The sequence below is a fragment of the Zhengella sp. genome (assembly GCF_041397485.1).
Classification (GTDB): Bacteria; Pseudomonadota; Alphaproteobacteria; order Rhizobiales; family Rhizobiaceae; genus Zhengella.
The window spans coordinates 228033-335857 of sequence record NZ_JAWKWO010000006.1; the positions used below are offsets into that span (position 1 = coordinate 228033).

Sequence of the window (107825 nt, forward strand, 5' to 3'; positions counted from 1 at the left end):
TGCACTGGCATGCACAGCAATGCTGTCAGGCCTGCTTCTCGCGACCACCGGCGCCGAGGCCGGCCGTATCGGCGAGCGTTCCTATTCCGATTCCTTCGGCAACCTCGTCATCATCAGCCCTTCGGGTTACAAGCGGATCGTCGTGGGTCAGGGCGATCTGGCCGAAACATCCGTCTCGGGCGCTCCCGATGTCATCTATTTCGACGAACCCGTCTATTCGACGAGCCAGCACCGGTTCCCCGAAGCATCCTATCGCTGTTCCGGCGGCGCGGCGGTCTATCGCGGGCGCAGCTACATGTACGGCTTGTCGCGCGATGAGGTGGCTGTGCTGGTGAACGGCTGCCGCTGAGGCTTCAGGCGTAGGCGCCGAGACGCGGCGCCGGCGGCACATAGCGGTTCATGTCACGCAGGCAGACCGAAGGGCCGCCCGGCGTACGCGCATGATAGAGCGATTCGGCCGCACGGTCGTGCAGGGTCGTGAAGGCCTCGCCGGTGCGCCACAGGGCAACGCCGGCGGCAATCGTCGCCCCATCCGCCTTCTTGCTGGCCTCGGACAAGCCGAGGCACCACCGGCGGATCGCTTCGCCGTTGCCGTTCTGGAACAGGATGCCGATCCGGGCATCGCCGGCACGGAAGGCGGTCATGGTTTCGCTCAGATGCGCCGGCAGCAGGTCTGCCAGCCTGTCCAGTTCGGCGTTCAGCCTCTGCTCGCCCTCGAAACCGGTATAGGCGCCCTTGATCACCGGCTCGATGAGCGCCAGCGCCACCGCCTCGCCCGCACCGCTGATGGCAGCCAGCTTTTCCTCCACTCCGGCCCGCGACATGAAACCCGTTTCCGGATCCACGGCGTAGCGGCTGCGGATGTCATGCAGCAGCCTCGCGCCCATCAGCCAGATCATCATGCCGGCAAGCAGGAGGCCGGTCGTGGCCTGGATGAACAGGATCAAGGCGCCATAGCTGGTTGCCAGGAAATGCGACGGCGAGGCGCCGACACCGCCGGTGAACATGCCAAGGCCGGGCCGTACGGCATATTGCAGGGCAAACAGCGTCAGGGCGACGGCAAAGGCGCGGTCCGGCGCGGTCCGCCCGTGCAGCCACGCCAGCACCGCTCCCGTCATCGCCATCAGCATGTAGGGCGCCTGATAGACGGTCTGGCGGAAGAGCGATTCGCGGTCCAGGTCGATGATCAGAAGGTTCACGATCAGTGCCGCGATGTAGAAGACCGAGACGATGCGCCAGTTGAACGGCACGCAAAGATAGGCCGCGACCCCGGCCGACAGGAACATCAATCCGCCCAGATGCGTGGCGAACAGCATGAAGCGCGGCAGATGGGCATTGTCGAACCAGAGCAGCGATGCCTCGAAACAGCCCGAGACGACCGCCAGCGCGCTCGCGATGATCAGCAGGAGCGCCTCGGGCCGGCGCCCGTGCCACCAGGAAGCGACCAGAACCGCGAAGACCATCGAGGCAATGGCGCTGTTGAGAAACAGAAGATAACCGCCCATCACCTTGCCCCTGACGGCAGCCCGGATGCCTGTCTTTCAACGGTTGCAGCCACGCTGCCCTCTCCCTGCCCTGTTTTGTCGATCAATAGCAGGCATGCGTTAGGGATTGGTTATGTGAAGCCGGAGAATCCGGTGCAATCGCTGCCCTGTGACCGGCTGCCTCGCATGGCGCTCACCGCAAAAGGAAATGGCCCGCGCAGGCAGCGCGGGCCATTGCATGGGGAACCGGCGGGAACGCGGGCTGTCGGCCCGCCCCGGCCATCAGGCCCAGTCGCGAATATCGACGAAATGCCCGGCGATCGCCGCTGCGGCGGCCATGGTCGGAGAGACGAGGTGGGTGCGGCCCTTGAAGCCCTGCCGTCCCTCGAAATTGCGGTTCGAGGTGGAGGCGCAGCGCTCGCCGGGCTTCAGCCGGTCGTCATTCATGGCCAGGCACATGGAGCATCCGGGCTCGCGCCATTCGAAACCCGCGGCCAGGAAGATCTTGTCCAGCCCCTCGGCTTCCGCCTGTTCCTTGACCAGGCCGGACCCCGGAACGACCATCGCGTTGACGCCTTCGGCCACCGTCCTGCCTTCCACGATACTGGCTGCCGCGCGCAGATCCTCGATCCGCCCGTTGGTGCAGGATCCGATGAACACGCGGTCGATGGCGATGTCCGTGATCTTCGTGCCAGGCGTCAGGCCCATATATTCCAGCGCGCGCTTCTTGGAAGCCCGCTTGGTCTCGTCGGCAATGTCATCCGGGTTCGGCACGACGCCGGTCACGGAAACCACGTCTTCCGGCGAGGAGCCCCAGGAGACGATCGGCGGCAGGTTGGCGGCATCGAGGACGACGACCTTGTCGAAATGCGCACCTTCATCCGTATGAAGCGTCTTCCAGTAGTCGAGCGCCATGTCCCAGGCCTTGCCCTTGGGCGCGCGCGGCTTGTCCTTGATGTAGGCGAAGGTCGTCTCGTCCGGCGCGATGAGGCCGGCGCGCGCACCGCCTTCGATGGTCATGTTGCAGACCGTCATCCGCCCTTCCATGGACAGTGAACGGATCGCCTCCCCGGCGAACTCGATGACGTGGCCCGTGCCGCCGGCCGTGCCGATCTCGCCGATGATGGCGAGGATGATGTCCTTTGCCGTCACGCCTTCGGGCAATTGCCCGTCGACGCGCACCAGCATGTTCTTCGCCTTGGACTGGATCAGCGTCTGCGTGGCCAGCACGTGCTCGACTTCCGACGTGCCGATGCCATGCGCCAGCGCGCCGAAGGCGCCGTGTGTGGATGTATGGCTGTCGCCGCAGACGATCGTCATGCCCGGCAGGGTGAAGCCCTGTTCCGGCCCGACAATGTGGACAATGCCCTGCCGCTTGTCGGCCTCGTTGTAATACTCGATCTCGAAGTCGCCGGCATTCTTCGCCAGCGCTTCCACCTGGATGCGGCTTTCCTCGTTCTTGATGCCGGTCTTCCGGTCGGGCGTGGTGGGCACGTTGTGATCTACCACGGCAAGCGTCTTTTCAGGGTGCCGCACCTTGCGGCCGGCCATGCGCAGCCCCTCGAAGGCCTGCGGGCTGGTCACCTCGTGAACCAGGTGCCGGTCGATATAGAGCAGGCAGGTGCCGTCCTCCTGGCGGTCAACGACATGATCGTCGAAAATCTTGTCATAGAGGGTGCGCGGTGCAGTCATGGCGAAAGTCCTCATTGATCGGGGCCCGGATTTCGGCCCTTTTTCCCTTGGCTGTCATATGGACTGGCAGCATGGACAGCGTCAAGGATCAAGCTGACCTGGCAAGCCCTGCAGCAAATACCGATTGCAAATTGCCGCGGCCAGGCGTAACCGCCGCTCCGGCGCGCTCCCGCGCCTTTCCGGCCATCGGACCCACCGCATGATCCCCACGCCCTTCGCCCACGGACGCCACGCCCTCATGGATGCCGGCCGCGGCTTCGCCATTCTCGGCATTCTCTGGCTCAACATTTTCATCTTCGCCCTGCCGCTGGATGCCATGGGCATTCCCGGCATGTGGGGCGAAACCATGTGGGGCGTCATCGACCCCAATGTCGAGATCTGGCGCCTGGTCGGCATTGCCGTGGATGGCGTCATGCGCGGCATGATCTCCATCCTCTTCGGCGCCACGGCGCTCATCCTGCTGACCCGTGCGGAATCCGCCGGCACCGGGCTTGCCGCGCTCGATCCCTGGTACAGGCGGCAGATGGCGCTCATCGCCTTCGGCGTCATCCACGCCTATCTCCTGCTCTGGCCTTACGACATCCTTTATCTCTACGGCCTGTTCGGCCTGTTCCTGTTTCCGGTGCGCAAATGGTCACCCCGCCGCCTGTGGATCGCCGCGGCGCTGATGATGGCGATGTCCGCCATTCAGGGCGGCGCGGAAATATCGCCGCTGATGGAGCAGCGCGTGGAAATGCGTGACACGTTCAGCCGCGACGAGGTGATCGAGAACCGCGCCGGCCAACCGCTGCGGGAGCAGATCGATCCATCCGGGATCGACAGCGGCACGACCCAAGGCATTGCGACGACCGCCGGCGATGCGGCCGCACCCGGCGAAGATGACGGCGACGAAATGCGCCGGATCATGGAAAGCATCGAGAGCGAGATCATCGAGCGCCAGCAGGGCTATCTCGACAATGTGCTTTCGCTGGCACCCGTTTCATTCCAGGAACAGACCTCGGAAGTCGTGAAGCACCATGTCCTCGACGTCTATACCTTCATGCTGATTGGCATGGCGCTTCTCAAAAGCGGCTTCCTGACCGGTGGATGGAGCCTTTCGGCCTACCGGCGCCTGGCGCTCGGCGGCCTTGTCGCGGGCACGGCGATCGGCTGGTTCACCGGCAGCCGCTTCGCCGACGGATCGACCGCCGCCATGCTCTCCGACGGACTGCTGCCCTATGTCTATGACATCCGCCGGCTCTGTTTCGTCTTCGGCTTCTTTTCGCTTCTGGCGCTGTTGATGGCCTGGGGACGCGCCCGCTGGCTGACCGACCGGCTGGAAGCCTGCGGCCGCCTCGCGCTGACCCTCTATATCGGCCAGTCCGCGGCATGCATGACGCTTTTCTTCGGCTTCGGCTTCGGACTTTTCGGCCGCCTCGAACATATCGAGATCGCAGGCATCGCGCTCGCCATGACGCTCGTCCAGCTTCTTGCCGCGCCCCTCTATGTGAAGCGCTTCGGCCAGGGACCGCTTGAGCGCCTTCTGCGCCGCATCACCCATGGCCGCGAAGACGCATCGGCCTGACCCGGAGCATGAAAAAGGCGCGGCCCGCCGGAACGGACCGCGCCTTTTCGAAAGGCTTGCTGTAGCGAAAGGCTTACTCGCCCTTGGCTTCCGCGTTCTGCTCGGCGGCAGCGGCTTCCGCAGCCTCGGCCGCGGCCTTCTCGGCAGCCAGCGCCTCGGCGGCGGCAATCTTCTCGGCCTCGACGCGGGCGCGTTCCTCGGCCTGCGCCTTGCGCTCGGCTTCGTTCAGCTTGCGCGAACGGGCATTGGTGTTCTCGGTGATGCGGGCCGATTTGCCGCGGCGGTCGCGCATGTAATAGAGCTTGGCGCGGCGCACCTTGCCGCGACGGACCACTTCCACCGCCTCGACCAGCGGCGAGTAGACCGGGAACACGCGCTCGACGCCTTCACCGTAGGAAATCTTGCGAACCGTGAAGTTCTCGTGCAGGCCCGAGCCGGAGCGGGCGATGCAAACGCCTTCATAGGCCTGCAGACGGGTGCGCTTGCCTTCCGTCACGCGCACCTGCACACGCAGCGTATCGCCGGGCGAGAATTCGGGCAGCTTGCGCTGGGCTTCGATCTTGGCGGCCTGTTCGGCCTCGAGCTGACGAATGAGATCCATCGTCCTGTCCTCTTGTTCTTGGGCACGTCAGAGCGCCACCTTCCGAAGTCTGTCTGACCGCGACAAAGGGCCGGACGCGAAGACCGGCATGGCGAATTCACATGAACTGTTGCTTGCGAGGAAGCCCGATCATGCCCGGACTTCGGGCGCGCTCTTACACGCTTGCGCGCAACTTGTCACGGCCTGCCGCGAAAAAAGTGCTTCAACGCCGAATTTTCGTGCCATCGCAACGGATTTCCGGCTAGGGAAGCGCCATGACGATCACGACAGCACTTCTCCTTTTTCTCGCCGGCCTGTTTTCCGGCATGATCAACGCCATTGCCGGCGGCGGCACGTTTCTCACCTTCGGTGCGATGACGCTGGCCGGCGTCCCGCCGATCTCCGCCAATGCCACGTCTTCCATCGTTCAGTTTCCCGGCTATATCACGTCGGCACTGGCCTATTGGAGCGAGATCAGGAGGGAGTGGAAGGCGGTCGCCGTCCTGTCCGCCATTTCCCTGTTCGGTTCCCTTGGCGGTGCGCTCTGGCTGCTGTCGCTGTCAAACCCGGCCTTTTCCAGCCTCGTGCCCTGGCTACTGATAGCCGCCACCGCGCTTTTCGCGGCCGGCCCCTACCTGAAGCCGAGGGCCTCCGGCGAGCATCCGCCCAACTCGCTCAGGGGCAATGCCCTGCAATTCGTCACCTCCATCTATGGCGGTTTCTTCGGCGCCGGCATGGGCGTGATGATGCTGGCATCCCTGAGCCTTGCGACCGGCGGCGATTATCACCGCCTGAACGCCATCAAGAACGGGCTCTCCATCGTCATTGCCGCGGTGGCCATCCTCGTCTTCACGGCTGGCGGCGCGATCTCGTGGAAGCACGGCCTGGTCATGCTGCCGGGCGCGGGTCTTGGCGGCTGGATGGGCGTCTGGTTCGCCAGGCGGGTGCCGCAAGGCGTGTTGCGCTGGCTGGTCATCGCCATCGGCCTGTTCCTGGCGGGCTACTATTTCGTGCGCGGCTGAAGCAGGTCCGGCCGGCGGGCGGCCGTCAGCCTTTCGGCCTGTTCGCGCCGCCAGGCCTCGATCTTTGCATGATTGCCGGAGGTCAGGACGTCGGGAATGGTGCGGCCTTCCCATTCGGCCGGCCGGGTATAATGCGGGTGCTCAAGCAGCCCGGTCTCGAAACTCTCCGTCTCGCCCGATTGCGCATTGCCCATGACGCCGGGCAACAGGCGAACGACCGCATCGAGCAGCACCTGGGCAGCCACTTCGCCGCCCGACAGGATGTAATCGCCGATGGAAACCTCCTCCAGCCCGCGCGCAGCGATCACGCGTTCATCCACGCCTTCGAACCGCCCGCAGACGATCAACGCGCCGGGCCCGCGCGCCAGGTCGCGCACCCGTGCCTGCGTCAGCGGCCGCCCCCGCGGGCTCATGAGGAGGCGCGGTCTGGGATCGTCCTCCGGCGAGGCCGCATCGATGGCACTGGCCAGCACATCCGGCCTCAGCACCATGCCGGCGCCGCCGCCGGCCGGCGTGTCGTCCACCGAACGGTGCTTGTCCGTTGCAAAGTCGCGGATTTGCACCGTCTCCAGCGTCCATGCTCCGTTTTCCAGCGCCTTGCCGGCAAGGGCCATGCCCAGCGTGCCGGGAAACATGTCGGGATAGAGCGTCAGCACCGTGGCGCGGAAGGTCATGCCTCCGGCTCCGGTGCGCCATCCTCGTCATCTGTCTCCACCAGACCGGCCGCAAGCGGCTCGACGGTGACATGTCCGCCCGCCACATCGACCACCGGAACGGCCGCCAGGGTGAAGGGAACGAGCACGCCCTTGCGTCCGCCAAGCGTGATTTCCATCAGGTCGCCGCCGCCGAAGTCATGCATTGCGGTGACCTTGCCCAGCCGATTGCCCTCGATGTCGCGAACCTCCAGCCCGACCAGGTCGGCATGGAAGAACTCATCGTCCTCCAGTTCCTCGTCGGGCAGCGCATCGCGGGCGATGAACAATTCCACGCCGTTCAGCGCCTCGGCCTGTTCGCGCGTGGTCACGCCCTCGAACCGCGCCACGACCACTGTCTTGGCCGGGCGCACGTCGAGCACCGCGTAGGTGCGGCCGTCTGCGTCATGCAGCGGGCCGTAATCGCCAAAGGCCAGCGGATCGCCGGTGAAGCTCTTCACCCGCAACGCGCCGCGCACGCCATGCGGGGCGCCGATCACGGCCATGCGTACGTCTTTTCCTGTTTCGTCCATGCCGCCTGATTACGCGCTTTGGCAGGCAAATCAAGCATTCGCTAACCGTGGCCGTGCAATCTGGGGCCATGGCCAAACCCGAATTGCTCGTCATCGCGACCCAGGATGTGCTTCAGCTTCGCCGCCAATGGCTGGCCGACCTGGCCGCAACGCGCCGCCTCGCGGCTCTCACCGTCGAAGCCTATGAGCGGGATACGCGCCAGTTCCTTGCCTTTCTCACCCGTCATCTGGGCCGTCCGGCGGCACGCGCGGATATTGCCGCGCTGAAACCGGCGGATCTGCGTGCCTTTCTTGCCGCACGCCGTTCATCCGGTGCCGGAGCCCGCACCACAGGGCGCAATCTCGCGGGTCTGCGCGCTTTTCTGCGTTACCTGGAAAAACGTGGTCTTGCCAATGCCGCCGGCGCGAAAGCGGTGCGCGCGCCGCGCCAACCCAGGTCGCTGCCGCGCCCCATCACCGCCTCCGATGCGTTGCGCGTCGTCGACGCGTCCGAACAATTGCACGAGGAACCGTGGATCGCCGCGCGCAATGCGGCTGTCCTGTCGCTCCTCTATGGCTGCGGATTGCGCATTTCGGAGGCACTGGCGCTTGATGGCGAGGATTTGCGTGACCCCTCGCAGACCGGTTTGCGGGTCACGGGCAAGGGTGGCAAGACCCGGCTTGTACCGCTTTTGCCGGCGGTTCTGGACGCAGTCTCCGCCTATCGCGGCCTCTGCCCCTGGGATCTGGCACCCGGAACGCCGCTGTTTCGCGGCGCGCGCGGCGGCAAGCTCAATCCTGCCGTCCTGCAACGCGACATGGCAAGGCTGCGCGCCGCGCTCGATCTGCCCGACAGCGCGACGCCGCATGCGCTTCGCCATTCCTTTGCGACCCACCTTCTGGGCCGTGGCGGAGACCTGCGCGCCATCCAGGAACTGCTCGGCCATGCCAGCCTTTCCACCACGCAGGTCTATACAGGTGTCGATGCCGACCGCCTGCTGGACATCTACGACACGTTCCATCCCCGCGCCTGACGGCGCCCGCCTCTCGGTCAAGCGGTTTTCGACCGAAGCGATTAACCGCATCTTTGCGCTTTGCGGATCAGGATAGGGACCATGAAACATGCCGATCATATTGCCGACACGCTCAGCATCGCCGGAATCCGGCTTCTGGCCATCCTGCATGGATTGCTTTTCGTGGCATTCCTGGCGACGCTTCTGCTGCTTGCGCCAAAGGCCGGGGCGGGCGAACTGCCCGCCTGCAGTGGACAGGATCTCGTCGCCGAACTGCAAGCCCGCGATCCCGGCCGTCTGGCCGCGATTCGCGACAAGGCCGAAGCGACACCCAACGGCAGGGGGTTGCTCTGGAAGGTTGAAAAGCCAGGTGTCGCGCCGTCCTGGCTGTTCGGCACCATGCATCTGACCGATCCGCGCGTCATCGCGCTGACCCCTGCCGCACAGGCCGCTTTCGACCAGGCCGGAACGGTCGTGGTGGAAGCCGTGGATGCACTGGACCCCAAAACCGCCGCCGCCACCATGATGCAGAACCCCGATCTGGTGATGTTCACGGACGGTCGCAAGCTGACAGACCTGCTTGACCCCGAAGAACGCGTGCGCGTGGCCGAAGAACTGGAAGAGCGCGGCATGCCGCTCGTCGCCATCCAGCACATGAAGCCATGGGTCGTGTCGTCGGCTCTCGCATTGCCTGCCTGCGAGATGGCGCGCAAGCAATCGGGAGCACCGTTTCTCGATGCACGCCTCGCCCGGGACGCTAAGGCTGCGGGCAAGACCCTGCTCGGCCTGGAGACGATCGTCTCGCAACTGGAGGCGATGAACTCGCTTCCCATGGAAGTTCATGTCGACGGGCTGGTGGCAACACTGGCACTGGAAGACCGCCTCGATGACATGATCGAGACCATGATCGTTCTCTACAAGCGGGAAGAGGTCGGCATGGTCTGGCCGCTGCTGGAATCCGTGACCCCGCAGCAACCCGGTTCCAACGAAAGCTATGCGGCTTTCGAGAAGGTGATGGTGACCGCGCGAAACCATGGCATGGTCAGCAATGCCAGGCCTGTTCTGGAAAAGGGAAATGCCTTCATCGCGGTGGGCGCCCTGCATTTGCCGGGCGAGGAAGGTGTCGTCGAATTGCTGCGCAAGGCTGGATATGCAGTGACCCGCGCGGAATAAGTTGCAATCCGGCTTTGTGCGCCCTGCCGGCCCCTGCACGATTGCCGCAACCGGCGAACCGCGCTATCTTTCCCTTGCGTCAAGACAATGCAGGAATGCAAGGGAGCAAACCATGAAGACCCTTCTTGCCACTTTCGCCGCAACGGGCCTTGCCCTTTCCGCGGCGCACGCCTGCCCGATGCACAGCGCCGAAGCCCATGACACGATGACGACGGCCAGCATCGCCAGTGACATCACGCCCATGTCCACCCGTACCGACAGCCTTGAGGGCGCCGGCGACGAGACGTCCGTTCTCGGCGACAAGGCCGCCGATCCGGTCGTCGAGGAAGACAAGGCCGACTGATCCGCGGCGCACCGCGAATCCGGCCGCGTAGGCAGGACACGCTAGGTGCAGCTTGCCATGGCCGGTGTGGGTGAACTGCCGCCGCATCGCATTGCGGCGGCCGTGTCATTTCACCGTCAGGAGTGAATCGGCTTGGCGAATGTCGCCATCGCCGCTTCCTTGACCGCTTCCGACATGGTTGGATGGGCGTGGCAGGTGCGGCCCAGATCCTCTGATGCACCGCCGAATTCCATCAGCACCGCCGCCTCGTGGATCATTTCGCCCGCGCCGAAACCCATGATGTGAACGCCGAGCACGCGGTCCGTCTTCGCATCGGCCAGCACCTTCACGAAACCGTCGGTCTGCTGCATGGCGCGCGCGCGGCCATTGGCGGAGAAGTTGAACTTCCCGGCCTTGTACTCGACGCCCGCCTTTTTCAGTTCGTCCTCGGTGCGGCCCACGGAAGCCACTTCCGGCTGCGTGTAGACCACGGACGGGATCACCTCGTAATTCACGTGTCCGTGCTGGCCCGCGATGATCTCGGCCACGGCCACGCCCTCGTCTTCGGCCTTGTGCGCCAGCATCGGCCCGCGAATGACGTCGCCGATGGCATAGACGCCGGGGATCGAGGTCTGGAAGTTCGAATTGACGTCCACGCGGCCGCGCTCGTCCAGCACCACGCCGGCCTCTTCCAGCCCCAGCCCCTCTGTAAACGGCTTGCGCCCGGTCGAGATCAGCACGACATCCGACGCGACCGTCTCAGCGTCGCCACCCTTCACCGGCTCGAACGTCACCTCGGCGCCCTTCTTTGCCCTGGTGACATTGGTCACCTTGGCGCCGAGCTTGAAGGTCAGGCCCTGCTTGGAAAGCACCCGCTGGAACTGCTTGGCGATCTCTGCGTCCATGCCGCCCAGGATCGTGTCGAGATATTCGACCACCGTCACCTTCGCGCCGAGGCGCGCCCAGACCGAGCCCAGTTCGAGGCCGATGACACCGCCGCCCACCACGGTCAGGCTTTCCGGCACCTTGGCAAGCGCAATCGCGCCGGTAGACGAGATGATCGTTTCCTCGTCAATGTCCACCTTGACGCCCGGAATGCCGGCCACATCGGAACCCGTCGCGACGACGATGTTCTTCGTCTCGATTTCCTGCACCTTGCCATCGTTGCCGGTGACCGAAACCTTGCCCTCGCCCAGAACCTTGCCGGTACCGAGGTACGCGTCGATCTTGTTCTTCTTCAGCAGGAACGCGACGCCGTCCACATTGGCTTTGACCACCGCGTCCTTGTGGCCCATCATCTTCTCGAGATTGAGCTTCGGCGCCGGCACCTCGATGCCCAGCGCATCGAAGGAATGGCCAGCTTCGGCGAACATTTCCGAGGCATGCAGCAGCGCCTTGGAAGGAATGCAGCCGACATTCAGGCACGTGCCGCCGTGGGTCGCCCGCTTTTCCACCACCGCGACCTTGAGCCCCAGTTGCGCAGCCTTGATGGCACACACATATCCGCCGGGTCCGGTTCCGATAACGACGACATCATACGCCATGGGTCATGTCCTTCCTGTTTGGTGGCCCGCCGTCTCAGCGACCGCCGGCAATATCGAGGATGGCGCCCGTAACATAGGACGCCCTTTCGGAGAGAAGATAGAGGATGCCATCGGCGATTTCGCCAGCCTGGCCCTCGCGTTTCATGGGCAATCCGCCGCGCACCTGCGCCACGCGGTCGGGCTCACCGCCGGAAGCGTGGATGTCGGTCGCGACGATCCCCGGGCGTACCGCATTGACGCGGATGCCCTCACCGGCCACTTCCAGCGCCAGCCCCTTCGTGAACGTGTCGATGGCGCCCTTCGAGGCGGCATAGTCGACATACCAGCCGGGACTGCCAAGCCGTGCTGCGGCCGAGGAAAGATTGACGATCACGCCGCCCTGGCCGCCATGGGCCGTGGACATGCGTTTCACGGCTTCCCGCGCGCACAGGATGGTTCCGATGACATTGATACGGAACATCCGCTCCAGTCGTGCCGCGCTCATGGTGTCCACGCGCGCCATGCGGTCCACCACGCCGGCATTGTTGACCAGGCCGTCGATCCGGCCCCAGCGCCGGTCCACCGCCTCGAACATGGTCAGGATATCGGCTTCCTTTCCGACATCGCCCGGGACGGCCATTGCCTCGCCACCGCCCTGCACGATCTGCTCGGCCACGAGATCGGCCGCGCGCGCATTGGAAACGTAGTTGACGGCAACCCGCCAGCCCTCCCGCGCAGCGCCCAGCGCCACCGCCGCGCCAATGCCACGCGAACCGCCGGTCACCAGAAGAACCTTTTCCGAACTCATTCCTGGCACCCCGTAAGCAAGAGGATTTCAGCCGGCGGCTCAGGCGGACCGTCATCGCCGAAGGCCGGATGCCGCCAGACGGATGCGGCGAAATTGGGCAGCAGCACCGCTTGCGCGGCCGGTTCGCCGCCCGCCGGCAATTCACCGGGCACGCCTTGCGCATCCACCGCGTGGACCACCGACCTGTAGACGATGCAGGCGGCGAGTTCATCGCCGGTCACATCGCCTTCCGGGCAATTGACCGGAAGCACCATTTCCGGCTGGCCGAAAGCAGCGCCCGGCTGCACATAGGCTGTTACCGGCCCGGCACCACGAAACAGGATGCGGATTTCATGGCTCATCGCCATGGCCCCACCGCCTGCCGTGAAATTGAGCGCCGTTTGCCCGTCGCCGCTTTCATAGACGGCCAGTTCCTGCGGGCAGGCGGCAAGGGCGGGCACCGCGAACGATGCCAATCCGGCCGCCATCAGGACCCGCAGGATCATTGTCCCTCTCCCGCCGTCTTCGATCAAAGGTCGAGGACGAGGCGTTCCGGATCCTCGAGGCTCTCCTTCACGCGGACCAGGAAGGTCACGGCTTCCTTGCCGTCAACGATGCGGTGATCGTAGGACAGCGCCAGATACATCATCGGACGGATGACGATCTGGCCGTTCACGACCATCGGCCGCTCCTGGATCTTGTGCATGCCGAGAATGCCCGATTGCGGCGCATTGAGGATCGGCGTCGACATCAGCGAGCCATAGACGCCGCCATTCGAAATGGTGAAGGTGCCGCCCTGCATGTCCGCCATGGTCAGCGTTCCGTCGCGCCCGGCCTTGCCCAGGCGGCCGATTTCCTTCTCGATCTCGGCAATCGACATCTGGTCGGCATCGCGCACCACCGGCACGACGAGACCCTTGTCGGTGCCGACCGCCACGCCGATATGGCAGAAATTCTTGTAGATGATGTCGGTGCCGTCGATCTCGGCATTGACCGCCGGAATCTCCTTGAGCGCATGCGTCACGGCCTTGGCGAAGAAGCCCATGAAGCCCAGCTTCACGCCGTGCTTCTTCTCGAAGATATCCTTGTATTTCTTGCGCAGTTCCATCGTTGCCGTCATGTCCACCTCGTTGAAGGTGGTCAGCATGGCGGCCGTGTTCTGCGCATCCTTCAGGCGCCGCGCGATGGTCTGGCGCAGGCGGGTCATCTTGACGCGCTCCTCGCGCACTTCATCCTCGCCGGACGACGGCGCCCGCGCGGCGGCCGGGGCGGAAGCCTGGGAAGACCCCGTGCCCTTGTTGATGGCGTCGAGGACGTCGCCCTTGAGCACCTGGCCGCGCTTGCCGGAACCGGAGACCTGCGAGGCGTCAAGCCCCTTCTCGGCCATCAGCTTGGCCGCCGACGGGGCAGCCGGCATGTCGCCGCTGCGCGCGTCTTCCATGCCCCTGGAAACCGTCTGGGAGCCCGACGGCGCCGGCTTCGGCATGTCTTCGGCTTTCGGCTCCTCGGCCTTGGCTGCCGGAGCCGCCGCGCCGCCTTCGCCCTCGGCGATCATGCCGAGCAGGGCGTTGAGTTCCACCGTCTCGCCTTCCTTGGCGGTGATCTCGGTCAGCTTGCCGGCGGCCGGAGCCGGCACTTCGACGGTCACCTTGTCGGTTTCCAGTTCCACCAGCGGTTCATCGGCGGCAACGGCGTCGCCCACCTTCTTGAACCATTGGCCGATGGTCGCCTCGGTCACGGATTCGCCCAGTGTCGGGACGCGGATTTCTGTAGCCATGGGTTTTGTCCTGTTCCTGAACGGTTTGTCTTATTCGCCGAGCGCGTCTTCGAGGAAGCCGGCAAGCTGTTCCAGATGTTTCGACATCAGGCCGGTGGCCGGAGAGGCCGCGGCCGGACGGCCCGTATAGCGCACCCGCTGATGCTTGGCGTCGATATGGGCCAGCACCCATTCCAGATAGGGATCGATGAACGACCAGGCACCCATGTTCTTGGGTTCTTCCTGGCACCACACCATTTCCGCATTGCGGAAGCGCGACAGTTCGTTGATCAGCGCCTTGGCCGGGAACGGATAAAGCTGTTCCACACGCAGCAGGTAGATATCGTCGATGCCGCGCTTCTCACGCTCTTCCAGCAGGTCGAAATAGACCTTGCCGGTACACAGCACGACACGGCGGATCTTGGAATCCTTGACCAGCTTGATCGGTCCGTCCTTGTGCTGCTGGGCATCGTCCCAGAGCAGGCGGTGGAAGGAGCTTTCGCCGCTCATTTCCGGCAATGTCGAGACCGCTCGCTTGTGGCGCAGCAGCGACTTCGGCGTCATCAGGATCAGCGGCTTGCGGAAATCGCGCTTCAGCTGACGGCGCAGGATGTGGAAATAATTGGCCGGCGTGGTGCAATTGGCCACCTGCATGTTGTCCTCGGCGCAAAGCTGAAGCCAGCGTTCAAGGCGGGCGGAGGAGTGCTCCGGCCCCTGGCCCTCGTAGCCATGCGGCAGCAGGCAGACGAGGCCGGACATGCGCAGCCACTTTCGCTCGCCCGACGAGATGAACTGGTCGAACACCACCTGGGCGCCATTGGCGAAGTCGCCGAACTGGGCTTCCCAGAGCGTCAGCGCGTTCGGCTCGGCCAGCGAATAGCCGTATTCGAAGCCCAGCACCGCCTCTTCCGAAAGCATCGAATTGATGACTTCGTAATTGGCCTGGCTCGGACCCAGGTTGTTCAGCGGAATGTAGCGCGTCTCGTCACGCTGGTCGTAGAGCACCGAATGGCGCTGGCTGAACGTGCCGCGCTCGCAGTCCTGGCCGGAAAGGCGAACCGGATTGCCTTCCAGCAGGATGGAGCCGAAGGCAAGCGCTTCCGCCGTCGCCCAGTCGATTCCCTCGCCCGATTCGATCATCGCGGCGCGATTGTCCATGAAGCGCTTGATGGTGCGATGCACCTCGAACCCTTCCGGCACTTCGGCCAGTTTCTTGCCGATTTCCTTGAGCGTCCTGGCCGGCATGGCGGTCTTGCCGCGGCGCTGTTCGTCGGCCGAATCGGCGGTGCGCATGCCCGACCACACGCCGTCCAGCCAGTCTGCCTTGTTCGGCTTGAAGGAATTGCCCGCGTCGAACTCGGCTTCCAGATGGGCCCGCCAGTCGGCCTTCATCTTCTCCACTTCGCCCTCGGTCAGCAGACCCTCCCGGACCAGCTTCTCCGAATAGAGCTGCACCGTCGTCTTGTGCGCGCGGATCTTCTTGTACATCAGCGGCTGGGTGAATGCCGGCTCGTCGCCTTCGTTATGGCCGAAGCGGCGATAGCAGAACATGTCGATGACCACCGGCTTGTGGAAGATCATCCGGAATTCCGTCGCCACCTTGGCGGCGTAGGTCACCGCTTCCGGATCGTCGCCGTTGACGTGGAAGATCGGCGCCTCGATCATCTTCGCCACATCGGAGGGATAGGGCGAGGACCGCGAGAAACGCGGATTCGTGGTGAAGCCGATCTGGTTGTTGATGATGAAATGGATGGTGCCGGCCACGCGGTGGCCACGCAGGGCCGACAGGCCAAGGCATTCAGGCACCACGCCCTGGCCGGCGAAAGCCGCATCGCCATGAAGCAGCAGCGGCAGCACGGCCGCGCGCGCTTCCAGCGGCAGCACTTCCTCGCGCTTGCGGCCGAAATGCTGGTCCTGCTTGGCCCGCGCCTTGCCCATGACAACGGGGTTGACGATTTCCAGGTGCGACGGATTGGCGGTCAGCGACAGGTGCACCTTGTTGCCGTCGAACTCGCGGTCCGAGGAGGCGCCAAGGTGGTATTTCACGTCGCCCGAACCTTCCACGTCATCGGGCGCGAAGGATCCGCCCTTGAATTCGTGAAAAACGGCGCGGTGCGGCTTGCCCATCACCTGGGTCAGCACGTTGAGGCGGCCGCGATGGGCCATGCCGAGCACGATTTCCTTCATGCCCATGTTGCCGCCGCGCTTGATGATCTGTTCGAGCGCCGGGATCAGCGCCTCGCCGCCGTCGAGGCCGAACCGCTTGGTGCCCTTGTACTTGACGTCGATGAACTGCTCGAAACCCTCGGCCTCGATCAGCTTCTGCAGGATCGCCTTCTTGCCGTTCTCCGTGAAGGCAACGCCCTTGTCCGGCCCCTCGATGCGCTCCTGGATCCAGGCCTTCTCCTCCGGGTTGGAGATATGCATGAACTCCACGCCCATCGTCGAGCAATAGGTGCGCTTGAGGATGTCGAGCATCTCGTTGATGGTGGCGAATTCCAGCCCCAGCACATGATCGATGAAGATCGGCCGGTCGAAATCGTCGGGCGAGAAACCATAGGCTTCCGGCGACAGCTCGTTATAGTCTTCCTTCAGACCGGCAATGCCGAGCGGGTCGAGATTGGCATGCAGGTGCCCGCGCATGCGGTAGGCACGGATCATCATGATGGCGCGCACCGAATCGCGCGCGGCCTTGGCCACGTCCTCCGCGCTCATGCCCGTTGCGCCCGTTGCCGCGGCCGCCTTTTCCTTCAGCTTCGCGGTCATGTGGCCCTCGACCTGGCCCCAGTCGCCGTCCAGCGCCGAGACCAGTTCGCCATTGGCGGCGATCGGCCAGTTGTCGCGCTTCCAGGAGGCGCCGCGCGCATTCTTGCGCACATCCTCGGCATCGTCCTGAAGCTGCGCGAAGAAGTCGCGCCACTGCTGGTCCACCGACGACGGGTTGTCCTGGTAGCGGGCGTAAAGCTCGTCGATATAGGCGGCATTGCCGCCGTAGAGGAACGAGGTCTGTTCGAAAATGTCGTTGGCCTGGTCGTTTCGTGCCATCAGCGCTTCCGGACATCCTGTCCGGCACCTTGGTGATCGCGGGCGGCGCCTTGGCCGGCGCGTCCCTGCCCGCATGTTTCCCTCCGGGGATGGCCAAAGGCCGGACCCGGGTCCGGCCTCTCGCCTTGTCGGTCAGGGCCTCATTCGCCCTTGAGCACTTTCACCAGCGTGCTGCCGAGCTGCGCCGGCGAAGGCGACACGCGGATGCCGGCGGCTTCCATGGCCGCGATCTTGTCTTCGGCGCCGCCCTTGCCGCCGGAAATCACCGCGCCGGCATGGCCCATCGTGCGTCCGGGCGGCGCTGTACGGCCCGCGATGAAGCCGGCCATCGGCTTCTTGCGGCCCTTCTTCGCCTGCTCCGTCAGCCACTCGGCCGCTTCTTCCTCGGCCGAACCGCCGATCTCGCCGATCATGATGATCGACTCGGTCTCCGGATCGTCGAGGAACAGGTCGAGCACGTCGATGAACTCGGTGCCCTTGACCGGATCGCCGCCGATGCCGACCGCGGTCGACTGGCCGAGGCCCGCATTGGTGGTCTGGAACACGGCCTCATAGGTCAGCGTGCCCGAGCGCGACAGGATGCCCACCGAACCCTTCTTGAAGATGTTGCCCGGCATGATGCCGATCTTGCACGCGTCCGGCGTCAGCACGCCCGGGCAGTTCGGGCCGATCAGGCGCGAGGACGACTTGTCGAGGACGGCTTTCACCTTGACCATGTCCTGAACCGGGATGCCCTCGGTGATGCAGACGATCAGCGGGATTTCGGCCTCGATCGCCTCGATGATCGCCGCGGCGGCCCCTGCCGGCGGCACGTAGACCACCGATGCGTCCGCGCCGGTCGCCGCCTTGCCTTCCGCGACGGAGGCGAAGATCGGCAATTGCTCGCCGTCCTTGCCGGACCAGGTCTCGCCACCCTTCTTCGGGTGGATGCCGCCGACCATCTTGGTGCCGTGATAGGCAAGCGCCTGTTCGGTGTGGAACGTGCCGGTCTTGCCGGTCAGGCCCTGAACCAGAACCTTCGTGTCCTTGTTGATGAGGATCGACATGGGGTATCAGGCTCCCTTCACAGCCGCGACGATCTTCTGCGCCGCGTCGTCCAGATCGTCGGCCGCAATGACATTGAGGCCGGATTCGTTGATGATCTGCTTGCCCAGATCCACATTGGTGCCTTCGAGGCGCACCACCAGCGGCACCTGCAGGCCCACTTCCTTGACGGCGGCGACCACGCCCTCGGCGATGACGTCGCATTTCATGATGCCGCCGAAGATGTTGACCAGGATGCCCTTCACATTCGGATCCGCGGTGATGATCTTGAACGCGGCCGTGACCTTTTCCTTCGACGCGCCGCCGCCGACATCCAGGAAGTTCGCCGGCTCCGCGCCGTAGAGCTTGATGATGTCCATGGTCGCCATCGCAAGGCCGGCACCATTGACCATGCAGCCGATATTGCCGTCCAGCGCCACATAGGCGAGGTCATACTTGGAGGCCTCGATTTCCTTCTCGTCCTCTTCCGTCTTGTCGCGCAGGGCGAGGATGTCGTCGTGGCGGAAGAGCGCGTTGTTGTCGAAGGAGACCTTGGCGTCGAGCACACGCAGATGCCCGTCGGTCATGACGATCAGCGGATTGACCTCCAGCAGGCTCATGTCCTTCTCGGTATAGGCCGTGTAGAGGATCGGGAACAGCTTCATGCCGTCCTCGCGCGCCGCGCCGTCGAGCTTCAGCGCATCGCACAGCGCGGCCGCATCGGCCTCCGTCACGCCCGCGTCCGGGTCGATCGCCACCGTGACGATCTTCTCCGGCGTCTCCTCGGCAACCGCCTCGATGTCCATGCCGCCCTCGGTGGACACGACGAAGGCGTTGCGGCCGACCGTGCGGTCGACGAGGATGGAGAGGTACAGCTCGCGGTCGATATCCGCACCGTCCTCGATATAGAGGCGGTTGACCTGCTTGCCGGCCGGGCCGGTCTGCTTGGTTACCAGCGTGTTGCCAAGCATCTCGTTGGCATTGGCGACCACCTCTTCCACCGACCTGGCAAGGCGGACGCCGCCCTTGGCGTCGCTCGGCAATTCCTTGAACTTGCCCTTGCCGCGGCCGCCGGCGTGAATCTGCGACTTGACCACGAAGAGCGGACCCGGCAGCGCCTTGGCGGCGGCTTCAGCCTCGGAAGCCTCGAAAATGGCCACGCCGTCGGCGACGGGCGCACCATAGCCTTTCAGGACCTGCTTGGCCTGATACTCATGAATGTTCATGGAAACCCTCTCCTCAGTCCTTCAGCTGCGGTGCGATGTTCTGGCAGGCCTCGCAAAGGCCGGCGACCGCACTGACCGAAGTCTCGAACATCTTCTCTTCGCTCTTGGTGAATTCCAGCTCGACGACGCGCTCCACGCCGTCCGCGCCAATCACCACCGGCACGCCGACATACATGTCCTTCACGCCATATTCGCCGTTCAGATGGGCGGCGCAGGGCAGCACGCGCTTCTTGTCCTTCAGGTAGGATTCGGCCATGGCAACGGCGGAAGCGGCCGGCGCGTAATAGGCCGAGCCCGTCTTCAGCAGCGCCACGATTTCGCCGCCGCCCTTTCGGGTGCGCTCGACGATGGCATCCAGCTTCTCCTTCGAGGTCCAGCCCATCTTGATGAGATCGGGCAGCGGAATGCCGGCCACGGTCGAATAGCGCGTCATCGGCACCATGTCGTCGCCATGGCCGCCCAGCGTCATCGCCGACACGTCTTCCACCGACACGCCGAATTCCTCGGCCAGGAAATAGCGGAAGCGCGCGGAGTCCAGCACGCCGGCCATGCCCACCACCTTGTTCTTCGGCAGGCCGGAGAACTTCTGCAAGGCCCAGACCATCGCGTCCAGCGGGTTGGTGATGCAGATGACGAAGGCGTTCGGGGCGTATTTCTTGATGCCGGCGCCCACCTGCTCCATGACCTTCAGGTTGATGCCCAGCAGATCGTCGCGGCTCATGCCCGGCTTGCGCGGCACGCCGGCGGTGACGATGCACACATCGGCGCCCTTGATGGCGGCATAGTCGTTCGCGCCGGTGAAGCTGGCATCGAAGCCGTCGACCGGGGAGGATTCGGCGATGTCGAGGCCTTTGCCCTGCGGGACTCCTTCGGCGATGTCGAACAGAACGACGTCGCCCAGTTCCTTCAGGCCGATCAGATGGGCGAGCGTGCCGCCGATCATGCCGGAGCCGATCAGCGCGATCTTGTTGCGTGCCATGTGCTAGTTTTCCCTTTGCTGCGCCCGCGGGAAAGGCCCGCCATGAGCCTGAGAAACGGGCAGGAATGGTTCAGCGGCCGGACATGCCAAAGCATCCGGTTTGCCGGAGTTCGCATAGACTCGGCCCGCCTTTTTTTCAACCGATTCTTTGGTTGCCAGCAAAATCAATCGGTTGAATTAATCTATTCTTACGTAAAAGTAAGAATTTTCCAGAAGGCAAAACCACTTTCATGCCCGGCGGCCGATCTGCACCACCGTTCCCGGTGCCTGTTTGCAACCCTTCCACGTCTGCCACCTGCCGTCCACCCTTGGCCATGCCATGCTTTCGGCCAAGCTTTCACGGCGCTTCGGCCATGGCTGCGGCAAGCGGATTGGCTAGCCCTTGTCGTGGTCGCGCGTATGCGTGATCCATTCCGCGCTCTGCATCTCGATCAGCCGCGAGGCCGTGCGGTCGAATTCGAACAGCTCCGTGCCATGCGTTCCCTTGTAGAGGTCCGTCGGCCCGGCTTCGGCCGACAGGATCAGGCGGACCCGCCGGTCATAAAGCGTGTCGATCATCAGGATGAAACGCTTGGCCTCGTTGCGCGTCTCGTTGCCCATCACCGGCACGCCATCCAGCACGATGGCGTCAAAACGGTCGGCAATGGCCAGGAAGTCGCGCGCGCCCATTGGCTTGACGCAAAGGTCGTGAAAGGAAAAGCGCGCCGCCCGGCCCGCCGCGCGCGCCACGTGAATGGCGCGCCCTTTCAGTTCGATCGACACGGACTGTTCGGGCATGCCGCCGGTCAGCCGCGCCCAGGCCTTGTCCATCGCCGCATCCGCTTCCGGCCCCAGCGGGGTGACATAAACCGGCAGCCGGTCGAGTTCGCGCAGCCGGTAGTCGATCTCGACATCCACGTTCATCACGTCCGTATGGCGCTCGAGAATGTCGATGAAAGGCGTGAAGAGAGACCGGTTGAGACCGTCCTTGTACAGGTTCCCTGGCGCGACATTGGATGTTGCCACGAGCACCACGCCCTCGGCAAAAAGCGCGGAGAACAGCCGGCTGAGGATCATTGCGTCGGCAATGTCGGTCACGGTGAACTCATCGAAACAGATCAGCCAGCTTTCCGCCGCGATGTCGCTGGCCACCGGCGGGATCGGATCGTCGCCACGCGCCGTGCCGGCCTTGACCGCTGCCCGGTGCCGGCCGATGCGGTCATGCACATCGGCCATGAAGTCGTTGAAATGGGCGCGCCGCTTGCGCCGTGCCGGCGCATGCTCGAAGAACATGTCCATCAGCATGGTTTTGCCCCGGCCGACACCGCCATGAAGATAGAGGCCGCGCACCGGCTCGCGCTTCGGCTTGCGCTTGGCGAACATCCAGCCCAGTGCCGAGGATTTGCGCTGCAGCCGCTTTTCCGCCATCTCGCCGATCAGCCGGTCCAGGCGCATGGCGATATGGCGCTGTTCCGGGTCGGCCTGCAGCTTTCCCGAGCGCGCCAGATGATCGTACCGTTCAAGGACGGACTGGTGGGTGGGTGGCGATTGCGGTACAGCCATGCGCAAGCGGGCCTGTGGGATGACGTCGGACGTGCCGCCGGACCCTGGCCGGACCGTCAGCGGAAGACGGAGACCGCTTGGCCCGAACTGGTCGTGCCGTCAAGCTTTTCGTCGCCGGACTTGTAAAGCCGGGCCACCGTATCGCCGCTCTCGTTGTAGAGCACCACCTGCGAACCCTTCACGTCCCAGCCGCGCACACTGGCCATGTCTCCGGCGCAGCCGCGCGTACCGCCGCGTGAACCGCTGCCATACTTGGTCAGCGTCAGGAACATCTGGCAGCTCGTTCCCCCGCTCGTCGTGGTCCAGCTCCCCACCATCGCGTTCTTCGTCAACGGCTGGGCACCGGCAGGCGGCTGGGACGGCTGCGTCAGGTCGGTGGCCGCCACCTCCGTCTCGCCGGTTTCGGTGCCGGGTGCCACGGGAAATTGCGACGGGTCGTTGGCCTGGGGCTGCGAAGGCGGCGGCAACTGGCCCTGTGTCACCGGTGCCACCGGCGCCGGCGTCAACGGTGCGGGCTGCGTGTTCAGGCGGCCCAGGCGCTCGCTCTGGCAGGCCGAAAGGCCCAGCGCGCATATGCCGAGCGAGGCCATTGCCCAGTGCTTCATCCCCATCTTGCAAACCCTCTATTCATCGCGCGACCATGTTTCGCGCCCTGACTGCACCCAGAAAACGGCACTTTGGCGGCATGTTCAACCATTCAGGGTTAATAATGTGTTGTTGCGCCTCCGGAAAGCCCGCCAAGTCGGTTTCCCGGCATGCCTGGAACCTCGCCGCGCCTCCCGCATTGAGACAATCGAGGGCCGGCCTTGCCGGAAAAAGTCAACCGGAGTCATTTCCATGATCAAATGGATCATCATTCTTCTCATCGTCGCAGCCGTAGCCTCGCTTCTGGGTCTCAACACGCTTTCGGGCGTCGCCATGACCGGGGCGAAGATCCTCATCGGTGTGCTGCTCGTCCTGTTCCTGCTGGTGCTGCTCGGCATTGTCGCCATCGCCTGACCGGCAAGGCGGGCCAGCCGCGCCGCTCTGGACGGTCCAGCCCGAAGTGCCTATCTGGAGTTCATGAACCGAAGACGATTTCTCGCCCTGGCGGCGACCGGAGGACTGGCGGCCGTGGCAGGCACTTTTTCCTGGATGCGCGGTGCGCGTGCCAACCCGTATTATGACGGCCCGGTCAGCGACCATTTCGACGGGCGGACCTTTTTCAACCCCGACGGCATCGAGCCGCGCGGCTTCACCGATCTGTTGCGCTGGCAATTCGGTGGCGGGCGGGCGGCATGGCCCAGGCGCTTCGATCCACCCCATGCGCCCGCAAAGCCGGACGCGCGCGTGAACGGAAGCGGCATGAGGGTGACCATGGTCGGCCATGCCACACTGCTCATTCAGGCCGCGGGCCTCAACATCCTCACCGACCCCGTCTGGTCGGATCGCGCCTCTCCGGTCTCCTTCGCCGGGCCGAAGCGCGTCAATGCGCCGGGCATCGCCTTTTCCGACCTGCCGCCCGTCGACATCGTGCTGCTCACGCACAACCACTACGACCACCTTGACCTGGACACGCTGGCCCGCCTGCATCAGGCCCACGCGCCGCTGGTCATCACCCCGCTCGGCAATGATGCGATCGTCCGGCCTGCGATACCCGGGATGAAGATCATGGCCGGCGACTGGGGCGACCGTGTCCAGGCCGGGGCGGCAAGCATCCACTTCGAACCCTGCCACCACTGGTCGGCGCGCGGCATGACCGACCGGCGCATGGCGCTGTGGGCCGCCTTTGTCATCGAGACACCGGCCGGACGCATCTACCATGTGGGCGACACGGGTTTCCACGATGGACGCAACTATCGCGCGGCGGCCGGGAAACATGGCGGCTTCCGGCTCGCCATCCTGCCCTTCGGCGCCTATGAGCCGCGCTGGTTCATGAAGGGTCAGCACCAGAACCCGTCCGAGGCTGTGGAAGGCTTCCGGCTCGCCAATGCGCAATGGGCCGCCGGCCACCACTGGGGCACGTTCCAGCTCACCGACGAGGCCATCGAGGAGCCGCGCCGGCACCTGCATGCCGCCCTCGATGCCGCGGGCGTGGAGCGCCAACGCTTCCGCCCCATGCTGCCGGGCGAAGTGTTCGATGTGCCGGGCGCAGCGGCTGCGGCCTGAAGGCGGTTTCGCCACCCCTGTGGCCGCTTGCACCGCGCATGACTGGAATTGTGCCGCTGCTTCGGCCATATAGGGCGCGAAGAACGGAGCCAGAAAGCCGATGGCGGCGCCAGCACCCTTTGCGAAGATGAACGGACTGGGCAACCAGATCATCGTGGCCGACATGCGCGGCCGCGCCGACCGGATTGCACCATCGGCCGCACGGGCTTTGGCATCCGATCCGGCAACGGCGTTCGACCAGATCATGGCGGTTCACGATCCCCGCGTCGAAGGCACGGACAACTATATCGAGATCATCAACAGCGACGGCAGCCAGGCGCAGGCCTGCGGCAATGGCACCAGATGCGTCGTCCAGGCGCTGTCCGCCGAGACCGGGCGCACCGCCTTCACCTTCCAGACACTGGCCGGCATCCTGACGGCGCAGGAACATGCCGACGGACTGATCTCGGTGGACATGGGCGTCCCCCGCTTTGGCTGGCGGGATATACCGCTGGCCGAGGAATTTCACGACACCCGCATGATCGAACTGCAGATCGGCCCGATCGACGCGCCCGTGCTGCATTCGCCTTCCGTGGTGTCCATGGGCAATCCGCACGCCATCTTCTGGGTCGATCGCGATGTCTGGTCCTACGATCTGGAGCGCTTCGGGCCACTGCTGGAAAATCACCCGATTTTCCCCGAGCGCGCCAACATTTCCATCGCCCGGATTCATTCACGCACGCAGGTGACGATCCGCACCTGGGAGCGCGGCGCCGGCCTGACACGCGCCTGCGGTTCCGCCGCCTGCGCCACCGCGGTGGCCGCCATTCGCCTGCGCCGCATGGAGCGCGCCGTCACGGTCACCGTTCCGGGCGGGCCGCTCGGCATCGAATGGAACGATGACAACCATGTTGTCATGACCGGCCCCGCCGAATGGGAATTTTCCGGGACGCTGGATCCGGAAACCGGCGCATGGAAACGCGATGCGGAGGGCGCGGCCTGATGGGCGTGGAGATCGTCACATTCGGCTGCCGCCTCAATGCCTACGAGTCGGAGGTCATGAAGCGCGAGGCCGAGGCCGCGGGTCTCGGCACGCTCGAAGGCGGCGCCATCGTCGTCAACACCTGCGCCGTGACGGCGGAGGCCGTGCGGCAGGCCCGCCAGACCATCCGCAAGGCCCGGCGCGAAAATCCGGATGCCCGCATCATCGTCACCGGATGCGCTGCCCAGACCGAGGCGGAAACCTTTGGCGCCATGGGCGAGGTCGACCTCGTCATCGGCAATGACGACAAGCTGAAGGCGCAAAGCTACCGCGCCCTGCCGGAGTTCGGCATCAACGATTTCGAGAAGGTGCGCGTCAACGACATTTTCGAGGTGCGCGAGACGGCGTCCCACATGGTCGACGCCATCGAGGGCCGCGCCCGCGCCTTCGTGCAGGTCCAGAACGGCTGCGACCATCGCTGCACCTTCTGCATCATCCCCTATGGCCGTGGCCATTCGCGGTCCGTGCCCGCAGGCAGCGTGGTGGAACAGGTCAGGCGCCTGGTCGGCAACGGCTATCGCGAGGTCGTCCTGACCGGCGTGGATCTCACCTCATGGGGCGCCGACCTTCCCGGCAGTCCGAAACTCGGCCGTCTCGTCGCTACGATCCTCGCGCAGGTGCCCGATCTCGATCGCCTGCGCCTTTCCTCCATCGATTCCATCGAGGCCGACGACGCCTTGCTGGAAGCCATCGCCACGCAACCGCGCCTGATGCCGCACCTGCATCTCTCGCTGCAGGCTGGCGACGACATGATCCTCAAGCGCATGAAGCGCCGCCATTTGCGCGATGATTCCATACGCTTCTGCGAGGAGATTCGCCGGCTTCGCCCCGACATCGTCTTCGGCGCCGACCTGATCGCCGGTTTTCCCACCGAAACCGACGCCATGTTCGAGAACACGCTGAACCTGGTGGCCGATTGCGGAATCACGCATCTTCATGTCTTTCCCTTCTCCGCGCGCAAGGGCACACCGGCCGCACGCATGCCGCAGGTGGACAAGACGATACGCAAGGCCCGCGCCGCGCGCCTGCGCGAAGCCGGTGACCGTGCCTATGCCGCGCATTTGCAGGCGCGCAGCGGCGCCACCGCGCGCGTACTTGTCGAAAAACCCGGCATTGGCCGCACGGAGGATTTCACCCTGGCGGCCGCCGAAGGCGCGCCGGGCGACATCGTGTCGGTGGCCATCACCGGCCACGACGGGGAAAAACTGCTGACGCGGCCGGCACTGGCCGGCGCGGCATGAGGCGCCAGGCGCAGGAAGCGGGATAACGGCATGGCTCTGGGTTTCATCAAGAAGGTCTTTTCCTTTGGCAAGAAGGAGGTCGAGGACCGCGCCACCGGCGAGGAAGACCGCGTAGCCCCGTCCGCGGGCGATACGCCGGCGCCGGACGAGGCCGCCGAGGCCGCGACGGCGGCAAATGGCGAAAACGCGGCCGCGGCCGAAAGCGACCGCCGGGCCGACGCGGCAGCACCCACGCAGAACGCGCCTGAGCCTGAGCCTGAGCCTGAGCCTGAGCCTGAGCCTGAGCCTGAGCCTGAGCCTGAGCCTGAGCCTGAGCCTGAGCCTGAGCCTGAGCCTGAGCCTGAGCCTGAGCCTGAGCCTGAGCCTGAGAAACCGGTCGCTCTGCCGGAAACGCAAGTCAAGCCCGCGACCGCCGATGGAATGGCGGCAGGCAGGGTGACCGTGTCCAGATCCGTTGAGAGGGTGGCCGCAGCCGCGCCGGAGCCGGAACCGGAAGAAGCCCGTGCGGGGTGGTTCCAGCGCCTGCGCTCCGGCCTGTCCCGCTCGTCGCAAAATCTCACCTCGGGTATTGCCGGTGTCTTTACCAGGCGCAAGCTCGACGAGGATACGCTTCAGGATCTCGAGGACGTTCTGATCCAGGCGGATCTCGGCATCGAGACGGCGATGCGGATCACCGGTACGCTGTCCTCCGGACGTTATGGCCGCGAGGTGAGCGGCGAGGAAGTGCGCACCGTCATGGCGGGCGAAGTGGAGAAGGTGCTCCTGCCGGTCGCCCAACCGCTGGAACTGGACCTCTCGCACAAGCCGCATGTCATTCTGGTCGTTGGCGTCAACGGAACCGGCAAGACCACCACCATCGGAAAGCTGGCCGCCAAGCTCACGCGCGGCGGGCTGAATGTCATGCTGGCGGCAGGCGACACGTTCCGCGCCGCCGCCATCGAACAGCTTCACATCTGGGGCGAGCGCACCGGTGCGCCGGTCGTCTCCTCGAAGCTTGGCGCCGACGCGGCGGGCCTGGCCTATGATGCCTTCGTGAAGGCGAAGGAAGCAGGTGTGGATGTCCTCATCATCGACACCGCCGGCCGCCTGCAGAACAAGGCCGAACTGATGGACGAACTGGCCAAGGTGGTCCGCGTGCTCCAGAAGCATGACCCCGACGCGCCGCATACCGTGCTTCAGACGCTGGACGCCACGACCGGGCAGAACGCCATGAACCAGGTCGAGATCTTCCGCAACGTGGCCGGCGTCAACGGTCTCGTCATGACCAAGCTCGACGGCACCGCGCGCGGCGGCATCCTCGTCGCCATTGCCGCGAAATACCGGCTCCCGGTCTATTTCATCGGCGTGGGCGAGGGCATAGACGATCTCGAACCCTTCGAAGCGAAGGACTTTGCCCGCGCCATCGCCGGCACGGGCTGACGCCCGTTGCAGGGTCGCACTGGCAAAGGCCGCGCCGATCCACTAGGTGAAGGAAGGAACCGGGCATTCCCGCCCGCCAGACCCTTGTATCAAACCACCGGAAGGCCCCCATGTCCGAGCCAGTTTTCGAGCGCGATCCCTCCGATCCGAAGCGCAGGGAAATGAACCCGCTGCTCAAGCTGGCGCTGGAACTGGGCCCGCTCGTTGTGTTTTTCTTCGCCAATTCCCGCGGCGAATGGCTGGCGGCGCGCTTTCCGGCCCTGGCGGATCTGGGTGGCCCGCTCTTCATCGCCACCGGCCTGTTCATGGCTGCCACCGCCATCGCCCTGGGCGTATCGTGGTTGCTGGTGCGCACCCTGCCGATCATGCCGCTGATTTCCGGCGTTATCGTCTTCGTCTTCGGCGGCCTGACCCTGTGGCTGCATGACGAGACCTTCATCAAGATGAAGCCCACCATCGTCAACACGCTGTTCGGCGTGATCCTGCTCGGCGGGCTTGTCTTCGGCAAATCGCTGCTCGGCTATGTCTTCGACAGCGCCTTCCGGCTGGATGCCGAGGGCTGGCGCAAGCTGACCCTGCGCTGGGGGCTCTTCTTCATCTTCCTCGCCGTGGTCAACGAAGCGGTCTGGCGGATGTTCTCCACCGACACCTGGGTCGCTTTCAAGGTCTGGGGCATCATGCCGATCACGCTCGTCTTCACCATGAGCCAGATGCCGCTCATCATGAAACATTCGCTGGAAGAAGCCGGCAGCAAGAGCGGCTGAGCGTCCCGCCGCCACTGTTTCCTATCGGATGCGCCTTGCCGCATGCACCGTGCAGACATGGCCGAGCGAAGCGCCGGAAAGATCGAAACTGCCGACGCAGACACGGTAGCGGTGGCTGCTGGCATCGCCAAAGGGCACGAACACGCTCACCCGTCGCATCTCGCCTGGCCGCATGACCGCTTCATCCGGCCAGATTTCGGCCGCCATGGCCTTTCCGGCCATTGATGAAACGGAAAACACACGCCTGATCGTCCGGCCCGTCGTGTTGCGGCTGACAAGCTGCAATCCGGATTCGGCGGAAAGACTTGCCGGGCTGGCAGCCACGACCGTCAGCGCGGCACGTCCGCGCTCGGGCACCCGGCCGGAAAATTCGACCGTGCCGGAACCGGCCGCCGCCTCTGTCGCAATCAGTCCGGCCGCCAGTATTGCCAGCAGGCCCACCATCCTTGTCTGCCCCGATACCATGCCCGTTTCCCGAATTTATGGTTAACGAAATGTCAACCTGACCCTTCAGGAGATGTGAAGCAAGCAGCATGCCACGGAAAAACGCCGCCGGCAGGAGAACTGCGTCTCCAATTGCGAACTTGCTTTGCAATTTGGAAACACGGTCCGCGCGTGCTGTGCCGCCTTGGCACGGCAATCAGCGTCTCAGATTGGCGCTCTCGCCGGGTGGATTGGTGAACGGCGCACCGCCCTTGCCCTCCTGAACGGCCTTTTCGGCGGCCAGCATCCAGTGCACCGTGGGAAAGGCGATCTCGTCATGGGGTATCTCGTCCCAGCCATAGAGTCCGACCGCTGTGCTCTCCGGCCCAGCCGCGATGGACGGATCGGCAAGGGTGGCACGATAGATGAGCTGTACCTGGCTGATGCGCGGCACCGAATAGATGGCCAGCAGGCTTTCGATCCGGATCGTGGCGCAGGCTTCTTCCATCGCTTCGCGCGCCGCACCGGCTTCCGGCGTCTCCCCCAGTTCCATGTAACCGGCCGGAATGGTCCAGAAGCCCGAACGCGGTTCGATGGCCCGCCGGCACATCAGGATCCGCCCCTCATGGCGCACCACCGCGCCCACGACGATCTTCGGGTTCTGGTAATCCACGAACCCGCAATGGCCGCAGATATTGCGTTCCACGCTGTCGCCATCGGGCACCAGCTTGCGAAAGGAAATGGGAAGCTCGCCGTTCATTCGGCCAACTTAGGCCGGAACGGAAATTTTGGAAGCCGAACCGGAGAAAAATCAGTCCGCCGCCAGCGCCTTCTCGATTTCCGGCATCAGCCGGCTGCGAACGCTGTCGGGTGTGAACGGGCCGGTCTGCTTCCACAGGATCGTGCCGTCCTTGCCCACCAGATAGGTCTCCGGCACGCCATAGACACCCCAGTTGATGGCCGCGCGCCCCGTCTGGTCGACGCCCAGCCGCGTGAAGGGATTGCCGAGATCGGCCAGGAAGGCGCGTGCCTGCCCCGGCTTGTCCTTGTAGTTCAGCCCGACGATCTCGAACCGGCCATCCTTCGCCAGGTCCATCAGCAGCGGGTGTTCCTGCCGGCAGGGTACGCACCACGACGCCCAGACATTGACCAGCGAAACCCGCCCCTTCAGCACCTCGGTCGAAAATCCGGGCAGACCCACGCCTTCCAGTGGCGGCAGGTCGGTTTCGGGTGCCTTCGTGCCGATCAGCACGGAGGGCACGATGGACGCATCCTTGCCGGAAAGAAGCTGCATGAGGAAGACGCCGGAGAGCGCCACGAACAGCACCAGCGGCAGGATGAAAACCCAGCGGCGCGGCCTTGTGCCGCTGTCACGCGCTTCGCCTTGCTCGCTCATCGGTGCCTCAACCCTTGTCGGAGCGGCGGCGAACGCCACGCGCTTCCAGTTCCGACAGTTCACGCCGGCGTGCCCGCATGTCGGCGATGATCCACAGGCCGAGCCCGCCCAGCACGAGGACGGACATGGCATAGGCTGCAAGGACATAGGCCGCGTGGCTCATGACGGTCGGTTCCTCAAGCGTCGGCCCGGCGCGCGGCCATGCGGCGCATGGCGATGACCCGGCGGCGCCAGATTTCGGTCCGCATCGCCATCATGTGCAGGCCGAAGAACAGCACGGTGAAGGCAAGCGCCATCACCATCAGCGGCCACAGCATGGAGGGATCGATGGTCGGTCCGTCCATCCGGAAGACAGCAGCGGGCTGGTGCAGCGTGTTCCACCAGTCGACGGAAAACTTGATGATGGGAATGTTGATGAACCCGACCAGCGTGACGATGGCGGCCGCGCGGGCCGCCTTGGCCGGATCGTCCATGGCGCGGGTCAGCGCGATGACGCCCAGATACATCAGGAACAGGATGAACACCGACGTCAGCCGTGCATCCCAGACCCACCAGGTGCCCCACATCGGCTTGCCCCAGACCGAACCGGTGAACAGGGCGAGAAAGGTGAAGGCCGCGCCGATGGGCGCGGCGGCCTTGGCGGACACGTCGGCCAGCGGATGCCGCCAGACCAGGGTACCGACCGAGGAGAGCGACATGACCGTGTAGCACATCATGGAAAGCCATGCGAAAGGCACATGGATATACATGATCTGCACGGTAATGCCCTGCTGGTAATCCTCCGGCGCCGTGAACGACATCCACAGTCCCACCGCCAGCAGCACGCCGGCAATGCCGAGCAGCCACGGGATCAGCACATCGGCCAGCCCGATGAAGCGGGTCGGGTTGGCAAGCCTTGTAAACCATCCGGCCTTGGCATCCGGGAGTGTCTGTGTCTCGCTCATGCCGTTTACATATAGGCTTTGATGCATGCCGGCAATTGATTGCGGTCAACCATGCCGTTCAAATTTCCGCGTCATTCCGTCCCGCCCTTCAGGGCCGCGCCTGCGGCGACCGGGCCCAGCACCGCGAAGAACAGGGTCAGCGCCGACAGGATCAGGAAAGGGGGCCAGAACGGGTCCGGATCATTGACCGCGCCATAGGCGGCCGACACGCCGAAGATCAGCACCGGTATGACAAAGGGCAGGATCAGGACCGAGACGAGCAGTCCGCCACGCGGCAGCGCCACGGCCACTGCCGCGCCCACGGCGCCGATGAAGGTGATGGCCGGCGTTCCCGCCGCCAGCGTCAGCGTGGCCGCGCCGATACCCACGGGCGTCATGTTCATGAACAGGCCGAGCAGCGGCGCGGCGATGACCAGCGGCAGCACGCTCGCCGTCCAGTGCGCCACGCATTTCACGAAGACCGTCAGCGCCAGCATATGCCGGTCGCGCGCGATGATGATGAGGTCGAGCGCGCCATCCTCACGGTCGGCCTGGAACAGCCGGTCGAGGCCGAGCAGGGCGGCCAGAAGCGCGCCGATCCAAAGGATGGCCGGCCCGATCCGCGCCAGCAGGTTGAGGTCGGGACCGACTCCGAAGGGGATGACGGCAACGACGGCCAGATAGAACAGCAGGCCGACCAGCGCGCCGCCTCCGGCGCGCACGCCAAGCCGCAGGTCGCGGATGAAAAGGGCTAGCATCGGGTCGTGTGCTCCGCCATGTCGAGGGTCCGGACGTTTTCCAGCCCCAGGGGGATATGCGTTGCCGCGATGATCATGCCGCCATCATCCATGTGCGCTTCCATCAGCGCGGCGAATTGCCGTTCGGATGCCTTGTCGAGGCCCGCCGTCGGTTCGTCAAGCAGCCAGACCGGACGATAGGAAACGAGCAGCTTGGCAATGGCGATGCGGCGACGCTGGCCGGTGGACAGATAGCCGAAAGGCAGGTGGCCGATCGTTTCCAGCCCCACCATCTCCAGGGCTTCCTCGACGGGCAGATGCGCGTGGCCGTGAAAGCTTTGCCAGAAGTCCAGGTTCTCGCGCACTGACAGCGCCGCCTTCATGGCGTTCTGGTGTCCCAGGTAGTGAAGCGCGGCTTCCAGCGTCGGGAATTCGTCCGGCGCCGCCTCCAGCCGCACCTCGCCCTCCGCCGGTTCGAGCAGGCCCGCGATCACCCGCAGCATGGTGGATTTGCCCGATCCGTTCGGACCGGTGACGACAATTCCCTCTCCCGCGCCAAGCGAAATGTCGACACCGGAGAAGATGATCTCGCCGCCGCGCTCGCCGGCAAGTCCGCTCGTAACAAGGCGCATGGAAGTCCCTTTTTCCCCTGGGGCAGCGCGGTTGTCCGGTGGTGGATGCTGCAGCGCCCGAAATATGCCTTTGGTTGGTCTGGCGTCCTTTTACAAAATTCCCTATAAGCCCGGCAACCATGCCAGCGGCCGGCGTGGCAACCCTTTTTGCGCCGTACCCGGAAGCCTTTTGCATGCCAGCAGGTTTTCGCGGGGCCGGACAGCGGAAATGGCCGCACCCGCACCTTCCCGACCCGCCTTTGCGCGGCTAAAGAGGCGTCCGCCCCGTTCGGCAGAATGAATGAGAACGAGGTCGCACGTGTCCAAGTCACTCGACAGCTTCAATTGCCGCCGTACCCTGACGGCCGCCGGCAAGGAATACGTCTACTATGATCTGAAAGAGGCCGAGAAGAACGGTCTTGATGGCGTTTCCCGCCTGCCCTTCTCGATGAAGGTGCTGTTGGAAAACCTGCTGCGCAACGAGGACGGACGCTCCGTCACCAAGGCCGACATCGAGGCCGTTGCCGCCTGGCTCGACGACAAGGGGACCGCCGGCCACGAGATTGCCTATCGCCCGGCCCGCGTGCTGATGCAGGACTTCACCGGCGTTCCCGCCGTCGTTGACCTGGCTGCCATGCGCGACGGCATCAAGGCGCTCGGTGGCGATCCCCAGAAGATCAACCCGCTGGTTCCCGTCGACCTGGTCATCGACCACTCGGTCATCGTCGACGAGTTCGGCAACCCGAATGCCTTCGCCCGCAACGTGGAGCTGGAATACCAGCGCAACGGCGAGCGCTACCGCTTCCTCAAGTGGGGCCAGCAGGCATTCAAGAATTTCCGCGTCGTGCCGCCCGGCACCGGCATCTGCCATCAGGTGAACCTGGAATATCTCGGCCAGACGGTCTGGACGAAGGATGAGGACGGCGCAACGGTCGCCTATCCGGATACCTGCGTGGGCACCGATTCCCACACCACCATGATCAACGGCCTGGGCGTTCTCGGTTGGGGCGTCGGCGGCATCGAGGCGGAAGCCGCCATGCTGGGCCAGCCGGTCTCCATGCTGCTTCCGGAAGTCATCGGCTTCAAGCTGACTGGCAAGCTGAAGGAAGGCGTCACCGCCACCGACCTTGTGCTCACCGTCGTCCAGATGCTGCGCAAGAAGGGCGTGGTCGGCAAGTTCGTCGAATTCTTCGGCGACGGCCTCGATCACCTGACGCTGGCCGACGCGGCGACGATTGCCAACATGGGCCCGGAATACGGCGCCACCTGCGGCTTCTTCCCCGTCGATTCCGAAACGCTGAACTACCTGACCATGACCGGCCGCACGCAGGACCGCATTGCGCTGGTCGAGGCCTACAGCAAGGCACAGGGCATGTTCCGCGAGACCGGCTCCTCCGAACCCGTCTTCACCGACACGCTGGAACTCGATCTTGGCGACGTCGTGCCCTCCATGGCCGGCCCGAAGCGCCCCGAGGGCCGCATCGCGCTGGAAAAGATCGGCGAGGGTTTCCGTCAGGCCTTCACCGCCGAATACAAGAAGGACGCCGGAGAGATCGACAGGCGGTACGAGGTCGAGGGCGAGGATTACGATCTCGGCCACGGCGATGTCGCCATCGCCGCCATCACGTCCTGCACCAACACGTCCAACCCTTCGGTGCTGATCGGCGCCGGCCTGCTGGCGCGCAATGCCAACCGGCTCGGCCTGAAGCAGAAGCCCTGGGTCAAGACCTCGCTGGCGCCCGGTTCGCAGGTCGTCGGCGAATATCTGGAAAAGTCCGGCCTCCAGGCCGAACTCGACAGGATCGGCTTCAACCTTGTCGGCTTCGGCTGCACCACCTGCATCGGCAATTCCGGTCCACTGCCGGCGCCGATCTCCAGGACGATCAATGACAAGGGCCTGATCGCCGCCGGCGTCCTGTCGGGCAACCGCAACTTCGAGGGCCGCATCTCGCCGGATGTCCAGGCCAACTACCTGGCTTCGCCGCCGCTGGTTGTTGCCTATGCGCTGGCCGGCACGGTGAACATCGACCTGACGAGCGAGCCGATCGGCCAGGACAAGGACGGCAAGGACGTCTTCCTCAAGGACATCTGGCCGACCAACCAGGAGATCCAGGAGTTCATCCAGAAGAACGTCACCCGCGAACTGTTCGAATCGAAATATGCCGACGTGTTCAAGGGCGACGAGAACTGGCAGGCGGTGCAGGCGCCCGCTGGCGAGACCTATGCCTGGGACGATGCCTCGACCTATGTGCAGAACCCGCCCTATTTCGCCGGCATGGAAAAGTCGGCCGGCCAGGTGTCCGACATCAAGGGCGCGCGCATTCTCGGTCTCTTCGGCGACAAGATCACCACCGACCACATTTCCCCGGCCGGTTCGATCAAGGCGCAATCCCCGGCCGGCAAGTACCTGCTGGACAATGGCGTCAACGTGGCCGACTTCAACCAGTACGGCACGCGCCGTGGCAACCACGAAGTGATGATGCGCGGCACCTTCGCCAATATCCGCATCCGCAACTTCATGCTGGGCGAGAACGGCCAGGAAGGCGGCTACACAATCCACTATCCGTCCAAGGAAGAGCTGTCGATCTATGACGCCGCCATGCGCTACCGCGAGGAAGGCGTGCCGCTGGTCGTCTTCGCCGGCGGCGAATACGGCAATGGTTCGTCGCGCGACTGGGCGGCCAAGGGCACCAATCTTCTGGGCGTGCGCGCCGTCATCGCCGAGAGCTACGAGCGTATCCACCGCTCCAATCTCGTCGGCATGGGCGTCATTCCCTTCGTCTTCACCGGTGGCGACACCTGGAAGTCGCTGGGCCTGAAGGGTGACGAGACGGTCTCCATCGAGAACCTGCAAGGCATCAAGCCGCGCCAGACCGTGCCGGCCACGATCACCTTCGCCGATGGTTCGACAAAGACGATCGAGCTGCTCTGCCGCATCGATACGCTGGATGAACTGGACTACTACAAGAACGGTGGCATCCTGCAATATGTGCTGCGGGATCTCGCGGCCTGATCCGAAAGGCCGGTCAGACTTCGAAAACGACCGCCGGAACCTGTGTTCCGGCGGTTTTTTCATGCCTGCTGCGGGGAGGCTCAAAAGGAACTCGCGTGAAAGTGAGTTTTCATTGAATGTCAGGGAAACTATGACCAAGGATGAGCCGCCGGTGACCGGCCGCATGGGACATGAAGGAGGCACGCGCCGCCGTGAGAAGGATTCTGCTCTCAGCCCTGTTTGCATTGCTTGCAGCCGTACCGGCTTCGGGCGGCGAAAAACCCGAGGCGGTCGTGGAACTCTTCACCAGCCAGGGCTGCTCCTCCTGCCCCGCGGCCGATGCCTATCTGGGCGAACTGGCGCAGCGTGACGGCGTGATAGCGCTGGCCTGGCATGTCGATTACTGGGACTATCTCGGCTGGAAGGACACCTTGGGCGCGCCGGGTAACACCGCCCGCCAGGAGGCCTATCGCCGGGCTCTGGGGAACATGTCGAAATACACGCCCCAGATGATCATCAATGGCCGCCATGACGTGGTTGGCTCCCATCGCAAGGAAGCCGAAACGGCCATGGCGCGCACCGCCGCGTCCATCGAAGTGCCGGTATCGGTATCCCGGTCCGATGGCACGATCCGTATTCGCGTTGCGCGCGGCGCGCCCGCCAAGGCGAATGTGCTTCTGGTCTGCTATGCGCCGCCGCAGACAGTTTCGGTACGCAAGGGCGAAAATCGCGGCCGCGACATCACCTATTGGAACGCTGTGACCGGCTGGCAGACCGCGGGCATGTGGCATGGCGACGCCATGGATATCGAACTGCCCATGTCGTCCCTGTCCATCCAAGCTGGTGGCGGATGCGCCGCATTGCTGCAGGAAATGGCCGGCGGGGTGGGCCCCGGTGCGATTATCGGCGCCGCGTCCATCGCTTTCGGGACGACGGGCAGCATCCGCCAGAACAGATATTGAGGATCTGCCGCGTGATGAACGGTCCGGGACGGGGTGTTGCCGAGGTTGGTCCGGCCAAATGACGGCCGTGGGCGGGGGGCTTGGGGGTTACAGCCGCTATCGGGCCGGACCGTCTCAGGCAACGGGCACAGCGTCGGTTCCGTTTGCGGCCTCAGCTTGTCCGGAAAGCGGCGAAAAGGTGGCCGGCCTTTCACGAATTTCGAACGATCTGTATCAGTAGTTCATAAATCAAAGTGATGAATTGCGCCCACGCGTCACCGGACGGCAAGTCTTGCAATTGTCCGGACGAGGCGGCAGGCTGTCACGAAACGGTTACAAAGGAGCGGTCATGGACAATCAGGGCGCGGCAGGAGGTTCTTCCGAAGCATCCAATCTGGTGGCGCTGCATGAGGTCCGGCGGCAGCGCCACCCGCAAACGGTCACCTTTCATCGCACCGAGCTCGGGCGTATTCTCAACATCTACAGTTTCATGGTGGCGGCCAACGAATGGCGCGATTATGCCATCGACCACCTGGCCGACCGCGCCGTCTTTTCCGTCTACAAGCGCTCCAGTGAGGCCCCTCTTTTCCAGATCGTCAAGGAACCGAAACGCGCCTCACGCCAGGGTGCCTGGTCCGTTCTCAATGCAGCCGGCGTGACCTTGAAACGCGGTCACGACCTCGAGCGCGTCCTCTCGGTTTTCGACAAGCCCCTCAAACTGGTCAAGGGCTGACACGCACGGCCTTCAGACCGGCGGCGTGGAACGCCCGCCATTCAGCGCCCGTTGCATCAGCGCCGTGTCGAGCCAGCGTCCGTGCTTGAAACCGGATCCGGAAATCCGGCCGCATGAGACGAAGCCTTGGGATTCGTGCAGCGCGATCGACGCGCGATTGTTTTCCGCATCGCCGATGACCGCGAGAACCTGGCGGAAACCGGCCGCGCGACAAGCCTCCACCAGACCGGCCAGCAATACGCGCCCCACGCCACGCCCCTTCGCGTCCGGCGCCACGTATATGGAATCCTCCACCATGAAGCGATAGGCCGGGCGCGGCCGGAACGCCGCCGCATAGGCATAGCCGAGCACGGTGCCGGCTTCGTCTTCCGCCGTCAGCCAGGGGAAGCCGCCGCCGGCAACCGCTTCGAAACGGCGTCCCATCTCGGCAAGGTCGGGCGGTTCGGTTTCGTAGGATGCCGTTCCGTGGCGGACCGCATCGGCATAGATGGCCTGGAAAGCCGGCACGTCGGCGGGCATGGCGGGACGCACAACAGGCATGGCAAACATCCGCTATCGTTGGGGAACGATCTGTGCCACCCGCCAGGCAAAAAGAAAAGGGCGGCTTGCGGGCCGCCCTTGTTCAATTCGCAAGGCCTGCGGTCACTCGCGATTGCCGAGGAACTGCAGCAGGAACATGAACAGGTTGATGAAGTCGAGATAGAGACGCAACGCGCCCATGATAGCCTTGCGGCCGGCCACGAGAGCACCGTCGCCCTCGTAATACATTTCCTTGATCTGCTGCGTGTCATAGGCCGTCAGTCCGGCGAACACGAGAACGCCGATCACGGAAATGGCGAACTGCAGCGCCGACGAGCCAAGGAAGATGTTGACCACCGAAGCGATGATGATGCCGAACAGGCCCATGATCAGGAACGAGCCCATGCCCGAAAGGTCGCGCTTGGTCGTGTAACCATAAAGCGAGAGGGCGCCGAAGGCCGATGCCGTGATGAAGAAGGTACGCACGATCGACGTCTGCGTGTAGACGAGGAAGATCGTCGACAGCGACAGGCCGACCAGCGCGGCATAGACCCAGAAGGTCGTTTGCGCGGCGGCAACGCTCATCTTGTTGATGCGGAAGGACAGGAAGAACACCAGCCCGAGCGGGGCGAGCATGACCACCCACTTCAGCGGGCTGACGAAAAGCAGCTGGCCGAACTGGGTCAGTTGTCCGTCCTGGACCGCGAAATTGAAACCGCCCCATGCAGCCAGGCCGGTAATCGCCAGGCCAAGCGCCATGAGGTTGTAGACCTTGAGCATGTAGGAGCGGAGCCCCTCGTCGATGGAGGCGTCGGCATGGGTCTGCACGCCGGATCGCATCTGGTAATTGCGAAGATCAGCCATGGATATCCTCTTTGCTACTGTTCCGTCGGGTGTCGGGACTGACTTAACCAGCCATGCTCCCAGGCGCCGCTGGCGGAACTCCAGCATGCCTGTGGATAATATGAGTTGTCGCACACGCCTGTACAAGTCCCGTCCGCAGGCTCGGGGGAACAAACATGCGTGAATTTCTTCCCTTCGGTTGCAAACCGGGCGTTAACCCTGATTTTCCGTTTGCCTACAGCGTCCTGAGCACCGGTGCGGCCTTGTGACCCAGCACCCGCCAGGTGCCGATGAGCCCGAACCCCACCGTCAGCACCAGGGCCACCGCCAGGGTCGTCACGGCGACGTCAGGCAGGAAGGCCGATTGCAGGTTCATGATCCGCGAGACCACGGCCCAGGCAGCCAGTCCGCCCGCCGCAAGCGCAAATGCGGCGGTTGCAAGACCGATCATGGCGTATTCAAGGCTGAACGCGCCGATCAGGTCCCGCCGCGTCGCGCCCAGCATTTTCAGCACGACCGCATCATGCACGCGGGCCCGGTTGGACGCGGCCAGCGCGCCTGAAAGCACGAGTACCGAGGCTATCAGCGCCACGGAGGCCGCTGCGCGTATGGCAAGGGCAAGCTGGCTCACCACACGGTCGACCACGTCGAGCGCATCCTTCACCCGCACCGTGGTAACGGCCGGGAAAGCGCGGGTGACGGCGTTGAGAAGCTGCGCCTCATCGGCCGCGCTGGCATCCGCGTCGGTGAGCGTCGCCAGCCAGGCATGTGGCGCGCCGGCCAGCGTGTTGGGCGAAAAGACCATGACGAAATTGATTCCGAGCGATTCCCAGGCCACTTCGCGCAGGTTGGCGATTCGCGCGGTCACGTTGCGGCCCAGGACATTGACGGTCACCGTGTCGCCGGTTTTCAGGCCGATCTCGCCTGCTTCTTCCGCCGAGAAGGAAACCAGCGGTTCGCCGGAATAGTCCTCCGGCCACCACTCGCCCTCCACCAGCCGCGAGTTTTCCGGTACCCGCTGCGAATAGGTCAGCCCGCGGTCTCCGCGCAACACCCATTCGCCCTCCGGCGGCACGTCGATTTCCCGCACATCCGTGCCGTTCAGTGCCACGATATAGCCGCGCAGCATCGGAACCCGGACAAGCTTGCCCTCCGATTCGCGTTCGATCAGGTCGGCAAACCGGTCGACATCGTTGCTCTGGATGTCCACGAAGAAGAAGTTCGGCGCCCGCTCCGGCAGGGAACCGGTGATCTGGTTGCGCAGGTTGCCGTCGATCAGCGCCAGTGCCACCAGCAATGTCAGGCCCAGGCCCAGCGAAAGCACGACAGAGGGTGTCAGCGCGCCCGGACGATGGATATTGCCGATGGCCAGCCTCAGCGGCGTTGACCGGACGACCGGCGCGCGGCGCGCCAGCGCCTGAACGCCCACGGCCACCACACGCAGCACGATGAAGGCCGCGGCCACGGAAGCCAGGAAGCCGGCGGCCAGCACCCGGCTGTCGGAAGACCAGATCGCAAGGCCCGCCAGAAGCGCCAGCGCAATGGCAGCGGCCGCCAGATAGGCCGGGCGCGGCCATCCGGCGCCATCCAGCCCCAATTCGCGAAACAGTGCGGTCGCCGGTACGTCACGCGCACGGCCCAGCGGAACGAGAGCGAACGCGATCGTCACCAGGAATCCGAACAAGGCTGCCATTCCCAGTGCGCCGGGATAGAAACCGCCCGTCACCGGAACAGGGATGATCGCCCCCAGCGCATGGCCGGCGGCCAGCGGCATGGCCGCCGCGATCACGAGCCCGATGGCAATGCCCACCGTGGCAATCAGCAGGATCTGGACGAGATAGACGCTGAACACGAAGGCGCCCGGCGCACCGAGGCACTTGAACGTGGCGATCACGCCCCGCTTGGAGTCGAGATAGGAGCGCACCGCATTGCCCACGCCGACACCGCCCACCACCAGCGCTGTCAGCCCGACAAGCGTCAGGAATTGCGAGAAACGCTCGATATTCGATGCCAGAGCAGGTGCCGCATTGGCGCTGTCACGGATCGACCAGCCCGCTTCGGGAAACCGGCTCGCAGCTTCGCCGCGGATCGCATCGATTCGCGCCGGCGCGGCGTCCGCGCCCAGGTCGATCTTGTAATCATGCTCCACCAGGCTGCCCGGCTGGATCAGCCCGGACGCGCGCAAGGCGTCAATCGAGACCATGAAGCGTGGCGCGAAGCCGAAACCGCCGGAAATGAGATCGGGTTCCGTGACGATTCGCGCGCGCAATTCGAACGTGGCATTGCCAAGTTCCACCCGGTCACCCAGCGACAGACCGAGCCGCTCCATCAGCAAATCGGCGACGGCCGCGCCATGGGCGCCGTCATGGTATCCGAACAGCGCCGCCTCCCCCGGCGCCGGCTCGGTGACCAGCGTCCCGGCCAGCGGATAGGCGCCGTCCACCGCCTTCACCTCCGCAAGCGTCTGGTCGCTGCCGTCGGGCAGGCGCACCATGGAGCGCATTTCCGCACTGTGGGAAACCCGGCCGAGGCTTTCCAGATAGGCACGTTCCTCCACCGAGGCCTCGCGCTGGTTCAGCCGGAAGCGCATGTCGCCACCGAGCAGCGTGCGGCCTTCCGCCGTCACGCCGGCGGTGATGGACTGGGCCACGGAGTTCACACCGCCGATAGCGCCGGCGCCGAGCGCAATACAGGCCAGAAAGATGGCAAAGCCCGACAGGCCGCCACGCATCTCCCGAAGGGAAAACCGCCAGGCCAGCGAAAGCGTGCGCATCATGGTCATGCCCGGTGCCTCACGCGCTCTGCTGCGCCGGCGCTGCGCCGGTCATGGTCTCGATCCGGCCCGAATGCATGGCCACCTGCCGCGTGCAGCGCGCCGCCAGCGACGGATCGTGCGTCACAAGCGCCAGCGTCATGCCGCGCGAGCGCGCGGTTTCGAACAGCAGATCGGCCACCGCCCCGCCGGTCCGCTCGTCGAGATTTCCCGTCGGTTCGTCGGCGATCACGATGGCCGGTTCCGGCGCCAGCGCCCGCGCAATGGCCACGCGCTGCTGCTCGCCGCCCGACAATTCCCCCGGATAATGGGTCAGCCGCTCGCCAAGACCGACGGCGGCCAGTTCCTTGCGTGCCACCTCGAAGGCGTCGCGCCGGCCGGCCAGTTCCAATGGCACCGCGACATTTTCCAGCGCCGTCATGTTGGGAATAAGGTGAAACGACTGGAAGACGATGCCGATATTGCGGCCGCGAAACTCGGCCACGGCATCCTCGTTCTTGTCGTGGATCGTGGTCCCGGCGATGCGCACGCTTCCCGCATCGATACGCTCCAGCCCGCCGATGACCATCAGCAATGTCGATTTGCCCGAACCCGACGGGCCGACGATACCGACGGTTTCACCGGCTGCAATGGTGAGGTCGATGCTCTTGAGGACATGGACGCGGGAGGCTCCGCTTCCCAGCGTCAGCGAAACACCGGAAAGCGCGATGGCGGGTTGGGTCACGGCGAAACAGTCCTATATTGCTGGAACGACAACGGATGATCTTCGACATATGGGATTGGACGCATGCTGTTCAAAGGCTGGTTACGGATTGTTGCGCTTCTCGGTTCTGTGTTGCTTGCCGGAGCCGGGACGGTTCTTGCCGGTCCCGTCAAGATCGTGGGCTTCGGCGACAGCCTGATGGCGGGGTACCAGCTTGCACCCGACGACGGCTTCACCGGGCAGCTTGAGGATGCCCTCAGGCAGTCCGGCCACGATGTCTCCGTCATCAATGCCGGCGTGTCCGGCGACACATCCAGCGGCGGCCTCTCGCGGCTCGACTGGTCGGTCCCCGACGATGCCGACCTCGTCATTCTGGAACTGGGCGCCAACGATGCCTTGCGTGGCATCGATCCGGCCGTCACACGCAGTAATCTTGACGCGATGATTGCAAGGCTGAAGGAGCGCAAAATTGCCGTCCTGCTTGCCGGAATGCTGGCGCCACCCAACATGGGCGAGGCCTATGCATCGGATTTCAATCGCATCTTTCCTGAACTTGCGGAAAAGCACGGCATCCCGTTGCATCCCTTCTTCCTTGATGGGGTGGCCGCCCGCAAGGATCTGCTTCTGGCAGACGGAATGCACCCCAATCCGCAAGGCGTGGCGGTCATGGTGGAGCGTATCCTGCCTGCCGTGAAGAATGCCCTTGCCGCCGATGGCGGGCAGCAGGGCTGAGCTTGTCAGCGGAGCGGCAAGCGGTCCGGCCGCGGCCGCGCCGGATGGGATGGCAGAGGGATTCCGCCGCGATGCGGGCAGCAGGCCTGCGGCATGGTAACGGCCGGGACATGGGGATGATGCGTGCCGGTCATCGAAGGCTCAGCCACCTTTTTGCGCGTCGGGATTGCGATTCGCAGCCTAGGGCACGTTTGCGATGTTTTTGCGGCAGCGCAACATTATCTTTTGCACTGCAATATACGGTTCGGGAAATTAAGCCCTTGCCCTGTCACCGGTTCGGTGATTCGCTGACCATACGAGACCGAATCGGGGAGGTTAGCCATGCCGCGACTTTTCACCGCCCTCGAGATACCGCGTGATGCGGCCATGTCCGTTTCGCTTCTGCGCGGTGGATTGCCCGGCGCCCGCTGGATCGATGTCGAGAATTATCACATCACGCTGCGCTTTTTCGGCGATGTCGAGCATCATGTGGCCGACATGATCGTCAACGAACTCGACCGCATCCACCGGCCGGCTTTCCAGCTTCAACTGGCCGGGGTTGGCGCTTTCGGCTCGAAGAAGCCGCATTCCATCCATGTCAATGTCGCCGCATCGCCGGACCTGGCGGCGCTTCAGGCGGAGATCGAGCGGCGCTGCCAGCGCCTCGGCCTGCCGCCGGATGCCCGCAAGTTCGTTCCCCATGTCACGGTTGCGCGCCTGAAAAACGCCAAGCCCGGCGAAGTTGCCGCCTGGCTCTCGGCACGCGGGAATTTCGCAGCGACGCCCTTCAAGGTCGGCCGCTTCGTGCTCATGTCCTCGCGCGATTCGGTCGGCGGCGGACCCTATGTGATTGAGGAAGCCTGGCCGCTGGCCGGTTCGGCATCGCACCCGCTGCGCCATTCCAACCTGTCGATGAGCATGCCGGCCGCAAGCTGGACAGGCCGCTAGGCATGGCCGGCGGCTGCCAGGTCGCCGGATGGGCCCGCTCTGCGGCCGCGTCCGGTTGAATCCCCGCCGCTCTCCGCTAACTGCGGGATTTGCGGTCACGGAACAGCGGACGAGGAGACGAAGCGATGGCCAAACCCGTTCTTGCCGAAAGTGAAATCGACCTCGCCCTGGTCGACCTCCAGGGCTGGCAACGCGACGAAACCGGAAAGGCCATTGTCAGGACATTCCGCTTCGCCGATTTTTCCCAGGCCTTCGGCTTCATGGCGCGGGCGGCGCTGGCGGCGGAAAAACTCGATCACCACCCGGAATGGTCCAACGTCTACAACAAGGTGACGGTGCGCCTGACGACCCATGATTCTGGTGGAATAACCGAACTGGATATCAGCCTGGCAACCCGCATCAACGCGTTGTGAAGCAGGCCGCGATCGCCCCGCAGCCTTGCGGCAGCATGCCGCATGCCCCACATGTATGGCGACAAGACACGGGAGCATGACCGATGGACGAAGCGCGAATCGGCGAAATCCTCGAGCCCGGCAGCGAAGACCAGCAGCAGCGCCGGGCGGAGCGCGTGCGGGCCCGTTTCTGGGCGACGGCCCGGCGGGCCGCGCGCCAGATCCCGTTCATGGATGAGGTGGTCGCCGCCTATTTCTGCGCCATGGACCCGAAGACGCCGATGAAGGTGCGCGGCATCCTGCTTGGCGCGCTGGCCTATTTTGTCTTTCCGCTCGACACGATTCCCGACCTTCTGGCGCTTGTCGGATTTTCAGACGATATCGCCGTCCTGACCGCCGCCTTCGCCATGGTCCGTTCGCATATCACGCCGGCGCACCGGGAGGCGGCAAGACGGGCACTGCGCGAACATCCCGATGTCGCCCGAGGCGCGCAGGAAAACCCCGCCAAGCCCGGCATCGAGATCGACGGCTGATTGGCTCGCAACGGGTTCGAGCCGCTCAGCCGGCCGGCCCGTCGATCGCTCCATCCTCTTCCAGCGCCTTGCGCAAGCGGTTGAAGGCCAGCCTGATCCGCGATTTCACGGTTCCCATCGGCAGGTTCTCGGCCTCCGCGATCTGCGTATGGGTCATGCCGAGAAAGAAGGCCATCTGGATCAGCTTGCGCTGCTCGTCCGGCAGGACGGTCAGCACGGCCCGCACCCGGTCGTCGCGTTCCGCCGCGTCGAGCTGTTCGTCCGCCTGTTCCGGCGCCTCCGGCCAGAGAAACGGGTCATCGGGATCGAGAAGATGCGAACGGTCGCGGCGAATCGCGTCGATACGCCGGTTGCGGGCAATTCGGAACAGCCAGGTGGAAAGCGAGGACTTGGCCGGGTCGAAAAGACCGGCCTTGTGCCAGAGCACTGCCATCACGTCCTGTGCCATCTCCTCGGCCTGCGCGCCGTCCAGGCCAAGCTTCTGAAGATAGGCGTTGATGCGCGGCGCAAAGTGCCGGAACAGCTGCCCGAAGGCTGCCTTGTCCCGCTTTTCCGCGACCAGTCCGGCAAGCCGGGCAAATTCTTCTGCATTACTCACGGGTGCGCGACCGGTGTTTCCGTCTCTCTGGCGCAGACGGTAGATGTCACGCGTCCGCTCGCGACCAACCTAGCGACTTGGCCTGTCACGGCAAGACGCTAAATTTTCGAACAGGCCATTCACTGCCGCTGGCGGCTTGCGGCTCCAGCCAAACTCTTGCCTTTTTCTGCGGGTTCTTATCTTTTCAGCGGGTCGCGGGGTTGTGGGGCCTGGCAGGGCGGGCGGTTTCGCCTTTTTTGTAGCGGCGGCCGCACCAGCCTTTACAGTTTGGTAACCCCGTTTCCTTCAAATTGCAGGCAAACAGAGCAGACATGCGGCCGCAGGTCGGCAACTGGGAAAAAATGGAAATGGCGGCAATGTACGGATTGAAGACGACACTGGCGACACTGACCCTGCTGGCAGCAGTGCTGCCGGCGCACGCGCAAAGCCCGGTCAAGCTGTCGCAGCACACCGCGTGGGGCACCTATGCCTATGACAGCAACCAGGGCAAGGTTTGCTATGTGCTGTCGGTTCCGGAGTCCAAGGAACCCACCAACCTGGATCACGGCGACATCTATTTCTTCGTGTCCATGAAACCGGGAGAGAATGTCTCCTACGAGCCCCAGTTCATCACCTCCTACGCCATGAAGGAAGGCTCGAAGGTGCAGGTCACGATCGATGGCAAGGCCTTCTCCATGTTCGTGCGCGGCAAGTCGGGCTGGCTGGAAAACGCAGCCGAGGAACCGCAGCTCGTCGCTGCCATGAAGGCTGGCGCGAAGATGAAGGTGGACGCCGTCTCCGGCCGGGGCAACGATACCCACTACTTGTTCTCGCTGTCGGGCATCACCGCGGCGCTGAACTCGATTTCGAGCTGCAAGTAACGCTTGACGCAGCAACCGGAAGCTTCTCGAAAGGCCGGGCATCAGCCCGGCCATTCGCCGTTTTCCGGGGTGTTCTGGCCATGGATGACGCTCTGTGCTATGGCGCTCGCAAGACAAGACAACAGGTCCGCCCTTGTGCAGGACCCGCCTGCCATGCAGGCACGATGATCGGATCCGGAAAACATGACGCTGTCCATCGACCTGACCAGCCATGAATCGCGGGCTGCCCTTTCTGCCCGCAGAAGCGAGGGGGAGAAGCCGTCGCTCGTCGGCATGAGCCGTGACGGCATGGCGCAGGCCCTGAAGGCCGTCGGCATCCCGGAGCGCCAGGTGCGCATGCGTGTCAGCCAGCTCTGGCACTGGCTCTATGTGCGCGGGGTGTCCGACTTCGCCCACATGTTCAACATCTCCAAGGACCTGCGCGCCAGGCTGGCCGAAAATTTCGTGATCGGCAGGCCGGAAATCGTCGAGGAGCAGATTTCCTCCGACGGAACCCGCAAATGGCTCCTGCGCTTTCCCCCGCGCGGTGCGGGCAAGCCGGTGGAAGTGGAGACGGTCTACATCCCCGAGGAAGGCCGCGGCACGCTGTGCATTTCCAGCCAGGTTGGCTGCACGCTCACCTGTTCCTTCTGCCACACCGGCACCCAGAAGCTGGTGCGCAACCTGACTGCCGGCGAGATCCTGTCGCAATTGCTTGTGGCACGCGACCGGCTGGGCGATTTTCCGGGCCACGACACGCCGGAAGGTGCCATCGTTCCGGTCACCGAGCGCAAGGTGACCAATATCGTCATGATGGGCATGGGCGAACCGCTCTACAATTTCGAGGAAGTGAAGACGGCACTGCTCATAGCCTCCGATGGCGACGGCCTTTCGCTGTCCAGGCGCCGCATCACCCTGTCGACCTCGGGCGTGGTGCCGGAAATCTATCGCACCGGCGAGGAAATCGGCGTCATGCTGGCCATCTCGCTGCATGCCACGACCGACGAACTGCGCGACGTGCTGGTGCCGATCAATAAAAAATATCCGCTCGAAAAGCTCATGCAGGCCTGCCGGGACTATCCCGGCCTGTCCAATGCGCGCCGCATCACCTTCGAATATGTCATGCTCAAGGGTGTGAACGACAGTTTCGAGGACGCCAAGCGTCTCGTGCAATTACTCAAGGGGATTCCGGCCAAGATCAACCTGATTCCCTTCAATCCCTGGCCGGGCTCGAACTACGAATGTTCCGACTGGGAGCAGATCGAGAAATTCGCCGACTTCATCAATGCGAACGGCTATGCCTCTCCCATCCGCACGCCGCGCGGGCGTGACATTCTGGCCGCCTGCGGGCAGCTCAAGAGCGAGTCGGAACGGCTGCGCAAGTCCGAGCGCCTGGCGCTCGAAGCGATGATGATCGCCGGCCACGGCGGCGAGTAGGCGCGCATGGCCGATGTCGGAGCCCTTCTCCTGCGCCTTGCGGGAATCACGCTGTCCTTCATCGTCGCGCTTGCGGCCGCCGGCTTCTTCTTCACGCTGGCCCTGTCCGGCATTCTCGATCCCGGCAGCGCGCAGAGCCTCGCCGAACACTGGTTCACGATCCTGCCGCTGGCTGTGGTGGTAACGGCGACAGCCGGATCGCTGGCGCTCGTACCCTTCTTCATCATCGTGCTGGTCAGCGAATATTTCGCCCTGCGCGGACTGGTGTTTCATCTGCTCGCCGGCACCGCGATCGGCGGCCTTGCCGTCTGGATGTACAATCAGCAGGCGGCCGACCCGACCGCGAAGGCCTTCGCCGTGGGTGCGGCGGCAGGCACCATCGGCGGCTTTGCCTACTGGTTGCTGGCCGGGCGGTCCGCCGGGCGCACGTTCGGCCGCATCGTCAACGGGCAGGGGTCATCAGGATCCTGACCGCGAAAGCGGAAAAGACACCGGCGAAAACCCAGTCGATGACGCGCGTGACAAGCGGTTTGCGCTTCAGGAATTCCGCCATGGAATCGGCCGCAAGGATCATCGGAACGATGATCGGCAGCGAGATCACGTTGAACATCAGGCCCAGGAAGAAGAATTTGCCGATGGCGTGCGGATCGCCCGCGGCTACGAATTGCGGCAGGAAGGTCATGAAGAACAGGATGATCTTCGGATTGAGCAGGTTGACGCCAATCCCCGTCAGGAAGTTGGTCTTCAGCGATTGCTGCCGGCCCTTGCCGCCTTTCAGGTTGAGCGACGAACCGTTGCGAATGGCATCGAAGGCAAGCCAGGCCAGATAGCCGGCGCCAGCGAACTTGAGCGCATTGAACGCCGCCGGCGCCGCCACCACCAGCGCCGACAGGCCCAGCGCCACCATGGCCGTATGGACCACCACACCGGTCAGGGTGCCTGCCATGGCGGCCAGACCCGCGCCCTTGCCCTGGCTGATCGCGCGCGACAGGAACAGCGACATGTCCGGCCCCGGCGTGATGGCCAGCACGATGCAGGCCACCGAGAACGTGGCCAGGACGGGAAGAGCCGGAATGAAATCCATGGGTCACCTGAACGTGAGAACCGGGCCGTCCTGCGGATGCCCTGCAGCAACGGCTTCACGTCGAGTGATGGGGCATGACAGGCGGTCTTGGCAAGTCCCCGCCGCAGCTTCACCCTGCAATCACGCGGCGATCGCTTTCATGTCCGCCACGGCTTCGGCCATGTCGAGCCGGCGGAGCACGATCGCCAGAAGATCCAGATCCACCGGGCCGAGCGCAATCATGGTCCGGTCGATATCCTCGCGGTGAACGCCCCTGTTCCGAAGCTTTGCCACTGCCTCGACAATGGCTTGTTCGGTGTCGAATCGCAGAGTGCCTGGCCGAGATGACATGCTGCCCCCTTCCCTGAGTTTCCGTTCAGGCCATCGAAACCGCCCGCACACGGCGGTTCGCGCCGGCCTTTCCTGTTCTTGTCTCCGGAATAGGACAAGAAATCGTTAACCATGCCCATGGCGTGTAAGCACCATGCCCGCGCCTGTGATCGGCACGAGGGTCTTACGCGCCGCGGTTTTCTCGGCTACAAGGCGCGCGAACGGTCCGGCTGGTTCGGGCAGCAACGCGGGCAACGAGACAGATTGAAGAAGTCGGCGAAATGGAACAGTGGAAAGACGTCAAGAAAGTGGTTCTGGCCTATTCCGGCGGCCTGGATACCTCGATCATCCTGAAATGGCTTCAGACGGAAATCGGCGCGGAGGTTGTCACCTTCACCGCCGATCTCGGCCAGGGCGAGGAACTGGAGCCGGCGCGCCGCAAGGCCGAGATGCTCGGCATCAAGGACATCTACATCGAGGACCTGCGCGAGGAATTCGTGCGCGACTTCGTCTTCCCGATGTTCCGCGCCAATGCGCAGTATGAAGGCATCTACCTGCTGGGCACGTCCATCGCGCGCCCGCTCATCTCCAAGCGTCTCGTCGAGATCGCCGAGGAGACCGGCGCCGACGCCATCGCCCATGGGGCCACGGGCAAGGGCAATGACCAGGTCCGGTTCGAACTGTCCGCCTATGCGCTGAACCCGGACATCAAGGTCATTGCGCCGTGGCGCGACTGGGCCTTCAAGTCGCGCACGGACCTGATCAACTTCGCCCAGATGCACCAGATCCCGGTCCCCAAGGACAAGCACGGCGAAGCCCCTTTCTCGGTCGACGCGAACCTGCTGCACTCGTCATCCGAAGGCAAGGTTCTGGAAGACCCTTGGGTCGAGGCGCCGGAATATGTCCACATGCGCACCATTTCCCCCATGGAGGCACCCGACACGCCGACGGAGATCACGCTGGAGTTCAAGCGCGGCGATGCCGTGGCGCTCAATGGCAAGGCGCTGAGCCCGGCCACGCTGCTGGCGGCGTTGAACGACCTGGCCCGCGACAACGGGATCGGCCGCATCGACCTGGTGGAAAACCGCTTCGTCGGCATGAAGTCGCGCGGCGTCTACGAGACTCCGGGCGGCACCATCCTGCTGGCAGCCCATCGCGCCATGGAATCGATCACGCTGGATCGCGGTGCCGCCCATCTCAAGGATGAGCTCATGCCCCGCTATGCCGAGCTGATCTACAACGGCTTCTGGTTCTCGCCGGAGCGGGAAATGCTGCAGGCGCTCATCGACAAGAGCCAGGAAGATGTCGAGGGCGAGGTGCGCCTGAAGCTCTACAAGGGCAATGTTCTGGTCACGGGCCGCCGTTCGCCGAAGTCGCTCTATTCGGATGAACTGGTCACCTTCGAGGACGATCACGGCGCCTATGACCAGAAGGACGCCGCCGGTTTCATTCGGCTCAACGCATTGCGCCTGCGCACGCTGGCAAAGCGCCGCCGTATCGGCTGAGGCGTGACAGGAGCAACCGGACAGGAGACAATGTCCATGTCGGAGCCGGTGAAAACGCGCCTCGTGCTGAGCTTTCCCGGCTTCGAGCCTGTCCCTGTCGCAGCACACCGCCGCCGCTTCGAGCGGGAAGGCGCGAAGGCCGCGCCGCTTTATGGCGCGAAGCTGCATGTCGGCGAGGCACGCATCGAGAGCGGGCCCGTGGATGTCGGCGTTTTCGACGTCGTGGCCGAGGGCGAGAAGAAGGACTGGCGCACCGAAACGACCGTGGTCGTCTACGGTCTCGCAGCGCTCAATGCGATGTATGACGAGCGGCCTTTCGCCAGCCGGCTGGTTTCCGGCCTTCGCGGTTATGGCGATTTCATTCTTTCGGGCGCGTTCTATCGCTATGGCCGCGTTGCCTGGCGTTATCTGCTTTTCGTGCTTTATCCGGTCATCCTGCTGGCCGCTGCCGGGCTGGCTGGCGGCCTGCTGGCCGGGCTTGTGAGCTTCGTCTGGCCGGACATGCCGGCCTGGGTCGGCTGGCTCATCGTGCTGGCCATGGTGATTTCCACCTTCATGCGCGCCGGCAAGCGCCTGCATCTGATGCTGTTCATCGATGACTGGGCTTTTTCGCGCGATTTCGTGCGCCGCCGCAACCCCGTCGTCGAAGAGAAGCTGGCCCATGTCATGGCCGATGCGCGCCGGCGGGTCGCGGAAAGCCGGGCCGACGAGATTCTGGTCATGGCGCACAGCTTCGGTGCGCCCAGCGCGATCGTGACCCTCGCCGATCTGCTCGAAAACGTGCCGCAGGCGAAATCGACCGGCCTTCTGACCGCCGGCTCCAGCCTGCTGAAATTCGCATTGCATCCTGCAGGCAGGCATTTCCGCGACGCGGTCGAGACAATCGTGGAACACGATGCGCCCTGGCTCGACGTGCAATCGCTGACCGATCCGCTGCATTGCTACGGTTCCGATCCCGCCCGGATGTTCTCCGCCAAGGCGACCGGACGCCAGCGCACCGGCAAGGTGCGGTTTCGCAACCAGCTTTCCCCGGAAACCTACAAGGCGATCCGCCGCGACATCTATCGCGTCCACCGCCAGTATGTATACGGCGTGGAAAGGCGCACGCCCTATTCGTTTCACATGATTGCGGCAGGGCCGGTTCCCTTTGCCGATGTGGTGGCGCGGGAAGGCCTTCCCGACAGCCTTTCAGCAACCGGAGAGCCCCGTTCATGAACTATTACATCCTGGGCCGGATCGTGTGGGGCATTCTGGGCGTCGGCTGGTACATCCTGCGCTATCCGCATGAGCGCCGCGTCAAGAAGATGAAGCTCTCGGTCGACCGCATGCCGGGCGCCGAGCGGTTGCGCCTGTCGCTGTCGATCACCGGAATCGGCGTCATCCCCGCTCTTTATGCGCTGACCGGCTTTCCCGCCTTTGCCGACCGGCCCGCCTGGCCGCTGGCCTTCTGGCTGGGAGCCGTCACAGCAGCGGCCGCGCTCGCCATGTTCCGCCTCACGCACAAGGCGCTCGGCCGCATGTGGAGCGTTTCGCTGCAACTCAAGGAAGGTCACAAGCTGGTCACCGAGGGCGTCTATGCCCGCGTGCGCCATCCCATGTACACGGCCTTCTGGCTGATGGCGATCGCGCAGGCGCTGTTGTTGCCCAACTGGATCGCCGGATTGTCCGGCATTGTCGCCTTCGGCTTCCTTTTCTTCACCCGCATCGGCCCGGAAGAACGGATGATGGAGGAAGCCTTCGGCGACGAATGGCGCGCCTATGCAGCCCGCACGAAAAGGCTTGTCCCCGGCATCTGGTAGGCGGTCACATCTCTGCGCCGATCGCAACACGCAGCTTGTAGACGGCAAACAGGACGCAGGCGGACAGGCCCATGAAGGGGATGAGCGTCGCCATGGCGAAGACAGGATCGCCCATCAGCGCCCCCAGCGAACCCATCGCCAGGCCCATGCCCATCTGCAGGAACCCCATCATGGCCGAGGCCGCGCCCGCCATGTGGCGGAAAGGATGCAGGCAGATGGTGGTCACAGCCGGCATGACGAAGGCGATGCCGATGGCATAGAGCGAAACCGGCGCCATGACCTGCCACAAGCCCGGTTCGACGACATGCATGGCAAGCTGGCCCAGGCCGCCCAGGCCCACCATGACAAGGCCGGGAATGACCAGCCGTTCGGCGGTGACCCGCGCCAGCAGCGCACGCACCACCAGCGCACCGACGAAGAAGGCGCCCGACTGCAGGACCATGGACAGGCCGAATTGCGCCGGTGTCAGGCCCACCCGCTCCATCAGGATGAAGGGCAGGAAGGTTGCCTGCGCATAAAGCGCGCCCGTGGTGAAGGCCAGGACCAGTGCCGTCGTCATGAAATGGGCATTGCCGACCAGGTGGAGATAGGCCGACGCCAGCGCGGCCGGCCTCAGCCGGCTCATGTCCGGCACAACCGTTTCATGCATGGCGAAAACCGCCGCACAGAACACGATCACGCCCAGTCCCGCCATGAGCAGGAAAATGGCATGCCATCCGGCTGCCTGCATGGTAAAGCCGCCGATGGTCGGCGCGATGGCCGGACCCAGCGCCAGCATGATGCCGATCAGGTTCATGATCCGCGAGGACTGCTCGTGGTCGAACAGGTCGCGCACCATGGCCCGTGCAACGGCGACGCCGGCCGAAGCGCCGATCCCCTGCAGGAACCGCGCGGCCAGCAGAACCTCGATGCCCGGCGCCGACAGCGCCAGAAGGCTTGCCGCGACATAGATCCCCATGAAGATCATCATCACCGGGCGGCGGCCCATGGCATCCGACAAGGGGCCGCCGACAAGTTGCGCAAATGCGAATCCGGCGAAATAGAGCGCCAGCGTCATTTTCACCGCCGATTCGGTGGTGCCGAAGGCCTGCACGATCTCCGTCATCGCCGGCGTGTAGAGCGCCATCGAAACCGGTCCGACAACCACGAACAGGGCGCCCAGCAGCGAAACCCTTCGCTCGGTCATGACCGGCCTGTAGCCGGCGCCCGAGGGCGACCCTTCATGCCGCATCGCTGGCCTCCACGCCCTTTTCGCAGAGATTGGACCGGACCCGCTTCAGCGCGGCCTTGAGCTGCTCCCATTCCTCGTCTTCGAAACCGGCACTGGCCTGCGCCCGAATGGCCCGGCCTGTCGCGCCAATGGCATCAAGCACGGCATCGGCGGCAGGCAGGAGCGTGACGATCTTCGCCCGTCGGTCGGATGGATCGGCTTGGCGCGCGATCAGTCCCTTGCCTTCCAGCCCGTCGAGATGGCCCGAAAGCGTCATGGCTTCCACGCCGATCTGCTCGGCAAGCCGCGTCTGGCGCACAGGGCCCGTTCGGGCCGCGAATGCCAGGACACGCGCCTCGCCCGGCGTCACACCGATGCCTGAACGCGCATGTGCCCGGTCCATGGAAGCCCGGATGAGGCGGGAAATGTCGTTGAGCAGAAAGCCCAAGGCATCCGGATCGATCCCCGGCATGTCTTCAACTCCAATAGTAAGGTGACCTTATTATAAGGATGTTTTAGGTTTTTCGGATCAGAAGTCAAGCATTGCCACCGGCCCCCGCGCCGCCTACATGCGCATCGATTTCCCGAATGGAGAAAACCCGTGACGATCGATCTTGCTTCCCACCCGCTCACGGCTTGGACCGGCCCGCTCGGTCTGCCGGACTATGGCGCCATTCGCACGGAGGATTTCGCGCCCGTTTTCGATGCCGCGCTCGCCGCGCATGCCGCGCAGATCGCCACCATTGCGGCAAATCCGGCCACGCCGACGATCACCAACACACTGGCGGCGCTGGAACTGGCCGGCGAAGAACTCGGCCACGTCGCAGCCATCTTCTGGGGCCTCGCCGGTGCCCACACCAACCCGGACATCCAGGCGCTGGAACGCGACCTGGCGCCGAAGATGTCGCGCCACTTCTCAGCCATCTCGATGAACCCGGATCTGTTTGCGCGCATCGACGACCTCTGGAATCGCCGCGCGGATCTCGAACTGGATGGAGAAACCGCGCGCGTCCTGGAATTGACCTGGAAAGGCTTTGTGCGTTCCGGTGCGAAGCTCGACGATGCAGGCAAGGCGCGCCTGGCGGAAATCAACGAGAAGCTGGCCGGTCTGGGTGCGGCTTTCGGCCAGAACGTGCTGGCCGACGAGGCCGGCTGGGCGCTCATCCTTGACGACGCCGATGTCGAGGGCCTGCCGGATTTCCTGACCGCCGCAATGGCCGAAGCCGCGGAAAGCCGGGGCGAGAAAGGCCGCTATGCCGTCACCCTGTCCCGCTCGATCTACGAGCCCTTCATGACGCTGTCGCTGCGCCGCGACCTGCGAGAAAAGGCATTCCACGGCTTCACCATGCGCGGCCAGAATGGCGGCGAGCATGACAATTCCGCCATCGTGGCCGAAACGCTGGCGCTGCGCGCCGAAAAGGCAAGGCTGCTCGGCTATGAAACTTATGCGGCGCTGAAGCTGGACAACACCATGGCCAAGACGCCGGATGCTGTCATGGGTCTGCTGGAACCGGTCTGGGACATGGCGAAGGGAAAGGCTGCCGCGGACGCGGCGGAGCTGCGCCGCATCGCCGCCGCCTCCGGTCACAATCACGAGATCGCCGGTTGGGACTGGCGCTTCTTCGCCGACCGGCTGCGCGCCGAACGCTATGCCTTTGATGAAACCGAACTGAAGCCCTATCTCCAGCTCGACAACATCATCGCCGCCTGTTTCGACGTGGCCAACCGCCTGTTCGGCCTCTCCTTCGAGGAAAAGCCGGACCTGAAGGTCTGGCACGAGGATGCCCGCGTCTTCGAGATCCTCAATGGCGACGGCACGTCGCGCGGTGTTTTCATAGCCGACTATTTCAACCGGCCGACAAAGCGCTCCGGTGCCTGGATGAGCGCCCTGCAATCGGCCCACAAGCTGGAAGGCGGCCAGCCGCCGATCATCTACAACGTGATGAATTTCGCCAAACCGGCGCCCGGCAAGCCTGCCCTGCTTTCCATGGACGAGGCCCGCACCCTGTTCCACGAATTCGGCCACGCCCTGCACGGCATGCTGACCGAGGTGACATGGCCCTCCGTTTCCGGCACGTCGGTGCCGCGCGACTTTGTCGAACTGCCCTCGCAGCTCTACGAACACTGGCTGACCGTGCCGCAAGTGCTGGAAAAACACGCTCGCCACGTGAAGACCGGCGACCCCATGCCCCGCGCGCTGATCGACAAGCTGACCGCCGCGCAGGCCTTCGACCAGGGCTTTGCCACCGTCGAATTCACCGCATCGGCGCTGATGGACATGGCCTATCACCAGCAAGCGGACATGCCCGCCGATGCCATCGCCTTCGAGGCCGAGACCATGGCGAAACTGGGCAAGCCGGAAGCCATCGCCATGCGCCACCGCACGCCGCATTTCGCGCATGTCTTCGCCGGCGACGGATATTCAGCCGGCTATTATTCCTACCTCTGGTCGGAGGTGCTCGACGCCGATGCCTTCGCGGCGTTCGAGGAAACCGGCGATCCATTCAACCCGGACCTGGCGGAAAAGCTGAAGACGCACATCTATGCCGCCGGTGGATCGGCCGATCCGGAAGCGCTCTACACCGCCTTCCGCGGCAGGATGCCATCCGTCGATGCCATGCTGAAGGGCCGCGGCCTGGCCGTGCATTCCGAACGCGAGATGTGATCCCGGCGGCTTCGCGGCACGCCCTTTCATGAAAAAGCCCGGACGGTGACGCCCGGGCTTTTGTCCAGATCGGACAGGCCGTGAAGCGGCTCAGGCCGCCTGCTTCTTCGGCTGGATCAGGCCACGCGCCACCAGCAATTCGGCGATCTGCACCGTGTTGAGCGCCGCGCCCTTGCGCAGGTTGTCCGAAACCACCCACAGCGCCAGCCCGTTCTCCACCGTCGCATCCTCGCGGATGCGGGAGATATAGGTGGCATCCTCGCCCGCCGATTCATGCGGCGTGATGTAGCCGCCGTCCTCGTGCTTGTCGATCACCTGGCAGCCGGGCGCCTCGCGCAGGATGTCGCGGGCCTCTTCCGCCGTGATCGGCTTCTCGAATTCCAGGTTGACGCTTTCCGAATGGCCGATGAAGACCGGAACGCGCACCGCCGTGCAGGTGACCTTGATCTTCGGATCCAGCATCTTCTTGGTTTCGGCCAGCACCTTCCATTCTTCCTTGGTGTAGCCGTCTTCCATGAACACATCGATATGCGGGATGACGTTGAAGGCGATCCGCTTGGTGAACTTCTTGGCTTCCACCGGGTCGGACACGAAGACCGCGCGTGTCTGGTTGAACAACTCGTCCATGCCTTCCTTGCCGGCGCCCGAAACCGACTGGTAGGTGGACACGACGACGCGCTTGATCGTGGCCGCGTCATGCAGCGGCTTCAGCGCCACGACGAGCTGCGCCGTCGAGCAGTTCGGATTGGCAATGATGTTCTTCTTGCGGAAGCCTTCCACCGCGTCCGGGTTCACTTCCGGCACGATCAGCGGCACATCGGCGTCGTAACGCCAGGCCGAGGAATTGTCGATGACCACGCAGCCCTGCGCGGCGATCTTCGGCGACCATTCCTTGGAGATGGAGCCGCCGGCCGACATCAGGCAGATATCGGTGTCGGAAAAGTCGTAGGAATCGAGCGCCTTCACCTTCAGCGTCCGGTCGCCGTAGGAGACCTCCTGGCCGACCGAGCGGCGCGATGCCAGCGGCACCACCTCGTCGGCGGGAAAGCCGCGTTCTTCCAGGATATTGAGCATTTCACGGCCCACATTGCCCGTGGCGCCGGCGACTGCAATCTTGAAACCCATGTTCGTGTCCGTCCTTGGATCGGGTGTCGCTTCCCTTTTTGCGTCCGGCCCGCGCTTCGACGCGGGCCTTTCGCCTTCCCGGTCTGTCCCGGGAAGCGTCAGGGATCAGGCCAAGAAGGATCAGACCGTGGTGGCGGTCGTTTTTTTGGCCATGGTTTTGGTAAGGCGGGGCGCATGCATGGCACTGGCCGGTGCTGCCACCGTCCCGCGCGTCATGAATGCAATGTGGAAGCCGTACATCGGTTCCCGTCCCGTTTCTCGCATCGTCGTTTTACGGTGTTTGGAAAAAGAGTCAATCTTTGCCTTGATCGATCGATGACCGGTGAACCGTACCCGCCCGCCGGATAATGACAGCACGCACGAAACCTTCTCTCAGCCCCGCCCGCTCCGCACTGCGCGCACCGCACCGCGCCGGAAAACCGCTTCAAGCCGTTGGCACAGCTGGCACATCCGGCGATGCAGGCTCAGGCCAGTCAGGCGGAAGCCGCGGCGGGTCACCGGCCAGCCCCGGTCATCGAAGGAGAAAAGCACTCCGGCGGCGGCCAGTTTCCAGGCGCACCAATAGGAGAACCAGACGCCCAGTGCGAGCCCGGCAATCACGTCGCTGGCATAGTGAACACCAACCATCAGCCGGGAGAACCCGAACCAGAAGGCGGCAACGACCATGGCCAGCCGCATCCGGGGAAACAGCAGCGCGACAGCCGCGCAGAAGGCCCCGACCGTGGTCGAATGACCGGACGGGAAGCTGGCGTGAACGGCCTGGAAAGCCATGCTGTGGAAAGAAAGCAGCCCTTCGCAATGATAGAGAGCGGGACGCGCGCGGCCGATCAGCAGCTTCAATCCCGCCGCGATCAGCCCCGAACCGGCAATGGCGACGAGGAAGAACCACGCGACGGCAAGCCATGCGGCGGCAAGGCGGCGCTGCGCCCGCTTGAGCCTGTTCCAGTCGAGGCCCAGCAGAAACAGGACAGCCAGGGCGGACAAGGTGATGTATCCACCGGATTTACCGAAGTCGGTGATGCAGGCGGAAATGCGGAAACCGGTCGAGGCCGTATCGGGACGATGCTCGCCGACCAGCGGGTCCAGCGCGTGAAACGCGAGAACAGCCAGGGCGATGGTGACCACAGCCATTCGCCGCCAGCTTGGCGCCTCCCGCGGCTTGAACCGCGGCTGCCGGCGGATCATTCTGCACCATGCCGCGTTTCCGTTCGCAGCAATACGCAGCGCGCAGGCCACCGCTGCCTCCGAAACCGCCGCTGCCAGGCCATGCAGAGCCGTGACCGGGCTGCCAGGTTCGGCCATCCGATTCGCCATCGTCGCTTGTCCCCCTTCGTTCAGCCGCCTTCTTTCACCGGTTCTTGAAGGAGAGATGACAAAAGCCGACCGCGCGGGCGCGATCGGCTTTGCTGGCGCGGCATTGGCGGCCGTATCAGGCCGCCAGCGTCTTGAACTGTTCCAGGATCGCGTCGCCCATCTGCGACGTGGAAATCTGCGTGCAGCCTTCCGACATGATGTCGCCGGTGCGCAGGCCCTTGTCGAGCACGTCGGCAATGGCCTTTTCCAGCCGGTCGGCCTGGTCGATCATGTTGAACGAATAGCGCAGGCACATGGCGAAGGACGCGATCATGGCGATCGGATTGGCGATCCCCTGGCCCGCAATGTCCGGCGCCGAACCGTGCACCGGCTCGTAGAGCGCCTTGCGGCTGCCGGTCCTGGCATCGGGCGCGCCCAGCGAAGCCGAGGGCAGCATGCCGAGCGAACCGGTCAGCATGGCCGCGACATCCGACAGCATGTCGCCGAACAGGTTGTCGGTCACGATCACGTCGAACTGCTTGGGCCAGCGCACGAGCTGCATGCCGCCGGCATCGGCCAGCATGTGCGTCAGTTCGACATCGGAATATTTCGCCTTGTGCGTCTGCGCGACCACTTCCTTCCACAGCACGCCGGACTTCATCACGTTGTGCTTTTCCATGGAGCAGACCTTGTTGGACCGCGTCCGCGCCAGTTCGAAGGCCACGCCGGAAATCCGCTCGATCTCGAACGTGTCGTAGACCTGCGTGTCGATACCGCGCTTCTGTCCGTTGCCGAGATCGATGATCTCCTTCGGTTCGCCGAAATAGACGCCGCCGGTCAGTTCGCGCACGATCAGGATGTCGAGACCCTCGACCACCTCCGGCTTCAGCGACGAGGACGCCGCCAGCGCCGGGTAGCAGATCGCCGGTCGCAGGTTGGCGAACAGTTCCATTTCCTTGCGCAGGCGCAGAAGCCCGGCTTCCGGGCGCACCTCGTAGGGGACGCCATCCCACTTCGGCCCGCCGACCGCGCCGAACAGCACCGCATCGGCGGCCATGGCCTTGGCCATGTCCTCTTCCGAGATGGCCTGGCCGCAGGCGTCATAGGCCGAACCGCCCACGAGCCCTTCCTCGGTCTCGAAACCGGCGCCGAGTTCGTCATTCATGTAGGCGATGAGCTTGCGCACCTCGGCCATGGCCTCGGGGCCGATGCCGTCGCCGGGAAGAAGAAGAAGCTTGCGCGATGCCATGGACGTGAAACCCTCCGAAACTGGTAAAATGTCGCGTCTTGCTATCCCTCCGGCCGTTTCAAGGCAAGTCGCATTCCTGCCGTCATCCATGCAATACTGCGTATGGATGCGTGAAGAATCATGGAGTCCCGCATGTTTGCTGCCAATCTGCGCATGGCCGGCCTGGTCCTGGCCGTCGGTGTACCCTGTGTTTCCTTGCATGCCGCGGACTATGGCCCGCCGGTCGATTGCGAACTGGGGCAAACCTGTTTCCTCCAGCAGATGCCCGACATGGATCCCGGCCCCGGCGCCGCCGATCCCTATTGCGGACCCGCCACCTATGACGGCCATACCGGCCTCGACATCCGCATCCGCTCCATGGCCGACATCGCGCGCGGCGTCCCGGTTGTCGCCATGCGGGCCGGCATCGTGCAGGGCGTTCGCGATGGCGAGGCCGACCGCCTTGTCCGGACCGACGGTGACCGCAAGGCCATCAGCGACCGCGAATGCGGCAATGGTGTCCTCATCGACCATGGCGAGGGGGCGGTGACGCAATACTGCCACCTGCGCACCGGCTCTGTCCGGGTCCGCAAGGGACAGACCGTCACCCGTGGCCAGCAGCTTGGCGAGGTCGGCGCCTCGGGCCTGGCGCAGTTTCCCCATGTCCATGCCGAGTTGAGGATTGACGGGAAGCCGGTTGACCTGATGACGGGGCGCCGGCTGGATGCCGGCTGCGACGGAGATCTGGCCAATGCCCGCCCCTTGCTTGAGGAAAATTATGCGGCCCGGCTCGGCGATGGCGATGCCACGCTGCTGGATGCCGGCTTCGCCGCCGGTGCGGTCGACCATGACGCACTGGCCGAAACCGGGGCTCCACCGGCACCCGACGGCAATGCGAACGCCCTGACCGGCTGGGCCTGGCTGGCAAACCTGCGCAAGGGAGACCGGGTGCGCCTGCGTCTCGAGGGCCCGGCGGGCGGCGTCATCGCCGATGTCACCTCCAAGCCGATGAACCGGGCCAAGGCCACGTGGTCCGCCTTCGCGGGAAAACGCGGCAAGCCGGCAAATGGCCCCCACACCTTGCGCATCGAGGTCCTGCGCGACGGAAAGGCGATCCGGGGCGCCGAACGGACGATCACCATCGTCCGGTGAAAACCGCTGTCAGGCCCGCTTTCGTGCCGTGACTTCGATCTCGACCTTCATTTCCGGTTTGATCAGGCCCGCAACCACCATGGTCGCCGCCGGGCGGATATCGCCGAAATGCTCCCCCGTCACCTTGAAAACGGCATCGGCATGGGCTGCGTCGGTCACATAATAGACCGCCCGGACCACATCGGCCAGCGTGAAACCGCCCTCCGCCAGCGCCCTTTCGATGGTCGCGAACGCATTTCGCGCCTGCTCTTCCACGCTGTCGGGCATGGTCATCGTGGCATAGTCGTAGCCGGTCGTTCCGGAAACGAAACAGCTATCGCCGTCGATGACGGCGCGGCTGTAGCCGGCCTGCTTCTCGAAGGGCGAACCGGTGGAAATGAGCGTGCGCATGGCATGGGTTCCGCGGATGGCGCCGGTTCAGCCACGCAAGGCATGCCCGGCTCTGGATGGACTATTGAGGCTTCACGATGGCGCCGACGATGCGCCGGACAAGCGGATTGACGAACAGCACCATGGGGAAGGCGAGCGACCAGGATGGCAGCCATGCCGCCAGCCAGAGCGCAAGGAACCCCGGATCCGCGCCCCGCGCCAGAAACACCGAAAGGCCCGAGACCATCAACGACATCATGCCGGTCAGGAGCAGGCCGAAGGCAAGCGGCTCGAACCGCCGCGGCAGGAACGGTCTCATCCGCGCTGTCCCGGCAGGGTCAGGCCCAGGGGCGCGTTTCCGCCGACGTCTTCTCGAACGTGTCGATGGCCGAGGCCTTCTCCAGTGTGAGGCCGATATCGTCCAGGCCGTTGAGCAGGCAATGGCGCTTGAACGGGTCCAGTTCGAACGTGATGACGCCGCCATCGGGACCGCGGATTTCCATGGCTTCGAGATCGACCGTGAGCGTGGCATTGGAACCGCGCTCGGCGTCGTCCATCAGCTTGTCGAGTTCTTCCTGGCTGACCTTGATCGGCAGGATGCCGTTCTTGAAGCAATTGTTGTAGAAAATGTCGGCGAACGACGTGGAAATCACGCAGCGGATGCCGAAATCGAGCAATGCCCAGGGCGCGTGTTCGCGCGACGAGCCGCAGCCGAAATTGTCACCGGCCACCAGGATTTGCGCTTGGCGGTAGGCCGGCTTGTTGAGAACGAAATCCGGATTTTCCGAGCCGTCCTCATTGTAGCGCATTTCCGAAAACAGGCCCTTTCCGAGCCCCGTGCGCTTGATCGTCTTCAGGTAATCCTTCGGAATGATCATGTCCGTGTCGATATTGACGATCGGCATCGGTGCGGCAACGCCGGTGAGCTTGGTGAACTTGTCCATGGCCGTTTCCCTGAAAACTGTCTGGCTTGCGCTTTAGCAAAGGCGCGCCGAATTTCAAAGAGGCTGCCGCATCATCCGTGCAACGCGTTTCACGTGAATCGCGCCGGCTGTCGGAAATCAGATCACGTTGAGTTCTTTCAACGCCACGCCGGCCGCGATCCGGTCATGGGAAAAGCGCGACAGGTCGATCGTCCGGTAGGCGCCGTGAACGATGCGTTCGGCTATGGCATTGCCGGCCGCCGGCGCCTGCTGCAGGCCGTGGCCGGAAAACCCGTTGCAGAACCAGAAATTCGTCACATCGGCATGAGGGCCGATCACCGCATTCTGGTCCAGCGTGTTGTAGTCATAGTGCCCCGCCCAGGCGCGGCCCGGTTTGATTGCCTCGAAGGCAGGCACGCGCGCGGCCAGAACCGGCCAGATCACGTTTTCGAACAGGTCCCAGTCCGGTTCGAAATCGGCCTCGTCGGCCCGGCTTTCGGCCACGCTGTCCTCCGCGCCACCGCAAATGTACACGGAGCCTTCCGGGCGCACATAGACGCCGGTCGGATCCACCATCAACGGCATGTCGTCGAATTGCGCCTTGCAATCGAAGACGAAGACCGAGCGCTTGCGCGGTTCCACCGGCAAGACGATGCCGGCCATGGCGGCGATCGCCCCGGCCTGCGGCCCGCCCGCATTGATGAACGTACCGCACTCCAGATGCGCACCGCTTTCCAGCCGGACCGTCCGCACGTCGCCACCCGCCACATCGAGGCCGCAAACCGTGCCGGTCACGGCATCGACATCCCGGCCCTTCAACGAGCGGCGGAACAGCGCCAGTAGATGATGCGCATCGAACCAGCCTTCGCCACTCACGCCATAGGCGCCCGCGGCAATGCCGCCCGTGTCGAGCCAGGAAAACCGCTTCGCCAGCGCCCCACCGTTTTCCAGCACGATATCCGCGCCGGCGGCCATCTGCACCGCGTGGTTGGCCTCAAGGATGGGCAGGCCGTCCTCGCTCGCCAGGATCAGGTAGCCCTTTTCGCGAAAGGCAATGTCGGCATCGTCCCCGAAATGGCTGTTCAGATCCCGGAAGAAATCAAGCGTGAAGCGCGAGAGCGCGATGTTCTCGGCAATCGAGAACTGCTGCCGGATGGAGGCGCAGGAAAGCGTGGTTGCCGCGCGGGTGAAAGCGGGATCCCGCTCGACCACGGCGATGGATCCCTCGAACCCGTGTTCGCGCAGGAACCAGGCGATGGAAGAGCCCATGATGGCCCCGCCCGCGATCACGATATCGTAGGTTTGCATGCATGCCGCTCCGCGCAATTGCCGCCCCGGCTTTGGTCCGGCGCTTGCCGGGAGTGTCAGCAGAAAAGCACGCCGATGGAAAGGGGGGCCATGCAATTTGCCTTGCCCCGGCACGAGATCGGCGGCTAGATCAGGGGATGACGCAGGAAACGCTACGACCCCGCCGCGCGGTTCTCTATGTGCCGGCTTCCAGTCCCAAGGCCCTTGCCAAGGTGCCCGGCTTGTCTGCCGATGCGGTCATTTTCGATCTGGAGGATGCCGTCGCGCCAGGGGAAAAGGACGCCGCCCGCGAGGCGCTGCGTCAGCATTTCCGCGAGCATCGCGACGCGCCCTTCGAGCGAATCATCCGCATCAACGCGCTGGCCGGCGAATGGGGGGCGGAGGATCTGCTGGCCGCGCGCGGCTGCCGCCCGGACGGCATTCTCCTGCCAAAGGTGGATGGCCCGGGTGACGTGCTCGACGCCGCCGATGCACTGGCCGAGACCGATGCGCCCGGCTGCATCGCGCTGTGGGCCATGATCGAGACGCCGCGCGCCATGCTGAACCTGCCGGCCATTGCCGAGCTGGCGCGCAATCCGGGCGCACGCCTCGCCTGTTTCGTGGCCGGAACCAACGATCTGGTCAAGGATACGGGCATTGCCATGACGCCCGGTCGCGAATACCTGCGCCCGCTTCTGTTGCAGATGGTGCTTGCCGCACGCGCCGGCGGCATCACCGTTCTGGATGGCGTTTCCAACCAGTTCCGCGATCTGGACGCCTTCACCGCCGAATGCGTACAGGGCGCGGCCCTCGGCTTTGACGGCAAGACGCTGATCCACCCGGCCCAGATCGAACCGGCGAGAACAGCCTTTTCGCCCACGCCCGAGGCGATTGCCGGCGCGCTGGCCATCCGTGCGGCCTTCGCCGAACCGGCCAATGCCGGCAAGGGGGTGATCTCGGTGGACGGGCGCATGATCGAACGGCTGCACCTGGACCAGGCCGAGCGCCTTCTGGCGCGCGCCGGCCTTCGCATGGGGAATGGAGAATGAAACTTTACCGCTTTCTGACCGGCGCCGACGACGCCGCTTTCTGCCACAAGGTGACCGCGGCGCTGAACAAGGGCTGGATGCTGCATGGATCGCCGACCTATGCCTTCAATGCCCTGACCGGCACGATGCAATGCGGCCAGGCGGTGATCAAGGAAGTCGATGGCGTGGATTACGAACCGGACATGAAGCTGGGCGAATGGTGAACGAGGCGCTGATCGGCAGCCTGACGGCCTTGCGCCGCGAGCTGCACCGCAATCCCGAAATATCCGGCGACGAGGGCTGGACGGCGGCACGCATCGCCGACGCATTGAAGCATTGCGAACCGGATCACCTTCTCACGGGCATTGGCGGCCATGGCGTCGTCGCCATATGGGAGAGCGGCAGCCCCGGACCCTCTGTCATGATCCGCAGCGAACTGGATGGCTTGCCGATCATCGACAAGGCGCCGGTCGAGTGGCGCTCGACCATCGAGGGACGCGGCCACCTGTGCGGCCATGATGGCCACATGGCCATTCTCATGGGCCTTGCACGCCAGCTTCACGCCCGGCCCATCGCCAGGGGCCGCGCCATCCTGCTCTACCAGCCGGCCGAGGAAAACGGGGCCGGCGCCGCCGCCATGCTGGCCGATCCGCGCTTCGCCGGGATACGGCCCGACATCGCCTTTGCCCTGCACAACCTGCCCGGCATGGAAAAAGGTGCCGTCGCCATCCGGCCAGGCCCCATGTGCTATGCATCCGAAGGCCTGTCCATCCGCCTGACCGGGCGCACGTCCCACGCCAGTCAGCCGGAAGCAGGCCTCAGCCCTGCTGCCGCCATGTGCGAACTGGTCGATGGCTTGCCGCGCCTGCCTGCCACGCTCGGGCATCCTGCCGGCCAGTCGGTGGTGACACTGGTTCATGCCCGCCTTGGCGAGGAGGCCTTCGGCATTGCGCCCGGCGAGGCCCATGTCATGGCCACGCTGCGGGCGATCGACGATGAAAGGCAGGACGCGCTGATGCAGGCGGCCCGCGCCATGGCTGAGGCCGGCGCCGGGCGCCACGGGCTGGAGATCGCGATGGAAACGGCGGACGGTTTTGCCGCCAATGTCAACGATGCAGCCGCTGTGGCCCATGTTGAATCGGCCTTTGCCAGGCTCGGCCTGACGGTCATGCCGCTAGCGGGTCCGTTCCGCTGGTCGGAGGATTTCGGCCGCTTCGGCCAGGCCTGCCCGACGGCCATGTTCGTTCTGGGGGCCGGCGAGGACCATCCGCCGCTGCATGCGCCGGACTACGACTTTCCCGACAGCATCATCGCGCCCGGCATGGCCGTGTTCGAACAGGTGATTCGCGATCTCTGCGGCGCGGCTTAACGCCGGTCAAGGCAAATGGCCATGTTGACCGGCATCTTCAAATGGAAGGCCGCGGCGCGGCGCGGAAAGGGAGATGAGACATGGGGCGGAATTTTCTGGGTGTCTGTGCCATTGCGGCGGGAGTGGTCTTGCCAGCTGTTCCGGCGCAGGCTGGCGATTGCACGGGTTACGTGGTGGGTGTGCGGCCGATCTCGCAATACGACCATGACCGTGGCAACGGCTTCCTTGCCGTGCGCACCGGTCCGGGCACGCGCTACCGCCAGATCGGCGAACTCTATGCCGGCGATGAAGTCTCGGTCTGGGATCGTGCCGGCAACTGGTATCAGGTGGCCTGCATGGCGGGCGACTGCACCGATCCCTATTGGGGCCGGCCAAGCCCGCGCGGCTGGGTTTCTGCGCGTTATATCGACGCGATTGGCGTCTGCCCGTGAGGGAACAGGAAAACCGGCCGGTTCAGCCGGCCAGCCGCCGCGCCCGTTGCGGCGCTTCGCCATCGCGCATCAGCAGGGCCATGGCCTTCAGGTAATCGACCGGCTTGGCCAGCAGAGGCGGGTTTTCAAGGCCCGTCTGCTCGATCGTGTCCAGGCTGGCGCCTGAGACGAGAAAGAAGGGCAGGCCGGCGGCCCTGAGCGCATGGGCAACCGGAGTCACCACGCCATCGGGCAGGTTGAAATCGAGTATGGCCCCGTCCACATCCTCCAGCAGCAGGATGCGTTGTGCCTCGGCGACGCTTTGCGCCAGGATGACGGCATAACCGGCCGCCTCGGCCTGGGTGGCAGCATCCATGGCAAGCCACGCGTCGTCTTCCACGATAAGCAGGGTCGGCTTGTGCATGGCACTCCCTTTCGTCCCTTGATCCCGTATGTCCCGACCGCTCAACGCCGGAAAATGCGAGAGGTTTCCCCTGCCTGCCGATGGTCGGGCAACATGGTTAACGAAGGGTTCAGCCTGTGCTTGAAGGCGGGGGGAAAAGCGGCGGTTTCAGCCTGCCTGTTCCTCGATACGCGCCATGTCGTCATCCGACAGCCCGAAATGGTGGCCGATCTCGTGGATGAGGACATGGGTGACAATGTCGCCCAGCATCTCGTCGCTCTCCGCCCAGTAGTCGAGAATGGCACGCCGGTAGAGCGTGATGCGATTCGGCCCCTCGCCTGTCTGCGGGTTCCACCGCTCCGCAATGCCGCGGCCCTCGAACAGGCCGAGCAGGTCGAACGGGGTTTCCAGCGCCAGCGCATCGAGGATTTCTTCCTCGGGAAAATCCGCCACCTGGATCACGATCTCGCCGGTAAGGGCCCGGAACTGGCCGGGAAGATGCGCATAGGCCTCCATCGCCATCAGCTCGATCTCTGCGAGCGTGGGCGCGGCGGCTGTCTGCCAGTTGCGGGTTGCGTAAATGCGGGCCATCACCTTTTCCTGTCCGGCCCATATAGGCGCTTTTGCCTCCCGTTTGAAGCACGTGCCCCGGATTCAGCCCTGCGGCCTGTTCATGGCATGGAGAAGAATCTTTTCCTGCCCGCTTGACTCCGGGGGGCAGCTCTGGAATCCATAAGAACATAACAGGAACATTTAAGGCGGCGACCTGCCTGGCACTGCAATCGCAGGCCGGAGGATCGCTTGTCCCTTGCCTTGATCACAGGGCCTGAAGAAAGGACACGCGCCATGGCCACCCGCGCCGTGACGGAGGAGCTTTTGCGCGATCTGCGCCGGCGGATTGCGGCCATAGAGGATGAAACGCCCCGCCTCCGGCAGGTTGAGGCGGAAACGCCCAGCCATGGCGAAAACGCCACCGGCGGCACGCTCCTGCGTGAGCACGGCCGCCCGGTGGAAGGCTTGCGCCATGCCCGCGCCGAACGGGTGTCCACGGGCGACGGGTCTGCCGACCGGTTGCTGGGCGGCGGCTTGCCGCTGGCGGCCCTGAGCGAGGTGATCGCGCCTGAAACCCGGGATGCGGGCGCGGCGGCAGCGCTGGCGCTCGGTCTGGCGCTGCGGGCGCATCGCGCCCGCAAGACGGGCGCGCCGCAGGCGCCGCTGCTCTGGGCCACGACCCGCCAGGCCATGGCCGAGGCCGGCATGCCCTGGGCGCCGGGACTGGCCGGCCTGCTGGGACTGGAGCCGCATCGCCTTCTCGTCGCCGAGGTCCCCCGCCTTGCCGATCTCCTGTGGATCGCGGGCGAGGCGGCGCCGCTGGCCGGCCTGTCTGCTGTCATCGTGGAGATGCGCGGCAATCCTGCCGCCTGCGACCTGACCGCCACGCGCCGCCTGCACATGCGCGCCCGTCAGGCCGGCCGGCCCGTGATCCTGCTGCGCCAGGCCGCGCGCGCTGAGGCCAGCGCCGCCCTTCTGCGCCTTCTGGTGCGCGCTGCGCCCTCGGCCCCGGCAAGCGCCTTCGGGGTGATGATCGAAGGAACGATCGGCAATCCGGCCTTTTGCCTGACCGTTGACAAGGGCGCCAACGAAACCTGTGACCTGACACTGGAGTGGAACCGCGATGACCAGCGATTTGTCCTGCACCCCGGCGCACCGCTGCGCCGGAAACCCGTTCAGCGGCCGCCGTATCCTGGCGCTGTGGTTTCCCTGCCTGCCCACCGACCGGATTCTGGCCGCCCGCCACGACCGGATCTCACGGACCAGCACGTCCGCCGGCGCGGCTGAACGCCCGCCGCTGGTGCTGGCCGAAACCATGGCCAATACGCAACGCCTTTCCGCCTGTTGCGAAAAGGCAGCCGGCCTGGGGCTTGTCCCCGGCCTCGGGCTGGCGGCCGCACGCGCCATGCATCCGGCCATCGAGGTCATGCCGGCCGACCCGGCGGCCGATGCGCGGTTCCTGAACCGGCTCGCTCTTTGGGCGACACGCTACACTCCGCTTGTCGGGCTGGATGGAACCGACGGCCTGTTTCTCGACATTGCCGGCTGCGCCCATCTCTTCGGCGGGGAAGAAGCCCTGATGACGGATGCGGTTGCCCGCGCCCGCGCGCTCGGACTGGCCGTGCAGGCCGGCTTGGCCGCGACGCCGGGCTGCGCCTTTGCCGCGGCCCGTCTGCGCCCCGGCACCATGGTCGCACCCGGCGCCGAGGCGGATTTCATGGCACCCCTGCCGCTTTCGGCCCTGCGCCTCGAACCGAAGGCCGAAGCCGGCCTGCGCGCCGTTGGCCTTTCCACCATCGGCCGCCTGTCGGCCCAGCCGCGCGCCGCCATTGCGCGGCGTTTCGGCCAGGCCGTCATCGCCCGTCTCGATGCCGCTCTGGGGCATGCCGGCGAAGCCGTGTCCCCGCTCATGCCGGTCGCCGATCTGTCCGCCGAACGCCGCCTCGCCGAACCGGTCATGCTGAGCGAACATGTCGAGGAGATCGCGCTGGGCCTGGCCCGGGCGCTGAAACCGGCGCTGGAAGAGCGCGGTCAGGGCGCACGCCGGCTGGAACTGGCACTCTGGCGCACCGATGGCGCGGTGAAACGCCTGGCCGTCGGCACGGCGCGGCCATTGCGTGAGCCGCGCGCCATTCGCGACCTGTTTCGCGAGCGGCTCGCGGCGCTGGACGGAACGCTTGATGCCGGCTGCGGTTTCGAGATCCTGCGCATGTCTGTCCTTGCATCCGCACCCTTCGGCGAAAGCCAGCGCGATCTTGCCGGCGATCCGGCAGACGGTTCGGATGCCGTCGCGGCATTTGCCGAACGCGCGGCGGCACGCTTCGGCCCGCAGGTCCTGCTTGCGCCCCTCATGCGGGAAAGTCATTGCCCGGAACGCAGCGCGCCTCTCTTTCCCTCCACGCAGATGGGCGGGTCGCCATCGCGCCCCGTTTCCGGCAACCTGGCGCTCAAGCCCGCTGTTGCAGCCCATGCGCCATGCGCGCCAAGGCCCGTGCGCCTGCTCGCCAGCCCCGAACCCGTCGATGCCATTGCAGGCATTCCCGACGGTCCGCCCGCCTCCTTCCGCTGGCGCCGGGTGCATTACCGCGTTGCCCGCGCCGAGGGACCGGAGCGCATGGGCCCGGAATGGTGGCGGGATTCCGCGGATGCGCCGGTGCGCGATTACTGGCGCGTGGAAGACGACACGGGCCGCCGCTTCTGGCTCTACCGGGCCGGTTCTTACGAGAGCGCGGCACAGGTGCGCTGGTTCATGCACGGCTTCTTTGCCTGAGGACATGCCCGCCATGCAGACCTATGCGGAATTCGGGTGCCGCTCGAACTTCTCCTTCCTGGAGGGCGCAAGCCATCCGGAGGAACTGGCCGTAACGGCCAGGCGCCTCGGTCTTTCCGCTCTGGGTCTGGCCGACCGCAACTCCGTGGCCGGCGTGGTGCGCCTGCATCAGGCCGCGCGCGAGGCCGGCCTTGCCTTTCACCCCGGCGCGCGCCTGGTCTTTGCCGATGGCGCCGGACCGGTTCTGACCTATCCCGGGCACCGCCGTGGCTGGGCCAATCTCTGCCGCATGCTGACGGCGGCCAACATGCGTGGCGAAAAGGGCGCACCGGTCCTGCTGACCGAAGACCTGCTGGAATGGGGCGACGGCATGGGACTTTTGTGCCTCGACACGCCAGACAGGCCGGAAGCGGATCGCCTTGCCCGTCTGGCCGTCCTGAAGGATCGCTTCGGCGCCAGCATGCGGCTCGGCATTTCCCCGGCATTTGACGGCATGCACGAACGCCGCCTGGCTGCGGCCATGATTCTGGCCCGCAAGGCCGGCGTGCCGCTGATGGCCATGGCCGATGCCCGCTATCACACATCCGGCAGGCGCGATCTTGCCGATGTGATGGCGGCAATCCGGCTTGGCCAACCGCTGGAAAGGGCCGGCTACGGCCTTGCTGCCCATGGCGAGGCCTGCCTGCGATCGCCTGAGGCCATGGCCCGGCTCTTCAGGACCTGCCTTGAAGCCATAGGCGAGACCATGAAATTTGCCGGCGAATTGTCGTTTTCACTGGATGAATTGCGCCATGAATATCCCGATGAGCCCTGCGGTCAAAGCGCCACGCCGCACGAAGAGCTGGAACGCCTGTCATGGGATGGCGCGGCGCGGCGCTATCCCGATGGGATACCCGACAGGGTGAAGGCCCAGATCCGCCATGAACTGCGCCTCATCGCCGATCTGGATTATGCGCGCTACTTTCTCACCGTTCATGACATTGTCCGTTTCGCCCGTTCTCGCGGCATCCTCTGCCAGGGACGTGGTTCGGCGGCCAATTCCACCGTCTGCTATTGCATCGGCATCACGGAAGTCGATCCCGCGCTCACCGACTTGCTTTTCGAACGCTTCATTTCGCCGGAACGGCGCGAACCGCCGGATATCGATGTCGATTTCGAACACGAACGGCGTGAGGAGGTGATCCAGTACATCTATGCCAGATACGGACGTGACCGCGCCGGCCTGGCAGCCACCGTCATCACCTATCGCGCGCGCTCGGCCATGCGCGAGGTAGGCAAGGTCATGGGTCTCCCGGCGGATGCCGTTTCCGCCATGTCCGGCTCGGTCTGGGGCTGGTCATCGGCCGCCCTGGGCGAGCGCGAGGCGAAGGCTGGCGGGCTGGACACGCGAAGCGCGGAAACCCGGCATGTCCTGCGGCTGGCCTCCGACATCATCGGCTTTCCCCGCCACCTGTCGCAGCATGTCGGCGGCTTCGTCATCACGAAGGACCGGCTGGACGAGGTGGTGCCGGTCACGCGCTCGGCCATGGACGGGCGCACCATGGTGGAATGGGACAAGGACGATCTGGATGCGCTCGGCATCCTCAAGATCGACGTGCTGGCGCTCGGCATGCTCACCTGCCTGTCGCGCGGCCTGAAACTGCTGGAAAGCCATTATGGCAAGGCGCTGACGCTGGCCACCATTCCGAAGGAGGAAGCGGCAGTCTATGCCATGATCTGCCGCGCCGACACGGTGGGCGTGTTCCAGATCGAGAGCCGGGCGCAGATGACCATGCTGCCCCGGCTCAAGCCGAAGGAATTCTATGATCTCGTCATCGAGGTGGCGATCGTGCGCCCCGGCCCCATCCAGGGCGACATGGTTCACCCCTACCTGCGCCGCCGCCAGGGAAAGGAGGCCGTGACCTATCCCAGCCGGGAACTCGAACAGGTGCTGGGCAAGACCCTTGGCGTGCCGCTGTTCCAGGAACAGGCCATGAAGATCGCCATTGTCGCCGCCGGGTTCTCACCGGCAGAAGCCGACAAGCTGCGCCGCGCCATGGCCACCTTCCGCCGCGTCGGCACCATTCACACCTTCCAGAAGAAGATGATCGATGGCATGGCGGCCAACGGCTATGACCGCGCGTTCGCCGAACGCTGCTTCCGCCAGATCGAGGGTTTCGGCGAATATGGCTTTCCCGAAAGCCACGCCGCCTCATTTGCGCTTCTGGTCTATGCCTCCTGCTGGCTGAAGGCGCGTTACCCGGATGTCTTCTGCGCCGCCATTCTCAATGCCCAGCCCATGGGCTTCTACGCGCCGGCCCAGCTGGTGCGCGATGCCCGCGAGCATGGCGTGGAAGTGCGCCCGCCCGACATCAACCATTCCGATTGGGATTCGACGCTGGAAGACGGCACCTTCGATGCCGCCCGCATCGCTCCCCGTCATCGCGAAATGAACGGCGTCATCCGGGCGCGAATGGCCGTGCGCCTCGGCTTTCGCCAGATCAAGGGACTGGCCGAGGCAGACATGGCGCGCCTGATTGCCGCGCGCGGGCGAGGTTATGATTCGGTGCGCGACGTCTGGCTGCGCTCCGGCCTCGGTCCAGCCGTCATCACGAAACTGGCCGAGGCGGATGCGTTCCGCTCTCTCGGGCTGGACCGCCGCGCCGCGCTCTGGGCGGCACAGGCGCTGGATGGTGGGCAGGCCGCGGAGCACTTGCCCCTGTTCGATGCGCCAGGCACCGCGATGCGCGACCTCGAACCGGATGCCCACCTGCCCCCCATGCCGCCCGGCGAACAGGTGATCCACGATTATCGCAGCCTGTCCCTGTCGCTGAAGGCGCATCCGCTCTCCTTCCTGCGCAAGCGCCTTGCCAGGGCCCGTATCCTGACCGGCGAGGACCTGGAACGCACGCCGTCAGGGCGTCTTGTCGAGGTTTGCGGCCTGGTCCTGGTGCGCCAGCGTCCGGGTTCGGCCAAGGGCGTCGTGTTCATGACGCTGGAAGACGAGACCGGCGTGGCCAATATCATCGTCTGGCCCAAGGTGCTGGAGCGGTTCCGCGCCGTCGTGCTGGGGGCGCGGCTGGTGCGTGTGGCCGGCCGCTTGCAAAGCGAAAGCGGTGTAATTCATGTCGTTGCAACCCGGCTGGAGGACGCCACGCCGCTGCTCGCAGGCCTGTCGGAGGAATCGCTTCTGATCGACAGCCTCGCCAATGCGGACGAGGTGCGCCGCCCCATCGAGGACATGCGGGGCAAGGTGAAACCGTCTTCACGGCTTGGCCAGTTGCTGAAGGAAGAACCGGACCTGGCCTCCGATCTTGCGACCCTGTCCCGAAAGGCCGGCGCGGTCATGCCGAAGGGAAGGAATTTTCATTAACCGCGCAGCAGCCGCATCATCATGAGGCAAGGAGCATGGGAGCCCCAAAGCGTGGGAAATTCCTCGAAATCGGTGAATCCGCACGAGACGTAGAAAGCACGCGTCCGGGCATAGAATGTATCTGGTGATGCGGAAGACAGGGTTTTTACGGAGAGATACACCGCTCCATACCGGCGAGCAGCCTCCGCTAAATGTTCAACCAGCTTTCGACCGATGCCCATACGGTGAAATGCCGGAGAGACGCCCATCACATGAAGCTCGGTGTGATCCCGCGTATGATGCATCAAACTTGCAAAGCCAACCAGCTTATCTTGGACATAGCTGCCAAATGCCGGAAGTTCTTCCACCTCGCGAACATAATTCTCCAGTGCGGCCGGATTTCCGAACCATTGCGGCAGCTCCCCAAGAACCCGCCGGCAGGCTTCGCCCTTGTTCACCTCTAAAGTGCATATGACGGGATTCATGAACATCACCCCCGCACCGGGGAGAGCAACAGATGCTCCATGCGGCGGAAACTCTCCGAGAGAATGGCGGCATCGCCAAGCGCATGGGCAAGCGCGATTCCGCCTTGCCATTCGGCAATCGCCGAGCGGGCGATGTTGAGCGCGATGGAGGGGCGGATTCCCAGCCGTCCCAGTTCCTTTGCGGCAAAGCCGATCAGCAGTGCAAAGCTCTCCGCCGCGCGTTCGGAAGCCGGCGCATGCTCCCGCCGGAAATCACGCACACAAAGGGCAATCGGGCAGCCGTGGTCGACGCGCAAACGCATGGAACGGGACAGCCGGTCAACCAGGCTGGCAAGCCTCGTGCGCGGATCCTGGCTCTCGCCGCTGATCGTGTCGATCATCGCCTGCGTTTCGCCAACGAATATATCGGCGACGGCATGTGCCAGATCGCCCTTCGTTTTGAAGTAGTAGTAGACGTTTCCAAGCGGCACCTGCGACCGGGCGGCAATGTCGGCGATGGAGGTTGCCGCATAACCGCGGGTCCAGAACAGCTCTGCGGCCGATGCCGCCAGCGCCTGCCTCTTGCTGTTGCCGCTCTTTGCCATCGCCCGCTCCGCTTTTCCCAAGTTACCTGACTGACTCAGGATTGGCAACGGGTTTACGTCACCAGCGGGATCGCAAACAGGAAGGCCAGTCGCCGAAGCGGCCATCACTCCTCGATCTGGCGCGCTTCCGAGGGCAGCAGAATAGGGATCCCGCCATGAACGGGATAGGCAAGCCGGGCCGATTTCGAAACCAGTTCGTTGCGCTCCCGGTCATAAACGAGAACGGACTTGGTCAACGGACAGACCAGCAGTTCCAGCATGCGCGGATCGATCTGCATGCGACGTTCCGTCTCGGCCGCCATGTCGTGCCCCTATTGCAGGTTGACGGGCGATTCGTCCTGATCGCGCAGCGCCATCTCGGTGATCGCCACGAGCGTGTCGGCCCGTGACTTCAGGTCCGCAGCCTCCAGCAAGGCCTGTTTCTCCGCCGACTCGTACGGCGCCATCATCGACAAGGCATTGACGAGCGTCACATTGCCCGCCCGCATCACGCTTTCCCAATCGGCTTCCATGTCATTGGCATCGAGATAGGCCCGGAATGCACCCAGCAGCGCATCCCGGTCGATCGAACTTTCCTGCTCGTCCTGTTTGAGATCGGCCACGAAATGCGAAACCCTGGCCTGGCGATAGGGCGTGCGCACACTCAACTCCTCGATGACGCGAAACCGCGTCACGCCATCCAGCGAAATGATGTAGCGGCCGTCACCGGTTTCCGCGAAGGAGGTTATTCGCCCCATGCAGCCCATCCGGCAAAGCGCCGGCTCGCCATCGTCGCGCCGCGCGCCATCGAGAGCCGGCTGGATCATCCCGATATGGCGATTGCCCGCCAGCGCGTCATCCACCATTTGCAGATAACGGGGCTCGAAAATGTTCAGCGGCATCCGCCCGCCGGGCAACAGCAGGGCGCCGGACAAGGGGAAAACCGGAATCACGGCCGCTAGGTCGCTTTCATCCCGGTAACGGGCATTGCCAACCTGCATGCGAACACCTCTTCTTTCTGCGCTTTCCCGAAAGATGGGCCGCCGGTGCCGAAACTCAAGCCTTGCAGATGGAGACGCGCCGTTTCACGAGAAAAGCAGGGATGAAAGCCTGCGCCGCGCCGAAAGCGTTGCCGGATCGCTCATGCCCCAGGCCTCGAAGAAAGTGAGCAACTGGTTGCGCGCGGCATCCTCGTTCCAGCCCCTGTCGGCCTTGATGATGGCAAGCAGATGATCGGCGGCCTTCTGACGGTCGCCGCGTGCATTCTCGATCTTGGCCAGGTCCATCCTCGCTGCGTGATCGTCGGGATTGTCAGCCAGGCGGCGCGCGAGTTCCATCGGGTCGCCCAGCGAGCCCAGTTCCGCATCGAGCGCCATGCGGGCCTTGAGTGCCTTGACCGGTTCGGCCTCCTGCTTTCCATCGGGCACGCGGTCGAGAATCTGCCTGGACTGTTCCTTGTCGCCCATGTCGTAGAGAACGGTTGCCGCGTGACCAAGCACATCCGCGTTTTCGGGATCCTGCTGCAGGATGGCGCCGTAAATCTGAAGCGCGGCCTGGTTATCGCCCTCTTCGCGTGCCTTGCGGGCGGCTTCCAATGCCTCACCGACGCCGTCATCACCCGGCCCGGCGAGCTTCTCGATGAACTGCCTGATCTGCGTTTCAGGCAAGGCGCCCATGAATCCGTCGACCGGCTGGCCATTGACAAAAGCGAACACGGCCGGGATCGACTGGACGCCGAGCTGTCCGGCAACCTGGGGATGCTCGTCTATGTTCATCTTCACGAGCTTGACCTTTCCGCGCGCCTCCTTGACGACCTTCTCGATCGCCGGACCAAGCTGGCGGCAGGGCCCGCACCAGGGCGCCCAGAAGTCGACAAGGACCGGCTGCTTGCGCGATTCCTCGATGACATCGGCGACGAAACCGGCAGTCGTCGTGTCCTTGATGAGGTCGTCCGCGCTCCCGGCGGCCGGCGCGGCGCCGCCAAAGGAAACCGTCGTATCGTAGCCCGACGGGCCTGTCTGATATGGATTATTGCCGTTGGTCATGAAGGATGCTCCCGCGGATGGCCGGTCTTCCGGCGTTGTTGCCGCTTAGTTTGCGATTTGTGCAGCGAGATTCAAGGTGTTGGGCCTGTGTCCCGTCGCTTCGATGAAGCGAATGAGATCAGCCGGGGCAATGGACGTGGTCGCCGTGTTGACCAGCGGATGGCAATTGATGACCTCATGGCTCAACAGCGATTCATCGATGAAGAACCGCACCGCGCCCGCCTTGTCATTGATCACGCCGAAAGCAGTGACCGCGCCCGGCGTCACCCCGAGGAGCGATTCCATCGCCTCGGCCTTGCCGAAGGAAACCCGGCTCGCGGCACCGATCGCCTTGTGGATCTGTTTGAGATCGATTTCGGCCTCCTCGTCAACGGTCAGGAGAAAGTAGTTGTCCTTCTTGTCCTTGAGGAACAGGTTCTTGGTATGCCCTCCGGGGATTTGTCCCCGCAAGGCCTGCGATTGCGCGACAGTGAACAGGGGTTCATGCTCCACTGTTTTGACTGCAATATCCATCTGCGCGAGGAATGCGAAGAGTTCGGCCTTGCCGATTGCCATTTCGGGACCCCCTTGGCTGCTTTTCATTGCGGTTTTGCCTGAACGGGGCTGGCGAAACAAGGCTGCTGACGATCCCGTTCCCATGCTGACAAGCCTTTGCGGGCCATGGAAAAAGAATTTTCTGGCAGCGGATGAATTTCCCGAATTTCCCTATTGCATTCCGGCGCGGCTTCGGCGATATAGCCGCTCGCGGACGTTGTTTCGCGGACGAGCGGGTGTAGCTCAGGGGTAGAGCACAACCTTGCCAAGGTTGGGGTCGTGGGTTCGAATCCCATCGCCCGCTCCATTTACAAACGGCCCGGCGCAAGCCGGGCCTTTTGTTTTCTGGCTCGCCGCCACGCCAAATCCATGTTTTTCTGTGCATTATCAAGGCAAGGGCAATTGCCGGAATATCGGTGCCGGGCAGAAGGGAAAACGGACAGAGGACAATGGCCCAGAAGAAAGCGCATGAAGCCGACGCGTGGCTTTCGAGGCCTGATCCGTCAGCCCGGGTTGTCCTGATCTATGGGACTGACCGCGGGCTCGTCTCCGAACGGGCACGCAAATTCGCCGCAGCCACCGGTATTCCGCTTGACGATCCATTTTCGACGATCCGCATGGATGGCGACGAAATCGGCAATGAACCCGGCCGTCTGATCGATGAAGCGCGCATGGTATCCATGTTTGGCGGGGCGCGCTTGCTTTGGATTACCGGTGGCGGTTCGCAGAAAGGCCTGCTGACGGCGGTCAAGGTATTGTGCGAGGAGCCGCCACGCGACGCCGTGGTGCTTATCGAAGCGGGAGACCTGAAAAAAGGCGCCACGGGCCTGCGGGGTGTCGTGGAAACATCGAGGGCAGCCATGGCGCTTCCATGCTATGCTGACGATGTTCGCAAGCTGGACCAGTTGATCAATGAGGAATTGTCTGCCGCGGGTCTGACGATAACGCTCGAGGCGCGGGAAATCCTGAAGGCAGGCCTGGGCGGCGATCGTCTGGCCAGCCGCGGCGAAATCGCCAAACTCGCGCTTTATGCCATGGGCAAATCGCAAATCACGGTCGAGGATGTCACGGCATCCATCGGCGATGTCGCCGGGACCTCCGCCGACGATGCCGTGGATGCGGCAACCACTGGCCGCCTCGATATGCTGGACACTGCCATTCGCCGTCTTGGCGCAGCCGGGGATCCGCCATTCCTAATCCTCTCGGCAGCCCTTAGGCGGCTTGCTCAACTACAGGAATTGCGCCTGGCGGTCGATGAAGGCGGAAAAACGATCCAGGCCGCCGTGGCCAGCGCCAGACCGCCCGTGTTCTTCGCGCGGCGCCCGGCAATCGAAGCCGCACTTTCAGCCTGGACCGCGCAATCCCTGGTTCGCGCCCTCGAACGCCTGCAAGAAACGGTTCTGGAAATTCGCCGCAACCCCGCGCTCGAAACCGAAATCGCACGCCAGGCGCTGCTTGCCCTGGCTGTCGAGAGCGCGCGGCAACGGCGGCGGTAAGACAACCGTTTCGTAGAAATTAGCTGGCTAACGATCACGCGTAAACAGAGATTTATTCGGTCAAGCGCCGACCGGCGCGCTCGCCACCGCGTCCGGTATCAACGCTGCAATCGGCGACAAACCTCATCCAACTGCTCAAGGTTTTTATAGGCAATCTTCAATTGCCCGCCATTGACCTCATGCGTGATTGTCACCTTCATGCCAAGGGCATCACCGACCAGGCGCTCCAAGGCAAGCGTATCCGCGTCCTTCTGCGGTTTTTCCCGCTCTGAACGCGTCGCTCCGCCTTTTTCCGCTCCCTGCTGCAGCGCTTCGGCTTGCCGGACCGACAAGCCCTCACGTACGATTCGCCGGGCAAGGCCGGTCGGGTCTTCCGCTGTGATCAGCGTACGCGCGTGTCCAGCCGAAAGATCGCCACTGACGAGCATCGTACGAACGTCTTCCGGGAGTTTCAGCAGCCGAAGCGTGTTGGCAACGTGGCTTCGGCTCTTTCCGATCACCTGCGCCAGATCGGCTTGCGTATAGCTGTGCTCGTCTATGAGTTGCTGATACCCCATCGCCTCTTCAACCGGGTTGAGGTCAGAGCGCTGCACGTTCTCGACGATGGCGAGTTCCAGCGCCACCCTGTCATCGACATCTCTGACAAGGACAGGGACTTCCGCAAGTCCGGCCAGTTGCGCTGCCCGCCACCGCCTTTCGCCGGCTATGATTTCATAATGTCCGTTTCCGCCAGCCGCAGGGCGCACCACAACGGGCTGAACCACGCCATGTTCGCGGATCGACTGCGCCAGGTCCTTGAGATCGTCTTCCGAGAAGTGTCGGCGTGGATTGCGCGGATTTCGACCGATCAATTCGATCGGCGCCTTTCCGTCGGCTGTGGCTTGCGGCGCGGCTGCTTCTGCGGCCGGCTTGTCCATTTCACCGATCAGTGCGGCCAATCCGCGCCCAAGTCGTCTTTTTGAAGGATCGTCATTCATTGAATTACACTTTCGACGCAGTGAAGTTCGGATTATCAGGCAGCCTGGAGCCGTCGCTCGCGCCGTATCACTTCCGAAGCCAGCTGGAGATAGGCCTGGCTTCCCGTGCATTTCAGATCATACAAAATGGCCGGTTTTCCATGCGATGGCGCCTCCGAGATACGGACATTGCGGGGGATCACTGTGTTGTAGACCTTTTCCCCCATATGCGCCCGCACATCATCCACCACCTGGTTGGCGAGATTGTTACGCCCGTCATACATGGTCAGGACGATACCCTGGATCTCAAGCCCCGGATTGATGCTGGTGCGGACCTGTTCGACGGTCTGGAGCAGCTGGCTCAAACCCTCGAGAGCAAAAAATTCGCATTGCAACGGAACGAGAACCGAATCCGCCGCCGCCATGGCATTCAACGTCAACAGGTTCAACGACGGCGGGCAGTCGATCAGAATGTAACCGTAACCATGGTCCTGATTCCGGATAGCGTTTCGCAATCGAACGACACGATCGGCGGACCCGGAGATTTCCATCTCGACACCAAGAAGATCCATTGTGGACGGCACGATGTCGAGATCAGGCACAGCAGTACGGATCGTGGATTCCGTCAACTTCCGATCACCGACGAGGACATCATATGCGGAAACGACGCGCTCCGACCGCTCCACGCCCAACCCGGTGCTGGCATTGCCCTGCGGGTCAAGGTCAATAATCAACACGCGCTCTCCGATTGCGGCAAGTGCGGTGCCAAGATTGATGGCAGTCGTTGTCTTTCCGACCCCACCCTTTTGGTTGGCGAGAGTTATGATCCGGGTTCTCTTGCTCATGGTCCACATCCGTGATGCCAGGACTTCGGCTCGACATATACAGGTTCTCAGCGCCGTTCTGGCTGCGATATTTCAAGAATGACACTCTCATCATCGATGACGCTCGGATGTTCTATCAGATTGAACGTCCAGTTTCGCCTGCTTTCTTCGACTTCCCGTCGGTATCCACGACCTTTTGGGAAAAATGCACGCGTCCCTTCGCCAAACAACGGAAAAGCCATGGACAAGAGATCGTCCAGAGGGGCAAGCGCACGCGCGGTGATGAAATCCGGTTGTTTCACGTGAATCACAGCATCTTCAATACGCTGGGATACGATCCGCGCAGGCCCCCCAAATGCTGCATTGACCGAGTGAAGAAACCCGGTCTTGCGTGTGTTACTTTCGACCAACGCTACCTCGCCCGAAGACCCTTTGGCGAGTATCGCAATCACCATCCCAGGGAGTCCGCCACCGGACCCTAGATCAACCCAGCTCCCGTTGCTGTTGTTCGCAAGAAAGAAAATTTGAGCAGAATCGAGAACATGGCGTTCCCAGAAAGAACCAATTGTCGATGGCGCGGCGAGATTGATCTTCCGGTTCCAGATCTCAAACTGCGTTTGATAAGCCTTCAACAACTCATATGTTTCACGTGAAACCCGCAAACCTAGCGAACAAAGTGCGGAATAGTCGTCCTCTCGCATCATCCGGCCTTCAAGAAAAAGTGTCGATTGCGAACATGTGCAATCAACAACGCCACCGCTGCAGGAGTCATACCTTCAATGCGGCTTGCTGCCCCAATCGATGAGGGTTGCGCTGAATCCAGTTTACCCTTCAACTCGTTCGACAGCCCGGAAAGCTGAGAATAATCGAAATCTTTCGGGATAACGAGCGCTTCTTCTCGCAAGGCGATGTCGATATCAGCCTTCTGCCGATCCAGATAGACAGAATATTTCGCATCGGTTTCAAGCAGCATTTTCACGTTATCCGAAAGCGTTCCAAGTCTCGGCTCTATCGCTTCCAGGATTGCCATATCAATGTCGTTCAATGAGAGTATATCCAAGCCATTGCGCCGCCGGCCGTCTTTCCTCAAATGAATTCCGAACGCCCCAGCCTGATCTGGGGTCAATGTAATCATAGTGAGCAAATCCGAACCACGCCGATAATCAGCTTCAAGCGATGAAAAACGTTTTTTCCTGGCAACGCCAGCCAATCCGATTTCCACGGCCACTGGCGTCAGGCGAACATCGGCATTGTCCGCACGAAGCGAGAGCCTGTACTCCGCGCGGGACGTGAACATGCGGTATGGTTCGGAAATGCCGCGGGTCACAAGATCGTCGATCATCACGCCGATATAGCTTTGGTTCCGGCTGAGTTTGAACGCTTCTTCTTCGGCAGCATGTCTTGCCGCGTTGATACCCGCGACAATCCCTTGAGCTGCCGCTTCCTCGTAGCCGGTTGTTCCATTGATCTGACCCGCAAGGTACAGTCCATCGACGCCCTTGACCGCCAATGTATGTTCTAGCGACCGCGGATCGACATAGTCATATTCGATTGCGTATCCAGGCTGCAGGATTGTCGCATTCTCCAATCCGGGTATCGACCTGATGAATGCGTGCTGAACGTCTTCGGGCAGCGAAGTAGATACACCGTTGGGATAAACCGTATGGTCGTCAAGCCCTTCGGGTTCCAGGAAAATCTGATGGCCATCGCGGTCTCCAAAACGCACAATCTTGTCTTCAATCGAAGGGCAATATCGCGGTCCCTTGCTTTCGATCCGGCCGGAATACATCGCCGAGCGGCCGATATTCGCGCGAATGATATCATGTGTCTCTTCAGTCGTACGGGCGATACCGCATGCAATTTGTGGGTTCTGAATTCTGTCGGTCAGCAAGGAAAACGGCACAGGCTCGGGATCGGCCTGCTGCATCGCCATTGCCGACCAGTTGATTGTACGTCCGTCAAGGCGCGGGGGAGTGCCGGTTTTAAGCCGGCCAAGAGTAAGTCCCAGATCCTTCAGGTTCTCGGCAAGTTTGAGCGAAGGTGACTCGCCCATCCGGCCAGCAGGGAAATGGCGTTCACCGATATGAATGAGACCACCCAGGAAAGTTCCCGTCGTGATGACAACAGAACGGCTGGATAGATGCGATTCATCAGAGAGGCGCACACCACGCACGGATTCGCCCTCAATGACAAGTTCAGTCACTTCTCCTTCTACGATGTCCAGGCCGCGCTGATCCCGCAACAGGTTCTGAACCGCGTTCCGGTAAAGTTTTCGGTCTGCTTGCGTTCTGGGTCCGCGAACCGCAGCGCCCTTTTTTCGGTTCAGGAGTCGGAACTGGATACCGGCTGCATCAGCGGCTACGCCCATGAGTCCGTCAAGCGCATCGACCTCCCTCACGAGGTGGCCTTTACCCAGACCGCCAATCGCCGGATTGCAGGACATTGTACCGATTTCGGATCGGCGCATGGTAACGAGCGCGGTTCGCGCACCCAATCGCGCTGATGCGGCGGCGGCCTCACAGCCTGCGTGCCCACCACCGATGACAATAACATCATAAAATTCGGCCATTACCAAGTCTTCCGTCGCATTGATACCGCGAACAATCGTTAGACCGAAACGGATGCGGGATTGGCGGTCAATTGTCAACGATGCCAAGTCATCGATGTCCGGACTCCATTTGTTTCACGTGAAACGGGTATGCCAGGACAATAGCTGTTTCACGTGAATCATTTTCCGATACAGAACCGAGAAAATATGACGTCCAACAAATCCTCGACGTCAACTGATCCAGTGATTCGCCCGATAGAGCGCATCGCTACACGCAAATCCTCCGCAGCCAATTCAGGCGCAACACCGAGCATTTGCAAAGCATTTTCGAGCGAAGATACTGCTTGAATACAAAGGTCTTGCTGCCGGCTTCTGAACAGCAAGGGTGTGCCTGTGCCCTTTTGGGTTGTGAGACGCACCGTGCTTGCGAGGTCGGCAAGCAAACTGTCGAGGCCGGCACCGGTGGCGACCGAAATTTGATGCCTGTATCCATGACCTACGGATTTGGCTTCGAGATCCGCCTTGTTCCGGACGAGCCAGACGTCTTTGCCCGGAAACTCACCAAGCGAAACATTGCATTCCTGTTCAGGGCTCGAAATCCACAAGACCAGGTCTGCGCGATCAATCGCGGCATTCGCTCGCTCGATGCCAAGGCGTTCGACCCTGCCTGCATCGCTACGAAACCCTGCTGTATCTGTAACCACGAGTTTGAATCCGTCGAGGTCTAGTGACACTTCGACCAAATCCCTTGTCGTTCCAGTTTCATCTGAGACAATTGCCACATCCCGCTTGGCCAGACTGTTCAACAAGCTGGATTTTCCGACATTCGGAGCCCCGGCAAGGACCACACGAAAACCCTCGGAAATGATCTCCGAACTATGAACACGGTCAAGTTCCATGCGCATTCTGGATATGATGGTATTCAGCCGAGCGACGATATCGGAGATCATTGAATCGGGCACATCTTCTTCGTCAGAAAAATCAAACTCCGCTTCGAGCAGCGCTCTCGCTTCCGTCAAATCTTCCATCCAGTCGGACCAGATTCGCGAATTTGCGCCTGCACTGTTTTCGATTGCCATTCGACGTTGCGCTTCAGTGTCCGCCGTTATGAGATCAGCCAGTGCTTCGGCTTCATAGAGGTCGACCTTTCCATTAAGAAAGGCGCGTCGGCTGAATTCACCTGGTTCGGCATGACGAAACCCGGCAATTGTGCCAAGGGCGTCCAGACAGGCCGAGACAACAGCGCGGCCACCGTGGAGATGAAGTTCGACCGTATCCTCTCCGGTAAATGAATGCGGTGCCCACATCCGAAGGACAAGGGCACGGTCAATGATTCCGTGCCGGCTATCTTCCAGGACACGAAGAACCGGTTGCCTGTCGACTGGCAATCCGCCGCGGCAGATCGACGCGAGCGCCTCCACATTCGGGCCCGAAATACGCATGACAGCGACACCCGAAGGCAGCGCGCCGCTGCTCAATGCAAAGATCGTATCGCCCGAAGACATGGTCCTGTACGAATGGCCGGCACGAACGGATGCAAAAGCGCAAGGGTTCTGCATCCATTCATGTTCATGTGTTCATGGAATCGAAGAAGTCCGAATTCGTCTTGGTCTGTTTCAACTTGTCGATGAGGAACTCGATAGCATCGGTTGTACCCATCGGGGCCAGGATTCGCCGAAGTACGAAAATCTTCTGAAGATCCTGCCTTTGGACCAGCAGGTCTTCCTTTCGGGTCCCCGACTTGAGAATGTCCATGGCAGGGAAAATCCGCTTGTCCGCCACCTTGCGGTCGAGCACGATTTCCGAGTTGCCGGTACCCTTGAATTCCTCGAAGATCACTTCATCCATGCGGCTGCCGGTATCGATCAACGCCGTCGCGATGATGGTCAGGGAACCGCCTTCCTCGATATTGCGCGCCGCGCCAAAGAAACGCTTCGGCCGTTGCAAGGCATTGGCATCGACACCGCCGGTCAGGACCTTGCCGGAAGACGGCACAACCGTGTTGTAGGCCCGGCCAAGTCGCGTGATCGAATCGAGCAGGATGACCACATCGCGCCCGTGCTCCACGAGCCGCTTGGCCTTCTCGATTACCATCTCGGCGACCTGGACGTGGCGAACCGCCGGCTCGTCGAATGTCGAGGAAACCACCTCACCCTTGACCGAGCGCTGCATGTCGGTCACTTCCTCCGGCCGTTCATCGATCAAGAGGACGATCAGGTAGCATTCCGGATGATTGGCCGTGATCGAATGGGCGATGTTCTGCAACAGAACCGTCTTGCCGGTGCGCGGCGGCGCGACGATCAGGCCGCGCTGCCCCTTGCCAAGCGGCGAAACCAGGTCGATCACCCGGGCTGAAAGATCTTTTCCGGTCGGCACATCGATTTCCATGCGCAGCCGTTCGTTGGGATAGAGCGGCGTGAGGTTGTCGAAGTGAATCTTGTGCCGGATCTTTTCGGGATCCTCAAAATTGATCGTGTTGACCTTCAGAAGCGCGAAATAGCGTTCGCCCTCCTTGGGGCTGCGGATCGGTCCCTCGACCGTATCGCCGGTCTTCAGGGAAAAACGCCTGATCTGCGACGGCGAGATGTAGATGTCGTCGGGACCGGGCAGGTAATTCGCATTGGCCGATCTCAGGAAGCCGAAGCCGTCCTGAAGGACTTCGACAACGCCCTCACCGATGATCTCGACATCCTGCGCAGCAAGCTTCTTGAGAATTGCAAACATCAATTCCTGCTTGCGAAGAACGCTGGCATTCTCCACCTCCAGCGACTCGGCGAAGGCGATCAGATCCGTCGGGTTCTTGCTTTTCAACTCCTGGAGTTTCATTTCCTGCATGGTGAGCTCGTAACAAAAGAGGGGAGGATGACCGGGATCAATCATGCGTGACATGGGAAAGGGCAGCATGCTGCCACCGACCGGTCGAAAGGAAGGATCCCCTCAATAAACCGGAAACACGCCCTTTGCAAGGCCAATGCCTACCATAGCGCCGGCTTCACGATCACCATGACCACGATGATCATCATAAGGACAGTCGGGATCTCGTTGATCATGCGCCATTGGCGTTGCGAGCGCACATTCCGGTCTTCGGAAAACAGCCGCACACCCTTGGCCAGGTCGCCATGGGCAGCCGACATTGCCAGAACCGCGGCGAATTTGACGTGGAACCAGCCGTCCGGATAAAACCCGCCTTCCCACATCAGCCAAAGGCCGAACACCCAGGAGATCGTCATGGCCGGGTTCATGATGACGCGCAACAGGCGCCGCTCCATGATCTTGAATGTCTCGGACTGGACCGATCCAGGCTCTGCCTCGCAATGATAGATGAACAGGCGTGGCAGATAGAACATTGCCGCCATCCAGGCGATGATCGCCATCACATGGATCGCCTTGGCCCAGAGGTAGAACCCCTCCGGATCGAGCAGGAAGATCAGCCCTGTCAGGCCAAGAAAGATGGCAATGGCCACGAAGGCGCGCTTGCCGGCCTTGCGGCCGCTGGCCTGCATCTGGTCGCGTGTCTCTGTCACGAGGATTGCCAGCCGGCTTCACGAACCCGGGCAACCATGCGCTCCACATGCGCGATGGGTGTCTGCGGCGTAATGCCGTGGCCCAGATTGAACACGAGAGGACCATTGCCCAGCGCCGCGAGAATGCGGTCGACCCCTTCGTCCAGGGCGCGGCCCCCGGCAACCAGCCGCATCGGGTCGAGATTGCCCTGAACGGCGCCATGCGCCTGCAATCGCTTCGCCTGGTTCAGGGGAACGGTCCAGTCGAGTCCCAGCGCCGTCACGCCTGTACGCGCCCTGTAGCTGTCATAGAGCGTGCCTGCGCCCTTCGGGAAACCGATCACCGGAACCTCCGGGAAACGCGCCCTGACCCGCGATACCATGCGCGCAACCGGCTCGACGCACAGCGCATCGAATGCCGCTTCGTCCAGCACACCGGACCAGGAGTCGAAAATCTGAACGGCATCGGCACCGCATTCGATCTGCCGGATGAGATAATCGGCGGAAACATCGGCCAGCAGAGCCAGGAGGGCCTTCATCGCCTTTTCGTCGCGGAAGGCAAAAAGCCGTCCAGGCGCCTGATCCGGCGTACCATGCCCTGCGATCATGTAGGTCGCCACGGTCCACGGTGCGCCACAGAAACCCAGCAGGGTGGTTTCGTCCGGCAACGCCTTGCGCAGCCTGGACACGGTTTCATAGACCGGCGCGAGATGTTCGTGAAAGCCCTTGTCATCCAGGCCTGCCACCTCGGCGGGCTCGATCGGCGTCATCAGCGGTCCGCGGCCTTCCTCGAAACGAAGATCACGGCCCAGCGCATGCGGTACGACAAGGATGTCTGAAAAGAGGATCGACGCATCAAATCCGAAGCGGCGTATCGGCTGCAGGGTCACTTCGACGGCAAGATCGGGATTGTAGCACAGGTCGAGAAAGCTCCCGGCCTGCTTCCGCGTCTCGCGATATTCCGGAAGATACCGGCCGGCCTGACGCATCATCCAGATCGGAGGGGGAAAGCGTCTGGCTCCCTTGAGCACTTCAAGCACGTTTCGCGTCATTCGTCCCATCCATTGCCGAATTCCCAGATCAGGGAATCCCATTAAAGAGATTCTTTAAAGGAGTCTTTTGATTCTATGACTCTGTCAGAATCGTGAATTCATCATCATCCACATCCCGACCGACAGGCATAGAACCCTGATACATGCCGGGAAAAGCCTGTCCGGATGTGGACAAGTCCGGGGATGAACACGAAAACCGGCACAAATTCAAGATCATCCCTATATCTGTCGGAAAACGTGGAATGTGATCTGCCATGAACATGCAACAATCTGCCACAGCCTTGTCCAGACCGTTCCTGCTCTGCCCACAGTCACGATGCCTGTGGAAAAAGCGGCTGGTTTTCACCAGCGCGAAAGGGCAGTCTGTCGCTCCGGCACATTTGTCCACAGCAACTGACAGGCAGGCGGATAACCGGTGAACAAACCGCAAAGCTATTTTCATCTTCACCTGATTTCCGACGCCACCGGGGAGACGCTGCTGGCGGCCGGCAGGGCGGCCTCGGCGCAATACAAGAATGCCCGCGCCATCGAGCATATCTATCCGCTGATCCGGACATCGCGGCAGATCGAACGTGTGCTGGAGGAAATCGATGCCGAACCGGGAATCGTGCTCTACACGGTGGTCGACCATGAACTGGCGGCCCTGATCGACAAGGGTTGCGCCGCGATGGGCTTGCCCTGTGTCTCGGTGCTGGAGCCGGTCCTTTCGGTGTTCCAGTCCTATCTTGGCGCACCTTCGGCCCGCCGCGTCGGTGCCCAGCATGTGCTTGACGCGGAATACTTCAGGCGCATCGATGCCTTGAATTTCACGATGGAACATGACGATGGCCAACTGACCCATGACCTCGATGAGGCGGACGTCGTGCTGCTTGGCATTTCGCGGACATCCAAGACGCCGACATCCATCTACCTCGCGAACCGGGGTATCAAGACCGCCAACATTCCGATCATCCACAATGTCCCGCTGCCGGAAACGCTTGTTCATGCCACCAGACCGCTGATCGTCGGACTTGTGGCATCGGCGGAACGCATATCGCAGGTGCGCGAAAACCGGGTGCTCGGCTCCTCCATGGCTTATAACCAGTCCGACTATGCCGACCGCGCGACCATTGCCGCCGAACTGACCCATGCCCGCCAGCTGCTGTCCCGGCACGGCTGGCCGATGATCGATGTCACGCGGCGTTCCATCGAGGAAACCGCCGCAGCCATCCTTGCATTGTACAACAAGGCCCGGCAAACAGGCTGAAACCTCCGGTGTTCGAAGGATACCCGATACCCATGCCCGCCGATCTCGTCCTGGCATCCGCCAGCCCCTTCCGCCGCCAGCTCCTGGAAAATGCCGGCATCTCGTTCAGGGCCGTTCCCGCCGAAATCGATGAACGCGCAGTCGAGGCCCCGCTCGCCCGTGCCGGCGGCTCGCCGGAGGATATCGCGCTTGTACTGGCCGAAGCGAAGGCGATGGAGGTTTCGGGCCGTTATCCCGGCGCGCTGGTCATCGGCTCGGTTCAGACCCTGTCTCTGGGCGACGAGGTCCTTCACAAGGTTGACACGATGGAGGAGGCCCGCAAGCGGCTGTTGCTTCTGTCGGGCAAGACCCATCAACTTAACGCGGCAATCGCCCTGGCAAGGGACGGCGAAACCGTCTGGCGCCATGTTTCCGTGGCCAGTCTCACGATGCGGAGCCTCGATCCGGGCTTTGTCGGCCGGCATCTGTCGCAGGCTGGCGATACGGTTCTTTCCAGCGTCGGCGCCTACCAGATCGAAGGTGTCGGCATCCAGCTCTTCGAGACCATCGAGGGCGATACATTCACCATCATGGGATTGCCCCTGTTGCCGTTGTTGCGCCAGTTGCGCGAAATGGAGGAGATCGATGGCTGAGCATGTCATCAGGGCAGGGGTGATCGGCGACCCGATCAAGCATTCGCGCTCGCCCGTCATCCACCGGCACTGGCTTGAAACCTACGGCATTGCCGGCCGCTACGACGCGATTCATGTACCCGCCGGCGAGGCTGCCGCCTTTGTCGCCCGTTTGGCCGGCGCCGGACTTGCCGGGTGCAACGTGACCGTTCCGCACAAGGAAGACGTTTTCCGCGCCCTGGAAAAACTCACGGACACGGCGCAGCGGATCGGTGCGGTCAACACTGTCTGGCTGGAGAACGGAACCCCCCATGGCGACAATACCGACGGCTACGGCTTTGTCGCCAATCTCGACCAGCGCGCGCCGGGTTGGGACACGGGTGGCAAGGCGACGGTGATCGGGGCGGGCGGGGGCGCACGGGCCATCGTGGATTCGCTGCTGGAGCGCGGCTACGATCGCGTTGCACTGGTCAACCGCACATTGGCGCGCGCCGAGGAACTGGCCGCGCATTTCGGCCGGAACGTCACGGCATCCGGATTCGCCGACATGGCCCGCGAACTCGAAGACGCTTCGCTGGTGGTCAACACCACGACGCTGGGCATGGAGGGCACGACAGGCCATGTCTTCGATTTCTCCATGGTTCGCGACGACTGCCTGGCCACCGACATCGTCTACACGCCATTGATGACACCCTTCCTCTCGGCGGCGCGCGATCGCGGCTTGGCGACGGTCGACGGACTGGGCATGCTGCTGCATCAGGCCGTGCCGGGGTTCGAGCGCTGGTTCGGCACACGTCCCGAAGTCACCGCGCAGTTGCGCCGGATTGTCCTTGAAACCATGGGCGTCACGGAGGACGAGGACGCATGAAGATCGTTGGTCTGACTGGCTCGATCGGGATGGGCAAGAGCACGACTGCGACCATGTTCGCCGAGGCGGGCATACCCGTTCATGATGCCGACGCCACGGTGCACCGGCTCTATGCCGGCCGCGCCGCGCCGCTCATCGAAGCGGCCTTTCCGGGCACGGTGGTGGACGGAACGGTTGACCGGGATCGCCTGGGCAAGGCCGTCATCGGCAATGGCGAAGCGATGAAGAAACTGGAATCCATCGTTCATCCGCTCGTCCGTGCCGAGGAAGCGGCCTTTCTCGACACGGCACGCGGGCAGGGCGCACCATTTGTCATTCTCGACATCCCGCTGCTGTTCGAAACGGGTGGAGACAAGCGGGTCGACGCCGTCATCGTGGTTTCGGCTGATGCCGCGGTTCAGCGCACGCGCGTCCTGGAGCGCGCGGGCATGACGGAAGAAAAATTCGAGGCCATCCTGGCCCGGCAGGTGCCCGATGCGCAAAAGCGGGCCAACGCGGATTTCGTCATCGATACGGGCCATGGCCTTGAAGCGGCACGGGCGCAGGTACGCGATGTCATCGCGGCATTGAGCGAACCAGCGGTGGATTGAAGCCCGGCTGCGCTGACCGGCCCTTGTGCCGTTCCGGCGGTTCCTGAAACTGGACGCAAGCGGCGAATCACCAATTCGGGACGGGCAACATGCGCGAGATCATCTTCGACACGGAAACAACGGGTCTCGATAACCAGGCGGACCGGGTGATCGAGATCGGCGGCGTCGAACTGGTCGACCGTTTCCCCACCGGCCGGACGTTTCACGTCTACATCAACCCCGAAGGTCGGGAGGTTCACCCGGAAGCATTGGCCGTTCACGGGATCTCGAATCAGGATCTCGCCGACAAGCCGGTCTTTTCGGCGATCGTCGAAGAGTTCCTCGCCTTCTTCTCCGATGCCCGGCTGGTGGCCCACAATGCCAGCTTCGACATGGGTTTCATCAACGCCGAGCTGGCGCGCCTCTCGCTGCCCCCCTTCGACCCGGCGCTGGTCGTCGATACCCTGGCGATCGCGCGGCGCAAGCACCCAATGGGACCGAATTCGCTGGATGCGCTGTGCCGCCGCTATGGCATCGACAATTCGCACCGCACAAAGCACGGCGCCTTGCTCGACTCGGAATTGCTGGCAGAAGTCTATATCGAACTGGCTGGCGGCAAGCAGGCCGCCCTGCGGCTGACCGAATCGGGCGGAGGAGAAGACCGGGACGGAACGGATCGCGTGGCGGTCGTGCTGCCGGAGCGGAGCGAGCCCTTGCCGCCACGGCTTTCGGACGAGGACATTCGTGCGCATGAAGCGCTTGTCGTGCGCCTGGGCGAAAAGGCCCTGTGGACCCGGCTGGGCTTCGGATCCCGAATGCCCGGGCATTGAACGGGCATGAAAAACCCGGCGCAGCAAAACGACGCCGGGTCCGTCGATGATTCACGTGAAACGCGGGCGCGTCAGTTGTTCTGGTTCGCGTTCTCGGCGCGGGTGCGTTCTTCCGCCATGCGCTGCTGGAACATTGCGGCGAAATCGATCGGCTCCAGCATCAGCGGCGGGTAACCGCCATTGCGCGTGGCGTCGGAAATGATCTGGCGCGCGAAGGGGAACAGCAGGCGCGGGCATTCGATGAACAGGATCGGCAGCATGTGCTCCTGCGGGAAACCGGCGACGCGGAAAATGCCGCCATAGACGAGTTCGACATTGAACAGCGTCTTTCCGTCCATTTCCGCCTTCGTGTTCAGCGTCAGGACAACGTCGAATTCCTGCTCGGAAAGCGGATTGGCATTGACGTTGACATTGATGTTGATGCCGGGGCTCTTGTTGCCCTGGTTCTGAAGCGACTGCGGCGCATTCGGATTCTCGAAGGAGAGGTCCTTGATGTACTGGGTCAGGACATTGAGGACCGGCTGCTGCTGGTTCTGTCCATTGCCTGCGGCGCCAGATTGGGTATCGCTCATTCTTCGGTTCCTTGTCAGGTTCAGGTCGGCGTGCAGGCAAAGTGTTTTCTGCACGGAAAAATCGCAGGCTGGCTATCATGACCGTTCCGGCATGACAAGTGAAACCGGCTTCTCGCCCGTTCAGCGGCGGTCATGTCCCTCATGCGTGTCCTCGTCGCGGTATTCGTCCTCGCCAAGGTCGATGGTGCGGCGGCCCTCGCCGCGCCAGGCCTGCCGCCCGCTGAACCCTCCGGCCGATACCACCGTTATGCGGTTCCTGACCAGCGTCCAGCCAAGGTCGCGCAACGCCGGAACGAAGAGCAGGAAGCCGAGCGTGTCGGTGATGAAGCCGGGGGTCAGCAGAAGCACACCGGCGATCAGGATCATGACACCGTGAACGAGTTCGCGGCCGGGAATGCGCCCTGCATCCGTCTCGGCCTGAATCCGGGTGATGAGCGAGAACCCCTGGACGCGCAGGAGTATGGAGCCGATGATGGCCGTGACCACGATCATGGCCAGTGTGGCGAACACGCCGATCTGCCCGCCGATCACCACGAAGGCGGCAATCTCGGCCAGCGGAATGACAAGAAGAACAAACGGGATGAGACTGAAGGGCATTGGCCGTGTGGCGCCTCTCTCGATGAGGGTGATATCCGGTCGGGACACTGATAGTGTTACCTGCAATATAGGAAGGCGGACAACGCATTTGAATGCGTGGCACCGGCGTTCTATATGAGCGGTAGTCGCTTTTGATAAACGGTTCCCGGCCCGATGGCCGGATATGATGGCAGGCACGATGCAGTATCTCGATTTCGGAACGGTCTTTTTCCTGATCACTGCGGTGGTGATCATCTATCAGCTGCGTTCTGTGCTCGGCCGCCGCACGGGCAATGAGCGGCCGCCTTTCGATCCCTACACCGAAGGCCGGCTTGAGAACCAGCCGCCCGCCGACGACAATGTGGTTGCCCTGCCGCGCCGCAAGAAGAAGGGCGACGGGGAAGGCAATGACGAGTTCTACGCCCCCGTCGACGTGATTGCCGAGAAGGGAACGCCCCTCAACAAGGGCCTGCGTCAGATCAGGGATGCCGATCCGGGCTTTGATCCCAAGGGCTTTGTCGACGGCGCCAAGATGGCCTATGAAATGATTGTCACGGCCTATGCCGAGGGCGACCGGAAGACCTTGCGCAACCTGCTGTCGCGCGATGTGTTCGAGGGCTTCGATCTCGCGATCACCGCGCGGGAAAAGGCCGGCGAGAGCATGCGCTCTTCCTTCGTCGGCATTTCGCGCGCTGAAATCGTCAATGCCGAGGTGCGGGGCAACGATGCCATGGTCACGCTGCGCATCGTTTCCGAAATGATCTCGGCAACGATGGACGCCAGCGGCGAGGTCATCGACGGCGATCCGGAATCGGTGACGGAGGGCACGGATATCTGGACCTTTGCCCGTGATTTGCGTTCGCGCGATCCCAACTGGAAACTCGTCGCGACCGAAGAGGAATAGGCGCGCCTCGTGGGAATGGTGGCATGATCGGGCAGCCTGCATTCCTGCCGGCGGATTTCTCCGATATTCCGGGTTGGGCTGCCGATGATCACGCGGCGGCCTTTTCCGCTTTCCGCCAATCGGCCATGAAGGCCGGCGAGCGGAGGTGGAAAGACGGCGCGCTGGGTATCGGCTTCGCCTCGCTTCAACCGGCCTTTGCCGCGGCCCGCGTCCTCACTGCTGCCGGGCCACAGGCCGCGCGGCGCTTTTTCGAAAGCCACTTTTCTGCCTGGCGGTACGGCGAACATCCCGGCTCAGGCTTCGTCACCGCCTATTACGAGCCTGAAGCCGAAGCGTCCTTTGTGAAGACGGACCGGTTCCGCTTTCCCCTCTACCGTCAGCCCGAGGATCTGGTGAAAATACCCGCCGGAAATCCTGCCCCCGGCCTCGCTCCCGCGTTTGAATGGGCACGACGGACGGACCTGGGCCTTGTGGAGCATCCGGATCGCCAAGCCATCGAGACCGGTGCCCTGGACGGCCGCGGGCTCGAACTGGCATGGCTTGAGGATCCCGACGACGTCTTCTTCATTCATGTGCAGGGGTCGGCGCGGCTGTCGATGACCGATGGCACGAAGATGCGCATCGGCTTCGCCGCCAAGTCCGGCCACCCCTTCACCGCCATCGGGCGTCTTCTGGTGGAGACCGGGGAACTGGATGCCGCCACCATCTCGATGCAGGCCATTCGCGACTGGTTGAAGCGCAATCCGCATCGCCGCGATGCGCTGGTCTGGTCGAACCGGTCCTTCATTTTCTTTCGTGAGAACCCTCTTGGCGACCCGGCCCTCGGCCCGGTTGCTGCCGGCCATGTCCAGCTTTCGCCGGGCCGGTCCGTGGCGCTGGACCGCAAGCTGCATTGTTTCGCTACCCCGGTCTTCATCGACATGCCGGATGCCACGGCTTTCGGCCGGCCGTTTTCCCGCCTGATGATCGGGCAGGATACGGGCTCCGCGATTGTCGGTCCGGCGCGCGCCGATATTTTCACCGGCACCGGAGATGAGGCCGGGCAGATCGCCGGGGCTGTCAGGGCGCCGGCCGACTTCTGGTTTCTCGTTCCAAAGGGCGTCACACCCGCGGGGGCGGCATCGTGAGCGCGCGGGATCGCAAGCTGAATGCCGAGGAGCGGATCCTCTGGGGCAGGGTGGCGCGCAGCACCACGCCATTGAAGGACAAGAAGGTGCTGGAGGACTGGCTGGTGGAAACCCCGCCCGACGCGGACCGGCCGCCCCGCATCGTCCGCCAGGCCGATGCCTTTCGCCAGAATCCGCCGCCTGCCGAGCCTCCCAGGCCGCCGGCGCCATCCTTTGACAGGCCGCAGCGGCGCAAGATCGAGAAGGGACGCATACCCATCGAGGCGCGGATCGACCTGCACGGCATGTTTCAGGCCGAGGCCCATGCCCTCCTGCTGTCCTTTCTGGCCCATGCCCATGCACGCGGCCTTCGTCATGTCCTGGTGATCACCGGCAAGGGCGCTTCCTTCGGCTCGGAAGGCGTGCTGGCCAGGTCGGTGCCCGCCTGGCTGTCGACGCCACCCTTTCGCGCACTGGTCAGCGGCCATGATGTGGCATCGCGCCGCCATGGCGGCGAGGGCGCGCTCTACATCCGCATCAGGCGCAAGCCGGGGAGGGGAGGATGACGCCTTTCGGCAAGAAGCTCAGGGACATGCGCGCTGCCAGGGGCGTGACGCAAAAGGAAATGGCGGCGGCCATCGGCGTTTCGCCAGCCTATCTTTCCGCATTGGAACATGGCCGTCGCGGCCAGCCCACCTGGGCTCTGTTGCAGCGCATCATCGGCTATTTCAATGTCATCTGGGATGAGGCGGACGAATTCGCCGAACTGGCCGGCATGTCGGATCCCAGGGTGACCATCGACACCGCGGGCCTGTCTCCGGCAGCCACGGCATTGGCAAACAGGCTGGCTCGCGACATTTCCCGGCTCGATGCCGAGGGTCTGGAAGCGCTGGACCGGATGCTCGATGCGCTTGCCCGCGATGAATGAGTGACGGCAGGCCCTAGCGGAAAAGCGCCTTGAGTTCCTCCAGCCGGTCATTGACCAGCCATCCGTAATAGTTTTCCTCCGGCATGCGCGGCGCCTTGCCCTCGGCAAGGCGCTTGCCGTTCTCCGCCTTGAGCGCCTGGGCGCGCTCTTCCGGATTGCCGAGATTGTAGAGTGTCGCCGTGACGCCCGGATTGCCGGAAATGTCGAAACCGGCGATATCGCGATAGGCCTCGATCGATTTGGCAATCACCGCCGCGACATAGGCAAGCGACATGTCCGGGTCCATGATTGTCCGGTAGACCGCTTGCGGATTTCTGTGATCCAGCCGCCGGTAACCGGAGACCTCGTGCACCATGTCGCTCATTTCCAGCGCCGTCAGCGGGTTGAGCTGGCCCAGTCCGAAGGTCTGGCCCGCATAGAAGGGCTGGAAGAAGACCGCCGAGAACCGGTCGTTCGGCCAGGTCGTGCCATCGACGGCGCGCCCGCGAAAGATCCTGTTCCAGACGGCCTCGCGGCAGGTCCACTGGTCGTAGCTGCCGGTCAGGGCATTGCACTCGCTGAATTGCGGGCGTTCGATGAAATCCTCGACATCTTCTCCGCCGTGTTCGAAGCGGAAGCTCGAATTCACATAGGACAGCGCCTTGATGTAATAGCTTTGAAGCCGGTCATAGGCATCCACGTTGTAGGTGTGTTCGCCGACAATCGCGCCCACGATATGCATCGGGTCGATGCCGTATTCCTTCGCCGTTTCGCGAATGGCCCCGCGCAGGCCTTCATCCGATTGCAGCAGCGCCAGGATCTTGCGGTACTTGGCGTCGAAGGTTGTCTTCAGCGCCTTCGTCCGTCTTGCCGAACCGCCGGGGATGTCGGGCTGCTCGCTGTGCCGGTTGCCCGCAGGCACGTCGACAACCGGCGCAGCCGTTGCCGCCGCCGCAATGGCGCTGGAAAGGAGCAGGGCGAGGGCGGTCTGGCGAAACATGGCGGCAAGCAGGCGTCCTGATGGAAGACGGGGTTTCAATAATCGGTCGGGCCGGTCAAGTCGATATGCCTGGCCCTGAACTAAGGGCAAAGATGATGCCGGAGTGTGTCGCCGGTTACAGGATGTAGCGGGACAGATCGGTGTTCTTTGCCAGATCTCCGACATTGGCGTGAACATAGGGCGCATCGATGACCATGTCTTCGCCATCCCGGTCGGGTGCCGTATAGGATATTTCGTCCAGCACCCGTTCCATGACGGTCTGAAGGCGCCGCGCGCCGATATTTTCCACCGTGGCGTTGAGATCGACGGCAATGCCGGCCAGCGCATCGATGGCATCGTCGGTAAATGAGAGATTCACGCCCTCGGTGCCCATCAGCGCCGTGTACTGCTTGATGAGGCTGGCCTCGGTTTCGGTAAGGATGCGACGGAAGTCCTCCTTTTCCAATGCTCTCAGTTCCACGCGGATCGGCAGGCGTCCCTGCAATTCGGGCAGCAGGTCGGACGGCTTGGAAACGTGGAAGGCGCCCGAAGCGATGAACAGGATGTGATCGGTTTTCACCGGGCCGTGTTTCGTGGCGACCGTCGTGCCTTCGATCAGCGGCAGCAGGTCGCGCTGCACCCCTTCGCGTGACACGCCCGCTCCATGCCCGCCTTCCCGCGTGGCAATCTTGTCGATTTCATCCAGGAACACGATTCCGTCGTTTTCGGCCGAAAGCAGGGCCTCCTGTGTCACCTGGTCCATGTCCAGCAACTTGTCGGATTCGTCGTTGATGAGAAATCCGTAGCTTTCGGCCACCGTTGTCCGCCGCGTCTTGGTGCGGCCGCCGCCCATCGCCTTGCCGAGCAGGTCGTTGATGTTGAGAACCCCTATATTCGCGCCCGGCATGCCTGGAATCTCGAAACCGCCCGGCATCCCGCCATCGGCCACCTCGATCTCGATTTCCTTGTCGCTGAGTTCGTTGTTGCGCAGCTTTCGGCGGAAGGAATCCCGGGTAGCCGGGCTGGCCGTCTTGCCCACAAGCGCGTCGAGCACGCGTTCCTCGGCATTGAGCTCCGCCTTGGCCTTCACCTCCGCCCGCTTGCGGTCGCGCACCAGCGCGATCGCCGATTCCACGAGGTCGCGCACGATCTGCTCCACGTCGCGCCCCACATAGCCCACCTCGGTGAACTTGGTTGCTTCCACCTTGATGAAGGGCGCCCCGGCCAGCTTGGCGAGCCGCCGCGAAATTTCCGTCTTGCCGACGCCTGTCGGGCCGATCATCAGGATGTTCTTGGGATTCACCTCCTCGCGCATCGGGCTTTCAAGCTGCTGCCGGCGCCAGCGGTTGCGCAGCGCAATGGCGACGGCCCGCTTCGCTTCCTTCTGTCCGATGATGTAGCGGTCGAGTTCCGAGACGATCTCGCGGGGGGAATAATTGGTCATGGCCTACACTTTGATGGGAGGAAGTTTTGCCAGCACCGATGTGGGAAGCGTGGTCCCGACGGTCAAGCCGCGGATACGCTGCCAGCCGGCGCCGAACATGATCACCAGCGCGCCGATCATCAGCAGGATGAGCGCGAAGGGCGGGATGCCCGTGGCGTTGGCCGTCCGGTCGAACAGGTAATAGACGCCGAGCGACCCGAAATAGGCAAAGGTCGGCACCAGCAGCGAGCGCCGGTCGATGGCCAGCGCGACATAGACGAAACCGGCGATGAGCAGGGCAAGCGAGATGGCCGCGCCCATGCCCGGTTCGATGTCGCCCACGGCAGTCGCCTGGCCGGTTGCCAGGATGAAGAGCGGATGCACCAGCATGGGCGCGGAGACGACATGCAGCCAGAAGGCGCAATCGGACCAGATCGTGCGCCGCTCCCGGTCGTGCAGGTCGAGCGCCACGGCGACGAGAAAGACGGCGATGCCGCAGGCAAGCGGCATCAGCAGCGCCCGTTCCATCACCAGCGGAAGCTGTTCGGCAGCCGGCAGCGCCACCTGACCGCTGGTCACACCGTCATAAAGGACCAGCGCGGACCAGAGAAAGGCCAGCGCGGTTGCGGCCAATGCGAAGACCGCAGCCATGATGGGAACGCGAAACCGCCAGAAATAGAGCGCCGCCGCCGCAGCGACACCGCCCGCGGCGAGACTGCCGAGCCATCCGGCCCTGGCCCGCAGCGCGAACAGGGCCAGCATGCTGTTCTCGCCCGCTTCTAGCCCCGCCTGCGACATGGCATGTTCGCCGAGGATGACGGCTATGGCGGCGACGAAACCGAGGCCCAGCACGGTGCTGGCCAGCCGCATCCTTTTCTGCCGCGTCACGAATTCCGCCACGCCCCAGACCAGCAGTGCCGTGATCGCCGCGCCGGCGACGGGGCCAAGCCCCGGCATGGCCTGCATGGAGAAAAGCAGGCCGGCAAACAGCATGCCGATACCAACCGTGACGAACAGGTCGTTTCCGCCGCCGATCAGGCGCAGGTTCTCGTCACCGGCAAGGTCGGGGGGAAGCGGCGGCATGGTGTCCAGCGCCAGAACCGCATCCCGTTGCGACGCCGTCAGGATGCCGCGTTCGACCGCGCGTTCGAGGGTCTCGTGGGAAATCAGGACCGTATTCCTCTTGTCTTGCCGGCGGGAGGCCGGCGCGGCCAGCAGGGTTACCGGGCCGGGCCGGCGTCGAGCGTTTCAACCACGACGTTGTGATTGGTGTAGACGCAGATATCGGCGGCAATCTGCATCGCCTTGCGTGCGATCACCTCCGGGTCCTCCTCCACGTCATAAAGGGCCCGTGCCGCGGCCAGCGCGTAATTGCCGCCCGATCCGATGGCCATCACGCCCAGTTCCGGCTCCAGCACGTCGCCATTGCCGGTGACCGCCAGGCTCACATCCTTGTTGGCCACCAGCATCATGGCTTCCAGTTGGCGCAAATACTTGTCGGTGCGCCAGTCCTTGGCAAGCTCCACGCAGGAGCGCATCAACTGGCCGGGATATTGTTCCAGCTTGGCTTCCAGCCGCTCCAGCAGCGTGAACGCATCGGCCGTCGCGCCCGCGAAACCGCAGATGACGTCCTGGTCCTTGCCGATGCGGCGCACCTTGCGGGCATTGCCCTTCATCACCACCGCCTGTCCCATGGTCACCTGGCCATCGCCGGCGATCACCACCTTGCCGCCCTTGCGCACGGTGACGATGGTCGTCGCGTGCATGCTGTTATCGCCCATGGATCGAAACTCCGTTTGCCTGCCGCGCTTCGGCGGCCTGTCCTGTCTGGACCGTGCCTGTCTGGACCGTGCCCGTCTGAACCGTGCCCGTCTGAACCGTGCCCGTCTGAACCGTCTATGTATGCAACCGGTCAATGAATGCAAACCGGCATCGGCGTTTGGCGAACGAAGGCGGCCGCCAAGCAACTTTCCAATCCTGCCGCCTGCTGCTAGAAGGCAGGCACGAGTTCAACGGGAAGACCAGACATGACCGCCCGCAGCGCCAGCGTTTCGCGCAAGACCAACGAAACCGCGATTGACGTCTCCATTGCCATCGACGGCACGGGCAGGCACGACATCAAGACCGGCGTTGGCTTTTTCGATCACATGCTGGAGCAGCTTTCCCGCCATTCGTTGATCGACATGACGGTGCGCGCAGACGGTGATCTCCACATCGATGATCATCACACGGTCGAGGATACGGGAATCGCCCTGGGTCAGGCCCTTGCGCAGGCATTGGGTGAACGGCGCGGCATCACCCGTTACGCCTCTCTCAACCTTGTCATGGACGAAACCATGACGACGGCGGGCGTGGATGTGTCGGGCCGGCCTTTCCTTGTCTGGAACGTCGCTTTCTCCGCGCCCAAGATCGGCACATTTGACACGGAGCTTGTTCGCGAATTCTTTCAGGCGCTGTCGCAGCATGCGGGCATCACGCTGCATGTGAAAAACGAATATGGCGTCAACAATCACCATATCGCTGAAACCTGCTTCAAGGCCGTGGCGCGGGTACTGCGCACCGCGCTTGAGATCGATCCGCGCCAGTCCAATGCCGTCCCGTCGACCAAGGGATCGCTGAAAGGCTGAGCCGATGGCCTCTTTCGTTGTCATGGAACCGCCGGCGGACAGGGGGGGCGAACAGGCCCGCTTCATCCGCGACAGCTTTGCCTTTTTCGCATTCCTCGCTCCACCGGTCTGGTTTGCCTGGCACAGGCTCTGGGTCGAGGCGGCCGTTGCACTGGCACTGGTGATGGGTATCGGCGCATTGGGGGATGTTGCGGGCTTTGGCGGTGCCGCTGCCGCGGTAACCTTTCTTGTCATGCTTTTCGCCGGGTTCGAGGCGCGGGGGCTGCGGATCGCCGGCATGGAAAGGCGCGGCTGGCGTTCGGCAGGCGTGGTGGAAGCGGCAAGCTGGCGCGATGCGGAATTGCGCTGGTTTCACGGCACGGCCTCGACAGCGCAAGCGGGGAACATGCCGCCGCCCTTGCCGCCCCGACCAGCGTCCCGCCGGGCGGCTGCGTCGCCCGAAGGGCTTGGCCTCATCGACTATCCGGGAGCACGCTGATGCGCGTCGCCATCATCGACTACGGCTCGGGCAATCTGCGCTCGGCCACCAAGGCTTTCGAGCGCGCCGCGCGCGAGGCCGGTATCACCGCCGAGATCGACCTGACCGCCGATGCCGGCCGTGTGCGCACGGCGGACCGCATCGTGCTGCCGGGTGTCGGCGCCTATGCCGACTGCAAGAAGGGGCTGGACGCCGTGCCGGGCATGCACGCGGCCATTAACGAGGCCGTCGAGGACAAAGGCCGGCCCTTTCTGGGTATTTGCGTCGGCATGCAGCTCATGTCGTCCCGCGGGCTGGAAAAAATGGTTACCCCGGGTTTCGGATGGATAGAGGGCGATGTGCGGCTGATGACGCCGTCGGATCCGGAACTCAAGATTCCGCAGATCGGCTGGAACACGATTCACGTGAAACATTCCCATCCGCTTTTCGACGGCATCCCGACCGGCGAGCAGGGCCTGCATGCCTATTTCGTTCATTCCTATTTCCTGGATGCCAGGAACCCGGACGATGTGCTGGCCGTCACCGAATATGGCGGCGATGTGACCGCTGCCGTCGCCCACGGGAACAAGGCTGGCACGCAGTTCCACCCGGAAAAGAGCCAGAAACTGGGCCTCGCCCTTATTGCCAATTTCCTGAAATGGAAGCCCTGAGAGCGTACAGTATCGCATGTCAGACCTTCTCTTCCCCGCCATTAATCTGAAGGATGGCCCCCCGCGCCGCCCGCAGCGGCCAGGCCGTGAGGGCGCGCAAATCGGAAAGGGCATTGGCCTTGTCTAGGATTCTCTTCCCCGCCATTGATTTGAAGGATGGCCAATGCGTTCGCCTCAGGCTGGGCGAGATGGATAGCGCAACGGTCTATAACGACGATCCGGGCGCCCAGGCGAAAGCCTTCGAGGATGCCGGTTTCGAATGGCTCCACGTTGTTGACCTGAACGGCGCCTTTGCCGGCGAAAGCGTCAATGGCGCCGCTGTGGAGAAGATCCTCGCGGCCACGAGGAACCCGGTACAGCTTGGTGGCGGCATCCGCACGCTGGCCCATATCGAAGCCTGGCTGGAAAAAGGCCTCGCCCGCGTCATTCTCGGCACGGTGGCCGTGCGCGATCCTGATCTGGTCAAGGAGGCATGCCGCCTTTTTCCGGGCCGGATTGCCGTGGGCATTGATGCCAAGGGTGGCAAGGTTGCGGTCGAAGGCTGGGCGGAAGCCTCGTCGCTGGGCGTCGTCGAACTGGCCAGGAAATTTGAAGGCGCCGGGGTTGCCGCCATCATCTACACCGACATCGACCGTGATGGTGTCCTCACCGGCATCAACTGGGAATCGACCATTGACCTGGCCAATGCCGTGTCCATTCCCGTGATCGCCTCGGGCGGTCTGGCATCCATCGCGGATATCGTGCGCATGACCATGCCGGATGCCGCACGCCTGGAAGGCGCCATATCCGGCCGCGCCCTGTATGATGGCCGTATCGATCCGGCCGAAGCGCTGGGCGTGCTTCGCGGAACGGTCAAGGTCGAAGCGGCCGCCTTCGAGGACCCGGAGGAACGCCAGTGAAACCTGTTGTGCTCATGCCCGGTTCCGCGCAGGGGGCGATGAGTCGCTCATACAGAAAAGGGCAGATCCCATGCTGAAGGCCCGCGTTATTCCGTGTCTGAATGTGAAGGATTGGCCGCGCGCCCGCAGCGGCGCAGCCGCAAGGACGTGCAGAACCGGAAAGGCGGCCATCCCATGCTGAAAGCCCGTGTAATTCCTTGTCTGGATGTGAAGGATGGCCGCGTCGTCAAGGGAGTCAACTTCGTCGATCTCATCGATGCGGGTGATCCGGTGGAAGCGGCCAAGGCCTATGATGCCGCCGGTGCCGATGAACTGACCTTTCTCGACATCACCGCGAGTCACGAGAACCGGGACACGATCTTCGATGTCGTGGCCCGCACGGCAGAACAATGCTTCATGCCCCTGACAGTGGGCGGCGGCGTGCGTGCGGTGGCCGATATCCGCAAGCTGTTGCTGGCGGGCGCCGACAAGGTCTCGATCAATACGGCTGCCGTGAAGAATCCGGATTTCGTCGCCGAGGCGGCGGACAAGTTTGGCGACCAGTGCATTGTCGTGGCGATCGACGCCAAGAAGGTGTCGGCAGGCGGTGAGCCCGACCGCTGGGAGATCTTCACCCATGGCGGCCGCACGCCGACCGGCATCGACGCGGTGGAATTCGCCCGGCTTGTCGTGGACAGGGGGGCCGGCGAGATCCTCTTGACCTCGATGGACCGCGACGGCACCAAGGCCGGCTACGATATCGCGCTGACCCGCACCATCGCCGATGCCGTGCATGTTCCGGTCATCGCTTCCGGTGGCGTCGGCAATCTCGACCATATGGTCGAAGGCATTCGAGACGGCCATGCCACGGCTGTGCTGGCCGCTTCCATCTTTCATTTCGGAACCTACACGATCGGCGAGGCCAAGGATTACATGGCCCGCGCCGGCCTGCCCATGCGGCTGGACCCACATGAGTGAGCGCGAGGAAGAGCCGATGACCAACTTCACCCTTGCTGACCTCGAGAAGATCGTTGCCGAGCGCGCCCGCTCCGGCGACGGCAATTCCTGGACTGCGAAGCTGTTTGCCAGGGGCATGCCGAAAGCGGCGCAGAAAATGGGCGAGGAAGCGGTCGAGTCGGTGATCGCGGCGGTAGCGCAGGATCGCGAAGGTCTGATTTCCGAAAGCGCCGATCTTCTCTATCATTGGCTTGTGGTGCTGGCGCTGGCCGGCATTTCACTGGAAGAGGTCATGGCCGAGCTGGAAAGCCGGACAGGCCGCTCCGGGATTGAGGAAAAGGCTGCCCGCAACGGGTAGCAGGGGCCGGTTGTCGGGCTCACGGGAAGGGGACGGAAACGATCGATGGACCAGCTAAACGCTTCCGAGATCTACTCGCCCTACCGGTTTTTCACGGCTGAACGCTGGGCGGAGTTCCGCGCCGACACACCGCTGACGCTGACAGCCGATGAGGTTGAACGTCTTCGCTCGATGAACGATCCTGTCGACCTGCAGGAGGTTCGCCGCATCTACCTTGCCCTGTCGCGGTTGCTCTCGGCCCATGTCGAGGCCAGCCAGCTCCTGTTCCGCCAGCGCAAGGAATTCCTCAACGTGGATGATGCGGTGAAGACGCCCTTCATCATCGGCATTGCCGGTTCGGTGGCCGTCGGCAAGTCGACGACGGCGCGCATCCTGAAGGAATTGTTGCGCCGCTGGCCGTCAAGCCCCAAGGTCGATCTGGTGACGACCGACGGTTTCCTGCTGCCCAATGCAGAACTGCGCCGCCAGAACCTCATGGACCGCAAGGGATTCCCGGACAGCTATGACGTTGGCGCCCTGCTGCGCTTCCTGTCCGACATCAAGTCGGGCCGCTCCAATGTCAAGGCGCCGCTCTACTCGCACCTCACCTACGACGTTCTCGAGGGTGAGGAGCAGATCGTCGACCGGCCGGACATCCTCATTTTCGAGGGGATCAACGTGCTTCAGGTCCGTGACCTTCCGCATGATGGCAAGGCGGTGCCGTTCGTTTCGGATTTCTTCGACTTCTCGATCTATATCGATGCGGACGAAGACCTGATCCACGCCTGGTATGTCGATCGCTTCATGCGGTTGCGAAAGACAGCGTTCACCAATCCGCAATCCTTCTTCCACCGCTATTCCCAATTGCCGGCCGAAGCGGCCCGCGCGATCGCTGAAGGGCTGTGGGCCAATATCAACGCCCGGAACCTGCGCGAGAATATCCTGCCGACAAGGCCGCGCGCCGACCTGATCCTGCGCAAGGGCGCCGACCACCTGATCCGGGAAGTGGCGCTGCGCAAGCTTTGACCGGTTCCTGCCCGCCCGGATTGCGGGCAAAGAGACTGCCCGCCGTTTTTCCGCATTGATGCGGGCGAAGGCATGGGTTAGAAGAGCGTGCGTCGCAGGTGATCCCTGCTGTGCACCCGTAGCTCAGCTGGATAGAGCGCTGCCCTCCGAAGGCAGAGGTCACAGGTTCGAATCCTGTCGGGTGCGCCAAAATTCTCTTCAAAATCAATTATTTATGAGCGCAATACAATTTGCTAGTTGACCCTTCGGGTGCGCACGGAAGCAATACGGAAGCAGAATTTCTCCAAGACTATGCATGTTGATCCATAATTTCGGTGCTCGTTAGATTGACCGAGATTGCGAATTAGAACTCCGAACTGTCCGCGCGTATCGCTTCAAGTTCCTCTTTCGACAAGGATGCCCGCATGAACTCATCGAAGCTTGCAAGATCCTCGACGGTTGGAATGTTACTCTGATCATTCAGCGCACGTAGTTCGTCAGCAACATCACGTCTGCTGATGGTGTCGAGAATGACCGGCCCATTTTCTAGTTGATACTGAAGCGAGCCATTCATCATGTTGATACGGCCGTAGCCTGGCGCGTAGGCGATCGAGTTGTTTCGCCCACGCACTTCATGTTTGGCAAAGGATACTCTGAGGTGTTCAAGTCTCGAAAAAGGAATATGCGCTCGGCGAAGGTCAATTTTTATCGTCTCGATGATCGATGGATCGGCAGCAATCTGCCTCAATTGCTTTGCACGCATCTCACGACCGGCGTGAAGATACCCCTGATCTTCTTCTAAGCTCGCTGCCTTGAGTTCCAAGCCTCCATTGTTCGCCAGTTTGATGATGTCCTTCGCTCGTGCCCTCCAGGTCCTCAGGAGCTCGTAGGCTGCAAAGATCCACATCTGCGACTGAGCATTAAGAAACATTGTGGTCGGAGGGGTCTTATCCGTCTGAAAGTATTCCTGAAGCGTGTGATGCTCGAGGTTCATGATGAACTGATCGACCACCGCCAGGTTCGTCACCTGCAGGCCGAGATACATGTCATCGCGAAGCAAAGCCAATGAATGAAGCGCTGACGTCAATTCGTGCGACGTGATGTCGGTGTGCGGCCTGAAACTCGACTCCTGATCCGCCACATAGTCATCGTCAAAGAATTCATCGCGATCCATTATCTATCCTGACGCTTCCCTAGCGGTTGCTATGGGCATGAAGAGCCGAAGCGGCTGATCTGGAAGGGGGATGAATCCGAAGCTCTCATAGTAGTTCTTGCGACGGGTGACAGCGTCTACATTTCCATCATCAAATACGTCCAACATGACCACGCAGGTTCCAATTTCCTCCGAGGCGCGTGCAATCCTGTCGAGTGCGTCAGCCACCAGTGCACTTCCCAAGCCATTGCCCTGATGCTTCTCATCGACGCCGATCATGGCTATGAACGCCGCAGGAAGCAGTCCATGCTTCATAGCTTTCTTTTTGTAGGAAGCAGGCATCTCCTTGACATCGACCGCATGCATGTTGATGCCGTAAAAACCTACAATCTGGTTCTCAGCGTCAATAACGACCCATATGCGAACGACATCTGCTTTGGCACCCTTTTTCGCCGTCAGCTTTAGGTAATTGTCGATTTGTGGGACGCCACAAGAAAAAGCCGCCCGATCATGTGTCTTTGGATCGAACGGCTGAATTTTGAATGGTACTTGTTTTTCCGTATCAGTCGGCATTCGCAATCAGCTTCTTGCGAATTGCAAACGCTTCTTGCAGTCGCTTGGTTGGCTTCGGAGGATTATCGAGCGCATTGAAGAATGCTTCTCTATCCGCCTTGCTTTCAAGGACCGTCACTTTGTGTGCTTCAATCGTCGATTGGGCAGCGCTGTAAGCAGCGCTCACGATAAAAGAACTGACATCGACGCCGTTCAGTGTTGCTGCACGGTTGATCGTATCTTTTACAGACGGCTGCGTGCGTGCCTCAAGGCGAGCACTCTTCGGCTCATCGACTGAAACTGTCGCATCTTCAAATGCTAACATGATTGCCTCCTTTCCGGCGTTAGGGCCAACCCGAACACTCAGGTTAAAGTGAACCTCCACCTATGTACGGGAGATAGGCGTACATGTCAAGTGTACGGGAATTAGCCGTACGACAAAACTTAAGCGTTTCGCAACATCTCGCGCACCGTGTTCCTTTCGATCAAACGCGAAAATTTCTTGTAGTCACTGTTCTCTTTCTGCCAGCGACCAGCAACGATTGACACGTGTACACCCGCCTGTTGGCTTACTTCCTCGACTTCCTCCGTCCGCGCAAACTTTTTCTTACAAATCTTGGCGAACTTCGATGGCACTAGACTGTTCTTGGCAAGTTTGTCAGCTTGCGCCTCGATTTCGTCATCGGTTTCGATATCCAGTTCATCGAAAAACACGTGGTCTGTCGACGAAAGAATTTGGTAATGCTCCACGAGATGGGCCAATTCGTGAAGCAGCGTAAACCAAAAATTATCGATCCTGTCGTGGCGCAAGGTCAATCCAATAACCGGTGTCTTACCGTTCAGGAGCATAATGGCGCCATCTAAAAACGTGCCTGGCAATAGCGGTAAAACCACAACGATGATACCGTTCTTTGACAGCTCCTCGACGGCTATACGCGGCCCCTGTGGATGTGTGCTGAGTTGCGCAATGCAACGCAAGAATTTCTTGTCAATTGCGGTCCTTGAAAACTCGCCAATTGGTGGTTTGCGCATCGCTTTTTGAAGAACCGCCGCTTGCCAAATGAGCAATGCATTAACGTCGGTTTTTCCACTCGCTCGCTGCGTGCGTGTTTTCCTATTCAGCCTTGGGACGTGGTTTTGTCCGAACGAAGCGTTGAGAAATTCACCCACACCATCCAAACTAATATCGAACCCAAGCT

The 107825-nt window shown here is 63.2% G+C and carries 117 protein-coding genes and 2 tRNA genes; 53 read left to right on the forward strand and 66 right to left on the reverse strand.

Annotated features, from left to right (window positions below; all coding sequences use genetic code 11):
• Nucleotides 1–19 precede the first annotated feature (19 nt).
• Entirely contained in the window at nucleotides 20–349 is a 330-nt protein-coding gene (locus R3D65_RS18165; protein WP_371276690.1) for a hypothetical protein, read from the forward strand.
• A gap of 4 nt (nucleotides 350–353) precedes the next feature.
• Here the strand turns inward: R3D65_RS18165 and R3D65_RS18170 are convergent, their stop codons facing one another.
• Both R3D65_RS18170 and leuC read right to left on the reverse strand, forming a co-directional pair.
• A complete protein-coding gene (locus R3D65_RS18170; protein WP_371276691.1) occupies nucleotides 354–1505 on the reverse strand; it encodes a hypothetical protein in 1152 nt (383 codons plus the stop codon).
• Nucleotides 1506–1766: 261 nt separating this feature from the next.
• The gene (leuC, locus tag R3D65_RS18175; RefSeq protein WP_371276692.1) at nucleotides 1767–3176 is read right to left on the reverse strand and encodes a 3-isopropylmalate dehydratase large subunit; all 1410 of its coding nucleotides are present in this window, start codon (nucleotides 3174–3176) and stop codon (nucleotides 1767–1769) included.
• Between the two features lie 199 nt (nucleotides 3177–3375).
• Between leuC and R3D65_RS18180 the strand changes: the two genes are divergently transcribed.
• The gene (locus R3D65_RS18180) at nucleotides 3376–4740 is read left to right on the forward strand and encodes a DUF418 domain-containing protein (RefSeq protein WP_371276693.1); all 1365 of its coding nucleotides are present in this window, start codon (nucleotides 3376–3378) and stop codon (nucleotides 4738–4740) included.
• A gap of 73 nt (nucleotides 4741–4813) precedes the next feature.
• On the opposite strand, the gene rplS is transcribed toward R3D65_RS18180, so the two are convergent.
• A complete protein-coding gene (gene rplS, locus R3D65_RS18185; protein WP_371276694.1) occupies nucleotides 4814–5341 on the reverse strand; it encodes a 50S ribosomal protein L19 in 528 nt (175 codons plus the stop codon).
• 254 nt (nucleotides 5342–5595) lie between these two features.
• Between rplS and R3D65_RS18190 the strand changes: the two genes are divergently transcribed.
• Nucleotides 5596–6342, forward strand: coding sequence for a sulfite exporter TauE/SafE family protein (locus tag R3D65_RS18190; protein WP_371276695.1), 747 nt, complete (start codon nucleotides 5596–5598; stop codon nucleotides 6340–6342).
• Here R3D65_RS18190 and trmD read toward each other — a convergent pair.
• Both trmD and rimM read right to left on the reverse strand, forming a co-directional pair.
• Nucleotides 6324–7016: a tRNA (guanosine(37)-N1)-methyltransferase TrmD gene (trmD, locus tag R3D65_RS18195; RefSeq protein WP_371276696.1), complete on the reverse strand. Its 693-nt coding sequence runs from the start codon at nucleotides 7014–7016 to the stop codon at nucleotides 6324–6326. The genes R3D65_RS18190 and trmD overlap by 19 nt on opposite strands.
• Nucleotides 7013–7567 (reverse strand): ribosome maturation factor RimM, encoded by a 555-nt coding sequence (gene rimM / locus R3D65_RS18200; RefSeq protein WP_371276697.1) that lies wholly within the window; start codon nucleotides 7565–7567, stop codon nucleotides 7013–7015. Before rimM ends, trmD begins: the two co-directional genes overlap by 4 nt.
• A gap of 68 nt (nucleotides 7568–7635) precedes the next feature.
• Between rimM and R3D65_RS18205 the strand changes: the two genes are divergently transcribed.
• From R3D65_RS18205 to R3D65_RS18215, 3 genes are all read left to right on the forward strand, one after another.
• Entirely contained in the window at nucleotides 7636–8580 is a 945-nt protein-coding gene (locus tag R3D65_RS18205; protein ID WP_371276698.1) for a tyrosine recombinase XerC, read from the forward strand.
• A gap of 81 nt (nucleotides 8581–8661) precedes the next feature.
• Complete coding sequence (locus R3D65_RS18210; protein ID WP_371276699.1) at nucleotides 8662–9732, forward strand: TraB/GumN family protein; 1071 nt, start codon at nucleotides 8662–8664, stop codon at nucleotides 9730–9732.
• A gap of 112 nt (nucleotides 9733–9844) precedes the next feature.
• Nucleotides 9845–10075: a hypothetical protein gene (locus R3D65_RS18215; protein WP_371276700.1), complete on the forward strand. Its 231-nt coding sequence runs from the start codon at nucleotides 9845–9847 to the stop codon at nucleotides 10073–10075.
• 116 nt (nucleotides 10076–10191) lie between these two features.
• Here R3D65_RS18215 and lpdA read toward each other — a convergent pair whose 3' ends face one another.
• The 11 genes from lpdA to R3D65_RS18270 form a co-directional block, all read right to left on the reverse strand.
• A complete protein-coding gene (gene lpdA / locus R3D65_RS18220) occupies nucleotides 10192–11598 on the reverse strand; it encodes a dihydrolipoyl dehydrogenase (protein WP_371276701.1) in 1407 nt (468 codons plus the stop codon).
• A 34-nt stretch (nucleotides 11599–11632) separates the two neighbouring features.
• Entirely contained in the window at nucleotides 11633–12385 is a 753-nt protein-coding gene (locus tag R3D65_RS18225) for an SDR family oxidoreductase (protein ID WP_371276702.1), read from the reverse strand.
• The gene (locus R3D65_RS18230; RefSeq protein WP_371276703.1) at nucleotides 12382–12870 is read right to left on the reverse strand and encodes a hypothetical protein; all 489 of its coding nucleotides are present in this window, start codon (nucleotides 12868–12870) and stop codon (nucleotides 12382–12384) included. The genes R3D65_RS18225 and R3D65_RS18230 overlap by 4 nt, the downstream gene beginning before the upstream one ends.
• Before the next feature lie 23 nt (nucleotides 12871–12893).
• Entirely contained in the window at nucleotides 12894–14141 is a 1248-nt protein-coding gene (gene odhB, locus R3D65_RS18235) for a 2-oxoglutarate dehydrogenase complex dihydrolipoyllysine-residue succinyltransferase (protein WP_371276704.1), read from the reverse strand.
• A gap of 30 nt (nucleotides 14142–14171) precedes the next feature.
• Complete coding sequence (locus tag R3D65_RS18240) at nucleotides 14172–17165, reverse strand: 2-oxoglutarate dehydrogenase E1 component (RefSeq protein WP_371276705.1); 2994 nt, start codon at nucleotides 17163–17165, stop codon at nucleotides 14172–14174.
• A 140-nt stretch (nucleotides 17166–17305) separates the two neighbouring features.
• Nucleotides 17306–18211, reverse strand: coding sequence for a succinate--CoA ligase subunit alpha (sucD, locus tag R3D65_RS18245; RefSeq protein WP_371276707.1), 906 nt, complete (start codon nucleotides 18209–18211; stop codon nucleotides 17306–17308).
• A 6-nt stretch (nucleotides 18212–18217) separates the two neighbouring features.
• Nucleotides 18218–19414, reverse strand: coding sequence for an ADP-forming succinate--CoA ligase subunit beta (gene sucC / locus R3D65_RS18250; protein WP_371276708.1), 1197 nt, complete (start codon nucleotides 19412–19414; stop codon nucleotides 18218–18220).
• 13 nt (nucleotides 19415–19427) lie between these two features.
• Nucleotides 19428–20393: a malate dehydrogenase gene (mdh, locus tag R3D65_RS18255; protein WP_371276709.1), complete on the reverse strand. Its 966-nt coding sequence runs from the start codon at nucleotides 20391–20393 to the stop codon at nucleotides 19428–19430.
• A gap of 136 nt (nucleotides 20394–20529) precedes the next feature.
• Nucleotides 20530–20709: a hypothetical protein gene (locus tag R3D65_RS18260; RefSeq protein WP_371276710.1), complete on the reverse strand. Its 180-nt coding sequence runs from the start codon at nucleotides 20707–20709 to the stop codon at nucleotides 20530–20532.
• Between the two features lie 59 nt (nucleotides 20710–20768).
• Nucleotides 20769–21935 carry a cell division protein ZapE gene (zapE, locus tag R3D65_RS18265; protein WP_371276711.1) on the reverse strand — a complete coding sequence of 389 codons (1167 nt, stop codon included), beginning with the start codon at nucleotides 21933–21935 and terminating at the stop codon, nucleotides 20769–20771.
• Nucleotides 21936–21991: 56 nt separating this feature from the next.
• The gene (locus R3D65_RS18270; protein WP_371276712.1) at nucleotides 21992–22540 is read right to left on the reverse strand and encodes an AprI/Inh family metalloprotease inhibitor; all 549 of its coding nucleotides are present in this window, start codon (nucleotides 22538–22540) and stop codon (nucleotides 21992–21994) included.
• Between the two features lie 232 nt (nucleotides 22541–22772).
• Between R3D65_RS18270 and R3D65_RS18275 the strand changes: the two genes are divergently transcribed.
• The 6 genes from R3D65_RS18275 (at nucleotide 22773) to R3D65_RS18300 (ending at nucleotide 28528) form a co-directional block, all read left to right on the forward strand.
• Complete coding sequence (locus tag R3D65_RS18275; protein WP_371276714.1) at nucleotides 22773–22934, forward strand: DUF1328 family protein; 162 nt, start codon at nucleotides 22773–22775, stop codon at nucleotides 22932–22934.
• Nucleotides 22935–22997: 63 nt separating this feature from the next.
• Nucleotides 22998–24083: an MBL fold metallo-hydrolase gene (locus tag R3D65_RS18280; RefSeq protein ID WP_371276715.1), complete on the forward strand. Its 1086-nt coding sequence runs from the start codon at nucleotides 22998–23000 to the stop codon at nucleotides 24081–24083.
• Between the two features lie 100 nt (nucleotides 24084–24183).
• Nucleotides 24184–25065 carry a diaminopimelate epimerase gene (gene dapF, locus R3D65_RS18285; RefSeq protein WP_371276716.1) on the forward strand — a complete coding sequence of 294 codons (882 nt, stop codon included), beginning with the start codon at nucleotides 24184–24186 and terminating at the stop codon, nucleotides 25063–25065.
• Nucleotides 25065–26345: a tRNA (N(6)-L-threonylcarbamoyladenosine(37)-C(2))-methylthiotransferase MtaB gene (gene mtaB, locus R3D65_RS18290; protein ID WP_371276847.1), complete on the forward strand. Its 1281-nt coding sequence runs from the start codon at nucleotides 25065–25067 to the stop codon at nucleotides 26343–26345. Before dapF ends, mtaB begins: the two co-directional genes overlap by 1 nt.
• 30 nt (nucleotides 26346–26375) lie before the next feature.
• A complete protein-coding gene (ftsY, locus tag R3D65_RS18295; protein ID WP_371276717.1) occupies nucleotides 26376–27764 on the forward strand; it encodes a signal recognition particle-docking protein FtsY in 1389 nt (462 codons plus the stop codon).
• A 110-nt stretch (nucleotides 27765–27874) separates the two neighbouring features.
• Entirely contained in the window at nucleotides 27875–28528 is a 654-nt protein-coding gene (locus R3D65_RS18300) for a septation protein A (protein WP_371276719.1), read from the forward strand.
• 21 nt (nucleotides 28529–28549) lie between these two features.
• On the opposite strand, the gene R3D65_RS18305 is transcribed toward R3D65_RS18300, so the two are convergent.
• From R3D65_RS18305 to ccmA, 7 genes are all read right to left on the reverse strand, one after another.
• On the reverse strand, nucleotides 28550–28993 hold the full coding sequence (locus tag R3D65_RS18305; protein WP_371276720.1) for a hypothetical protein: 444 nt from the start codon (nucleotides 28991–28993) through the stop codon (nucleotides 28550–28552).
• Between the two features lie 175 nt (nucleotides 28994–29168).
• Nucleotides 29169–29711, reverse strand: coding sequence for an NUDIX domain-containing protein (locus R3D65_RS18310; RefSeq protein WP_371276721.1), 543 nt, complete (start codon nucleotides 29709–29711; stop codon nucleotides 29169–29171).
• A 51-nt stretch (nucleotides 29712–29762) separates the two neighbouring features.
• On the reverse strand, nucleotides 29763–30347 hold the full coding sequence (locus R3D65_RS18315) for a DsbE family thiol:disulfide interchange protein (RefSeq protein WP_371276722.1): 585 nt from the start codon (nucleotides 30345–30347) through the stop codon (nucleotides 29763–29765).
• Nucleotides 30348–30354: 7 nt separating this feature from the next.
• Nucleotides 30355–30510 carry a heme exporter protein CcmD gene (ccmD, locus tag R3D65_RS18320; protein ID WP_371276723.1) on the reverse strand — a complete coding sequence of 52 codons (156 nt, stop codon included), beginning with the start codon at nucleotides 30508–30510 and terminating at the stop codon, nucleotides 30355–30357.
• A 13-nt stretch (nucleotides 30511–30523) separates the two neighbouring features.
• A complete protein-coding gene (gene ccmC / locus R3D65_RS18325; RefSeq protein WP_371276724.1) occupies nucleotides 30524–31291 on the reverse strand; it encodes a heme ABC transporter permease CcmC in 768 nt (255 codons plus the stop codon).
• 71 nt (nucleotides 31292–31362) lie between these two features.
• Nucleotides 31363–32028 (reverse strand): heme exporter protein CcmB, encoded by a 666-nt coding sequence (gene ccmB / locus R3D65_RS18330; RefSeq protein ID WP_371276725.1) that lies wholly within the window; start codon nucleotides 32026–32028, stop codon nucleotides 31363–31365.
• Nucleotides 32022–32639, reverse strand: coding sequence for a heme ABC exporter ATP-binding protein CcmA (gene ccmA, locus R3D65_RS18335; protein WP_371276726.1), 618 nt, complete (start codon nucleotides 32637–32639; stop codon nucleotides 32022–32024). Before ccmA ends, ccmB begins: the two co-directional genes overlap by 7 nt.
• Nucleotides 32640–32937: 298 nt before the next feature.
• Between ccmA and acnA the strand changes: the two genes are divergently transcribed.
• From acnA to R3D65_RS18350, 3 genes are all read left to right on the forward strand, one after another.
• Nucleotides 32938–35631 carry an aconitate hydratase AcnA gene (gene acnA, locus R3D65_RS18340; RefSeq protein ID WP_371276848.1) on the forward strand — a complete coding sequence of 898 codons (2694 nt, stop codon included), beginning with the start codon at nucleotides 32938–32940 and terminating at the stop codon, nucleotides 35629–35631.
• A 191-nt stretch (nucleotides 35632–35822) separates the two neighbouring features.
• The gene (locus R3D65_RS18345) at nucleotides 35823–36572 is read left to right on the forward strand and encodes a DUF1223 domain-containing protein (protein WP_371276727.1); all 750 of its coding nucleotides are present in this window, start codon (nucleotides 35823–35825) and stop codon (nucleotides 36570–36572) included.
• A 328-nt stretch (nucleotides 36573–36900) separates the two neighbouring features.
• The gene (locus R3D65_RS18350) at nucleotides 36901–37284 is read left to right on the forward strand and encodes a DUF2794 domain-containing protein (RefSeq protein ID WP_371276728.1); all 384 of its coding nucleotides are present in this window, start codon (nucleotides 36901–36903) and stop codon (nucleotides 37282–37284) included.
• A 12-nt stretch (nucleotides 37285–37296) separates the two neighbouring features.
• On the opposite strand, the gene R3D65_RS18355 is transcribed toward R3D65_RS18350, so the two are convergent.
• From R3D65_RS18355 to R3D65_RS18370, 4 genes are all read right to left on the reverse strand, one after another.
• A complete protein-coding gene (locus tag R3D65_RS18355) occupies nucleotides 37297–37824 on the reverse strand; it encodes an N-acetyltransferase family protein (RefSeq protein WP_371276729.1) in 528 nt (175 codons plus the stop codon).
• 102 nt (nucleotides 37825–37926) lie between these two features.
• Complete coding sequence (locus R3D65_RS18360) at nucleotides 37927–38667, reverse strand: Bax inhibitor-1/YccA family protein (RefSeq protein ID WP_371276730.1); 741 nt, start codon at nucleotides 38665–38667, stop codon at nucleotides 37927–37929.
• A 214-nt stretch (nucleotides 38668–38881) separates the two neighbouring features.
• Nucleotides 38882–41428 (reverse strand): ABC transporter permease, encoded by a 2547-nt coding sequence (locus tag R3D65_RS18365; RefSeq protein WP_371276731.1) that lies wholly within the window; start codon nucleotides 41426–41428, stop codon nucleotides 38882–38884.
• 10 nt (nucleotides 41429–41438) lie between these two features.
• Nucleotides 41439–42143: an ABC transporter ATP-binding protein gene (locus R3D65_RS18370; RefSeq protein WP_371276732.1), complete on the reverse strand. Its 705-nt coding sequence runs from the start codon at nucleotides 42141–42143 to the stop codon at nucleotides 41439–41441.
• A 63-nt stretch (nucleotides 42144–42206) separates the two neighbouring features.
• Between R3D65_RS18370 and R3D65_RS18375 the strand changes: the two genes are divergently transcribed.
• The 4 genes from R3D65_RS18375 (at nucleotide 42207) to R3D65_RS18390 (ending at nucleotide 44706) form a co-directional block, all read left to right on the forward strand.
• Nucleotides 42207–42854 (forward strand): arylesterase, encoded by a 648-nt coding sequence (locus R3D65_RS18375; protein WP_371276733.1) that lies wholly within the window; start codon nucleotides 42207–42209, stop codon nucleotides 42852–42854.
• A gap of 321 nt (nucleotides 42855–43175) precedes the next feature.
• Nucleotides 43176–43781, forward strand: coding sequence for an RNA 2',3'-cyclic phosphodiesterase (thpR, locus tag R3D65_RS18380; protein WP_371276734.1), 606 nt, complete (start codon nucleotides 43176–43178; stop codon nucleotides 43779–43781).
• Between the two features lie 125 nt (nucleotides 43782–43906).
• A complete protein-coding gene (locus R3D65_RS18385) occupies nucleotides 43907–44194 on the forward strand; it encodes a 4a-hydroxytetrahydrobiopterin dehydratase (protein ID WP_371276736.1) in 288 nt (95 codons plus the stop codon).
• An 83-nt stretch (nucleotides 44195–44277) separates the two neighbouring features.
• Nucleotides 44278–44706, forward strand: coding sequence for a YkvA family protein (locus R3D65_RS18390; protein WP_371276737.1), 429 nt, complete (start codon nucleotides 44278–44280; stop codon nucleotides 44704–44706).
• Between the two features lie 25 nt (nucleotides 44707–44731).
• Here the strand turns inward: R3D65_RS18390 and R3D65_RS18395 are convergent, their stop codons facing one another.
• Nucleotides 44732–45304 carry a sigma-70 family RNA polymerase sigma factor gene (locus tag R3D65_RS18395; RefSeq protein ID WP_371276739.1) on the reverse strand — a complete coding sequence of 191 codons (573 nt, stop codon included), beginning with the start codon at nucleotides 45302–45304 and terminating at the stop codon, nucleotides 44732–44734.
• Between the two features lie 356 nt (nucleotides 45305–45660).
• Between R3D65_RS18395 and R3D65_RS18400 the strand changes: the two genes are divergently transcribed.
• From R3D65_RS18400 to R3D65_RS18410, 3 genes are all read left to right on the forward strand, one after another.
• Entirely contained in the window at nucleotides 45661–46164 is a 504-nt protein-coding gene (locus R3D65_RS18400) for an invasion associated locus B family protein (RefSeq protein WP_371276740.1), read from the forward strand.
• A gap of 183 nt (nucleotides 46165–46347) precedes the next feature.
• Nucleotides 46348–47580: a 23S rRNA (adenine(2503)-C(2))-methyltransferase RlmN gene (rlmN, locus tag R3D65_RS18405; protein ID WP_371276741.1), complete on the forward strand. Its 1233-nt coding sequence runs from the start codon at nucleotides 46348–46350 to the stop codon at nucleotides 47578–47580.
• 6 nt (nucleotides 47581–47586) lie between these two features.
• Entirely contained in the window at nucleotides 47587–48051 is a 465-nt protein-coding gene (locus R3D65_RS18410) for a hypothetical protein (RefSeq protein WP_371276742.1), read from the forward strand.
• Here R3D65_RS18410 and R3D65_RS18415 read toward each other — a convergent pair.
• Nucleotides 48023–48664, reverse strand: coding sequence for a LysE family translocator (locus R3D65_RS18415; RefSeq protein ID WP_371276743.1), 642 nt, complete (start codon nucleotides 48662–48664; stop codon nucleotides 48023–48025). The genes R3D65_RS18410 and R3D65_RS18415 overlap by 29 nt on opposite strands.
• Before the next feature lie 120 nt (nucleotides 48665–48784).
• Entirely contained in the window at nucleotides 48785–48994 is a 210-nt protein-coding gene (locus tag R3D65_RS18420) for a hypothetical protein (RefSeq protein WP_371276744.1), read from the reverse strand.
• 260 nt (nucleotides 48995–49254) lie between these two features.
• Here R3D65_RS18420 and R3D65_RS18425 point away from each other — a divergent pair, with 260 nt between their 5' ends.
• From R3D65_RS18425 to R3D65_RS18435, 3 genes are read left to right on the forward strand one after another with little or no spacing between them, the layout of a single operon-like run.
• A complete protein-coding gene (locus R3D65_RS18425; RefSeq protein ID WP_371276745.1) occupies nucleotides 49255–50478 on the forward strand; it encodes an argininosuccinate synthase in 1224 nt (407 codons plus the stop codon).
• A gap of 36 nt (nucleotides 50479–50514) precedes the next feature.
• The gene (locus tag R3D65_RS18430; RefSeq protein ID WP_371276746.1) at nucleotides 50515–51693 is read left to right on the forward strand and encodes a hypothetical protein; all 1179 of its coding nucleotides are present in this window, start codon (nucleotides 50515–50517) and stop codon (nucleotides 51691–51693) included.
• Entirely contained in the window at nucleotides 51690–52277 is a 588-nt protein-coding gene (locus tag R3D65_RS18435) for a protein-S-isoprenylcysteine O-methyltransferase (protein ID WP_371276747.1), read from the forward strand. Before R3D65_RS18430 ends, R3D65_RS18435 begins: the two co-directional genes overlap by 4 nt.
• Nucleotides 52278–52281: 4 nt before the next feature.
• On the opposite strand, the gene R3D65_RS18440 is transcribed toward R3D65_RS18435, so the two are convergent.
• Together R3D65_RS18440 and R3D65_RS18445 are read right to left on the reverse strand one after the other, a co-directional pair.
• Nucleotides 52282–53508, reverse strand: coding sequence for a multidrug effflux MFS transporter (locus R3D65_RS18440; RefSeq protein WP_371276748.1), 1227 nt, complete (start codon nucleotides 53506–53508; stop codon nucleotides 52282–52284).
• Entirely contained in the window at nucleotides 53498–53959 is a 462-nt protein-coding gene (locus tag R3D65_RS18445; RefSeq protein ID WP_371276749.1) for a MarR family winged helix-turn-helix transcriptional regulator, read from the reverse strand. The genes R3D65_RS18440 and R3D65_RS18445 overlap by 11 nt, the downstream gene beginning before the upstream one ends.
• A gap of 129 nt (nucleotides 53960–54088) precedes the next feature.
• Between R3D65_RS18445 and R3D65_RS18450 the strand changes: the two genes are divergently transcribed.
• On the forward strand, nucleotides 54089–56152 hold the full coding sequence (locus tag R3D65_RS18450; protein WP_371276751.1) for a M3 family metallopeptidase: 2064 nt from the start codon (nucleotides 54089–54091) through the stop codon (nucleotides 56150–56152).
• Nucleotides 56153–56242: 90 nt separating this feature from the next.
• Here the strand turns inward: R3D65_RS18450 and R3D65_RS18455 are convergent, their stop codons facing one another.
• From R3D65_RS18455 to leuB, 4 genes are all read right to left on the reverse strand, one after another.
• A complete protein-coding gene (locus R3D65_RS18455; RefSeq protein WP_371276752.1) occupies nucleotides 56243–57277 on the reverse strand; it encodes an aspartate-semialdehyde dehydrogenase in 1035 nt (344 codons plus the stop codon).
• A 120-nt stretch (nucleotides 57278–57397) separates the two neighbouring features.
• Nucleotides 57398–57634 carry a hypothetical protein gene (locus R3D65_RS18460; RefSeq protein ID WP_371276754.1) on the reverse strand — a complete coding sequence of 79 codons (237 nt, stop codon included), beginning with the start codon at nucleotides 57632–57634 and terminating at the stop codon, nucleotides 57398–57400.
• A 15-nt stretch (nucleotides 57635–57649) separates the two neighbouring features.
• Nucleotides 57650–58408, reverse strand: a complete 759-nt coding sequence (locus tag R3D65_RS18465) for a phosphatase PAP2 family protein (RefSeq protein WP_371276756.1) — start codon at nucleotides 58406–58408, stop codon at nucleotides 57650–57652.
• Nucleotides 58409–58706: 298 nt separating this feature from the next.
• Nucleotides 58707–59819, reverse strand: coding sequence for a 3-isopropylmalate dehydrogenase (gene leuB, locus R3D65_RS18470; protein WP_371276758.1), 1113 nt, complete (start codon nucleotides 59817–59819; stop codon nucleotides 58707–58709).
• Between the two features lie 132 nt (nucleotides 59820–59951).
• Between leuB and R3D65_RS18475 the strand changes: the two genes are divergently transcribed.
• Complete coding sequence (locus R3D65_RS18475; protein WP_371276760.1) at nucleotides 59952–60950, forward strand: M23 family metallopeptidase; 999 nt, start codon at nucleotides 59952–59954, stop codon at nucleotides 60948–60950.
• Between the two features lie 9 nt (nucleotides 60951–60959).
• Here R3D65_RS18475 and R3D65_RS18480 read toward each other — a convergent pair whose 3' ends face one another.
• From R3D65_RS18480 to R3D65_RS18495, 4 genes are all read right to left on the reverse strand, one after another.
• Complete coding sequence (locus R3D65_RS18480; RefSeq protein WP_371276762.1) at nucleotides 60960–61340, reverse strand: RidA family protein; 381 nt, start codon at nucleotides 61338–61340, stop codon at nucleotides 60960–60962.
• Between the two features lie 61 nt (nucleotides 61341–61401).
• Entirely contained in the window at nucleotides 61402–61638 is a 237-nt protein-coding gene (locus R3D65_RS18485) for a DUF2798 domain-containing protein (RefSeq protein WP_371276764.1), read from the reverse strand.
• A gap of 19 nt (nucleotides 61639–61657) precedes the next feature.
• Nucleotides 61658–62263 carry a 3-isopropylmalate dehydratase small subunit gene (gene leuD, locus R3D65_RS18490; RefSeq protein ID WP_371276766.1) on the reverse strand — a complete coding sequence of 202 codons (606 nt, stop codon included), beginning with the start codon at nucleotides 62261–62263 and terminating at the stop codon, nucleotides 61658–61660.
• A 117-nt stretch (nucleotides 62264–62380) separates the two neighbouring features.
• Nucleotides 62381–63550, reverse strand: a complete 1170-nt coding sequence (locus R3D65_RS18495) for an NAD(P)/FAD-dependent oxidoreductase (protein WP_371276767.1) — start codon at nucleotides 63548–63550, stop codon at nucleotides 62381–62383.
• Nucleotides 63551–63687: 137 nt separating this feature from the next.
• Here R3D65_RS18495 and R3D65_RS18500 point away from each other — a divergent pair, with 137 nt between their 5' ends.
• The 4 genes from R3D65_RS18500 to R3D65_RS18515 all read left to right on the forward strand — a co-directional run bounded on the left by R3D65_RS18500 (nucleotide 63688) and on the right by R3D65_RS18515 (nucleotide 66357).
• Nucleotides 63688–64578, forward strand: a complete 891-nt coding sequence (locus R3D65_RS18500) for a CoA ester lyase (RefSeq protein WP_371276768.1) — start codon at nucleotides 63688–63690, stop codon at nucleotides 64576–64578.
• Nucleotides 64575–64781, forward strand: a complete 207-nt coding sequence (locus R3D65_RS18505) for a DUF1737 domain-containing protein (RefSeq protein WP_371276769.1) — start codon at nucleotides 64575–64577, stop codon at nucleotides 64779–64781. The genes R3D65_RS18500 and R3D65_RS18505 overlap by 4 nt, the downstream gene beginning before the upstream one ends.
• Nucleotides 64775–65926 (forward strand): amidohydrolase, encoded by a 1152-nt coding sequence (locus R3D65_RS18510; RefSeq protein WP_371276770.1) that lies wholly within the window; start codon nucleotides 64775–64777, stop codon nucleotides 65924–65926. Before R3D65_RS18505 ends, R3D65_RS18510 begins: the two co-directional genes overlap by 7 nt.
• 80 nt (nucleotides 65927–66006) lie before the next feature.
• The gene (locus R3D65_RS18515; protein WP_371276771.1) at nucleotides 66007–66357 is read left to right on the forward strand and encodes an SH3 domain-containing protein; all 351 of its coding nucleotides are present in this window, start codon (nucleotides 66007–66009) and stop codon (nucleotides 66355–66357) included.
• A gap of 22 nt (nucleotides 66358–66379) precedes the next feature.
• Here the strand turns inward: R3D65_RS18515 and R3D65_RS18520 are convergent, their stop codons facing one another.
• A complete protein-coding gene (locus tag R3D65_RS18520) occupies nucleotides 66380–66760 on the reverse strand; it encodes a response regulator (protein ID WP_371276772.1) in 381 nt (126 codons plus the stop codon).
• Between the two features lie 147 nt (nucleotides 66761–66907).
• The gene (locus R3D65_RS18525) at nucleotides 66908–67330 is read right to left on the reverse strand and encodes a metallopeptidase family protein (RefSeq protein WP_371276773.1); all 423 of its coding nucleotides are present in this window, start codon (nucleotides 67328–67330) and stop codon (nucleotides 66908–66910) included.
• Nucleotides 67331–67585: 255 nt separating this feature from the next.
• Here R3D65_RS18525 and R3D65_RS18530 point away from each other — a divergent pair, with 255 nt between their 5' ends.
• The 3 genes from R3D65_RS18530 to R3D65_RS18540 are packed head-to-tail and all read left to right on the forward strand — an operon-like array spanning nucleotide 67586 to nucleotide 73413.
• Nucleotides 67586–68578 (forward strand): hypothetical protein, encoded by a 993-nt coding sequence (locus tag R3D65_RS18530; RefSeq protein WP_371276775.1) that lies wholly within the window; start codon nucleotides 67586–67588, stop codon nucleotides 68576–68578.
• Between the two features lie 13 nt (nucleotides 68579–68591).
• Nucleotides 68592–70061 carry a DUF6504 family protein gene (locus R3D65_RS18535; RefSeq protein ID WP_371276850.1) on the forward strand — a complete coding sequence of 490 codons (1470 nt, stop codon included), beginning with the start codon at nucleotides 68592–68594 and terminating at the stop codon, nucleotides 70059–70061.
• A gap of 13 nt (nucleotides 70062–70074) precedes the next feature.
• Complete coding sequence (locus R3D65_RS18540) at nucleotides 70075–73413, forward strand: error-prone DNA polymerase (protein ID WP_371276777.1); 3339 nt, start codon at nucleotides 70075–70077, stop codon at nucleotides 73411–73413.
• Here the strand turns inward: R3D65_RS18540 and R3D65_RS18545 are convergent.
• From R3D65_RS18545 to R3D65_RS18570, 6 genes are all read right to left on the reverse strand, one after another.
• Nucleotides 73410–73877, reverse strand: a complete 468-nt coding sequence (locus tag R3D65_RS18545; RefSeq protein WP_371276779.1) for a GNAT family N-acetyltransferase — start codon at nucleotides 73875–73877, stop codon at nucleotides 73410–73412. The genes R3D65_RS18540 and R3D65_RS18545 overlap by 4 nt on opposite strands.
• A gap of 5 nt (nucleotides 73878–73882) precedes the next feature.
• Nucleotides 73883–74461: a TetR/AcrR family transcriptional regulator gene (locus R3D65_RS18550; RefSeq protein WP_371276781.1), complete on the reverse strand. Its 579-nt coding sequence runs from the start codon at nucleotides 74459–74461 to the stop codon at nucleotides 73883–73885.
• Nucleotides 74462–74565: 104 nt separating this feature from the next.
• A complete protein-coding gene (locus R3D65_RS18555) occupies nucleotides 74566–74763 on the reverse strand; it encodes a Trm112 family protein (protein WP_371276783.1) in 198 nt (65 codons plus the stop codon).
• 9 nt (nucleotides 74764–74772) lie between these two features.
• On the reverse strand, nucleotides 74773–75441 hold the full coding sequence (locus tag R3D65_RS18560; RefSeq protein WP_371276785.1) for an LON peptidase substrate-binding domain-containing protein: 669 nt from the start codon (nucleotides 75439–75441) through the stop codon (nucleotides 74773–74775).
• Nucleotides 75442–75525: 84 nt separating this feature from the next.
• Nucleotides 75526–76485, reverse strand: a complete 960-nt coding sequence (trxA, locus tag R3D65_RS18565; protein ID WP_371276787.1) for a thioredoxin — start codon at nucleotides 76483–76485, stop codon at nucleotides 75526–75528.
• Between the two features lie 45 nt (nucleotides 76486–76530).
• Entirely contained in the window at nucleotides 76531–77040 is a 510-nt protein-coding gene (locus tag R3D65_RS18570) for a prolyl-tRNA synthetase associated domain-containing protein (RefSeq protein ID WP_371276852.1), read from the reverse strand.
• Nucleotides 77041–77251: 211 nt separating this feature from the next.
• On the opposite strand from R3D65_RS18570, the gene R3D65_RS18575 reads away from it, so the two are divergent.
• Together R3D65_RS18575 and holA are read left to right on the forward strand one after the other, a co-directional pair.
• A tRNA-Gly gene (locus R3D65_RS18575) sits at nucleotides 77252–77326 on the forward strand.
• 142 nt (nucleotides 77327–77468) lie between these two features.
• Entirely contained in the window at nucleotides 77469–78515 is a 1047-nt protein-coding gene (gene holA, locus R3D65_RS18580; RefSeq protein WP_371276789.1) for a DNA polymerase III subunit delta, read from the forward strand.
• 98 nt (nucleotides 78516–78613) lie between these two features.
• Here holA and R3D65_RS18585 read toward each other — a convergent pair whose 3' ends face one another.
• The 8 genes from R3D65_RS18585 to hemE form a co-directional block, all read right to left on the reverse strand.
• Entirely contained in the window at nucleotides 78614–79492 is an 879-nt protein-coding gene (locus tag R3D65_RS18585) for a ParB/RepB/Spo0J family partition protein (RefSeq protein ID WP_371276791.1), read from the reverse strand.
• A 35-nt stretch (nucleotides 79493–79527) separates the two neighbouring features.
• Complete coding sequence (locus R3D65_RS18590) at nucleotides 79528–80316, reverse strand: ParA family protein (RefSeq protein WP_371276792.1); 789 nt, start codon at nucleotides 80314–80316, stop codon at nucleotides 79528–79530.
• 47 nt (nucleotides 80317–80363) lie between these two features.
• On the reverse strand, nucleotides 80364–80996 hold the full coding sequence (rsmG, locus tag R3D65_RS18595; protein WP_371276794.1) for a 16S rRNA (guanine(527)-N(7))-methyltransferase RsmG: 633 nt from the start codon (nucleotides 80994–80996) through the stop codon (nucleotides 80364–80366).
• Entirely contained in the window at nucleotides 80996–82864 is a 1869-nt protein-coding gene (mnmG, locus tag R3D65_RS18600; protein WP_371276854.1) for a tRNA uridine-5-carboxymethylaminomethyl(34) synthesis enzyme MnmG, read from the reverse strand. Before mnmG ends, rsmG begins: the two co-directional genes overlap by 1 nt.
• 158 nt (nucleotides 82865–83022) lie before the next feature.
• A complete protein-coding gene (gene mnmE / locus R3D65_RS18605) occupies nucleotides 83023–84348 on the reverse strand; it encodes a tRNA uridine-5-carboxymethylaminomethyl(34) synthesis GTPase MnmE (RefSeq protein WP_371276796.1) in 1326 nt (441 codons plus the stop codon).
• Between the two features lie 64 nt (nucleotides 84349–84412).
• Nucleotides 84413–85678 (reverse strand): transcription termination factor Rho, encoded by a 1266-nt coding sequence (gene rho, locus R3D65_RS18610; RefSeq protein ID WP_371276798.1) that lies wholly within the window; start codon nucleotides 85676–85678, stop codon nucleotides 84413–84415.
• Between the two features lie 140 nt (nucleotides 85679–85818).
• On the reverse strand, nucleotides 85819–86346 hold the full coding sequence (gene hemJ / locus R3D65_RS18615) for a protoporphyrinogen oxidase HemJ (RefSeq protein ID WP_371276855.1): 528 nt from the start codon (nucleotides 86344–86346) through the stop codon (nucleotides 85819–85821).
• 17 nt (nucleotides 86347–86363) lie between these two features.
• On the reverse strand, nucleotides 86364–87398 hold the full coding sequence (gene hemE / locus R3D65_RS18620; protein ID WP_371276799.1) for a uroporphyrinogen decarboxylase: 1035 nt from the start codon (nucleotides 87396–87398) through the stop codon (nucleotides 86364–86366).
• 415 nt (nucleotides 87399–87813) lie between these two features.
• Between hemE and R3D65_RS18625 the strand changes: the two genes are divergently transcribed.
• The 5 genes from R3D65_RS18625 to dnaQ all read left to right on the forward strand — a co-directional run bounded on the left by R3D65_RS18625 (nucleotide 87814) and on the right by dnaQ (nucleotide 91522).
• The gene (locus tag R3D65_RS18625) at nucleotides 87814–88644 is read left to right on the forward strand and encodes a pyruvate, water dikinase regulatory protein (protein ID WP_371276800.1); all 831 of its coding nucleotides are present in this window, start codon (nucleotides 87814–87816) and stop codon (nucleotides 88642–88644) included.
• A 32-nt stretch (nucleotides 88645–88676) separates the two neighbouring features.
• Nucleotides 88677–89276 (forward strand): Maf-like protein, encoded by a 600-nt coding sequence (locus tag R3D65_RS18630; protein ID WP_371276801.1) that lies wholly within the window; start codon nucleotides 88677–88679, stop codon nucleotides 89274–89276.
• Nucleotides 89269–90123 (forward strand): shikimate dehydrogenase, encoded by an 855-nt coding sequence (locus R3D65_RS18635; RefSeq protein ID WP_371276802.1) that lies wholly within the window; start codon nucleotides 89269–89271, stop codon nucleotides 90121–90123. The genes R3D65_RS18630 and R3D65_RS18635 overlap by 8 nt, the downstream gene beginning before the upstream one ends.
• On the forward strand, nucleotides 90120–90713 hold the full coding sequence (coaE, locus tag R3D65_RS18640) for a dephospho-CoA kinase (RefSeq protein WP_371276803.1): 594 nt from the start codon (nucleotides 90120–90122) through the stop codon (nucleotides 90711–90713). Before R3D65_RS18635 ends, coaE begins: the two co-directional genes overlap by 4 nt.
• A gap of 89 nt (nucleotides 90714–90802) precedes the next feature.
• Nucleotides 90803–91522 (forward strand): DNA polymerase III subunit epsilon, encoded by a 720-nt coding sequence (dnaQ, locus tag R3D65_RS18645; protein WP_371276804.1) that lies wholly within the window; start codon nucleotides 90803–90805, stop codon nucleotides 91520–91522.
• 71 nt (nucleotides 91523–91593) lie between these two features.
• Here dnaQ and secB read toward each other — a convergent pair whose 3' ends face one another.
• Both secB and R3D65_RS18655 read right to left on the reverse strand, forming a co-directional pair.
• Entirely contained in the window at nucleotides 91594–92094 is a 501-nt protein-coding gene (gene secB / locus R3D65_RS18650; protein WP_371276805.1) for a protein-export chaperone SecB, read from the reverse strand.
• A gap of 120 nt (nucleotides 92095–92214) precedes the next feature.
• On the reverse strand, nucleotides 92215–92739 hold the full coding sequence (locus R3D65_RS18655) for an FxsA family protein (protein ID WP_371276807.1): 525 nt from the start codon (nucleotides 92737–92739) through the stop codon (nucleotides 92215–92217).
• Between the two features lie 130 nt (nucleotides 92740–92869).
• On the opposite strand from R3D65_RS18655, the gene R3D65_RS18660 reads away from it, so the two are divergent.
• Genes R3D65_RS18660 through R3D65_RS18675 form a run of 4 tightly spaced genes read left to right on the forward strand, consistent with a single transcriptional unit; the run spans nucleotide 92870 to nucleotide 95608 of the window.
• Nucleotides 92870–93574 carry a Tim44/TimA family putative adaptor protein gene (locus R3D65_RS18660; protein WP_371276857.1) on the forward strand — a complete coding sequence of 235 codons (705 nt, stop codon included), beginning with the start codon at nucleotides 92870–92872 and terminating at the stop codon, nucleotides 93572–93574.
• A gap of 23 nt (nucleotides 93575–93597) precedes the next feature.
• On the forward strand, nucleotides 93598–94701 hold the full coding sequence (locus tag R3D65_RS18665; protein ID WP_371276808.1) for a murein transglycosylase A: 1104 nt from the start codon (nucleotides 93598–93600) through the stop codon (nucleotides 94699–94701).
• Nucleotides 94698–95246, forward strand: a complete 549-nt coding sequence (locus R3D65_RS18670) for a Smr/MutS family protein (RefSeq protein ID WP_371276809.1) — start codon at nucleotides 94698–94700, stop codon at nucleotides 95244–95246. The genes R3D65_RS18665 and R3D65_RS18670 overlap by 4 nt, the downstream gene beginning before the upstream one ends.
• The gene (locus R3D65_RS18675) at nucleotides 95243–95608 is read left to right on the forward strand and encodes a helix-turn-helix domain-containing protein (protein ID WP_371276810.1); all 366 of its coding nucleotides are present in this window, start codon (nucleotides 95243–95245) and stop codon (nucleotides 95606–95608) included. The genes R3D65_RS18670 and R3D65_RS18675 overlap by 4 nt, the downstream gene beginning before the upstream one ends.
• Nucleotides 95609–95621: 13 nt before the next feature.
• Here the strand turns inward: R3D65_RS18675 and R3D65_RS18680 are convergent, their stop codons facing one another.
• The 4 genes from R3D65_RS18680 to hslV form a co-directional block, all read right to left on the reverse strand.
• The gene (locus R3D65_RS18680; protein ID WP_371276811.1) at nucleotides 95622–96587 is read right to left on the reverse strand and encodes a DUF1402 family protein; all 966 of its coding nucleotides are present in this window, start codon (nucleotides 96585–96587) and stop codon (nucleotides 95622–95624) included.
• 115 nt (nucleotides 96588–96702) lie between these two features.
• Nucleotides 96703–98010, reverse strand: a complete 1308-nt coding sequence (hslU, locus tag R3D65_RS18685; RefSeq protein WP_371276812.1) for an ATP-dependent protease ATPase subunit HslU — start codon at nucleotides 98008–98010, stop codon at nucleotides 96703–96705.
• A 3-nt stretch (nucleotides 98011–98013) separates the two neighbouring features.
• Nucleotides 98014–99072: a hypothetical protein gene (locus R3D65_RS18690; RefSeq protein WP_371276813.1), complete on the reverse strand. Its 1059-nt coding sequence runs from the start codon at nucleotides 99070–99072 to the stop codon at nucleotides 98014–98016.
• A gap of 137 nt (nucleotides 99073–99209) precedes the next feature.
• Nucleotides 99210–99770: an ATP-dependent protease subunit HslV gene (gene hslV, locus R3D65_RS18695; protein ID WP_371276815.1), complete on the reverse strand. Its 561-nt coding sequence runs from the start codon at nucleotides 99768–99770 to the stop codon at nucleotides 99210–99212.
• 246 nt (nucleotides 99771–100016) lie between these two features.
• Between hslV and hisB the strand changes: the two genes are divergently transcribed.
• The 8 genes from hisB (at nucleotide 100017) to R3D65_RS18735 (ending at nucleotide 105131) form a co-directional block, all read left to right on the forward strand.
• Nucleotides 100017–100616, forward strand: a complete 600-nt coding sequence (gene hisB, locus R3D65_RS18700) for an imidazoleglycerol-phosphate dehydratase HisB (RefSeq protein ID WP_371276817.1) — start codon at nucleotides 100017–100019, stop codon at nucleotides 100614–100616.
• A gap of 4 nt (nucleotides 100617–100620) precedes the next feature.
• Nucleotides 100621–101094 carry a DUF2628 domain-containing protein gene (locus R3D65_RS18705; protein WP_371276819.1) on the forward strand — a complete coding sequence of 158 codons (474 nt, stop codon included), beginning with the start codon at nucleotides 100621–100623 and terminating at the stop codon, nucleotides 101092–101094.
• Nucleotides 101094–101744, forward strand: a complete 651-nt coding sequence (gene hisH / locus R3D65_RS18710) for an imidazole glycerol phosphate synthase subunit HisH (protein ID WP_371276821.1) — start codon at nucleotides 101094–101096, stop codon at nucleotides 101742–101744. Before R3D65_RS18705 ends, hisH begins: the two co-directional genes overlap by 1 nt.
• 128 nt (nucleotides 101745–101872) lie before the next feature.
• Nucleotides 101873–102643, forward strand: coding sequence for a 1-(5-phosphoribosyl)-5-[(5-phosphoribosylamino)methylideneamino]imidazole-4-carboxamide isomerase (gene hisA / locus R3D65_RS18715; RefSeq protein ID WP_371276859.1), 771 nt, complete (start codon nucleotides 101873–101875; stop codon nucleotides 102641–102643).
• 174 nt (nucleotides 102644–102817) lie between these two features.
• Nucleotides 102818–103600 carry an imidazole glycerol phosphate synthase subunit HisF gene (gene hisF, locus R3D65_RS18720; RefSeq protein WP_371276823.1) on the forward strand — a complete coding sequence of 261 codons (783 nt, stop codon included), beginning with the start codon at nucleotides 102818–102820 and terminating at the stop codon, nucleotides 103598–103600.
• A 16-nt stretch (nucleotides 103601–103616) separates the two neighbouring features.
• Nucleotides 103617–103937 carry a phosphoribosyl-ATP diphosphatase gene (locus tag R3D65_RS18725; protein ID WP_371276824.1) on the forward strand — a complete coding sequence of 107 codons (321 nt, stop codon included), beginning with the start codon at nucleotides 103617–103619 and terminating at the stop codon, nucleotides 103935–103937.
• Between the two features lie 45 nt (nucleotides 103938–103982).
• The gene (gene coaA / locus R3D65_RS18730) at nucleotides 103983–104942 is read left to right on the forward strand and encodes a type I pantothenate kinase (protein WP_371276825.1); all 960 of its coding nucleotides are present in this window, start codon (nucleotides 103983–103985) and stop codon (nucleotides 104940–104942) included.
• Between the two features lie 112 nt (nucleotides 104943–105054).
• Nucleotides 105055–105131: transfer RNA gene (locus tag R3D65_RS18735), tRNA-Arg, on the forward strand.
• 154 nt (nucleotides 105132–105285) lie between these two features.
• Here R3D65_RS18735 and R3D65_RS18740 read toward each other — a convergent pair.
• From R3D65_RS18740 to R3D65_RS18755, 4 genes are all read right to left on the reverse strand, one after another.
• Nucleotides 105286–106095 carry a hypothetical protein gene (locus R3D65_RS18740; protein WP_075995186.1) on the reverse strand — a complete coding sequence of 270 codons (810 nt, stop codon included), beginning with the start codon at nucleotides 106093–106095 and terminating at the stop codon, nucleotides 105286–105288.
• A gap of 3 nt (nucleotides 106096–106098) precedes the next feature.
• Nucleotides 106099–106647, reverse strand: a complete 549-nt coding sequence (locus R3D65_RS18745) for a GNAT family N-acetyltransferase (RefSeq protein WP_075995187.1) — start codon at nucleotides 106645–106647, stop codon at nucleotides 106099–106101.
• Nucleotides 106637–106951, reverse strand: coding sequence for a DUF1778 domain-containing protein (locus R3D65_RS18750; protein WP_075995188.1), 315 nt, complete (start codon nucleotides 106949–106951; stop codon nucleotides 106637–106639). The genes R3D65_RS18745 and R3D65_RS18750 overlap by 11 nt, the downstream gene beginning before the upstream one ends.
• A 119-nt stretch (nucleotides 106952–107070) precedes the next feature.
• Nucleotides 107071–107825, reverse strand: a 755-nt coding sequence (locus R3D65_RS18755) for an ImmA/IrrE family metallo-endopeptidase (RefSeq protein WP_371276828.1), incomplete at its 5' end; no start/stop codon positions are given.

Excerpts from the sequence above, each read along its gene's own strand:
- R3D65_RS18165 (WP_371276690.1), top strand. The coding sequence starts at position 20 with ATGCTGTCAGGCCTGCTTCTCGCGACCACCGGCGCCGAGGCCGGCCGT.
- R3D65_RS18170 (WP_371276691.1), bottom strand. The coding sequence starts at position 1,505 with ATGGGCGGTTATCTTCTGTTTCTCAACAGCGCCATTGCCTCGATGGTC.
- leuC (WP_371276692.1), bottom strand. The coding sequence starts at position 3,176 with ATGACTGCACCGCGCACCCTCTATGACAAGATTTTCGACGATCATGTC.
- R3D65_RS18180 (WP_371276693.1), top strand. The coding sequence starts at position 3,376 with ATGATCCCCACGCCCTTCGCCCACGGACGCCACGCCCTCATGGATGCC.
- rplS (WP_371276694.1), bottom strand. The coding sequence starts at position 5,341 with ATGGATCTCATTCGTCAGCTCGAGGCCGAACAGGCCGCCAAGATCGAA.
- R3D65_RS18190 (WP_371276695.1), top strand. The coding sequence starts at position 5,596 with ATGACGATCACGACAGCACTTCTCCTTTTTCTCGCCGGCCTGTTTTCC.
- trmD (WP_371276696.1), bottom strand. The coding sequence starts at position 7,016 with ATGACCTTCCGCGCCACGGTGCTGACGCTCTATCCCGACATGTTTCCC.
- rimM (WP_371276697.1), bottom strand. The coding sequence starts at position 7,567 with ATGGACGAAACAGGAAAAGACGTACGCATGGCCGTGATCGGCGCCCCG.
- R3D65_RS18205 (WP_371276698.1), top strand. The coding sequence starts at position 7,636 with ATGGCCAAACCCGAATTGCTCGTCATCGCGACCCAGGATGTGCTTCAG.
- R3D65_RS18210 (WP_371276699.1), top strand. The coding sequence starts at position 8,662 with ATGAAACATGCCGATCATATTGCCGACACGCTCAGCATCGCCGGAATC.
- R3D65_RS18215 (WP_371276700.1), top strand. The coding sequence starts at position 9,845 with ATGAAGACCCTTCTTGCCACTTTCGCCGCAACGGGCCTTGCCCTTTCC.
- lpdA (WP_371276701.1), bottom strand. The coding sequence starts at position 11,598 with ATGGCGTATGATGTCGTCGTTATCGGAACCGGACCCGGCGGATATGTG.
- R3D65_RS18225 (WP_371276702.1), bottom strand. The coding sequence starts at position 12,385 with ATGAGTTCGGAAAAGGTTCTTCTGGTGACCGGCGGTTCGCGTGGCATT.
- R3D65_RS18230 (WP_371276703.1), bottom strand. The coding sequence starts at position 12,870 with ATGATCCTGCGGGTCCTGATGGCGGCCGGATTGGCATCGTTCGCGGTG.
- odhB (WP_371276704.1), bottom strand. The coding sequence starts at position 14,141 with ATGGCTACAGAAATCCGCGTCCCGACACTGGGCGAATCCGTGACCGAG.
- R3D65_RS18240 (WP_371276705.1), bottom strand. The coding sequence starts at position 17,165 with ATGGCACGAAACGACCAGGCCAACGACATTTTCGAACAGACCTCGTTC.
- sucD (WP_371276707.1), bottom strand. The coding sequence starts at position 18,211 with ATGTCGATCCTCATCAACAAGGACACGAAGGTTCTGGTTCAGGGCCTG.
- sucC (WP_371276708.1), bottom strand. The coding sequence starts at position 19,414 with ATGAACATTCATGAGTATCAGGCCAAGCAGGTCCTGAAAGGCTATGGT.
- mdh (WP_371276709.1), bottom strand. The coding sequence starts at position 20,393 with ATGGCACGCAACAAGATCGCGCTGATCGGCTCCGGCATGATCGGCGGC.
- R3D65_RS18260 (WP_371276710.1), bottom strand. The coding sequence starts at position 20,709 with ATGGCCAAGGGTGGACGGCAGGTGGCAGACGTGGAAGGGTTGCAAACA.
- zapE (WP_371276711.1), bottom strand. The coding sequence starts at position 21,935 with ATGGCTGTACCGCAATCGCCACCCACCCACCAGTCCGTCCTTGAACGG.
- R3D65_RS18270 (WP_371276712.1), bottom strand. The coding sequence starts at position 22,540 with ATGAAGCACTGGGCAATGGCCTCGCTCGGCATATGCGCGCTGGGCCTT.
- R3D65_RS18275 (WP_371276714.1), top strand. The coding sequence starts at position 22,773 with ATGATCAAATGGATCATCATTCTTCTCATCGTCGCAGCCGTAGCCTCG.
- R3D65_RS18280 (WP_371276715.1), top strand. The coding sequence starts at position 22,998 with ATGAACCGAAGACGATTTCTCGCCCTGGCGGCGACCGGAGGACTGGCG.
- dapF (WP_371276716.1), top strand. The coding sequence starts at position 24,184 with ATGGCGGCGCCAGCACCCTTTGCGAAGATGAACGGACTGGGCAACCAG.
- mtaB (WP_371276847.1), top strand. The coding sequence starts at position 25,065 with ATGGGCGTGGAGATCGTCACATTCGGCTGCCGCCTCAATGCCTACGAG.
- ftsY (WP_371276717.1), top strand. The coding sequence starts at position 26,376 with ATGGCTCTGGGTTTCATCAAGAAGGTCTTTTCCTTTGGCAAGAAGGAG.
- R3D65_RS18300 (WP_371276719.1), top strand. The coding sequence starts at position 27,875 with ATGTCCGAGCCAGTTTTCGAGCGCGATCCCTCCGATCCGAAGCGCAGG.
- R3D65_RS18305 (WP_371276720.1), bottom strand. The coding sequence starts at position 28,993 with ATGGTATCGGGGCAGACAAGGATGGTGGGCCTGCTGGCAATACTGGCG.
- R3D65_RS18310 (WP_371276721.1), bottom strand. The coding sequence starts at position 29,711 with ATGAACGGCGAGCTTCCCATTTCCTTTCGCAAGCTGGTGCCCGATGGC.
- R3D65_RS18315 (WP_371276722.1), bottom strand. The coding sequence starts at position 30,347 with ATGAGCGAGCAAGGCGAAGCGCGTGACAGCGGCACAAGGCCGCGCCGC.
- ccmD (WP_371276723.1), bottom strand. The coding sequence starts at position 30,510 with ATGAGCCACGCGGCCTATGTCCTTGCAGCCTATGCCATGTCCGTCCTC.
- ccmC (WP_371276724.1), bottom strand. The coding sequence starts at position 31,291 with ATGAGCGAGACACAGACACTCCCGGATGCCAAGGCCGGATGGTTTACA.
- ccmB (WP_371276725.1), bottom strand. The coding sequence starts at position 32,028 with ATGCTAGCCCTTTTCATCCGCGACCTGCGGCTTGGCGTGCGCGCCGGA.
- ccmA (WP_371276726.1), bottom strand. The coding sequence starts at position 32,639 with ATGCGCCTTGTTACGAGCGGACTTGCCGGCGAGCGCGGCGGCGAGATC.
- R3D65_RS18350 (WP_371276728.1), top strand. The coding sequence starts at position 36,901 with ATGGACAATCAGGGCGCGGCAGGAGGTTCTTCCGAAGCATCCAATCTG.
- R3D65_RS18355 (WP_371276729.1), bottom strand. The coding sequence starts at position 37,824 with ATGCCTGTTGTGCGTCCCGCCATGCCCGCCGACGTGCCGGCTTTCCAG.
- R3D65_RS18360 (WP_371276730.1), bottom strand. The coding sequence starts at position 38,667 with ATGGCTGATCTTCGCAATTACCAGATGCGATCCGGCGTGCAGACCCAT.
- R3D65_RS18365 (WP_371276731.1), bottom strand. The coding sequence starts at position 41,428 with ATGACCATGATGCGCACGCTTTCGCTGGCCTGGCGGTTTTCCCTTCGG.
- R3D65_RS18375 (WP_371276733.1), top strand. The coding sequence starts at position 42,207 with ATGCTGTTCAAAGGCTGGTTACGGATTGTTGCGCTTCTCGGTTCTGTG.
- thpR (WP_371276734.1), top strand. The coding sequence starts at position 43,176 with ATGCCGCGACTTTTCACCGCCCTCGAGATACCGCGTGATGCGGCCATG.
- R3D65_RS18385 (WP_371276736.1), top strand. The coding sequence starts at position 43,907 with ATGGCCAAACCCGTTCTTGCCGAAAGTGAAATCGACCTCGCCCTGGTC.
- R3D65_RS18390 (WP_371276737.1), top strand. The coding sequence starts at position 44,278 with ATGGACGAAGCGCGAATCGGCGAAATCCTCGAGCCCGGCAGCGAAGAC.
- R3D65_RS18400 (WP_371276740.1), top strand. The coding sequence starts at position 45,661 with ATGTACGGATTGAAGACGACACTGGCGACACTGACCCTGCTGGCAGCA.
- rlmN (WP_371276741.1), top strand. The coding sequence starts at position 46,348 with ATGACGCTGTCCATCGACCTGACCAGCCATGAATCGCGGGCTGCCCTT.
- R3D65_RS18410 (WP_371276742.1), top strand. The coding sequence starts at position 47,587 with ATGGCCGATGTCGGAGCCCTTCTCCTGCGCCTTGCGGGAATCACGCTG.
- R3D65_RS18415 (WP_371276743.1), bottom strand. The coding sequence starts at position 48,664 with ATGGATTTCATTCCGGCTCTTCCCGTCCTGGCCACGTTCTCGGTGGCC.
- R3D65_RS18420 (WP_371276744.1), bottom strand. The coding sequence starts at position 48,994 with ATGTCATCTCGGCCAGGCACTCTGCGATTCGACACCGAACAAGCCATT.
- R3D65_RS18425 (WP_371276745.1), top strand. The coding sequence starts at position 49,255 with ATGGAACAGTGGAAAGACGTCAAGAAAGTGGTTCTGGCCTATTCCGGC.
- R3D65_RS18430 (WP_371276746.1), top strand. The coding sequence starts at position 50,515 with ATGTCGGAGCCGGTGAAAACGCGCCTCGTGCTGAGCTTTCCCGGCTTC.
- R3D65_RS18435 (WP_371276747.1), top strand. The coding sequence starts at position 51,690 with ATGAACTATTACATCCTGGGCCGGATCGTGTGGGGCATTCTGGGCGTC.
- R3D65_RS18440 (WP_371276748.1), bottom strand. The coding sequence starts at position 53,508 with ATGCGGCATGAAGGGTCGCCCTCGGGCGCCGGCTACAGGCCGGTCATG.
- R3D65_RS18445 (WP_371276749.1), bottom strand. The coding sequence starts at position 53,959 with ATGCCGGGGATCGATCCGGATGCCTTGGGCTTTCTGCTCAACGACATT.
- R3D65_RS18455 (WP_371276752.1), bottom strand. The coding sequence starts at position 57,277 with ATGGGTTTCAAGATTGCAGTCGCCGGCGCCACGGGCAATGTGGGCCGT.
- R3D65_RS18465 (WP_371276756.1), bottom strand. The coding sequence starts at position 58,408 with ATGGCTGTGGTCACCATCGCCCTGGCTGTTCTCGCGTTTCACGCGCTG.
- leuB (WP_371276758.1), bottom strand. The coding sequence starts at position 59,819 with ATGGCATCGCGCAAGCTTCTTCTTCTTCCCGGCGACGGCATCGGCCCC.
- R3D65_RS18475 (WP_371276760.1), top strand. The coding sequence starts at position 59,952 with ATGTTTGCTGCCAATCTGCGCATGGCCGGCCTGGTCCTGGCCGTCGGT.
- R3D65_RS18480 (WP_371276762.1), bottom strand. The coding sequence starts at position 61,340 with ATGCGCACGCTCATTTCCACCGGTTCGCCCTTCGAGAAGCAGGCCGGC.
- R3D65_RS18485 (WP_371276764.1), bottom strand. The coding sequence starts at position 61,638 with ATGAGACCGTTCCTGCCGCGGCGGTTCGAGCCGCTTGCCTTCGGCCTG.
- leuD (WP_371276766.1), bottom strand. The coding sequence starts at position 62,263 with ATGGACAAGTTCACCAAGCTCACCGGCGTTGCCGCACCGATGCCGATC.
- R3D65_RS18495 (WP_371276767.1), bottom strand. The coding sequence starts at position 63,550 with ATGCAAACCTACGATATCGTGATCGCGGGCGGGGCCATCATGGGCTCT.
- R3D65_RS18500 (WP_371276768.1), top strand. The coding sequence starts at position 63,688 with ATGACGCAGGAAACGCTACGACCCCGCCGCGCGGTTCTCTATGTGCCG.
- R3D65_RS18505 (WP_371276769.1), top strand. The coding sequence starts at position 64,575 with ATGAAACTTTACCGCTTTCTGACCGGCGCCGACGACGCCGCTTTCTGC.
- R3D65_RS18510 (WP_371276770.1), top strand. The coding sequence starts at position 64,775 with ATGGTGAACGAGGCGCTGATCGGCAGCCTGACGGCCTTGCGCCGCGAG.
- R3D65_RS18515 (WP_371276771.1), top strand. The coding sequence starts at position 66,007 with ATGGGGCGGAATTTTCTGGGTGTCTGTGCCATTGCGGCGGGAGTGGTC.
- R3D65_RS18520 (WP_371276772.1), bottom strand. The coding sequence starts at position 66,760 with ATGCACAAGCCGACCCTGCTTATCGTGGAAGACGACGCGTGGCTTGCC.
- R3D65_RS18525 (WP_371276773.1), bottom strand. The coding sequence starts at position 67,330 with ATGGCCCGCATTTACGCAACCCGCAACTGGCAGACAGCCGCCGCGCCC.
- R3D65_RS18530 (WP_371276775.1), top strand. The coding sequence starts at position 67,586 with ATGGCCACCCGCGCCGTGACGGAGGAGCTTTTGCGCGATCTGCGCCGG.
- R3D65_RS18540 (WP_371276777.1), top strand. The coding sequence starts at position 70,075 with ATGCAGACCTATGCGGAATTCGGGTGCCGCTCGAACTTCTCCTTCCTG.
- R3D65_RS18545 (WP_371276779.1), bottom strand. The coding sequence starts at position 73,877 with ATGAATCCCGTCATATGCACTTTAGAGGTGAACAAGGGCGAAGCCTGC.
- R3D65_RS18550 (WP_371276781.1), bottom strand. The coding sequence starts at position 74,461 with ATGGCAAAGAGCGGCAACAGCAAGAGGCAGGCGCTGGCGGCATCGGCC.
- R3D65_RS18555 (WP_371276783.1), bottom strand. The coding sequence starts at position 74,763 with ATGGCGGCCGAGACGGAACGTCGCATGCAGATCGATCCGCGCATGCTG.
- R3D65_RS18560 (WP_371276785.1), bottom strand. The coding sequence starts at position 75,441 with ATGCAGGTTGGCAATGCCCGTTACCGGGATGAAAGCGACCTAGCGGCC.
- trxA (WP_371276787.1), bottom strand. The coding sequence starts at position 76,485 with ATGACCAACGGCAATAATCCATATCAGACAGGCCCGTCGGGCTACGAT.
- R3D65_RS18570 (WP_371276852.1), bottom strand. The coding sequence starts at position 77,040 with ATGGCAATCGGCAAGGCCGAACTCTTCGCATTCCTCGCGCAGATGGAT.
- holA (WP_371276789.1), top strand. The coding sequence starts at position 77,469 with ATGGCCCAGAAGAAAGCGCATGAAGCCGACGCGTGGCTTTCGAGGCCT.
- R3D65_RS18585 (WP_371276791.1), bottom strand. The coding sequence starts at position 79,492 with ATGAATGACGATCCTTCAAAAAGACGACTTGGGCGCGGATTGGCCGCA.
- R3D65_RS18590 (WP_371276792.1), bottom strand. The coding sequence starts at position 80,316 with ATGAGCAAGAGAACCCGGATCATAACTCTCGCCAACCAAAAGGGTGGG.
- rsmG (WP_371276794.1), bottom strand. The coding sequence starts at position 80,996 with ATGCGAGAGGACGACTATTCCGCACTTTGTTCGCTAGGTTTGCGGGTT.
- mnmG (WP_371276854.1), bottom strand. The coding sequence starts at position 82,864 with ATGGCCGAATTTTATGATGTTATTGTCATCGGTGGTGGGCACGCAGGC.
- mnmE (WP_371276796.1), bottom strand. The coding sequence starts at position 84,348 with ATGTCTTCGGGCGATACGATCTTTGCATTGAGCAGCGGCGCGCTGCCT.
- rho (WP_371276798.1), bottom strand. The coding sequence starts at position 85,678 with ATGCAGGAAATGAAACTCCAGGAGTTGAAAAGCAAGAACCCGACGGAT.
- hemJ (WP_371276855.1), bottom strand. The coding sequence starts at position 86,346 with ATGCAGGCCAGCGGCCGCAAGGCCGGCAAGCGCGCCTTCGTGGCCATT.
- hemE (WP_371276799.1), bottom strand. The coding sequence starts at position 87,398 with ATGACGCGAAACGTGCTTGAAGTGCTCAAGGGAGCCAGACGCTTTCCC.
- R3D65_RS18630 (WP_371276801.1), top strand. The coding sequence starts at position 88,677 with ATGCCCGCCGATCTCGTCCTGGCATCCGCCAGCCCCTTCCGCCGCCAG.
- R3D65_RS18635 (WP_371276802.1), top strand. The coding sequence starts at position 89,269 with ATGGCTGAGCATGTCATCAGGGCAGGGGTGATCGGCGACCCGATCAAG.
- coaE (WP_371276803.1), top strand. The coding sequence starts at position 90,120 with ATGAAGATCGTTGGTCTGACTGGCTCGATCGGGATGGGCAAGAGCACG.
- dnaQ (WP_371276804.1), top strand. The coding sequence starts at position 90,803 with ATGCGCGAGATCATCTTCGACACGGAAACAACGGGTCTCGATAACCAG.
- secB (WP_371276805.1), bottom strand. The coding sequence starts at position 92,094 with ATGAGCGATACCCAATCTGGCGCCGCAGGCAATGGACAGAACCAGCAG.
- R3D65_RS18660 (WP_371276857.1), top strand. The coding sequence starts at position 92,870 with ATGCAGTATCTCGATTTCGGAACGGTCTTTTTCCTGATCACTGCGGTG.
- R3D65_RS18665 (WP_371276808.1), top strand. The coding sequence starts at position 93,598 with ATGATCGGGCAGCCTGCATTCCTGCCGGCGGATTTCTCCGATATTCCG.
- R3D65_RS18675 (WP_371276810.1), top strand. The coding sequence starts at position 95,243 with ATGACGCCTTTCGGCAAGAAGCTCAGGGACATGCGCGCTGCCAGGGGC.
- R3D65_RS18680 (WP_371276811.1), bottom strand. The coding sequence starts at position 96,587 with ATGTTTCGCCAGACCGCCCTCGCCCTGCTCCTTTCCAGCGCCATTGCG.
- hslU (WP_371276812.1), bottom strand. The coding sequence starts at position 98,010 with ATGACCAATTATTCCCCCCGCGAGATCGTCTCGGAACTCGACCGCTAC.
- R3D65_RS18690 (WP_371276813.1), bottom strand. The coding sequence starts at position 99,072 with ATGCCGCCGCTTCCCCCCGACCTTGCCGGTGACGAGAACCTGCGCCTG.
- hslV (WP_371276815.1), bottom strand. The coding sequence starts at position 99,770 with ATGGGCGATAACAGCATGCACGCGACGACCATCGTCACCGTGCGCAAG.
- hisB (WP_371276817.1), top strand. The coding sequence starts at position 100,017 with ATGACCGCCCGCAGCGCCAGCGTTTCGCGCAAGACCAACGAAACCGCG.
- R3D65_RS18705 (WP_371276819.1), top strand. The coding sequence starts at position 100,621 with ATGGCCTCTTTCGTTGTCATGGAACCGCCGGCGGACAGGGGGGGCGAA.
- hisH (WP_371276821.1), top strand. The coding sequence starts at position 101,094 with ATGCGCGTCGCCATCATCGACTACGGCTCGGGCAATCTGCGCTCGGCC.
- hisF (WP_371276823.1), top strand. The coding sequence starts at position 102,818 with ATGCTGAAAGCCCGTGTAATTCCTTGTCTGGATGTGAAGGATGGCCGC.
- R3D65_RS18725 (WP_371276824.1), top strand. The coding sequence starts at position 103,617 with ATGACCAACTTCACCCTTGCTGACCTCGAGAAGATCGTTGCCGAGCGC.
- coaA (WP_371276825.1), top strand. The coding sequence starts at position 103,983 with ATGGACCAGCTAAACGCTTCCGAGATCTACTCGCCCTACCGGTTTTTC.
- R3D65_RS18740 (WP_075995186.1), bottom strand. The coding sequence starts at position 106,095 with ATGGATCGCGATGAATTCTTTGACGATGACTATGTGGCGGATCAGGAG.
- R3D65_RS18745 (WP_075995187.1), bottom strand. The coding sequence starts at position 106,647 with ATGCCGACTGATACGGAAAAACAAGTACCATTCAAAATTCAGCCGTTC.
- R3D65_RS18750 (WP_075995188.1), bottom strand. The coding sequence starts at position 106,951 with ATGTTAGCATTTGAAGATGCGACAGTTTCAGTCGATGAGCCGAAGAGT.